This is a genomic window from Streptomyces sp. NPDC052496, assembly GCF_040679095.1.
Lineage (GTDB): Bacteria > Actinomycetota > Actinomycetes > Streptomycetales > Streptomycetaceae > Streptomyces.
The window spans coordinates 1-115,343 of sequence record NZ_JBFAUH010000021.1 but is presented as its reverse complement, the minus strand read 5'-3'; the positions used below and the strand labels follow the sequence as shown (position 1 = coordinate 115,343).

The following is a 115,343-nucleotide window of genomic DNA, read 5'->3' as shown; positions in this document are numbered from 1 at the left end:
ACAGCCCGGGGACGGGGCCGGTACCGGCGCGGGGGCGGGGACGGGCGCCGGGACGGGCGACACAGGGACGGGTACGGGCGCGGGCTCCGGTGACGCGGGCCGGTCCGGCGGGGGGCACCCCTCGCGGGGCGGCGACGCGCACCGTACGGACCCGGGCGCGCCAGGTGACTACGCCGTGCGGCCTGGTGACAACCTGTCAGCCATCGCGGAGGACCGCGGGGTCTCCGGCGGCTGGCCGGCGCTCTACGAGGCCAACAAAGGTGTCATCGGGGGCGATCCGGACCTTATCCACCCTGGTCAGCGCCTCGACCTGGCTGCCGAGCAGCGGTAGTTCGCAGGCATTTGCCCGCTTTGGTGAAAGTGAGACATGGATCTCGTTCGGGACCGCGGTGACCGTCCCGTCCGTTGTTTCCAAACCTGCGACGACCTGCGGAAATGTGATGATCCTGTGATGTCTGGGGGCCAACTGGCCTCAGATGTAGGGGTTTGAACCCGCGGGGTGTTCCTGTTTACCGTCTTCATCGCTCGCCAAAGCGGGCCCTTCGATCACACGCCGAATCCTGCCGGTGGTCGGAGGTCACTCGACGCGAGAGCGCCGAAGGCAGGAGCGGGGGAACCAAGGTAAGCGCCGGCCCCGCCCGCGGAAGCGGGTCCAACCGGCTTGGGGTGAAGCCATGTGTGAAGCACACACGGCCGGGCAACTCACATGGCCCGAACCCGACAGCTCACCTCGCAGGCGTCGGTGAGGAACAACCATGCTGAACACCAAGGGCAAGCACCGCCGTCCCTCCAAGGCCGTCCGCGTCGCCACCCTGGCGGGTGTCGCCGGTGCCGCGGTGGCCGTCCCGCTGATGGGCGCCACCTCCGCCTCCGCCGCGGGCAACAACTGGGACGCCGTCGCCCAGTGCGAGTCCGGTGGCAACTGGTCCATCAACACCGGCAACGGCTACTACGGTGGCCTGCAGTTCTCGAACTCCAGCTGGGCCGCCGCCGGCGGTACCAAGTACGCCCCGCGCGCCGACCAGGCCAGCAAGAGCCAGCAGATCGCCGCGGCCGAGCGCCTGCTCGCCATCCAGGGCCCGGGCGCCTGGACCTGCGCCGGCGGCCACCTCGGCAAGGGCAACGCGAACGCCAAGGCCGACGGCGGCTCGTCGCAGGGCAGCAGCTCGCACAAGTCGCACAAGTCGCACAAGTCCTACCGTTCCTACTCCGCGCCGCAGAACACCTCGCGGTCCGAGGCCCGCAAGGCCCCGGCCCCGTCGCACCAGTCGACGCCGAAGTCGAACCCCCAGGGCAACTACACCGTCAAGTCCGGTGACACCCTCGCCAAGATCGCCGCTTCCCACGGCACCAACTGGAAGTCGGTCTACGAGAACAACAAGTCCGTCATCGGCGGCAACCCCAACCTGATCTTCCCGGGCCAGAAGCTGGCCGTCTGAGCCGGTCCGGCCCTGAAGAGTCCCGGGTGACCGTGGCGCTCCGTACGTACGGCGGTACGTACGGGCCGCCCGGACCCCCGGGGGCCGCTCACCCCGGGAATCCGCTCTTCCCCGGAAACCCGCTCTTCCTGTGAGACCGCCCCGCCCCGGCGCCTGTTCCCCCGCACGCGCCGCGGCGGGGCTTCTCCGTTTCCCCGTCCGGCCGCCGGGGGCCACCCCGTCCGCCGACTTCTCCGTTCAGCGAACATTGCCCCCATACGTCCCGTGAACTGGGGCTTTGCGGGTGTATTCGTCCCAAGGGCCGGGCTGGCGGCGAGCGGAACCCCCGGAGGCCGTTAGGCTCGTGCTGCAGAACTCCAGACACCCATGAAGGAGACAACGTGCCGTCCATCGACGTCGTCGTAGCTCGCGAGATTCTCGACTCGCGAGGCAATCCCACGGTCGAGGTCGAGGTCGGCCTCGACGACGGCAGCACCGGCCGTGCCGCCGTCCCGTCCGGCGCCTCGACCGGCGCCTTCGAGGCCATCGAGCTGCGCGACGGTGACCCGGCCCGCTACCTGGGCAAGGGCGTGGAGAAGGCCGTCCTCGCGGTCATCGAGCAGATCGGCCCGGAGCTCGTCGGCTACGACGCCACCGAGCAGCGCCTGATCGACCAGGCCATGTTCGACCTGGACGCCACCGACAACAAGGGCTCGCTCGGCGCCAACGCCATCCTCGGCGTCTCCCTGGCCGTCGCGCACGCCGCCTCCGAGGCCAGCGACCTGCCGCTGTTCCGCTACCTGGGCGGCCCCAACGCCCACGTGCTGCCGGTCCCGATGATGAACATCCTGAACGGCGGCTCGCACGCCGACTCCAACGTGGACATCCAGGAATTCATGATCGCCCCGATCGGCGCGGAGTCCTTCTCCGAGGCCCTGCGCTGGGGCGCCGAGGTCTACCACACCCTCAAGAAGGTCCTGAAGAACAAGGGCCTGGCCACCGGCCTGGGCGACGAGGGCGGCTTCGCCCCGAACCTGGGCTCCAACCGCGAGGCCCTGGACCTGATCCTCGAAGCGATCAAGGAGGCCGGTTACACCCCCGGCCAGGACATCGCGCTCGCGCTCGACGTCGCCGCCTCCGAGTTCTACAAGGACGGCGTCTACGAGTTCGAGGGCCAGCAGCGCACCGCCGAGCAGATGACCTCGTACTACGAGGAGCTCGTCGCCGCGTACCCGCTGGTCTCCATCGAGGACCCGCTGTTCGAGGACGACTGGGCCGGCTGGAACGTCATCACCGAGCGCCTGGGCGCCAAGGTGCAGCTGGTGGGCGACGACCTGTTCGTCACCAACCCGGAGCGCCTGGCCCGCGGCATCGAGGAGAACTCGGCCAACGCCCTGCTGGTCAAGGTCAACCAGATCGGCTCGCTGACCGAGACCCTGGACGCCGTCGAGCTGGCCCAGCGCAACGGCTTCAAGTGCATGATGTCGCACCGCTCCGGCGAGACCGAGGACGTCACCATCGCCGACCTGGCCGTCGCCACCAACTGCGGCCAGATCAAGACCGGCGCCCCGGCCCGCTCCGAGCGCGTCGCCAAGTACAACCAGCTGCTGCGCATCGAGGAGATCCTCGACGACGCGGCGGTCTACGCGGGCCGCTCCGCCTTCCCGCGGTTCCGCTTCGAGGGCTGACCGGCCCCGCAAGGGCTGACCCCGGGGGCCGCGAACGGCCCCGGAAGCCGTGAATACGTACGTCCCCGGCGGCGGTCCCGTACCGTTGCCGGGGACGTACGTGCTGCGGGCCGCGCCGGCCCCGGCCCGGTGACGAAGGGGAGGCGACGTGTCCGCGGAACGGTTCTCCACCGCGACCCGGCTCAAGGCGCTCGGCGAACAGGCCGCCGCCCGCGTCCAGCGTGCCCGCCGCCCCCGGCGGGGCCGCCTGACCGGCCGGGCGGCGCTGCTCGCGCTGGTGATGTGCTCCCTGGTCGTCGCGCTCGCCTACCCCACCCGGCAGTACATCTCGCAGCGCGCCGAGATCGCCGACCAGCGCCGCCAGGCGGAACAGGCCGCGCGGCGCGCCGACGAACTGCGCGACGAGAAGGCCCGCTGGCAGGACCCCGAGTACGTACGGCAGCAGGCGCGGCAGCACCTGCACTACGTCCGGCCCGGCGAGACCGGCTTCATCGTCCAGGACGGCTCCGGCACCGGAAAGCGGCGCGGCGGCCGGGCCGCCGCGGAACGCCCCTGGTACGACAACATCTGGGACGGCCTGGACGCCGCCGACCAGTAGCCTGTCCGGGGCGCGCGCCCGGTCCGGCCCGCCGTACGGCGCCCCGCCCCTCCATCACCGCCACGACCGAAAGCACCCACGTCCGTGTCTGAACACCTCATGCCCCCGCCGCAGACCGAGCGCACCGAGCCCACCGATGCGGACATCGCGGCCTTCAAGGAACAGCTCGGCCGCCCGCCGCGCGGTCTGCGCGCCATCGCGCACCGCTGCCCCTGCGGGCAGCCGGACGTCGTCGAGACGGCCCCGCGCCTGGAGGACGGCACCCCCTTCCCCACGCTGTACTACCTCACCTGCCCGCGCGCGGCCTCCGCGATCGGCACGCTGGAGGCCAACGGCGTGATGAAGGAGATGACCGAGCGGCTGGACCGCGACCCGGAGCTGGCCGCGAAGTACCGGGCCGCCCACGAGGACTACATCCAGCGGCGGGACGCCATCGAGGTCCTCCAGGGCTTCCCCAGCGCGGGCGGCATGCCCGACCGGGTCAAGTGCCTGCACGTCCTGGTCGGCCACTCGCTCGCGGCCGGCCCCGGCGTCAACCCGCTCGGCGACGAGGCGCTCGCGATGCTGCCGCAGTGGTGGCGCAAGGGCCCCTGCGTGAATCCGTGCGCGGACACCGCCGAAGGCGAAGGAGACCCGGCCGCATGAAGCGCGTAGCCGCCATCGACTGCGGCACCAACTCCATCCGGCTGCTCGTCGCCGACCTCGACCCGGCGACCGGCGAGCTGAAGGACCTGGACCGCCGGATGACGATCGTGCGCCTGGGCCAGGGCGTGGACCGCACCGGCCGGCTGGCCCCCGAGGCCCTGGAGCGCACCTTCGCGGCCTGCCGCGAGTACGCCGGGGTGATCCGCGAGCTGGGCGCCGAGTCCCTCCGCTTCGTGGCGACCTCCGCCTCCCGCGACGCCGAGAACCGCGACGACTTCGTCCGCGGGGTGGTGGACATCCTGGGTGTCGAGCCCGAGGTGATCACCGGTGACCAGGAGGCCGAGTTCTCCTTCACCGGCGCCACCAAGGAGCTCACCGGCCGCACCGACCAGGAGACGCCCTACCTGGTCGTCGACATCGGCGGCGGCTCCACCGAGTTCGTCCTCGGCTCCGACGCCGTACGCGCCGCCCGCTCCGTGGACATCGGCTGCGTCCGCATGACCGAACGCCACCTCGTACGGGACGGCAAGCCGATCGCCGACCCGCCCGGCGAGGAGCAGATCAGCGCCATCAAGGCGGACATCGACCGCGCCCTGGACGAGGCGGGGCAGGCCGTCCCCCTTTCCGAGGCCCGCACCCTCGTCGGCCTGGCGGGCTCGGTGACCACGGTCGCCGCCATCGCCCTGGGCCTGCACGCGTACGACTCCACCGCCATCCACCACGCGCGCATCCCCCTGCCCAAGGTCCGCGAGATCACCGACCGCATCCTGACCGCCAGCCACGAAGAACGCGCCGCCATCCCGGCCATGCACCCCGGCCGCGTCGACGTCATCGCCGCGGGCGCCCTGGTCCTCCTGTCGATCATGGAACGGGTGGGCGCGGAGGAGGTCGTGGTCTCGGAGCACGACATTCTGGACGGGATCGCCTGGAGCATCGCCTGACCTTGCGGCCGGAGGCAGTCCGGGGCCTGCGGGCTCCGGACTGCCCGCTGTCCGATGCTGCGGCAGGTGTCGCGCCGGTCGAGCACCGCCTCCGCCGCTGGGACGCCTTCCGCCGGTGGGTGCCAGGGCCGGAAGGGCCCCTTCCAGGAGCCTGAACGGCCCCTTCCGCGAGAAAGTTCGTGAAACTCTTCACATGAAAAAAGCGCCCGTCGGGCGAACAAACCGGACAGTCGGCCCTAGATCTTGAGCCGTAGGTCCCCCGGGCCGCAAAAATGTGCGGTTTCAGCGGTGTTAAAGAGATCCTTACGCACCGTGTGGTCCACCGGGGTCCGAGTGCGCAATCCCTGATCAACAGGGGTGTCCAACGGTTCGGAGGGGAGCGTGGTTCCCTCTTCGGGGTATGGCGTCGATCACGGAGGCGCGGAGTGTAGCAGATGCCCTTCGCAACCTTGTGAAGGGGCTCACGAGGGGTGCTCCGAGTGGGGGTGGATACTCGATTGCATGAGCACCACGGAGCGTCCCAGGATCCTCGTTGTAGGCGGTGGGTACGTAGGTTTGTACGCGGCACGCCGCATCCTCAAGAAGATGCGGTACGGCGAGGCGACGGTCACGGTCGTCGACCCGCGCTCGTACATGACGTACCAGCCCTTCCTCCCTGAAGCTGCTGCCGGCAGCATCTCTCCCCGCCACGTCGTGGTGCCGCTGCGACGCGTGCTCCCGAAGGCGGAGGTCCTCACCGGCCGCGTCACCACCATCGACCAGGACCGCAAGGTCGCCACGATCGCCCCGCTGGTGGGCGAGGCGTACGAGCTGCCCTTCGACTACCTGGTCATCGCGATGGGCGCGGTCTCCCGTACCTTCCCGATCCCCGGCCTGGCCGAGAACGGCATCGGCATGAAGGGCATCGAGGAGGCCATCGGGCTGCGCAACCACGTGCTGGAGCAGCTGGACAAGGCTGACTCCACGACCGACGAGGAGGTCCGCCGCAAGGCGCTGACCTTCGTCTTCGTCGGTGGCGGCTTCGCCGGTGCGGAGACCGTCGGCGAGGTCGAGGACATGGCCCGCGACGCCGCGAAGTACTACAAGAACGTCAAGCGCGAGGACATGCGCTTCATCCTGGTCGACGTGGCGGACAAGATCCTGCCCGAGGTCGGCCCGAAGCTCGGTGCGTACGGCAAGGAGCACCTGGAGAGCCGGGGCGTCGAGATCTACCTCGGCACCAGCACCAAGTCCTGCGTCGACGGCCACGTGGTGCTGAGCAACGACCTGGAGGTCGACTCCAACACCATCGTGTGGACCGCCGGTGTGAAGCCGAACCCGGCGCTCTCCCGCTTCGGTCTGCCGCTGGGCCCGCGCGGTCACGTGGACACCCAGGCCACCCTCCAGGTGCAGGGCACCGACTACATCTGGGCCGCGGGCGACAACGCCCAGGTGCCGGACCTCGTCGGCCGCAAGGCGGGCAACGAGAACGCCTGGTGCCCGCCGAACGCCCAGCACGCGCTGCGCCAGGCCAAGGTCCTCGGCGACAACGTGATCTCCGGCATGCGGGGCTTCCCGCAGAAGGAGTACAGCCACGCCAACAAGGGCGCGGTCGCGGGCCTGGGCCTGCACAAGGGCGTCGCGATGATCGTCCTGGGCAAGACCAAGATCAAGCTGAAGGGCCGGCTGGCCTGGTACATGCACCGCGCGTACCACGGCATGGCGATGCCGACCTTCAACCGCAAGATCCGCGTCTTCGCCGACTGGACCCTCGGCATGTTCCTCAAGCGCGAGATCACCTCGCTCGGCGCGATGGAGAACCCGCGCGAGGAGTTCTACGAGGCCGCCAAGCCGGCCCCGGCGCCCGCCGCCGCGGCCGACGACAAGGCCAAGAGCGCCGACAAGGCGGAGGCCAAGGCCTCCTGACCCTCCGTCGGGAGCGGCGTCCGGCAGCGGACGCCGCCCGTACACCACCGCCGAAGGGGCGGCCGCCATCCGTGGTGCGGCCGCCCCTTCGGCGTATTCGTTGTGGCGCGCCGCCCCCGTTTTGCTGTTCCCTTACGAACGAACGGGACTACCGGGTGCCCGGACGGCGTTTACGTGGTGGGTGAAACTTTCTTCGCCCTTCTCGTCAACACGGAGGTGTGCGACATGGCCGACGCCGCTGGACGGCTCTCCAAGCTCGCCGAGGAGGTGCTGGGAGCCCCGCTCCCGGTCCGCATCCGCGCCTGGGACCGCAGCGAGTACGGCCCGCCGGGGGCGCCCGTGCTGGTGATACGCAACCGCCGTGCCCTGCGCCGCCTCCTGTTCAAGCCGGGCGAGTTGGGCCTGGCGCGCGCCTGGGTGGCCGGCGACATCGACGTCGAGGGCGATCTGTACGAAGCGCTGGACCTGCTGTCCGGGATGATCTGGGAGCGCGGTACGGCGGCCGGGAAGCCGCGGCGTGCCGCTGCTCTGCGAGCCCTCGCCAAGCCGGAGGTCCGCGCCGCCGCCCGCGACCTGGTAGCGCTGGCGGGCATCCCCGTACCGCCCAAGCCGCCTGCCGAGGAGGCCCCCAAGAGCCACGGCCCGCTGCACACGCTGCGCCGTGACAAGGAGGCCATCAGCCACCACTACGACGTCGGCAACGACTTCTACGAGCTGGTGCTCGGCCCGTCCATGGTCTATTCGTGCGCCTACTGGGAGAGCCCCGACGCCACCCTGGAAGAGGCCCAGCGCGACAAGCTGGACCTGATCTGCCGCAAGCTCGGCCTGAAGGAGGGCGAGCGGCTGCTGGACGTGGGCTGCGGCTGGGGCTCGATGGCCCTGCACGCCGCCCGCGAGTACGGCGTACGGGTCGTCGGCATCACCCTCTCCGAGGAGCAGGCCACGTACGGCCGCAAGCGCGTCGCCGAGGCGGGCCTCGCCGACCGCGTCGAGATCCGCGTCCAGGACTACCGCGAGGTCCACGACGAGCCGTTCGACGCGATCTCCTCGATCGGCATGGCCGAACACGTCGGCCGCGCCCGCTACGCCGAGTACGCCGCCGACCTGTACGCGCTCCTCAAGCCCGGCGGACGCCTGCTCAACCACCAGATCGCCCGCCGCCCGCTGGCGGACGAGGACGCGTACCACGTCGACGAGTTCATCGACCGGTACGTCTTCCCGGACGGTGAGCTGGCCCCGGTCGGCCGCACCGTCGGGCAGCTGGAGGACGCCGGGTTCGAGGTACGGGACGTGGAGGCGATCCGCGAGCACTACGCGCTGACGCTGCGCGCCTGGGTGGCCAACCTGGAGGCGCGCTGGAAGGAGGCGGTGCGGCTGACGACGCCGGGCCGGGCCCGGGTGTGGCGGCTGTACATGGCCGCCTCCGCGCTGTCCTTCGAGCGCAACCGCATCGGGGTCAACCAGGTCCTGGCGCTCCGTACGCCGGAGCCCGGCACCTCGGGGCTGCCGCTGCGCGCCCGGGAGTGGCGCGGCTGAACCAGGGCCGTACGCACAAGGGCCCCGGCGCCCGGACCGCTGTTCGGCGGTCCGGGCACCGGGGCCCTGCCGTGACGGTTCCGGCCGTCCGGTCCCGGCCGGTCATTCGGCCTTGATCGCCGCCAGCATGTTCAGCTTCGCGGCCCGGCGGGCCGGCCACAGCGCGGCCAGCATGCCGACCACCGCGGCGAGCGCCAGGAAGATGCCCATCCGGCCCCACGGGAGCACCAGCTCGTACGTGGCCAGCGAGGCGCCGATCAGCTCACCGGCCGCCCAGCCGAAGAAGACGCCCAGGCCGATGCCGAGGACCCCGCCGAACAGTGCGATCACCAGCGACTCCAGCCGCACCATCCGCTTGATGCCGGCCCGGTCCAGACCGATCGCCCGCAGCATGCCGATCTCCTGCGACCGTTCGAAGACCGACATGGCCAGGGTGTTGACCACCCCGAGCACCGCGACGATCACGGCCATGGCGAGCAGCCTGTAGAGCATGTTCAGCATCAGGGTGATCATCTGCGCGATGCCCTCGGACACGTCCTTCTTGTCCTGGACGGAGATCGCCGGGTTCTCGCCGAGGGTCTTGACCAGGGAGGCCTTGGTGGCGTCGGTCGCGCCGTCCGCCGTCTTGACCAGCACCCGCAGGTCGGTGGGGTGCTTCTGGTGCGGGGCCAGCACGGAGGTGTCGAGCAGGATGCCCTGGAGCATGTCGTTGCCCTCGTAGACACCGGAGACGGTGAGCCGGCCCTTCTTGCCGTCCTCGAACGTCGTCTCGAACGACGAGCCGACCTGCCAGCCGTGGTGCTTCGCGGTGCCGCTGTCGACGACCGCGCGGTTCGCCTTCGGCGTGCCGAGCCCGTCGAAGGAGCCCGCGGTGAACTTCAGGTCCGTCAGCTCACCGATCGCCTTGCCGTCGACCCCGGTCAGGTACTCCGGCTCGCCGCCGATCCGGGCGGGGGCGTTGCGCAGCGGGCTGGAGGCGGTGACCTGCGGGTCGGCCGCCAGCGACCTGGCCACGTCGGGGGAGAGCGGGCCCATGGTCGCCATGCTGACGACGTAGTCCGCCTTCAGGGCGTCGGTCGCCATCTTGTCGACGCTCTTCTGGACACTGCCCGCGATCACGGTCAGGCCGGTGACCAGGGTGAGCCCGATCATCAGGGCGGAGGCCGTGGCGGCCGTACGGCGCGGGTTGCGCACCGCGTTCTGGCGGGCCAGCTTGCCCGAGATGCCGAAGGCGCGCAGGACGGGTGCGGCGGCCGCGATCAGCGGGCGGGACAGCAGCGGCGTCAGCACGAAGACGCCGATCAGCAGCAGCCCGGCGCCCAGGCTCATCAGCGCCTTGCCCGCGTCGGAGCCGACCGAGACGGCGCCCAGTACGCAGGCGGTGCCCGCCGCGGCCAGCACCGCGCCGATGGCGTTGCGCAGCACCAGGGACTTCGTGGACGCCGCAGCGTGCACGCTGTTCATCGCGGCGACCGGCGGGATCTTCGCGGCGCGGCGGCCCGGCAGCCAGGCGGCGAGCACCGTCACCACGATGCCGACCAGCAGCGAGACGACGACGGTCGAGGGGGAGACGACCAGCGGTCCGTCCGGGACGGTGCCGAGGGCGCCGGTCAGGGCGCGCAGTGCGGCGCCGATGCCGATGCCGGCCAGCAGACCGGTGACGGCGGCCACCGCGCCGACCACGAACGCCTCGATGAGCACCGAGCGGGTGACCTGGCGGCGGCTCGCGCCGACCGCGCGCATCAGGGCCAGTTCCTTGGTGCGCTGGGCGACCAGCATGGTGAAGGTGTTGGCGATGATGAAGATGCCGACGAACAGCGCGATGCCGGCGAAGACCAGCAGGCCGGTCTTCATGCTGTCCATGCTCTTGGCGATCATCTCGGCCTGGTCGTCGGCCAGCTTCTTGCCGGTGACCGCCTCCGCGGTGTCCGGCAGCACCTTGTCGACCGCCGCCTTCAGCTCCTGCTGGGAGGTGCCGGGCGCGGCCTTGACGTCGATCTCGCTGAACTCGCCGGGCGCGGCGAACAGCTTCTGCGCCGTCGCGGTGTCGAACAGCGCGAGGCTGCCGCCGCTGGAGACCGCGCCGTCGTCGGTGGTGAAGATGCCGGAGATCTTCATCTCGCGGACCGGGCCGTCGACGGACAGCCGTACGGTGTCGCCGGCCCGGTAGCCGGCCTTCTCGGCGGTCCCGGAGTCCAGCGCGACCTCGTGGTCGCCCTGGGGGGCGGTGCCGGACGTCATCGGGAAGCGGGCGTCCTTGCCGTCCGGGCCGGGGTAGTAGTTGCGGCCGCGGGAGCTGGTGCCGTTGCCGGCCAGCTCGCCCTTCTTGTCGGCGACGGCGGTGAACCCGTCGACGGTGCCGGTGGCGCCGGCCGCGCCGGGGACCTTGCCGACCCGGTCGAGGAGCGCCTGGCTCAGCCTGGGGGCCTTGCCGGGCTTGGCGTCGGCGGCGTCCGAGCGGTGCGGCTGGACGGCCACGTCGACACCGTCCAAGCCCTTCTGCGAGCTCTTCTGTGTGGCCTCGGAGAGGGTGGAGGTGAAGACCAGGGTGCCGGAGACGAAGGCCACGCCGAGCATCACGGCGAGGACGGTCATCAGCAGCCGGGCCTTGTGCGCGAGCACGTTGCGCAAGGCGGTACGGAACATGAGGGGTCCTGGGGGAGTGGGGCGGGAAGGTGGCTGCTGGTGCCGGTCAGCTGACCCGGCCCCGTGCGTCGAAGCCCTTCATGCGCTCCAGCACCCGGTCGGCGGTCGGGTCGGCCATGTCGTCGACGATGCGGCCGTCGGCGAGGAAGACGACCCGGTCCGCGTAGGCCGCGGCGACCGGGTCGTGGGTCACCATCACCACGGTCTGGCCCAGCTCCCGTACGGAGTTGCGCAGGAAGCCCAGGACCTCGGCGCCGGAGCGGGAGTCGAGGTTGCCGGTCGGCTCGTCGGCGAAGATGATCTCGGGCTGGGAGGCCAGCGCGCGGGCCACCGCCACCCGCTGCTGCTGGCCGCCGGAGAGCTGGCTCGGCCGGTGCTTGAGCCGCCCGGAGAGGCCGACGGTCGTGACCACCTGGTCCAGCCACTGCCGGTCGGGCTTGCGGCCCGCGATGTCCATGGGCAGCGTGATGTTCTCCAGCGCGGTCAGCGTCGGCAGCAGGTTGAACGCCTGGAAGACGAAACCGATCTTGTCGCGGCGCAGCCGGGTCAGGTGCTTGTCCTTCAGGCCGTTCAGCTCGGTGCTGCCGATCAGGGCCGAGCCGCGGGATATCGCGTCCAGCCCGGCCATGCAGTGCATGAGGGTGGACTTGCCGGACCCCGAGGGGCCCATGATCGCGGTGAACTCGGCCTGCCGGAACTCGACGGTCACGTTGTCCAGCGCGACCACCTGGGTCTCGCCCTGTCCGTAGACCTTGGTGAGATCCGTGGCGCGTGCGGCCACCGTGGCGCGGGTGGCGGTGGGAACGCCGGTGTGGGTGGTCACGAGAAGGGACTCCTGTCGAATGTCGGGGCGGTCGGTGCCGTCGGGGCCGGGGAAAGGCGGCCCGTTCCATCGTGGGGGAGGCGCCGGTACGGCAACGTCAGCCCGTGAGCCGGTCTCGGGGAAGCCCTGGGGCGTAGCGCGCGGGCAGGCGGTCATCCCTGGGTATGACGGCGACCCTGAGGTGCGAAGGGGCGGGAGGGCGCTCGCGGGGGCGCACGCGCGGCGTCGAGTTTCCGTCAATCCGGACCCGGCCCGCGGCAGGCGCCCGAGCGGCAGGGGTGGGCCGCAGGCATGTGCCGATGGCCCGTACCAGCCGCTGATGACCCCTCAGTTGCCAATAAAATAAGACAACCTCGGGAAGACGGCCCCCTGTTCAGACGGTACTGCGGGCTAGGCTCGTGCTGCCCCCTTTGAGGTGGCATGGGGGATCCCAGGCCCGGATGGTGGAATGCAGACACGGCGAGCTTAAACCTCGCTGGCCTTCGGGCCGTGCCGGTTCAAGTCCGGCTCCGGGCACAGCCGTGCGAGCTGCCGACCGCCGGTCGCCCGTCAGCCCGTCCCGCCCCCACAACAAGCAGGCCGTGGCCGGGGTTTGACGGCGGCGCGTGGTGATGCGCCGTCGGCCCCGTCCGTCGCCACCAACCCCGCCGCGGTGCGCCGGATCCTTACGGAGCGGTCCGGTCCCGGTCCGCGCTGTCGGCGCCGTCGGCGGCCACCGTTCCGCCGGGCGGCCAGGCCGGGCGGATCTCCTCGGGGACGGCGGCCAGCGCGTGGCCGACGGTGGGGAAGCAGGCCAGGGCGTCCACGGCGCGGGTGACCACGAGTACGTGCAGGACGCGGACGCCCAGCGAGGCGAGCAGCAGCCGCCCGTTCATCCGCCGGCACAGCCACTCCAGGGCGAGCAGGCAGTTCAGGCCGCGGGAGTCGCAGAACCGCAGCGCGGTCAGGTCCAGCACCAGGAACCGGTGCCCGGCCGCGATCACGGCCCCGGCCTCGTCCAGGAACTGCCGCTCCGCGTGGACGTCCAGCTCCCCGGCCACCCGGAGCACCGCACACGCGTCGGCGTCGACGACCGTGGTGATCGTCAGGTGCCGCCTGCCTTGGGACATCGCTCCTCCACGTGTGCGCCCGGGCACGGCCGGACTCCCGGGGCGCGTCCCCGCTCCAGTCCAGTGTGCCGGGCGGCGCTCCCTGCCCGGGGCCCGCCCTGGCCGGCACGGGGTGTCCGCGCCCTATGGGCGGGCGCGGGCCGGGCCCGCATTGGCGTGCCGTGCGCAGGCGCGAGACCGTGGATAGCGCAAGCATTTCCGCGGGGGAAACGCTGGTGCTGCAAATGGTCGCACTTCGGACCCGAACAGATATATCACATGGCACCACGTGTTCGACCGATCACGGGCGCGGTAGACATCCCGTGTCACATTTCTGCGCACGAGGAGAGAAAGCATGCGCAAGTTCATCGGTCGTACCGCCGGCGCGTTCGCCGTCGCCGCCCTTGCCGTCGTTCCGCTCTCGGGCATGGCCTCCGCCGCGTCCTGGGACGACGCGCCGCGGCTCACCGCCGGCAGCAACTGCGGTGCCAAGTACGGCAAGTTCCACTGTGACCGGGTGCACAAGGAGCACAACGAGTACAACGACAACAAGGCGTACACGTACAACGACAACGACACGTACAAGTTCAAGTACAAGAAGAACGTCACCAAGGTCGGCCTGGCGATCGGCAACGTCGAGCAGTGAACCGGCTTCCGCGGGACGGGCGGCACCTCTGGCCGCCGAACCGCTGAGACCAGGAAAGGCCCCGCGGAACGCGGGGCCTTTCTCTGCGTGGCGGGATTATGGCAGCCACCACGGGGAAAGGCACGGTGAGCGGAGCCGATGGCGCTCTCGCTCATTTTCGCGATTCAGGCCGCACCGTCGGCGCTCCGCGAGTTGTTGTTCGCGGACCTGGGACCGGCGACCCGGCGATGCGGTGATATGTGTCTACGGTTTCGTGGCATTCGGGTGAACCGGCGAAACTGAACTGGCGGACGCGAGTTGTCCAGGACGCTCCGGAAACGGGCACTCCGCTTCGAGAAGGGTGAATCGTGATCAAGAAGTTCCTGGCCACGACGGCCGTAGCTGCGTCCATCGTCGGCGTCTCGGCCATGGCGGCTCCGCAGGCCATGGCGGTCGGTGACGGTCGCGGCACGTCGACAGCCAACGGCAACGGTGCGGGGCAGGCATTCGGCAACTCCGACACCGAGGGCGACATGGCGCCCCAGCTGAGCCTGATCCAGGGCACGCTCAACAAGCCCTGCATCGGCATCCCGATCACGAACGTTCAGAACATCGTGGCCCTGGTCAACATCGGCGTACAGGACATCCTGTCCTCGGACCAGAACCAGCAGTGTGTCGAGAACTCGACCGAGTCGCAGGGCGACCAGGCGCTGTCGCACATCATCGACAAGCTTCCGCTGCTGTCCGAGAACGGCGTCAACAACAGCTGAGCCGGACTGCCGTAAAAGGCCCGGGGCGTCGGTTCTCTCCTCCTGAACGGCTCGGGCCTTTGCGCTTCACAAAAAGGCGCAAGCAGTTCCCGCATTCCCCCACTCTTCTATCTGGGCCGCGCTGAACCATATGGGCGATTCCTCGTGAAAATCGACTTCGCGGGAGTTTCGTCAGCGCGGACGAATCGTTACGAATATTGGTAGCGGTGTTACGGGCGAGCAAGAGGGCGCCCGTGCGGCACGAAGGACGTGACCGTTTCAGACTCCGCTGCGGAAAGGGCTGAAAGTGAAGTACGCGAAGGTTGCCGCAGTCGCTGCTGGAACGCTCATGGCGGCTGGAGCCGCCACTCCGGCGTTCGCCGACGCGGGTACCTCGGGCGCCGCCCAGAACTCCCCCGGCGTCCTCTCCGGCAACGTTCTCCAGATTCCGATCCACATCCCGGTCAACCTCTGTGGGAACTCGATCGACATCATCGGTCTGCTGAACCCGGCGTTCGGCAACACCTGCGTCAACGACTGACGTACCGCGTCGAACGGGTAGCAGCGGATGGAGCGAAGGGCCCCGGCGCGCCAGCCACGCGTGCCGGGGCCGCTCGCAGTTCGAGGGCCATGAAGCGCGGAACCCCGCCGGAGTTTCCCTTTCTGGCCGGACATTTCAATCACTGAGAAGCGGTGAACCGGGCAGCGCCGGGGATGCGCACGCGGCGTGTGTGTGGCCACGACCGCGGGCAGTACCGCTCAGGAAAGGAAAGCTGAAAGTGAAGTACGCGAAGACCGCCGGGGTCCTGGCTGGTTCCGTCATGGCCCTGGCTGCGGTGTCCCCCGCTTTCGCAGGCACCCCGGGGAAGGTGCCGAGTTTCAGCCTGAACGGTGGCCTTGCGGATGCCCTGACCAATAAGCAACTGGACGGGCGGCAACTGGACCCAGTGGTCAAGACCGTCGAAGGCACGACGGCCGGCCTCCAGGAATCCCGCGCGACCAAGAAGCTGCTGAACACCGTCGGAAATGTGACCCAGAAGACGCCGGCGCTGCGGGGTGTCGAGGTGGCGAAGCCGCCCGGCTCCTAAAGGTCGGCCGCGCGGTACGCCGAATTCACGGCCCGGCCGGAAAGCGGCCGAATACCGGGGTGTCGGGGCGGGAGCGGGCGGCCGGTGCGGCCGTCGGCAGCACAGCCTCCCGCTCAGTTGTACCCGAAATCATTTGAGTGATGGAGCAAAACCAAGCTCGTCACACCGAGTTGTTCAGACTGCCCCGGGTAAAGGGCATCCCGAAACGCGGAGGATCGAAAATGATCAAGAAGGCGCTGGCGACAGTGGCCACGGCTGCTTCCTTTGTGGGCATCGCGGCCGCCGTCGCCCCGCAGGCGGAAGCCGTCGGAGACGGCCGTAAAGTCGCCACGGCCAACGGCAACAGTGCGGCCCAGACCTACGGCAACTTCGCCACCGAGGGGGACATGAGCCCGCAGTTCGCGCTCATCCAGGGTTCCTTCAACAAGCCCTGCATCGCGCTGCCGGTCCAGGACGTGCAGAACCTCGTGGCGCTGGTCAACGTCGGTGTCCAGGACATCCTGTCCTCGGACCAGACGCAGACGTGTGTCGAGAACTCGTCCCAGGTCCAGGGTGACGGGCCGCTGTCGCACCTCATCGACAAGCTGCCGGTCCTCTCCATGAACGGCACCAACAACCAGTGACCCGCACCGTCGCTGCGTGACCGGGAGGAGGGCCCGCAATGCCGCCGGCCGGCGGGGCGGGCCCTTTTCCCTGCGATACCGGTGCGCACACCGGTATCAGCCGCCGGATTCGTCCGGCTGCTCCAGCAGAGCCCGGCGCAGACTCATCAGCGCCTCCAGATCGGCCACCCGCGCGAAACGGCCGAGCAGGGTGTCGACACCGGCATCGTCGCCGCGGCGTACCGCGTCGACGATTTCCTCTTTCACGCGCATCGCGTCCACGGGGGCGATCATTCGGTAAGTCTCGTCCTTTCACTGTCCGGCGGGCCGGGGAAATCGTCCCCGGAACGCGCTGCCGAAAGCCCACCCGTAAGAGTGGGATCGCGGGCGGAGAGCTGGAATGTCGATCTGTTCGGGTGATGATGCGCAACTTTCCCGGCCGTACCGGGTTGTTTCTTACAGGGCTCCCTTCGTCATGGGAGTTCATTTCCTGAAGGGGTTTCGAGATGAACAAGATGATGGCGGGCGTGGCGGTTGCCGCGTCTCTGGTCGGTGTTTCCGCGGCGGCGGCTCCGCAGGCCATGGCGGTGGGCGACGGCCGCGACACGGGGACGGCCAACGGCAACCACTCGGCCCAGGCGTTCGGCAACAACAGGACCGAGGGCGACATGAGCCCGAGCGCCACGCTCATCGGCAACTCGCTGAACAAGCTGTGCATCGGTATCCCGATCACGAACGTGCAGAACATCGTGGCGCTGGTCAACATCGGCGTACAGGACATCCTGTCCTCGGACCAGAACCAGCAGTGTGTCGAGAACTCGACCGAGTCGCAGCAGGACCAGGCACTGTCGCACCTCATCGACAAGCTGCCTCTCCTGTCCCAGAATGGTGTCAACAACGAGTGACCCGCCGGCGGCCGGCCACCGGCCGCCGAAACCCGTTGAGGGACCGTGCGCCTCCCGCGTACGGTCCCTCAACGGCGTCCGGGCACCTTCCCGGCCTCCCGAGCGTCCTACAGGACGTGACCCACCGGGGGAATCGTCCCCGTGCGGGATTGATCACCCGAAGTTGCGGTGAAGATCCTGCTCAAGAACTAGAACGTGCTTTTGCCAAGCCATTACCCTTGTGGGAAGGCCGCGCAGGGCGGCCATGGAGGAGTGAGATGAGGAGCAGCAACCCGGTCTTCTCGCGACGGGGGTTCAGCCGCGACAACAACGGCTACGCGGGCTTCGACGCGCCGCCGCAGGCCGGGGGCCCCGCAGCGAACCCTTACGCCGGAACGAACCCGTACGCCCAGGGCGGCAACCCGTACGCCCAGGACGCCGCGCCGGGCACGCAGGCGCCGCAGTACGCGCCGCAGACCCGCCGGATGACGATGGACGACGTCGTGCTGCGTACCGGCATGACGCTCGGCACGGTGATCGCCGGCGCGGCGGTCGGCTGGATCTTCCTGACCAAGAGCCTCGGCTTCGCCGTCGGCGCCGGTCTGATCGCGATGGTGCTGGGCTTCGTCCAGTCCTTCAAGCGCAAGCCGTCGCCGGCCCTGATCCTGACCTACGCGGCGTTCGAGGGCATCTTCCTCGGCGCGCTCAGCGGCGCGATCAACGACATCCCGAAGCTCAGCGGCGCGCCCATGCAGGCGGTGATGGGCACGATGGCGGTCTTCGTCGCCATGCTCGTCGCCTACAAGACCCGCATCGTGCGGGTCACCGCCCGCTTCACGCGCTACCTGCTCATCGCGATGCTCGGCTTCGTGCTGCTGTCGATGGTCAACATGCTGTTCATGGTCTTCGGCGGCGGTGACGGCCTCGGCTTCCGCAGCGGCGGCCTGGGCATCCTGTTCGGCGTCATCGGCGTGGTGCTCGGCGCGCTGTGCCTGGCCCTGGACTTCAAGCAGGTCGAGGACGGCATCGCGTACGGCGCGCCGCGTGAGGAGTCGTGGCTGGCCGCGTTCGGCCTGACCGTGACCCTGGTGTGGATCTACACCGAGCTGCTGCGGCTGATCTCGATCCTGCGGGACTGAGGCCCGGCGCCGCGGCGTGCGGCGCCCGGCGCCGTGACACCGGCCGTACCTGACGAAGGGCCCGTGGGGATGTGTTCCCACGGGCCCTTCGGCGTTCTGTGCGGCAGCACGGCTACAGCTTGCGCGCGGCGCGCCTGAGGTCGTATTCGTGGACGATCGCCTTGGCGTGCCCGTAAGCGAGGTTGTGCTCGCCGCGGAGCCAGCTGACCTTCTCCTCGAAGCGGAAGAGAGCGGGGCCTTCATCTACCGTGCGAAGCCAGTCGGAGACTTCACGGCCGGTGCAGTGGGGGATGCGGGAGAGCAGGTTCCGGTGGGTCTCTTCGGAGAAGAGTTGAGACATCGGCGCCTCCGGACGCGTTCGATGCTGGTCCTTCAGCCCACCGTGCCTGACCGTTGGGGTGTTGGCAACCACCCGGGAGTGGCGCATAAGCTCGGTCTGTGCTTGACGTGACGCCTTTGCAGACTGCCGTGGACGCCCTCGCCGACCGCCTGCGGGCGCTGCCGCAGAGCGCCCTGGCGCGCGGTGCCGCGGCCGAAGCGCTCGCGCTCGCCCGCGAGTTGGCGGCCCGGGCGCAGCGCGTCGAACGCCCCGGACAGGAGCCGTACGAGCTGCCGGACGCGGGGATGTTCGCGGTCGGTGACCAAGTGGCGGTGGCCGGACACGACTTGGTGGAGGCGGTACGCGCCGCCGGCGACGAGCGCGAGCTGACGGCGGCGGTGGAGCTGGTACGGGGGGCCGCGGCGCGCTGCTGAGGCCCCTGGGGTCCGGTGCGGTCCACGGGAGCCCCTGGGCCCGGTGCGGCCTGTGGGGGCCCCTGGGGGCCCGGTGCGGCCTGCGGGAGCCCCCTGGAACGACTGCTTCCGGACGGAATCTCAGAGGGACGCGATGACGCGGTCCGCCAGGATGTAGACGCTGTCGGTGGTCGCGGGGCCCCACGAGAAGGTCAGCGCGTAGGCGCCGGAGATCCCCGAGCCGCCCAGGAGGACGGGGGCGCAGCCCTCGCGCAGGGCCGCGGCGACGCGCTCGGCCGTCTCGCGGTGGCCGGGCGTCATGCAGACCGTGGTGCCGTCGGTGAAGACGTACACGTCCAGGGTGCCGAGCGGGCCGGGGCGCACGTCCGCGAGCGGGGTGCGGTCGCGGGCCAGCTCCTCCAGGCGGCCGACGGTGCGCTCGTGGTCCCCGACGGCGGGGGACGGGGTGAAGTCCGGGTGCGAGGGGTGGCGGCGGCGCGCGGCGGCCAGCTCGGCGGACTCGGCCTCCTCCGCGGCCTCGCTCTCCCACGCCTCCACCGGCTCCAGGGCGCCGGGCCCGTCGACGGCGTACAGGGCGTCGGCGGCGTGCGGCGCGTCCGGGCCCAGCAGCGGCTCCAGCCCGACGAGGTCCGCCTGCCGGGGCAGGAAGTACGCGTCGTCGAGGCGCTCATGCGGGTCGAGGTGGTCGGCGCCGCCGTCCAGCGGGCCCATCAGGGACGGGGCGTCGGCGGCGTCCCTGGCCTCCTGAGCGGCCCAGAAGGCCCGGGCCTCGGCGAGTTCCCGCTCCCGCTCCTCGGCCAACGCGTCGGCGACGGCGGCCCGTATGTCGGCGAGGGCGTGCCCGGCGTCCGGGGTGGTGCGGGCGGCGGGGATGCTCGCGGCGGCGGACCGCGCCCGCGCCTCGGCGCGGGCCTCCGCGTGCGCGGCCAGGAGCTCGGCGCGCAGCCCGGTGACCTGGCGGCGCAGCGCGTGGGCGGTGTGCAGGGCGGCCGCTCCCAGGGCCACGGCGACCGCCGCGGCCAGCAGCAGGGCAAGAGTGATGGCGCTCACTGACGTACTCCCATTAGCAGAATGTCCCCCGACTTCCTACATCAGGCTGCCGGTCGTCGGCGACCGGGCCCAGTGCCTCTGGTCCTTGACCGGACGGGGATTTGGACCTCGTGCGTTCGGGTGACGCCGCGCTGACCTGCGGGTACGTGGTCCTGTGGGGGGTTTGGTCACAATCCTGGGGGAGATTTGGTCGCGATCTCGTCAACCGGTGACCCAGCTCACCGACAGTCGCTCTGCGTACGCCAGTTGGGACGCAGGGTGCGGGTGGGGCGCCCAGGGGGGGCGTACGGGCCCCTACGGACACGTACGGTCGCGGCGGCGGGCCGCGGGCGCCGGGCGGCGGGCCCTCCGGCCCGTCGGCCGGGCGCCGCCCACGGCGGACGGCGCCCGGCCCCGGCCGGCGTCAGCTCAGGCGCTCGATGACCATGGCCATGCCCTGGCCGCCGCCCACGCACATCGTCTCCAGGCCGAACTGCTTGTCGTGCCACTGGAGGGAGTTGATCAGCGTGGTGGTGATGCGGGCACCGGTCATCCCGAAGGGGTGGCCGACGGCGATCGCGCCGCCGTTGACGTTCAGCCGGTCCAGGTCGATGCCGAGGTCCCGGTACGAGGGGATCACCTGGGCGGCGAACGCCTCGTTGATCTCCACCAGGTCGATGTCGGAGATGCCCAGGCCCGCGCGGCGCAGGGCCTGCTTGGACGCCTCGACCGGGCCGAGCCCCATGATCTCCGGCGACAGGCCGCTGACGCCCGTCGAGACGATCCGGGCCAGCGGCGTCAGGCCCAGCTCGCGGGCCTTGGTGTCGGACATGACGACCAGGGCCGCGGCGCCGTCGTTGAGCGGGCAGCAGTTGCCCGCCGTCACCAGGCCGTCAGGGCGGAAGACCGGCTTGAGGCCCTGGACGCCCTCCAGGGTGACGCCCGCGCGCGGGCCGTCGTCCGTGCTGACGACCGTGCCGTCGGGGGTGGTCACCGGGGTGATCTCGCGCTCCCAGAAGCCGTTCTTGATCGCCTGCTCGGCGAGGTTCTGGGACCGTACGCCGAACTCGTCCATGTCCTGGCGGGTGACGCCCTTGGCGCGGGCCAGGTTCTCGGCGGTCTGCCCCATCGCGATGTACGGGTCGGGCAGCAGGCCGTCCTCGCGCGGGTCGTGCCAGTCGGCGCCCTCCTGCTCGGCGCGGGCGGCGGTGCGCGCCTCCGCGTCGGCGAACAGCGGGTTGTGGGTCTCGGGCATGCCGTCCGAGGTGCCCTTCACGGAGCGCGAGACGGTCTCGACGCCCGCCGAGATGAAGACGTCGCCCTCGCCCGCCTTGATGGCGTGCAGCGCCATGCGGGTGGTCTGGAGGGAGGAGGAGCAGTAGCGGGTGACCGTACAGCCGGGCAGGTGGTCCATGCCCATCTGTACGGCGACGATGCGGCCCAGGTTGTGGCCCTGCTCGCCGCCGGGCAGGCCGCAGCCCAGCATCAGGTCGTCGATGTCCTTCGGGTCCAGCGCGGGGACCTTGGCGAGCGCCGCCTTGATGATCTCGGCGGTCAGGTCGTCCGGGCGCACGTCCTTCAGGGAGCCCTTGAAGGCACGGCCGATCGGGGAGCGGGCGGCAGAAACGATCACGGCTTCGGGCATGAGGGCTCCAGAGGGTGACTGGCGGACGGGCAGGGCTGTGGGGGAAGTTACCCGTCCGTAGGGCGCAGGTCACGCAGTCGGCGCTGTGAAACGGGACTCTTTTCTAAGCGCGTGCTTAGGCCTCGCAGGGGCGGGGGGTGGGGGTGAGGGTGCGGTGGGGGTGTCTGCGGGTGGGGTGCGCCTGCGGCGGGCGTCCTCAATCGCCGGACGGGCTTGATTTTGCTGATGCTCGTCCTCGATCGCCGGACGAGCTTGGGTTTGCTGGTGTTCGTCCTTGATCGGCATGCGGGCTTAGTTTTACCGGGCGTTCGTCGTTAATCGCCGGGCAAGATCGGTTTTGCTGGGGTCCGTCCTTGATGGGCGGGTGGGCTTGGTTTTGCTGGGGTTCGTGCTCAATCGGTGGGTGGGCTCGTTTCCACTGTCGACCGTGTCGGCTCCGCTGCGGGGATCTGGCGTCGGCGTCGGTGCTTGAGCAGGGCCCATGGCGTGCGGGTCGGGGTGACTTCCGTGCCGCCCTCGTCGGCGGCCTGGGCGGCGGCCTGGGCAACCGGGAGGATGCCCTCGCGGCGGTGCGGCTCGGGGTGCTCCTCCTCGGGCCACAGGCCGAGTGCGGCGCACAGGGTGGGCAGTACGGCCATCGCGGCGGTGGCGTAGCCCTCGGCGGAGGGGTGGTAATTGTCGGGGCCGAAGAGTTCGCGGGGGTGGGCCTCGAACTCGGGGCCGAGCAGGTCGCCGAGCGAGACCGTACGGCCGCCGTGCGCCACCACCCCGATGGTCTGGGCGGCGGCGAGCTGGCGGGACAGGCGGCGGGCGACCCAGCGCAGCGGCTGGTAGACGGGTTCGATGGTGCCCAGGTCGGGGCAGGTGCCGACGACCACGGCGCAGCCCGCCTCGCGCAGCCGGCGCACCGCGTCGGACAGCAGGCGTACGGAGCGGGCCGGCGGCATCCGGTGGGTGACGTCGTTGGCGCCGATCATGATGACGGCGACGTCGGGCGCCGGCTCCGGTTCCGCCAGGACCAGCGTGACCTGCCGGTCCAGGTCGTCGGACTGGGCGCCGGGCAGCGCCACGTTGCGCAGGTCGACGGGCAGTTCCGCGACGGCGGCCAGGCCGGAGGCGAGCAGCGCGCCCGGCGTCTGGCGGGGACGGTGGACGCCCTGGCCGGCGGCGGTGGAGTCGCCGAGGAAGGCCAGCCGCAGCGGCGGCCGGTCGGTGCGGTGGGCGAAGGCGGCCCCGTAGCGGCCGTCCGCGCTGGGCGGTACGGCGCTGGAGCCGCCGACCGTACGGCGGGCGAGGCGGACCTCGGTCAGCAGCAGGCCGACACCGGCCACGCCGAGCAGACCGATCCCGCCGCCGCCCACCGCGGCGGCAGCGGCGATCCGCCGTGCCACCCTCGCCCTGGACATCGTCATCGGCATAGGCCGGGCACCTCCCCGTGCAGTACGTACGGACCGTGAAATGGCTGTGCTGGTGGATTCGGGCCGGAACCGGCGGTGGATGGGGGCCGCGAGGCCCGGAACGGGATGTCGTAGCGGCCGGAACAAGAAGCGGTACAACAAGGTGGTGCCCCGTCGGACGGGCCGCGCAACGCGCGGCGACTCCCGGAGGGGCGGGCAATAGGCTGGCCGGATGGGCGCAGGACAGCGCGCCCCCGACAGCGGAGACCACCGTGCAGTTTTACGAATCCATGATCGAGCTCGTCGGCAACACCCCGCTGGTGAAGCTCAGGAACGTCACCCGAGGGATCCAGGCCACCGTCCTGGTGAAGGTCGAGTACTTCAACCCGGGCGGGTCCGTGAAGGACCGGATCGCCGTACGGATGATCGAGGCCGCCGAGAAGTCCGGCGAGCTGAAGCCGGGCGGCACGATCGTCGAGCCGACCTCGGGGAACACCGGTGTGGGCCTGGCGATCGTGGCCCAGCAGAAGGGCTACAAGTGCATCTTCGTCTGCCCTGACAAGGTGTCCACGGACAAGATCAACGTGCTGCGGGCGTACGGCGCCGAGGTCGTGGTCTGCCCGACGGCGGTGGACCCCGAGCACCCCGACTCGTACTACAACGTCTCGGACCGGCTGGTCCGTGAGACGCCGGGCGCCTGGAAGCCGGACCAGTACAGCAACCCGAACAACCCGCGTTCGCACTACGAGACGACCGGTCCCGAGCTGTGGGAACAGACCGAGGGGAAAATCACTCACTTCGTCGCGGGCGTCGGCACCGGCGGCACGATCAGCGGCACCGGCCAGTACCTGAAGGAGGCCAGCGAGGGCCGGGTCAAGGTCGTCGGCGCCGACCCGGAGGGCTCGGTCTACAGCGGCGGCTCGGGCCGTCCGTACCTGATCGAGGGCGTCGGTGAGGACTTCTGGCCGAGCGCCTACGACCGTACGGTCGCGGACGAGATCGTCGCGGTCTCGGACAAGGACGCCTTCCAGATGACCCGGCGGCTGGCCAAGGAGGAGGGCCTGCTGGTCGGCGGCTCCTGCGGCATGGCGGTCGTGGCGGGCCTGGAGGTCGCCGAGCGGCTCGGCCCGGACGACGTGGTCGTCGTCCTGCTGCCGGACAGCGGCCGCGGCTACCTCAGCAAGATCTTCAACGACGAGTGGATGGCCGACTACGGCTTCCTGGAGGACGCCGGGCCCTCGGCGTCGGTCGGCGACGTGCTGCGGCACAAGGAGGGCGCGCTGCCCTCGCTGGTGCACATGCACCCGGAGGAGACGGTCGGCGAGGCCATCGACGTGCTGCGTGAGTACGGCGTCTCGCAGATGCCGATCGTCAAGCCGGGCGCCGGGCACCCCGACGTGATGGCGGCGGAGGTCGTCGGCTCGGTCGTGGAGCGGGAGCTGCTGGACGCGCTGTTCGCGCAGCGCGCGTCGCTCGACGACCCGCTGGAGAAGCACATGTGCCCGCCGCTGCCGCAGGTCGGTTCGGGCGAGCCGGTCGGTGACCTGATGACCGTCCTGGAGAAGGCGGACGCGGCGATCGTGCTGGTCGAGGGCAAGCCGAAGGGCGTGGTGAGCCGGCAGGACCTGCTCGCCTTCCTGGCCCGCGAGGCCAAGCAGGGCTGAGGAAGGACCGCCGGGGCCCGGTCCGTACGGTCCACCGCGCCGAGGACAGCCGGCGTCAAGTGGCCGTCAGGAAACGGGCGGACGCCGCAAGGTGTACGTATGTGTCACGCGCTCGCAGCACGGGCTTAACACGGGCCCGGCACAGTAGTGGCGGTGGCGACACGGACTTCCGGAGCGGCTCCCGGACCTTCCGCAGATCGCCCGGACGCGGGCACCGGCCCTGATCCGGTCCGCGTCCCCCGCGGGGACCGCCGTCGTCCCGCCCCCGGCTCCGGCCGGGGTGCGGCGGTCCCCGCGCAACCAGTCGGTCCGCACGCCCGTACCGGTCCGCACGTCCGTACCGGCCCACGCGTCTGTACCGGCCCACGCGTTGTCCGTAGCGGTCTGCACACCGGTCTGCACACCGGGCCGTTCACCCCCACCCGTCCCCCTCCCGTTCGCGCTCCCCGGGCGTCCGCCTGAGGAAGCCGGACGAGTTCACCACGTTGACGCCGACGATCCCGGCCCAGCTGACGAGCAGTCCGACGAGGTCGGCGTGGACCGCGCCGATCGCGGACAGCGGTATCGCCAGGACCAGGGAGACGGTGGCGAAGCCGAAGCGCTCGCCGAAGCCGCCGCGCGCCGGCCGCCGGCGGGGCGGCTGCGCACCCCGCGCGACCTGCATCTGCTGCTCGGCGAACTGCCGGCGCACCCGCTGGTCGACCGTCTTGTCGAGCTTCTCCAGGAAGCTCTCGACCAACTCGGACTCGTACTCCGGACCCAGCTCCTTGCGGGTCTGGAGCGTCGCGTCGAGTTCTTTCCGCAACTCGGGGTCATGGGTAGCCATACTGCCGAGATTACGGACGGGGAGCGGGCCGCGCGGTAGGGCTTTCCCCCGTATTCGCGGGGGTGCGGCCGGGCTCGCCCGCCGCGGCGGGCGGGATGCGGCCGGTGTCGCGGCGGGCGAAGGACCGGTACAGGACGGCGGGTACGGCCAGGCCGACGAGCCAGGAGACGTCGGCGCCGCCGAGCGGGGCGACCAGCGGGCCGGTGGAGAAGTGGGTGGCCAGGAACGGGAACTGGGCCAGCACCCCGGCCCCGTACACCGCCAGCGCCTTGCCGTTCCAGGCGCCGTAGCGGCCGGCCGGGTCGCTGAGCGCCGGGATGTCGTACCGCTCCTTGGAGATCAGGTAGTAATCGACCAGGTTGATCGCCGACCACGGGGTGAAGAAGGTCAGCAGGAACAGCAGGAAGTCCTTGAACGAGGTGAGGAAGGAGTCCTTGCCGAGCAGGGCGACGGCGGTGCCCACGAGCATGATGCCGGTGATGTAGGCGGCCCGGCCGCGCGGTGTCAGGGTGGTACGGCCGCGGAAGCCGCTGACGCTGGTGACCAGCGACATGAAGCCGCCGTACGTGTTCAGGACGTTGATGGTCAGTTTGCCGAGGGCGATGACGAAGTACAGCGCCGAGGCCGTCAGTCCGGCGCCGCCCAGGGACACGACGTAGGAGACCTCGTGGCCGACGAAGGCGGTGGGGGCCGCCGCGGCGGCGAGCGCGCCGAAGGTCATCGACCACTGCGAGCCGAGGACCGAGCCGGACAGCGTCCACCAGAAGGTGGCGCGGGTGGAGGTGTGCCGGGGCAGGTAGCGGGAGTAGTCCGCGACGTACGGGCCGAAGGCCAGCTGCCAGGAGGCGGACAGCGAGACGGCGAGGAGGAAGAGGGGGAAGGAGAAGGACCGGTCGTGCAGGAGTACGGCCAGGTCGGCACGTTCCAGCAGGCGGGCGCCGAGGTAGAGGAACGCCAGCGCGCACACGACGCTCGCGACCCGGCCCAGCAGGTGGATGAGCCGGTAGCCGACCGCGGCGGCGACGGCGGTGACCGCGGCGAAGACGAGGATGCCCGCAGTGGCGCCCAGATGCGTCAGCTCGCCGACCGCCTGCCCGGCCAGCACCGTACCGCTGGCGAAGAAGCCGATGTACATGACGATGACCAGCGCCAGCGGCACCACCGCGCCGCGCACCCCGAACTGCGCCCGCGAGGAGATCATCTGCGGCAGGCCCAGGCGCGGCCCCTGGGCGGAGTGCAGCGCCATGACCGCGCCACCGAGGAGGTTGCCGAGCAGCAGGCCGGCCAGCGACCAGAAGGCGCCGGCACCGAAGACGACGGCCAGCGCGCCGGTGACCACGGCGGTGATCTGCAGGTTGGCGCCGAGCCACAGGGTGAACTGGCTGACGGGCGTGCCGTGGCGTTCGTCGTCCGGGACGACCTCGATCGAGCGCTGTTCCACCACTGCCGCCATGGGCCGCCCTCTTCCCCGCATCGGCTGTATGAGTTGATGCAGGATCGGTGCGGGTGAATGGAGAAATCAAGACCCCGGACCGGAAAAGCCGGCGGCCTCCAGGGGGCGCAGCTCGTCCGCGTACGAGACCGGGAGGCGGCGCATCAGCCCGTCCTCGGTGATGGCGTACTGCCCCAGCCGCCACAGCGGCGGCGAGTACGCGTGCAGGGAGACCGCGTCGTCGGTGGCGCCGGTGAGGCGGTGGATGTGGTCCGGACCGAAGCAGAAGGAGACACCGGCGGGCACGGAGGTGGTCAGGTGGGTGCCGCCGATGCGCGGGTTGGACTCGGTCAGCGCGCCCTGGACGACGCGTACCGCGCCGGACGAGAGGTCGTGGTCGTGCCAGCCGGTGTCGCTCCGCCGGGTCCAGCACAGCAGCCAGATGTCGACATAGGCGTCGCGGTGGAGGGAGGCGTAGTGCCGCTCGGCGTCGGAGAAGGCGACCTCGCCGCGCCAGAGACCGGGCGCCTGGGCCAGCCGGTCGACGAGCGTGCGCAGTTCGCGCTTGCCGAGGTTGCGGGCGGGGAGGGCGGCGAAGAGTGCGGGGAGGTCGTGCGGCGCGGGGGCCGTGCGGGGTTCGGAGGACATGGGCGGGCTCCTTACGCCGGGCCGAGGAGGCGGGCGGGGTTGGCGGTACGCAGGGCGTGTACGGCGGCGGCGCCGAGCTCGGGCACGTCCGGTACGGCGTACGGGCGGTCGCTGCCGCTCACCACGGCGTCGATGCCGACGGCGCGCACGACCGCGTCCACGGCGCGCGTCCCGTAGGAGGACGTGTCGTAGAAGACGCCGGGGTCGACGCGCCCGCGGTCCGGGCCGCCGCGCGCGGCCAGCCGCTCACCGTGCAGCGGGGCGAGGCCCGCGAGGGCGGCGAAGCAGACGCGCAGGCGCGGGTGGCGGGGACGGCCGAAGGCGCGGAAGGCGCACCAGGCGGCGTGCAGCTGCTGGACGTACGGCACCAGAGCGGGCCACCACGCAGGGCTGCCCGGCGGGGCCGGGGGAGCGGCCCCGGGGTGCACGAACAGGGGCCTGCCCAGGTCTTCCACGGCATCGAGGAGGGGCGCGCAGCGCGCCCACCCGGCGGCGTCGGGCAAGGCGGTGGCGGGGAGCTGGAGTCCGACGCAGCCGCGGCGCAGCAGGCGTACGACGGGGCCCGGGGCGACGCTGGGGCCGGACAGGCAGGGGGAGGCCCAGACGCCGAAGGGCGCGGGCAGCGCGAGGGCGCCGTCGTGGAAGGCGTCGAGCAGCGGTACGGATGCGGCGGGCGGCAGGTACTCGACGCCGAGGGGGCTGGAGAGCGACAGCAGCACCCGGTCGAGGCCGTCGGCGCGGGCCAGCCCGGTGCGGGCGGTGGGGTCGTGGTCGGCGGGGCGGGCCGCGTACGGGGGTTCGCCGGGCAGGTGCAGGGTCCAGCCGTCCAGGCGGGGCGGCGCGGTACGGGCGCGCAGCAGCGCGACGAACGGTGGCGGCCAGAGATGCTGGTGGACGTCGGTGGGCACGGGCTTCCTCCGTGCGGATGCGGCCGACAAGGAGGCCGGTCGGGGAGGTGGCCGGTCGGGGGCGGGCGGCCTGGGAGGTGGCCGGTCGGTAGGGAGACCGGCCGCTGCGGCGGCCGGACAGGAAGGCCGGGGCGACCGGGGGTCAACCGCTTCAGTGATGCGATGGAGTGAAGCGATTAACCGGAGCGGCTGTCAAGGGAACGGCGGGGCGGCCACGCGCACGCGGCGGCGGGCGCGCGCCGCAACGCGCGGTGCACGCCGGGTGCTTGGGTAGGCTCCCGGCATGGCCAGGCCCCGTAAGCGCACCACCCTCCGCGAGGTGGCCGAGGCCACCGGGCTCTCCACCGCCGCCGTCTCCTACGCCCTGCGCGGCACGCACGTCTCCAAGGAGACCGAGGAACGGGTGCGCAAGGCCGCCGCCGAACTCGGTTACGAGGCCGACCCGATCGCCCGCGCCCTGGCCGGCGGCCGTACGAGCATGGTCGGCGTGCTGGCCGGCGACCTCCAGGACCTGTGGCAGCAGCAGCTGACGGCGGCGATAGGACGGGAGCTGCTCGCCGGCGACCGCTACGCCCTCATCCTCGACGCGGGCGGCGACCCGCAGCGCGAACTGGTCCTGGCCAAGCAGCTGTGCGACCAGCGCGTGGACGGCCTGCTGGTGGCGCCGGTCGACCCCTCGGCGGCGGGCTGGGCGCAGATCGCGGAGGCGGTGCCGGTGGTGTCCATCGGCGACTCGCTGCGGCGCGCCCGTACGGCGGGCGAGGTGCTGTTCGACAACCGCGCCGGGATCGACGCCGTACTGGAGTACCTGGCCGGGCTGGGCCACCGCCGGGTCACCGTCCTGACCCCCACCGGGCCCTCCACCCCGGACCGGCCCGCCGACGTGTACGTACGGCAAGCCGCGGGCCGCCTCGGCATCGCCGCCGAAGTCCTGCCGTGCGCCCAGGAACTGGGCGAGGCGACGGCGGTCGCGCGACGCGTGCTGCGCGCGGGCGGGGCGGCCGGGACGGCCCGCCCGACGGCGGTGTTCTGCTTCTCCGACTCGATCGCGTACGGGGTCTACGCGGCGGCGGCCGAGGCGGCGCTGACGGTCGGCCGGGACGTCTCGGTCGTCGGCTTCGACGACCACCCCGTCTCCCGGGTGCTCACACCGCCCCTGACGACGCTGGACTGGGGCCTCACCGGCATCGCCGAGGAGGCGGCGCGGCTGGCCGTCGCGGCGATCGAGGGGCGGCGCGTCCGGCGCAAGCGGATGCTGTGCGCGCCACGGCTCAGCGAGCGGGGCTCGGCCGTACGGAGCTGAGGCCCACGGTCCGGGGCCCTCGGCGACGGCGGGCCCGTACCGGTCAGGCGGGGACGGCGGTCCGGGGGGCGGGCGTCAGCCCCAGGGCGCGGAAGGTGACGCGCTGGTCGAACCAGAGCAGGGCGACCGTCGCGCCGCCCATGACGGCCGCGAGGAGCAGGTGCCCGGCCGCGGAGGTGACCTGCGCGCCGGCCGCGCCCAGCAGCAGGTGCGCGCCCATCCGGAAGGCGACCAGACCGAGGGCGACGAACCGGGTGCGGGAGTTCTTCATCAGCGCCTTCACCAGCTTCAGCCGGCGGCGCAGCACGGTCAGTCCGACGGTGATGTTGACCGCCGCGAAGGCCAGGATCACCGTCCAGGCGCCGGACCACGCGTGACACAGGTCGTAGGCGGCGCCCAGCACGCCCTCGAACGCGAAGAACCACACCGGCAGCGGCTCGACCTGCGCGAGCTCCCCCGCCCGCACGCTGTCGCCCTGCTCCGTCGTTCCCGTCGTGTCCGTCGCGCCCGTCATGCCCGTCCCCTGCTTCCGTCTCGGTGCCGCTGTCCGGCGATGTCGTCGATGCCTCCATCCTGGTGAACCGCCGGCCGCCCCGGCAGCGTCAAGCGTCCCCGCCTGACCAGTACAAATGTCATGGACACCGGCCGCCCCTGCGGGCGGCGGCTGCCCCGTACGGCCGCCGCCGGCCGGTCTCTTGCCCGGCTGTATATCGTCATGCAGAGTCAGCAGTGAGTGAATACAGGCTGCCGGGGAAGGGAGCCGCGCATCATGCCGTCGTACGACCGAGAACGATGCGACCAGGAACGGGACGAAGGCCGGGAGCACGGCCGCGCATACGGCCGGGAGGCAGCGATGGACGGGAGCGGGGACGGCGGCGCGGACAGCGGCGGTACGGCGGCGCGCCTCCAGAAGCTCTTCGAGGGCCACCGCCTCACCCCGACCCAGCGGCGCATCGCGCACTGCATGGTGCGCCGGGCCGCCGACGCGCCGTTCCTCTCCAGCGTCGAGCTGGCCGAACTGGCGGGGGTCAGCCAGCCGTCCGTGACCCGCTTCGCGGTGGCGCTCGGCTTCGACGGCTACCCGGCGCTGCGCAAGCACCTGCGGGACGTCGCGCCCGCCACGACGGTGCGCGGCAGCGAGACGTACAACGAGTACCAGCAGGCCGTGCAAGCCGAGATCGACAACTTGCGGCACCTCGCGGCGGCCCTGGCCGACCCGGGCCCGGTGGTCCGGGCCGGCCGGCTCTTCGCGGCCTCCCGGCCGCTGCCGGTCCTCGGGCTGCGCGCCGCGACCGCGCAGGCCGCCGGGTTCGCGTACTTCGCCCGCAAGGTGCACCCGGACGTCCGGCTGCTCGACGAGGGCGGCACGATGCTCACCGACCGCATCGACGCGGCCGTACGGGCCGGCGCGAGCGCCCTGCTGTGCTTCGCGCTGCCGCGCCACCCGCGCGAGGTCGTGGACGCCCTGGAGTACGCGCGCGCCGCCGGCCTGACCGTCGTCACCGTCGCGGACAGCGCCTTCGCGCCGGTCGCCCGCCACACGGACCTGCTGCTGCCCGCCGCGGTCGGCACCGGGCTCGCCTTCGACACGGCCTGCGCGCCGATGCTGCTCGGCCGGGTCCTGCTGGAGGCGATGTGCGACGCGCTGCCGGACGCGCAGGCGCGGCTGGAGGAGTTCGACGTGAAGGCGGCGGAGCGGGGGCTGTTCGTGGAGTGAGCGGCCACCGCTCCGGGCGCCGGGCGGTTTCACGGAATTCTCAGACGGGCTGGCTACCATCCGCCGCCGTGACGTGGATCCGTCGGAGCCGGATCGTGGAGCGAGGAGGTTGTCGTGGGTCGCGGGGCTGTTGCGCTGGCGCGGGTGGCGGTGCTGGTACGGGCGCCGGCCGGGTGGCTGTGGTGGCCGGGTGTGCTGGCCGCGGGGGCGGGTGTGCTGGTGCCGGGGCTGACCGGGCGGCGGATCGGGGTGTTCGCCGGGGCCGCCCTGTTCATCGTCGCGGCGTACGGGGTCTTCGCGGTGCGCCGCAAGCGCTACGCGCGCCTGGCGGAGGCGGCGTCCCGGGCCGGGAAGTCCGCGATCCTCCAGGACCGCGCCGTGACGCTGCGGGTCTGGCGGCGCGCCCACCGCTGGTGGCTGCTGCTCGCCTTCCTGGCCGCGGCCGGCTCCTCGTTCGCGCTGCCCGCGGCCGGCGGGATGCTGCTGGCCGGTGCGGGGCTCGGGCTGTGGGCCAAGGCGCTGTGGCTGGGCCGCTGGGAACGGGACCACGAGGCGCTGCTGTGGGTCCGTACGGAGGCGGCCGTACGCGGCGGGCCCGCCGGCCGGGACGTACGCGGCTACCTGACGACCGGCCCGGCGGCCAAGGACGCCCGCCCGGGAGGGGCGAAGGCGCGCCCCGTGAAGGGGCACCACCCCAGCCCCGCGAAGGGGCACCACCCCAAAGGGCAGCACCCGAAGGCACACCGCCCGAAGGCGGACCGGGCCAAGGCTGAGCTCACTCGCCCCGGACGCGCATGACGAGCCGGTTCACGCCCCACAGGGCGACGCCGATCACCACCAGCACGGCGGCCCGTACGTACACCTCCACCGCCCGGTCGGCGAGCGGGCTCGCCAGCACGAGGGCCCCGGCGGCGCCGAGCACCGGGAAGACGGCCGGCGTACGGAAGTGGCGGTGCGGCACCCGGTCGCGGCGCAGTACCAGCACCGCCACGTTGACCACCGCGAAGACGCACAGCAGCAGGAACGCCGTCGTGTCGCCGAGCCCTTCGATCCCGCCGGTGAGGACCAGGCCCAGCGCCAGCGCCGTGGTCAGCGCGATGCCGACGACGGGCGTGCGCCGGACCGGCAGGACGCGGGCCAGGGCGCGCGGCAGGATGCGTTCGTTGGCCATCCCGTAGCAGAGCCGGGAGGCCATCATCATGTTGATCAGCGCGGAGTTGGTGACCGCGCACAGGGCCATCAGCGCGAACAGGGCCGGCGGAAACGTCACACCGCCGGCCCGCACCACCTCCAGCAGCGGCGCCGACGACCCCTGGAGCCGCCGGTGGCCGACGAGCAGCGACGAGACCAGGGCGACCAGGATGTAGACCGTGCCGGTGATGCCCACCCCGAGAAAGATCGCGCGGGGAAAGCTGCGGCCGGGGCGCTCGGTCTCCTCGGCCATGTTCACCGAGTCCTCGAACCCCACGAAGGCGAAGAAGGCCAGCCCGGTGGCGCCCAGCACGCCGGTCAGCACCGCGAATCCGGTGCCGCCGGTGTCCAGTTCGGCCAGCCGCGCCGGCTCCCCGCCGCCCGTCCACACCGCGTACACCCCCAGCCCGACGATGATCAGCAGGCCGGAGAGTTCGACCAGGGTCAGCACCACGTTGGCCTTCACCGACTCCGCCACGCCCCGCAGGTTCAGCGCGGCCAGCGCCAGCACGAACACCACCGCCACCAGGGTCGGCGGCAGATCGGCGAACGTCCGCAGGTAGTCGCCGCTGAACGCGCGGGCCGCGGCGCTCGCCGAGGACAGGCCCGAGCACATCACCATGAAGGCGACGAGGAACGTCAGGAACGGCACCCGGAACGCCTTCTGGGTGTAGAGCGCGGCGCCCGCCGCCTTCGGGTACTTGCCGACCAGTTCCACGTACGAGGCGGCGGTCAGCGCGGCGATGGCGAAGCCGATCACGAAGGGCAGCCACAGGGCGCCGCCGACCTTGCCCGCGACCTTGCCGGTGACGGCGTACACACCGGTGCCGAGGATGTCCCCGACCACCAGCAGGACCAGCAGTTTCGGGCCGATGGCGCGGCGCAGCGGGGCGTCCGGGCCGTCGGCCGGGTCCGTGGTGTCCGGGGCGGTGCTGTCCTGGCCCGTGCTGTCCGGGTCCGTGCTGTCCGGGTCCGTGGAGGGGGTCCGCATGAGCCGGACATGCCCGCCCGGGAAGATCCTTAGAGCTGGGTGAGCGCGTCCCCGTACGCGCCGCCGCTCTCGGCGACCAGTTCGTCCACGCGCTGTGCGGCGCGCACGGTCGCCCAGCGCAGGGTGCCGTCCGGGCCCGGCGCGTAGCCGTGCACCCCGGGCCGGGGGAGCGAGTTGTACGCGAAGGGGGTGGAGAAGTAGTACGCGCCGGTGTCCAGGAGGGCGACGTGGTCGCCCGGCTCCAGGGGCGGCAGCGGCCGGTCCCGCGCGACCAGGTCGCCCGCGAAGCAGCAGGGACCGGCGACGTCCTGTGCGACCGGCCCGCCGGCCTTGGGGCGCCCCTGCGCGTCGTACGCGGCCACCCGAACCGGCCAGGAGTCCGGCGCGAAGACCGTACGGGTGGCGATCTGCGCGCCCGCGTGGGTGACCGCGATACGCCGGCCGCCGGCGGACTTGGCGTACTCGACGCGGGCCAGGACCAGGCCGTGCTTGGCCAGCAGCGAGCGGCCGAACTCGGTGACCAGCCCGTAGCGGCCGGCGAAGAGCCCCGGCACGGTGCGGTGCAGCAGCCGGGCGTACTCCCGGTACGTCGGCGTCACCGTGTCCGACGCGAAGTTCACCGGCAGGCCGCCGCCGATGTCCAGGGTGGTGACCTGGGTGCGCGCGGCCCGCCCGTTGATCTCCTCGGCCAGCTCGTACAGCACGCGCACGCCCTCCGCCATCAGCTCCAGCGGCATCCCCTGCGACCCGACGTGGGCGTGCAGGCGGATCAGCCACGGGCGGTCCAGAAAGGCCCGTACGACCCGCTCGCGGGCGTCCCCGTCACGCAGCGCCACCCCGAACTTCGACGTGCCGGTCGCGGTGCTCATCGCGTCGATGCTGCCGCCGCCGAGCTGCGGGTTGACGCGCAGGCCCAGCGGCGAGGAGGTGGGCGCGGCGGCGGTCAGCGCGTCCAGGCGGTCCAGTTCGGCGAAGCTGTCGGCGTTGACGGCGACGCCGAGGGCGAGCGCCTCGCGCAGCTCGGCGTGGGTCTTGGCGGGCGAGTCCAGCACCGTACGGGCCGGCGGCACCCCGGCCGCGCGGGCCAGCGCCAGCTCGCCGGGGCTGGCCACCTCGCACCCCAGTCCCTCCTGGGCGAGCAGCCGCAGTACGGGGACGAGGGAGGCGGCCTTGACGGCGAAGGCGTGCAGAACCGGCGTGCCGGGGGTCGCGAACGCGTCGAAGGCGGCGCGGAGTCCGGCTGCGGAACGGCGGATTCCGGTGATGTCCAGCAGACCAGCCACGGGCTCGGCGGCGCTGACCAGCCCCTGGGCGACGGCAGCCGCGACGGCACGGTCCCGCAGGGCGGCGGTGTCACCCGAGGAGGACGCGGAGGGGGAGTCGGGGGGAGGCGAGGGCGGCGGCGTCGCGGGGCTCATGCCACCACTCCACCATCTGCCCGCCGTGGCCGCCATCGATCGCCGCGCCCGCAGGCGGTGTTGACCTCCCCGGCACGCGGCAATAACGTCACGGCGCTCTCACGAGGGGCCCCTTTCCCGGAACGGTGGTGCGCCGCATGCGATACCGGCACGTCCAGGCGAGACCGGCGGCGCGGCCATGGCCCGCGCGGCTGCCCCGGCCCCCGTACCCCGACGTGATCGTGGTCGGCAGCGGCATCGTCGGCGCGGCCTGCGCCGAGGCCCTCACCCGGCGCGGCCTACGGGTCACCGTCCTGGACCGCGCGCCGCTCGCCTCCGGCACGACGGCGCACGGCGAGGGCAACCTCCTGGTCTCCGACAAGCCGCCAGGACCCGAACTGGAGCTGGCGCTGGCCTCCTCGGCCCGCTGGCCCCGGCTGCTCGCGGAGCTGGACGCGGCGGAAGGCAAGCGCGGCGGGCTCACCGAGCGGTGCGAGTACGAGACGAAGGGCGGCCTGGTCGTCGCCCTCGGAGAGGCGGGCGCGCGGGCCCTGGCCGGTTTCGCCGCCGCCCAGCGGGCCGCCGGGGTCACCGCCCATGAGGTCGGACCGGACGGCATGCACGCCTACGAGCCGCACCTCGCCCCGGACGTCCGGGGCGCCGTCCACTACCCGCAGGACGCCCAGGTCCAGCCGGTCGCGGCGGCCGGCGCGCTGCTCGCGGCCGTGCGGCGCCGCGGCGGCACGCTGTGCGCCGGCGTGCGGGCGCTGGGCGTCGAGCGCGGCGCGGACGGGCGGGTGACGGCGCTGCGCACCTCGGCCGGGACGCTGCCGTGCGGTGCGGTCGTCAACGCCTGCGGGCCGTGGGCGGGCCGGTTCGCGCGGGAGGCCGGCGCGCCGCTGCCGGTCGCACCGCGCCGGGGCCTGGTGCTGGTCACCGCGCCGCTGCCGCCGGGCACGGTCCGGCACAAGGTGTACGACGCGGACTATGTGGGGGCCGTCGGCAGCGGTGCCGCGGACCTGCGGACCTCGGCGGTCGTCGAAGCGACGCGGGGCGGCACGGTGCTCATCGGCTCCAGCCGGGAGCGGGCCGGTTTCCAGGAACGTTTCCGCGCCGCTGTCCTGCGCGAACTCGCCCGCAAGGCGGTGGCGTTGTTCCCGGTGCTGGGCCACGTCCCGGTGATCCGCGCGTACGGCGGCTTCCGCCCGTACACCCCCGACCACCTCCCGGTCATCGGCCCCGACCCGCGCCTGCCGGGCCTGTGGCACGCGACCGGCCACGAAGGCGCGGGCATCGGACTGGCACCGGCCACCGGCGAACTCCTCGCCCAGCTGTACGCGGGCGAACGGCCGCTCGTCGACCCGCGGCCGTACCGGGTGGCGCGGCCGGGACTGGCGGAGGAGGCGCGGTGTTCCGCGTGACGGTGGACGGCGCCGAACGGTGGGCGCGGCCCGGGCAGACGGCCGCCTCGGTACTGCTGGACGCGGGGCGCGCCGCCTGGCGGACCACGCGCGGCGGCCGGCCGCGCGGAGTCTTCTGCGGGATCGGCGTCTGCCACGACTGCCTGGTGGTCGTGAACGGCGTACCGGACGTACGGGCGTGCCGGCGTGCGGTCCGGGAGGGCGACCGCATCGAGACGCAGGAGGGGGCGCGGCTGCCGTGCCTTCCGGCGGCGCCCGCCGCCCCGGCCCCGGCGCGTGACGTGACGGTCCCGGTGGTCGTCGTGGGCGCCGGGCCCGCGGGCATGGCGGCGGCGCTCGCGGCGGCCGGGGCCGGGGCGCGGGTGGTGCTGGTGGACGACGGGGAGCGGCCCGGCGGGCAGTTCCACCGGCAGGCGGCGGACGGCCCGGCGCGGGGTGCGGCGGTGCGGGCCGTACAGGAGCATCCGCGCGTCGAGTGGCTGGCGGGGTGCACGGTCTGGGCGCTGGAACCGGGTGGTGGCCCGTCCCCGGGCGCTCAGGCCGGTACGGACGCGGGCTGGACCGTGCACGTCCTCCAAGGCCCCGCCGACGCCCCCGCCCGTACGGCCCGCACCCTGCGCACCGCCGCGCTCGTCCTGTGCACCGGCGCGTACGACCGGGCCCTGCCGTTCCCCGGCTGGGACCTGCCGGGCGTCGTCACGGCGGGCGCGGCCCAGGCCCTCGCCAAGGGGCAGCGGACGGCGATCGGCCGCCGCGTGGTGGTCTCCGGCACCGGACCGTTCCTGCTGCCGGTCGCGTCGTCGCTGCTCACCGTGGGCGCGCGGGTCCTCGGGGTGTACGAGGCGGGGTCGCCCGCCGGCTGGCTGCGCGCGCCCGTGGCCGCGGTCCGCGACGGACACGCCAAGCTGCCCGAACTCCTCGGGTACGCCGCCGGGCTGGCGCGGCACCGCGTCCCCTACCGGACCCGCCGCGCGGTCGTGGCCGCGCACGGACGGGACCGCGTCGAGGCCGTGACGGTGGCCCGCCTCGCCCCCGACTGGCGCGTCGTGCCCGGCACCGCACACCGCGTCGAGGACGTGGACGCGGTCTGCGTCGGCTACGGCTTCACCCCGCAACTGGAACTCGCCCTCGCCGCCGGCTGCGCCCTGCGCGACCGCACCTGGGTCGCGGTGGACGCCCGGCAGCAGACCTCCGTCCCCGGCGTGTACGCGGCGGGCGAGCCCACCGGCATCGGCGGCGCGGCACTCGCCGCGGCGGAGGGCGAGCTGGCGGGACTGGCGGCGGCCCGCTGGGCAGGGCCGGCCGAGGCCGCGGTGCCGGCCGGCGTGGCGGGGCGCGCCGCGGCCGCCCGGCGGCGGGTCCTCGCGGGCCGCCGCTTCGCCCGGCTGCTCGCCGCGGCCCACCCCGTACGCGACGGGTGGCACACCTGGCTCGGCGAGGACACGCTCGTCTGCCGTTGCGAGGAGGTCCCGTACCGGGTGCTCCGTACGGCGGCGGGGGAGCCTGGCGCGGACGCCGCGCAGGACCCGCACGGGCCGCCGGCGGACGGCATGTGCACGTTCAAGCTCGCCACCCGCGTCGGCCTGGGCCCCTGCCAGGGCCGGATCTGCGCCCGTAACGCGGCCGCGCTGTGCGGCCCGAGCACCCTGCCCGACCCGCAGACGGCCGACCGGCGCCCGATCGCCCAGCCGGTCCGCCTCGCGGACCTGGCCGCACCCGGCCCCGGGCCCCGAGACCGCAGCGCTCCCGACCCCGCCGAACCGTACCGAGAGGACCCGTCATGACGGATCACGCGACGCCGCAGTCCCGTACGTCCCACCCGTCCCCCACGTCCCGTACGTCCGGCACCGCCGCCTCCCGAGCGCCCCTGACCGGCGTCATCGTCGCCACGACCCTCCCCTACGCCGAGGACCGCACCGCCCCCGCCGGGCTCCGGCCCGACCTCGACCGGTACGCCGAGCACTGCCGCTGGCTCGTCGACAGCGGCTGCCACGGGGTCGGGCCGAACGGGTCGCTCGGCGAGTACTCCTCGCTCACCGACGACGAACGGCGCGCGGTGGCCCGGACGGCCGTCACGGCGGTGGGGCGGGACGCGCTGGTCGTCGTGGGGGTGCACGGGGTCGGCTCGCACCAGGCGCGGCACTGGGCGGAGCTGGCGGCCGAGGACGGCGCGGACGGCGTGCTCTGCCTGCCGCCCACCCTCTACCGGGCCAACACCGCAGAGATCGTGCAGCACTTCGAGGAGGTCGCGGCGGCCGGCCTGCCGGTGATGGTCTACAACAACCCGCTCGACACCAAGGTCGACCTGACCCCGGAGACGCTGCGCGAGGTCGCCGCGATCGACGGGGTGGTGGCCGTCAAGGAGTTCTCGGGCGACATCCGGCGGGTGCTGCACATCAAGGAGCAGGCGCCCGGCCTGGACGTGGTGGCGGGCGCCGACGACCTGGTGCTGGAGGCGCTGCTGATGGGCGCCACCGGCTGGTTCGCCGGCTTCCCCAACGTCTTCCCCGCCGAGTCCGTACGCCTCTACGAGCTGGCGCGGGCGGGCCGGGTGGCCGAGGCGCGGGAGCTGTACGAACCGCTGGTCGCCGCGTTCCGGTGGGACTCGCGCACCGAGTTCGTCCAGGCGATCAAGCGCGGGATGGACCTGGTGGGCCGGTACGGCGGGCCCTGCCGGCCGCCGCGCGGACCGCTGCTGCCCGAGCAGCGGCGGCAGCTGGACGCGGACATGCGCGGGGCCGTCCAGGCGCTGGAGATCTGGGCGAAAGCGTCCGGGCGATGACCCCCGACGGTATGGCGGAGGACCGCGGCGGGGCGGCGGCGGGCGCGAGTGGCGGCGCGGCCCCGTTCGCCGCCCGCGCCGTGCACACCTTCACCGCCGTGGACTCGCACACCGAAGGCATGCCGACGCGCGTCATCACGGACGGCGTCGGCACCCTCCCCGGCGCGACCATGGCCGACCGCCGCCGGTACTTCGTCGAACACCTCGACCACCTCCGCCAGTTGCTGGTCAACGAACCGCGCGGGCACGCCGCGATGAGCGGGGCGATCCTGCAACCGCCCACCCGCCCCGACGCCGACTGGGGCGTTGTCTACATCGAGGTCTCCGGGTGCCTGCCGATGTGCGGGCACGGCACGATCGGTGTCGCGACGGTGCTGGTCGAGACGGGCCTGGTGGAGGTCACCGAACCCGTCACGACCGTACGGCTGGACACCCCGGCCGGACTGGTGGCGGCCCGCGTCGCGGTGCGCGACGGCCGCGCCGAGCACGTCACCCTGCACAACGTCCCCTCGTACGCGCACGAACTCGACGCCGTGGTCAAGGTCCCCGGCTTCGGCGAGGTCCGCTACGACCTGGCGTACGGCGGCAACTTCTACGCGATCACCCCGCTCGCCGCGCTCGGCATCCCGTTCGCCGCCGCCCACCTGGACGACATCATCGCGGCGGGCCTGGCCGTGCTGGCCGCGCTCGGCGAACGTGACCGGCCCGTCCACCCCGCCGACCCGGCCATCTCCGGCTGCCGCCACGTCCAGTTCACGGCCCCCGGGACGCCGGGCCCGGACGGCTCGGACTCCCGTAACGCCATGGTCATCCACCCCGGCTGGCTCGACCGCTCGCCCTGCGGCACCGGCACCAGCGCCCGCATGGCGCAGCTCCACGCACGCGGCGCACTCCCGCTGCACCGACCGTTCGTCAACGAGTCCCTGATCGGCACCCGCTTCACGGGGCACCTGGTGGGCACGGAGCGGGTCGGCGGGCGGACGGCGGTGGTGCCGACGGTCACCGGGCGGGCGTGGATCACCGGTACGGCCCGGTACGTCCTCGACCCGACCGACCCGTTCCCGCGGGGGTTCGTGCTGTAAAGGTGGTGCGGCCACGTACACGCGAAGAGGAAGCCGGGCACAGTGTTGCTGAAGAGAACGGCAGGGACAGGCCGGGGGCGCGGACCGCGGGGGGTGCGGCTTCTCGCCGTACCGCTCGCGGTGCTGGCGCTGCATGCCGGTACGGGGGCGGCCGTGGCGCGGCCCCACCTCGACGGGGGCACGGCAGCAGGCGCTCCGGCCGCCGCTCCCGCCGTCCGGATCACCGAGGGCCAGGTCCGGGAGGCGGCTCCCGGTGGCACGCTGCTCTATCCGAGCGTGACCAGCTGTCTGACCGTGACGGTCCGCCTCGCGGACGGCGGCCTGGCCGGTGCGCACGCCAGCCTGTTCCAGGTGCCGGGGGAGTACCGCTCCGACCGCATCCTCGGCGCCCTGCGGGACCGGGTGGGCGGCCGGGACGTGACCGCGGTGGAGGTCAGGGGCGCGGTCGGCGCCTGGCTGCCCGGCTATTTCACCAGGGCGATCGAGAGTTACGGGGACGGGGAAGCCGTGCCGTACCCGACGGAACCCGATCCCGGGGGCCTGGCGGCGGCGGTGGCGGACGGCCTGGGGCAGCCGCGCGCGAAGGTCACGGTGACGGACGTGCCGGACGGCGACCAGACGGTGCGCTGAGGGCGCGGCCGCAGGCTCGGGGCGGCGTGCGGCCCGCCCCGACCTGTTGACTAGCCCTATTCAACGCCCCAAGATGTGAATAGCTCGATCCAGATGCCGTGCGTGTCCTTCGCGCGCATCGCTCGATCCACTCGCATCGACGTCAGGGAGGCACGGCCCATGTCAGGACCGCGACCCGTGCGGGCACCGCGCGGTACGGAACTGAGCGCCCGGGGATGGCAGCAGGAAGCCGCGCTGCGCATGCTGCAGAACAATCTCGACCCGGAGGTCGCCGAGCACCCGGACCAGCTCGTCGTCTACGGCGGCACCGGCAAGGCCGCCCGCGACTGGCGCTCCTTCGACGCGATGGTGCGCACGCTGACCACGCTCAAGCAGGACGAGACGATGCTCGTCCAGTCCGGCCGGCCGGTCGGCGTCATGCAGACGCACGAGTGGGCGCCGCGGGTGCTGATCGCCAACTCCAACCTGGTGGGCGACTGGGCCAACTGGGAGGAGTTCCGGCGCCTGGAGGCCCTCGGCCTGACCATGTACGGGCAGATGACCGCCGGTTCGTGGATCTACATCGGCACCCAGGGCATCCTCCAGGGCACGTACGAGACGTTCGCCGCCGTCGCCGCGAAGAAGTTCAACGGCACGCTCGCCGGGACCATCACCCTCACCGCCGGACTCGGCGGCATGGGCGGCGCCCAGCCGCTCGCCGTCACGATGAACGACGGCGTCGCGATCTGCATCGACTGCGACCCGCGCGCCATCGAGCGGCGCATCGAACACCGCTACCTGGACGTGAAGGCGGACAGCCTCCAGCACGCCCTCCAGCTCGCCGTCGAAGCCCGTGACCAGCGCAAACCGCTCTCCATCGGCCTGCTCGGCAACGCCGCGGACCTGCTGCCGCAGCTGCTCGCCGACGGCGCGCCCATCGACATCGTCACCGACCAGACCTCCGCCCACGACCCCCTCGCCTACCTCCCGACCGGCGTGGACTTCGCGGACATGGCCACCTACGCGGCCGAGCAGCCCGCCGACTTCACCCGCCGGGCCCGCGAGTCGATGGCCCGGCACGTGGAGGCCATGGTCGGCTTCATGGACGCCGGCGCCGAGGTCTTCGACTACGGCAACTCCATCCGCGGCGAGGCCGAACTCGCCGGGTACAAGCGCGCCTTCGCCTTCCCCGGCTTCGTGCCCGCCTACATCCGGCCGCTGTTCGCCGAGGGCAAGGGCCCGTTCCGCTGGGCCGCGCTGTCCGGCGACCCCAAGGACATCGCCGCCACCGACCGGGCGATCCTGGACCTCTTCCCGGAGAACGAGTCCCTCGCCCGGTGGATCAAGCTGGCCGGCGAGCGGGTGCACTTCCAGGGCCTGCCCGCCCGGATCTGCTGGCTCGGCTACGGCGAGCGCGACAAGGCGGGCGAGCGCTTCAACGACATGGTCGCCGACGGCACCCTCCGGGCGCCGCTGGCCATCGGCCGCGACCACCTGGACTGCGGCTCGGTGGCCTCCCCGTACCGGGAGACCGAGGCGATGCTCGACGGGTCCGACGCCATCGCCGACTGGCCGCTGCTCAACGCCATGGTCAACGTCGCCTCCGGCGCCTCCTGGGTCTCCCTGCACCACGGCGGCGGCGTCGGCATGGGCCGCTCGATCCACGCCGGGCAGGTCACGGTCGCCGACGGCACCCCGCTGGCGGGCGAGAAGATCCGCCGGGTGCTGACCAACGACCCGGGCATGGGCGTCATCCGCCACGTCGACGCCGGATACGAGCGCGCCGACGAGGTGGCCGCCGAGCGCGGCGTACGCATCCCGATGCGGGAGGGCGAGTGACCCCGTCGTACGACGGCCCGGCGGCGGACGCTGCCGGGCCGGGCACGGGCGGGCCGGGCACGGGCGGGCCGGTGAGCGGGCCGGGCACGGGCGCGGCGGGCACGGGCGGTTCCGCGAGCGGTTCGGGCGCGGGCGGCCTGGCAAGCGGGCCGGTGAGCGGTCCGGCGGGTGCGGCCGGGCCGGGTACGGCGGGCGCGGGCGTGGCCGGTGCGGATGTGGCCGGTGCGGGCGCGGCCGGTGCGGGCGCGGCCGGTCCCGGTGTGCCGTCCTTCCACGAGATGTGGCGGGACCTCGCGCCCATCGGCCGCCACACCGGCACCGGCGGCTACCGCCGCTTCGCCTGGACCGGCGCGGACGCCGACTGCCGGGCCTGGTTCGAAGCCCAGGCCCGCACCCGCGGACTCGCCTACGAGCAGGACCGCAACGGCAACCAGTGGGCCTGGCTCGGTGCCGCGTCCGCCGCGGACGTGGCCCCCGGCGAAGCCGTCGTCACCGGCTCCCACCTGGACTCCGTCCCGGACGGCGGCGCCTTCGACGGCCCGCTCGGCGTCGTCTCCGCCTTCGCCGCGCTCGACGAACTCCGCCGCCGGGGCGCCGCCCCCGCCAAGCCGCTGGCGATCGTCAACTTCGGCGACGAGGAAGGCGCCCGCTTCGGCCTGGCCTGCGTCGGCTCCCGGCTGAGCGCCGGACAGCTCACCGTCGAGGCGGCCCACCAGCTGCGGGACGGTGACGGCGTGACGCTGCCGCAGGCCATGGAGCGGGCCGGCCACGACCCGGACGCCATCGGCCCGGACCCCGACCGGCTGTCCCGCATCGGCGCGTTCGTCGAACTCCACGTCGAACAGGGCCGTGCCCTCGACCTGACCGGCGACCCCGTGGGCATCGCCTCCGCCATCTGGCCGCACGGCCGCTGGCGGTTCGACTTCCACGGCGAGGCCAACCACGCCGGCACCACCCGCCTGGCCGACCGCCGCGACCCGATGCTCACCTACGCGGCGACCGTGCTCGCCGCCCGCGAGAGCGCCGAACTGGCCGGCGCGCTGGCCACCTTCGGCAAGGTCAGCGTCGAGCCGAACGGCGTCAACGCCATCCCGTCGCTGGTCCGCGGCTGGCTGGACTCCCGCGCCGCCGACCAGGAGACGCTGGACACCGTCATCGCCACCGTGGAGCGGGCGGCCGCCGAGCGCGGCGCGCGCGACGGCGTCGACGTCCGCGTCACCCGGGAATCGTTCACCCCCGTCATCGAGTTCGGGCACGCGCTGCGGGACGAGCTGGCCAAGATCCTCACCCGGACGGCGGACCACCGCCCGGGTGGCGCTCGCGAGGTGCCCGTGCTGGGCACCGGCGCCGGACACGACGCGGGTATTCTGTCCGCCTCCGTCCCCACCGCCATGCTGTTCGTACGCAACCCCACCGGCGTCTCCCACTCACCCGCCGAACGCGCGGCCGAGGACGACTGCCTCGCCGGGGTGACCGCACTCGCCGACGTACTGGAGGGCCTGGCGTGCCGCTGACGCCACAGGAAGCCGAGCCGACCCCGCACCCCGCAGACGACGGGCCGGGGCCGGCCGCCCCGAAGACGTACTGGCTGGAACACGCCTGGCTCGGCACCCACGTCGAGCCGGGCGTGGCCCTGGACGTGGACCCGGCCGACGGCCGCATCAGCGCCGTACGGACCGAGGTCCCCGCGCCGCCGCCCGGCGCCGTCCCGCTGCGCGGCCTGACGCTCCCCGGCCTCGCCAACGCCCACTCGCACGCCTTCCACCGCGCCCTGCGCGGCACCGTCCAGGTCGGCTCCGGCACCTTCTGGACCTGGCGCGAAGTGATGTACCAGGTCGCCTCCCAGCTCACCCCCGACTCCTACTACGCCCTCGCGCGGGCCGTCTACGCGGAGATGGCGCTGACCGGCATCACCTGCGTCGGCGAATTCCACTACCTCCACCACGGCCCGGGCGGCACCCGCTACGCCGACCCCAACGCGATGGGCGAGGCGCTGATCGCCGCCGCCGACGAGGCGGGCATCCGCATCACCCTGCTCGACACCGCCTACCTCTCCGCCGGCTTCGGTGCCGCGCCCAACCACCACCAGCTGCGCTTCTCCGACGGCACGGCCGACGCCTGGGCCGAACGCGCCGCCGCCCTGAAGGACGGCCGCCCGCACGCCCGCATCGGCGCCGCCGTGCACTCCGTACGCGCCGTACCCGCCGACCAGCTGAGCACCGTCGCGGAGTGGGCCGGCCGCCGGGAGGCGCCGCTGCACGTCCACCTCTCCGAACAGACCGCCGAGAACGACGCCTGCCGCGAGGCGCACGGCTGCACCCCCACCGAACTGCTCGCCACCCACGGCGTCCTGGGCCGCCGCACCACCGCCGTGCACGCCACCCACCTCACCGGCGAGGACGTCCGGCTGCTGGGCGCCGCCACCACCGGCGTGTGCATGTGCCCCACCACCGAACGCGACCTCGCCGACGGCATCGGCCCCGCGGTCCAGCTCCAGGCCGCCGGCAGCCCCCTGTCGCTCGGCAGCGACAGCCACGCCGTCATCGACCTCTTCGAAGAGGCCCGCGCGATGGAGCTGGACGAACGGCTGCGCACCCGCACCCGCGGCCACTGGACCGCCAACGCCCTGCTGCGCGCCGCGACCGCCGACGGCCACGCCGCGCTGGGCTGGGACGAGGCGGGCACCATCGAGCGCGGCGCGCTCGCCGACCTCACCACGCTCGCGCTGGACTCCGTACGCACCGCGGGCCCGCTGCCCCGGCTGGGCGCCGAGACGGCCGTATTCGCCGCCTCCGGGGCTGATGTACGCCACACGGTCGTCGGCGGCCGTCAGATCGTCCGCGACGGAGTCCACACGCTCGTGCCCGACGTCCCCACCGCACTGGCCGAGGCCATCGCGGCCGTACGCGGCTGAGGCCGCGGCCGAAGGAGAGCACCCCCACGATGAACACCGGCACCACGGCCGCGGAGCGCGCCGCGAACAGCCGCACCACCGCCATCACCCACATCGCCTCTCTCGTCACCAACGACCCCTCCCTCGGCGAAGGCCCCCTCGGTCTGATCCAGGACGCGGCCGTCGTCTTCGACGGCGACCGCGTCGCCTGGGTCGGTACGACAAGCAAAGCACCCGCCACTGACAGTCACGTCGACGCCGGCGGCCGCGCCGCGCTCCCGGGCTTCGTCGACTCCCACTCCCACCTGGTCTTCGGCGGCGACCGAACGGCCGAGTTCAACGCCCGGATGTCCGGCCGCGCCTACTCCGCCGGCGGCATCCGCACCACCGTCGCCGCCACCCGCGCCGCCACCGACGGGGAACTGCACGCCAACGTCGCGAAGTACCTCGCCGAGGCGCTGCGCCAGGGCACCACGACCCTGGAGACCAAGTCCGGCTACGGCCTGACCGTCGAGGACGAGGCCCGCGCCCTGCGCATCGCCGCCGCCCACACCGACGAGGTCACCTTCCTCGGCGCGCACATCGTCTCCCCCGACTACGCCGACGACCCGGCCGGTTACGTCGACCTCGTCACCGGCCCGATGCTGGACGCCTGCGCCCCGCACGCCCGCTGGATCGACGTCTTCTGCGAACAGGGCGCCTTCGACGGTGACCAGGCCCGTACGATCCTGACCGCGGGCAAGGCCAAGGGCCTGCTCCCGCGCGTGCACGCCAACCAGCTCCACCACGGCCCCGGTGTCCAGCTCGCCGTCGAACTCGACGCCGCCTCCGCCGACCACTGCACCCACCTGGACGCCGCCGACATCGACGCCCTCGCCAACAGCGCGACCGTCGCCACGCTGCTGCCCGGCGCCGAGTTCTCCACCCGCGCGCAGTGGCCGGACGCGCGCCCCCTGCTCGACGCGGGCGCCACCGTCGCGCTGTCCACCGACTGCAACCCCGGCTCGTCCTTCACCAGCTCGATGCCCTTCTGCATCGCGCTGGCCGTACGGGACATGAAGATGACCCCCGACGAGGCCGTCTGGTCCGCCACCGCGGGCGGCGCCGCCGCCCTGCGCCGTACCGACATCGGCCGCCTCACCCCCGGTGCCCGCGCCGACCTGGCCCTCCTCGACGCGCCCTCCCACGTCCACCTGGCCTACCGTCCGGGCGTACCGCTCGTCTCCCAGGTCTGGCACCGGGGCGTACGTATCTGAGCATCCGGCGACTTGGGCATATTTCAGTACCGCATCGTACGGAGATCACGTAATGTCCGGACTCCGAAACGAACAACTGTCGCAGTCGCCCGCACAGTCGGGGAGCCACCGGCTCCCTCCGTGCACGACCAGGGGGACCGCGCGGGGGGGAAGGAACCCACATGAAGTCGACCCGTCTGAAGGCCCGCGTCGCCGGCACCGCGGCGGCCGTCGCCGTCCTCGGCGGCGCCGCCCTGGCCACGGCGCCGACCGCCGCGGCGAAGGCCAACGTCATCTCGATCGAGCGGGCGCAGCTGCGTGCCGGCGCGCTGAGCGTCACCGTGAAGTACTCCTGCGACACCGGTCTCGCGTGGAACCTGGTCAGCAAGATGTCCAAGGTGGACCAGGAGGAGGACCCCACGTCGCTGGCGACCGCCACCGTCGCGTCCGACAAGATCATCTGCGACTACCAGACCCGCGTCCTCAAGCTGAAGCTGCAGCCGACCAAGGGCTCGCACTTCGTGAAGGGCGACGAGGTGAAGGTCAGCGCCGACTACGTGGCGCCGGGCGAGCAGGAGAACGGCGAGCCCTTCACCGTGATCACCACGGTGCTGTGAACACGCACTGAGTGAGCGGGGCCGGGCCCCGGGACCACGCCGGTCCCGGAGCCCGGCCCCTTTCCGTTCCCGTCACCCCGCCACCCCCGCCTCCCGCGCGCACAGCGCCGCCTGCACCCGGTTGCCCACCTCCAGCGCCGCCAGAATGCGGCTGACGTGGGCCTTGACCGTGCTCTCCCGCATGGCGAGCGCCCCCGCGATCTCCGCGTTCGACGCGCCGTCGGCGAGCAGGGCCAGGACCTCGGTCTCGCGGGGCGTCAGGCGCGCGACGCGGGCGCGGGCCTCCGGGGTGCCGTGGGTGGCCGTGCGGTGGTAACGGTCGATCAGGCGGCGGGCGGCCGTGGGGTGCAGCATGGCCTGGCCCTCGGCCACGACCCGTACGGCACGGATGATCTCCGCCGGGTCGGTGTCCTTGAGCAGGAAGCCCGCGGCGCCCGCGGTGAGCGCGTCGTACACGTACTGATCGAGGTCGAAGGTGGTCAGCACCACGACCTCCGGCGGATGCGGCAGCCGGCGCAGCCGTTCGGTGGCGGCGATGCCGTCCAGGCGCGGCATACGGATGTCCATCAGCGCCACGTCGACGCGGTGGGCGCGGGCCAGTTCGACGGCTTCGGCGCCGTCCGCCGCCTCGGCCACGACCGTGATGCCGGGACTGTCGCCCAGGATGTCCGTCAACGCGAGCCGGACCAGGCCGTCGTCGTCCGCGACCAGTGTGCGGATCATGTCGCTCCCGTCGTCGGCGCATCCGGCCCGGGCGCCGTCGGTACGGTGGCGGCGACGCGCCAACCGCCGTCCCGCGCCGGGCCGTACTCCAGGGTGCCGCCCAGGGCGGACATCCGCTCGGTCAGGCCGATCAGACCGTAACCGCTGGTCACGCCGGTCACCGGCGGCTCCGCTCCCGCGGGGGCCGCCGCGTTGCGCACCTCGACGGCGGTCTCGTGCGGCCCGTACCGCACCGTCACCCGCACCGGCGCTCCCGGCGCGTGCTTACGGGCGTTGGTCAGCGCCTCCTGGACGAGCCGGTGGACGGCCAGGCGCCGGCCGGCGGGCAGACCCCGGCCGTCCCCCTCGATGCCGGCCTCGATCCGCTGGCCGGCGGCGCGGGCCTCGTCCAGGAGGGCGGGCAGCTCCCGCAGCCCCGGCACCCGGGAGGCGCCCGCCGCGGCCTGCTCCGGACGGCCGGACCGCTCTCCCGGCCCCGGCTGCCCGGGCCGCTCTTCGGTGTCGCGCAGCGCGCCCAGTACGTCCCGCAGGTCACCGAGCGCCTCGGTGGAGGCGGTGCGCAACAGCGCGAGCCGGTCCGCGACCGGCGCGGGCAGCCGGTCGGCACGCCGCTGGAGCGCGCCGGCGTGCAGGGCGAGAACGGTCAGCCGGTGGGCGAGGACGTCGTGCATCTCGGCGGCGATGCGGGCGCGTTCGGTGAGCCGGGCCTGCTCGGCGCGGAGTTCGTGCTCCACCCGCAGCTGCTCGACGCGCCCGGCGAGCGCGGCTTCCAGGCGCCGCCGGCCGCTGGTCCAGAGCCCCAGCGCGAGCACGATGCCCAACGGGAACAGCGGACCGTACGAACGGCTCACCCACAGGCTCTGCGGCGGCTGCACGAGCGCGTTCCCCGCCAGGGCCACGGCCGCGGCCGCGAAAGGGACCACCAGACGCCCGTGAGCGACCAGGTGGAAGAGCACGACCAGCAGCGGCAGCACCATGCCCAGCCCGGCGGCCAGGGCGACCGTGCAGACCAGTGCGGCCTCCGGACGGCGGTAGCGCAGCGCCACCGACAGGGCCCCGGCGACGGCCAGGGCGACCTCCGGGCTCAGCACGGTCCCGCCCGCGCTGATGTACGCCTCCTGCCCGGCCTCCTGCGCGACGGCGGCCAGCAGCAGCGCCTCGGCCCACCAGGGCCAGCCGCGCTCCGTCCGCGCCAGGCCGAAGGAGCCAGGGGGCGTGATCCCCGGCTTCGCTCCGGCCCGTTTCGTCACCTTCGGCACGCGATGAGCATAGGGCGGCAGCAGCGCACGCACATTCGTCTCACGGCGGTGTTCACCCCCTACTTTCGTACGGGGTGCCCCTCGCACAACGGCCGATGGACCGCGCCCCGCCGCTTTCTAGCGTCACCGTCATGAAGGCGACACCAGCTCCCGAGACACCAGCTCCCACGACAGAGCCCCCCGCTCCCGTGGCCCCCGCAGCCCCCACCGGCCCCGCGCGCTTCCTGCGCGAGGCGGCCCGCACCCCGCACACCACAGGCGCCGTGGCGCCCAGCAGCCCGTGGCTGGCCGCACAGCTGGCCGCGCCGCTCGCCCGGGAGGTACGGCACTCCGGACGGCCGGTGGCCGTACTGGAAGCGGGCGCGGGCACCGGCCCGGTCACCCGGACGCTCGCCGGGCTGCTGCGGGACGCCGATCACCTGGACGTGGTCGAGATCAACACCCGCTTCGTGGCGGTGCTGAACGGGGCGCTGCGCACGGACGCCACCCTGGCCGCGGCAGCCGGCCGGATACGGATCCTCCCGGGCTCGATCACCGAGGTCCCTCTGGACCGCCGCTACGACGCGGTCGTCTCCGGCCTGCCGTTCACCAACTTCGAGCCGGCACAGGTCCGTACGATCCTGGACCGCTACCTGTCCGTGCTCCGGCCGGGCGGCCACCTGACCTACTTCGCCTACCTCGGCACCGCCGCCGCCCGCTCGCTGGTGGCCGGCCGCTCCGAAGCGGCCCGGCACCGCGCCGTGGCCGGGGTGCTGGCCGAGTACGGGAGGCGGTACGGGCAGGGGCGCAGCACGGTGTGGCGCAATCTGCCGCCGGCGTACGTGCACCACCTGCGCGCCCCGTGACACCCGGCGGCCCCGTACGGACACGGGGCCCCGGCGGCAAAGGAGGGCCCGTCCCGAGTGTCCGGGGCAGGCCCTCTTCCGCGCGGGCGGGTGCCGGGGTGTCAGGCCGGCCGCGACCGCGGAGTGTTCGCCGGTCTCACTCCTCGACCATCAGCCCCTTGCGGAGCTTGACGAGCGTGCGCGACAGCAGGCGCGACACGTGCATCTGGGAGATGTTCAGCTCCTCGCCGATCTCCGACTGCGTCATGTTGGCGACGAAGCGCAGCGAGAGGATCTTGCGGTCGCGCGGGGGCAGCTCGGCGATCAGCGGCTTGAGCGACTCGACGTACTCGATGCCTTCGAGACCGTGGTCCTCGTAGCCGATGCGGTCGGCCAGCGCGCCCTCGCTGTCGTCCTCCTCCGGCTGGGCGTCCAGCGAGCTGGCCGTGTAGGCGTTGCTCGCGGCCATGCCCTCGACGACCTCGTCGTTGGTGATGCCGAGGCGTTCGGCGAGCTCGCTCACCGTCGGGGAACGGTCCAGCTTCTGCGCCAGTTCGTCGCCGGCCTTGGCCAGGTCCAGGCGGAGTTCCTGCAGGCGCCTGGGCACCCGTACGGACCAGCTGGTGTCACGGAAGAAACGCTTGATCTCGCCGACGATGGTCGGCATGGCGAACGTCGGGAACTCGACGCCGCGGCTGAGTTCGAAGCGGTCGATCGCCTTGATCAGGCCGATGGTGCCGACCTGGACGATGTCCTCCATGGGCTCGCTGCGGGAGCGGAACCGGGAGGCCGCGAACTTCACCAGCGCGAGGTTGAGTTCGACCAGGGTGTTGCGGACGTACGCGAATTCGTGGGTGCCTTCCTCCAGCGACTCCAGTCGCTCGAAGAGGGTCTTGGACAGGGCCCGCGCGTCCACCGGCCCCACCTCGGCGTACGGGGGGATCTCGGGCAGCCCGTCGAGCTCGGGGATTCCCGCCGCGTCCGGTGCGGACGATTCAGATGTGATCTGCGGGGAATGAGTCGTTCGGGACGGGTCGGGCAGGGCGGCCTCGGACAGGACGGCCTCGGTGAGAGCGGCCTCTGCGAGGGTGGTCTCTGGCAAGGGAGTCGACGACGCGGTCTCCGTGGTGTCTTCGGTGCGCAATTCGTCGAGCCGGGGTGACATGTTGTCCTCCATCGTTCTCGGCATATGGCTGCCGATGCCTCTACGCGAAGCTGCGGTGTGCGGCGCCTCCAAAGCCGGCCGTTTCGAATGTGTCCTTACTACGCCTACCTGGCTTTGCTGGAAGATGGCAAGTGCGTGTTGTCCGGGTTTGCAGCCAATTACGTACTGTTCGGCTACCAGTCGCGTGGAGAGAAGGCGTAGTGTTCGGTCAGCGCAGTCGTAAGCAATCGGACGCCGAGACAGCAAGAGGGGTGCACACGCATGGACCGCGGGACGGTCGGCAGTGCCAGTCGGGGACGGCTCAATGTCGCGATCCGGCATCAGGGTGCCAGCGCGATCGTGACCGTCGCGGGTGAGCTGGATCACCACACCGCGGACCTGTTGCGGGAATCACTCGAGGGGTGCGTCGCGGACGGCTTCGCGCGACTGGTCGTCGACTGCTCGCAACTGGAGTTCATGGACTCCACCGGCCTGAACGTACTGCTCGGTGCCCGCCTGAAGGCGGAGGCCGAGGGGGGCGGAGTGCATCTGGCCGGAATGCAACCGGTGGTGGCGCGGGTCTTCGAGATCACTGGCGCGGACGCGGTGTTCACCGTGCACGACTCCCTCGACAAGGCTCTCGCCGACTGACGGTGGCGGCGCAGGCGGTGCACTACGGGGGGTTCTTCCCGTGCGCGTTGCCCGCGTCACAACATCCGTACCCAAGAAGTGGGTGTTCTCACGGTCCCGTCGGGCAGGAGACATCTGAATCTGTTGAATCTGTCAGGTAACCGCTATCCGTGAAATGGCGAATCGGTGAGGTGAAGCGCTGATGAGCACCACCCGGCCGTACCCGCCGGGCGACCTCGGCCCGGAGCCGGGCAACGCCGGCGCTCCCTCCGCCTCCCCGGCCGTCCCGGCCGGCCAGATCCGCAGGCTGCGCCTGGCGGGTGTGCAGGGAGCCGTCGCGCGAGCCCGCGACTTCGCCCGGCAGGCCCTCCATGACTGGGGCTGGCTCCCGGCTGCCGGCGCCGACCAGCGGGCGGCCGCCGAGGACGTCCTGCTCGTGGTCTCCGAGCTGGTCACCAACGCCTGCCTGCACGCGGAGGGGCCCGAGGAGCTCCGGCTGCGCAGCAACGCCAAGGTGCTGCGCCTCGAAGTCACCGACCTCGGCGCGGGCTCGCCCGCACCCCGCACCCCCCACCGGGCGGGGCGGCCCGGCGGACACGGCATGTTCATCGTGCAGCGCCTGTGTCTGGACTGGGGGGTCGTACGCAACCCCGACGGCACGGGCAAGACCGTGTGGGCGGAGCTCGCAGCTCCCTCTTAGGGCCCCTGGGCGGGGGCCCTCGTTCGCGCCGGGGGCGGTGGCGGCGTGCGGTGTGTGGTGCGCCGCGCGCTGGGGCCGGGTCGGGGCCGGGAACCGGGCCGGCGCGACTCCGTAGCCGTAGGTGAAAGGCCCGGGACGCACGGTGGCGATCTGCTCGTACGGGCCTTGACGGACGTTTCCGTACGGTGACCGGGCGGATGGCTCATCAGCGGCTCCGGCGCGTACGTGTCCACCCGCCTCCGTAGTCCAGGCACGCGCCCCCTGCGCCTCGTACGTCCCGTACGCCCCTCCCCCTCCGCCCTCCGCTCTCCCCGCCTTCCCCTGGCGTCCCGCGCCGCACGGATCCGGCCTGTTCTGTGACTTCCCTCGGCAAGGTCCCCGGCGTACCTTGAGCCACCGATCTGATGTGCCGTCAGTAACATCGGGCGGCGCTCACCCGCGGGAAGGGGAACTCAAGGTGGCCCGCTCCTACGAACAGCACGCCGCGCGCCCCCGCCGCCGCGCGGCCGGCCTGGCCGCGGCCGTGGCGCTGACGGCGGGGTCCGCGGTCCTGCTCGACGCGCCGGCCGCCCGGGCCGACGTCGTGGACGTCAACTACCAGTGCAGAACACCGATCGGGAACAAGGGCGCGGTCTCGCCCATCGACATCAGGAGCACACGGAGCGGCAGCGCGTACAAGCTCGTGATGTCCTTCCGGAAGGGCGTCTCCTCCAGCCCCGTCGAACTGGGCGCGGGCGCCATGAAACCGAGCGCGCTCATCAAGCTGGGCGGCGCGGAGAGCGGCACCGTGCCCGTGTCCGGGCCGCCCAACGACCGGGCGATCCCCGCCAACACACCCATCAAGATCAGTGACCTGAGCGGGACCTACACGCCCAAGGCGAGCGGCAAGGTCACGTTCACCGCCTCCACACTCACCATCAAGGCCCTCGGTACGACCACCACCTGCACCCCCGCCAACAACCCGAAGCCGTCGCTCACCCTGGACGTCAAGGGCTCGGGCGGCACGGGCAGTTCGGGCGGAACGAGCGGTTCCGGCGGAGCGAGCGGTTCCGGCAGTACGGGCGGCAACGGCTCCGACGCGGGCGCCACGGGCGGCTCCGGGAGCAGCACCGGGGGATCGGCGGGCACCTCCGGCAGCGGCGAACTGCCGCAGACCGGCCCGGCCGACTCCGCCGTCGCCCTCGGCACCCTCGGCGGCACGGTCCTCCTCGCCGGCGCGGCAGGCGTCCTCTGGCTCACGCGACGCCATCAGCGCGCCTAGACCTGGCCCCGTAAGGCCCCGCACGGAGCCGCACGGAGCCGCACGGAGCCGCGCCGGAGACCGGCCCCGTACGGAACACCCCGCACGCGTACGAGCACAGCACCTGCACCAGCCCCAGGAGCCGCCGATGCCGTCCCGTACCCGCTCGGTGGTCCCGGGCGCCGTGCTCGCCGCCGTCGCGCTGCTGAGCCCGTCCGGGGCGTACGCCGCGCCCGCCCCGGACGGGGGCCGGTGGACCGCCGCGCCCGCCTCCGGCGGCGGGGCCCGGCCGAGCGCCCAGGACCGCCCGTACTTCTACCTGGAGGGCGCGCCCGGCGCCGTCCTGGAGGACAGGCTCGCGCTCACCAACCCCGGGGGCAGTGCGGTGACGTTCCGCCTGCACGGCGGGCCGTCCCGGTCCGGTGGCTGGATCGCGACGGCGGGCAAGGAGGTACGGGTGCCGCCGCGGACCCGTGCGGACGTGCCCTTCACCGTGACCGTCCCCCGGGACGTGGCCCCCGGCGACCACCCGGCCGCGCTCGTCGCCGAAGGGGGCGGCCGGACGGCCGCGGTCCCGGTGCACCTGCGGGTGACCGGGCCCGCGCTCGCCGCGCTGAGTGTCGAGGAGGTGTCCGTGGAGCGCCGGGGGAGCGCGGCGGTCATCCGGTACGTGCTGGTCAACCGCGGCAACACCACGCTCACGCCACGGCTCGCGGTCGACGCCGACGGGCTCTTCGGCCCGGCCCTGCACCGCGCCGCGCGCCCCCTCGCCGTCACGCTGCCACCGGGCCGCCGGGTTCCGCTGACCGAGCCGTGGCCCGATCCGCCCGCGCTGGACCCGGTGGACGTACGGCTGACCGTCACCGCCGCGGGCGGCGCGCGGGGGACGGCGGAAGCGGCCTTCACGCCGGTGCCGTGGGGCGCCGCCGCAGTGCCCCCCGCGGGATTGCTGGCGGGCGCGGCCCTGTGGCGCGTACGGCGCCGGAGGCGGGCCGCGGGGCCTCGGCCGGGGGAGCGGAGGACGGAGCCGGAGACAGGGACGCACACGGCCCCTGAGGCGGCCGCACGGGCGGGGGCGCGGTCGTGAGGGGCGCGGGCGGGCGGAACGGCGGGCGCGTAGGGGGCGGCGGGTACGTGTGGGGCGGCGGGAAGGCGAGGCGCCCGGGTCTCTTGCGCCTCTCTGGGCTCCTGCACCTCATGAGCCTTCTCAGCCTCTCCCTCCTCCTGCTCCTCCCCACAACCACCCTCCCGGCCTCGGCCGCTCCCCAGGCGGCCCCCGCCCCCCGCATCCAGCTGTCCGCCCAGGAGGCGGGTAAGGGCGGCACCCTCACCGTGACCGGGCGCGGCTGGCGCCCCAGGACGCTGCTCACCCTGCTGATCTGCGGGCAGAACATGATCGGCGGTACCAACGCCTGCGCCAACGGCGACGGCCGGGCCGTGACCACCGGCCCGGACGGCTCCTTCCGCAAGGACCTCCCGGTCGCCGAGCCGCCCGAGCCCTGCCCGTGCGTCGTGCACGCCGCCACCGTGACGGGCGCGCCCGCCACCGCCGACGCCCCGTTCACGGTGGCCGGGCACCCGGTCGCGCCGCTGCCCCGCGAGGAGGCGGGCGGGCGGCTGAGCGTCCTGGCCCCGCCCCGCCTGGAGGGCTCCGGCAACCTGCTGACCTGGTTCGGCGCGCCGCCGCAGCGACGGCTCGTGATCACCGTGGGCAACGTCGGTACCACCCCCGCGAAGGACCCGGTCTTCGAGGTCGGCACCTCCCACGGGGTCTTCGCCCCGCAGTGGGAGGAGCGGCAGTGGCAGGGGACCGTGCCCGCCGGGCGCAGACAGCGCATCGAACTGCCGGTGGAGCTGCCCGCCGGGGCGCACGGTGACTACCTCGTCGCGCTGAAGTACGGCGGCAAGGTGCTCGCCGAACAGCCGTGGGGCGTCGGCCGGCCGTGGGGCGTGACGCTGTTCTGGGTCCTGCTGTGTGCCGTCGTGCCGGCCGCCGTGTTCCGTATCGGCATGGCGGTCGTCGACCGGGTCCGGCCGCGCCCGGGTGCGGCCCGTACGAAACGGCGTACGGGGGCCAGGGCCGTACCGCGGGCTCCCCGGCGTACGGCAGCCGCCGGACGGCACCGCGGCACCCGCGCCCCCGCGCCCCGCGCGGAGCCCGCCGCGGGCCCGGCCGGGCCCGCGGCCCAGGACGGCGACACCGCCGCCACCCTTCCGTGGTTCACCCCGGACACCGCACCGTCCGCCACCACCGCACCACCCACCGACCCGCCGACATCGAGAGGTTCCACGTGATGTGCCACGTGACGAGCAAGCGCAGGAGAGCGGGCGCGGGCGGCTTCGCCCTGGTGCTCGCGGGTGCGGGCCTATGGGCGGCCGCCGGGCCGGCCCGGGCCGCGGAGACGGCGTACCGGACCGAGTGCGTACCGCCGCCGATCTCGGGCCTGCCCGCGATCCAGGGCACCACGAAGGTGGAGGTGAGTGCGCCCGCGACGGCGAAGGTCGGTGACGAGGTCGAGGTGGTGTGGCGGACGGTGGAGGCCGCGTCCAAGAACCCCGACATCCTCGACCTGGACGAGGACACCGTGCAGCCCAGCGGAAAGATCAAGGTGGGCGGCGCGCAGAGCGGCGAGCTGAGCGTCCAGGGGCCGCGGCAGAATCCGCCGATCCCCAAGAACAGCCCGATGAAGCTCTCGGACATGAAGGGCACCCTGAAGCTGGAGAAGCCCGGCGAGGTCACCCTCGCGCCCGGTTTCTACCACATCAACGTCAACAAGCCGATCTCCACCGACACGAAGTGCACTCCGAAGGAGGACGTGAAGCCGGCCGCCACGATCAAGGTGACGGACGGCGGCGGCTCCGGCGGCGGTACGGGAGGCGGCGCGAGCGGCGGCAGCGGCACGGGCGGCAGCGACACCGGCGGGATCGCAGGGGGCAGCACCGTCGGCTCCACGGGCGGCGGCAGCGCCGGCGGCAGTACGACCGGCGGCGGTACGGGCGGCTCGGACACCGGAGGTACGGCCGGCGGAGGTACGGCCGGCTCCTCCGGCGGCGGAGGCGACCCCGACGGCACCTCCTACCAGGGCAAGCAGGTCCAGGTCCCGTACGCCTGCAAGACCCCCATCGGCGACAAGAAGGCCACCTCGCCGGTGCAGATCGACGCCGTCAAGAAGGGCGGCGGCTACGGCCTGACGGTGAAGTTCGCCACGTCGGTGATGGACAGCCCGGCGGACATCCCGGCGGGCGCGGTCAAGCCGTCCATGGACGTCCGGGTCGGCGGCGCCGACAAGGGCACCGTCACGGCCGAGGGCCCGGCCAACGCGGAACCCGTCAAGTCCGGACAGCCGATCGCGATCCCCGACCTGAAGGGCACCTACACACCGGGCGCGACCGGCAAGGCGACGCTGACGCCGGGCGTCCTGACCGTACGTGCCCTGGGTACGACCACGACCTGCACCCCGGAGAAGGACCCGGGCGTCTCCCTCGCCCTGGACACCACGGCCCAGCAGGGCGGCACCGGCGGCGCGTCCGGCGGCGGCTCGTCGGCGGGCGGGACCACCGGCGGCGGCTCGTCGGCAGGCGGTACGACCGGCGGCACCGGCCCGGCGAGCGCGGGCGGCACCTCCGGCGGCCTCGCCGAAACCGGCGCCGGCGACCACGGCGCCCTGCGCGCCCTGGCCCTCGCCGCGGGCACGGCGCTCCTGCTGGGCGGCGCGGTCTTCACCTTCACACCGCGGCGGCGCTTGCGGCGCTGATGACCGGGGAACCGAAGGGGTACGGCACCTCGGTGCCGTACCCCTTCGGCCGAGCGGTGGGGGTTTCAAAGCTGAGGGCCTCGGCGCGAGACACGCACCAAGGCCCTCCGGCGAACGAGCGGGCGCGCCGCTAGCGCACGTCGCCCATCTGCTCGTTGATCCGCTTGCGGTTCATGAAGATCGCCACACCGGCCAGCGTGGCGATCGCGGCTTCCCCGACCAGCACGCCGATGCCGCTGAGGTCGGCCCCGGCGATGCCCAGAAGGCTGATGACGCTGTCACCGGCGGTGTTGGCGAGGAACCAGATGCCCATCATCTGGCTGGCGTACTTCGCCGGGGCCAGCTTCGTGGTCACCGACAGGCCCACCGGGGAGAGGCACAGTTCACCCATGGTCTGCATGCCGTACATCGTGATCAGCCACATCGGGCTGACCTTGTCGCCGCCGGCCGACATCAGCATCGGGATGACGAAGAAGAAGTACGAGGCACCGATGGCGATCATCGCCATCGCGAACTTCACCGTGGTGCTCGGCTCCTTCTGGCGCCGGGCCAGCGAGAGCCACGCGGAGGCGAAGATCGGGGCCAGGATGAGCACCCACAGCGGGTTGACGGACTGCAGGAACGTCGACGGGTAGGCCCAGCCGAAGATCGAGTTCTGGGTGTTCTTCTCGGCGAACAGGCTGAGCGTCGAGCCCGCCTGGTCGAAGATCATCCAGAAGGCCGCGGCCGAGACGAAGAACCACAGGTAGCTGCTGACCTTGCCCTGCTCGGACGACGTCAGCTCCTTGTCCCGCTTGATGCGGAACAGCACCGCGAACGGGATGGCGATGCCGATGACGCCGATCGGGATCAGCGCCCAGTTGATCGTGAAGTGGCCGGTGGCCACGACGATGCCGTAGAAGACGACGGCGATGCCGGCCCACAGCAGGGCCTTGCGCAGCCAGCTGTTGCGCTCCTCGACCGACAGCGGCGTCGGCACCTGGCTGCTCTTCGGGTCCAGGTGCTTGGTGCCGAGCAGGAACAGGATCAGACCCAGTGCCATGCCGACCGCGGCGAGCCCGAAGCCCAGGTGCCAGTTGATGCTCTGGCCGACCCAGCCGAAGATCAGCGGGGCGGCCAGCGACCCGATGTTGATGCTCATGTAGAAGACGGTGAAACCACCGTCCCGGCGCGGGTCCTGCGGGCCGTTGTAGAGGTGCCCGACCATCGTGGAGATGTTGGACTTCAGCAGGCCCGAGCCGCAGGCGACCAGGGCGAGACCTATGAAGAACATCAGCTGGCCGGGGATGGCGAGCACGAGGTGGCCCGCCACGACGACGGACGCGCCGATGGCGACCGTCTTACGGGGGCCCCAGACCCGGTCGCCGAACCAGCCGCCGGGCATCGCGAGCAGGTAGACCATGGCCATGTACACGGCATAGATCGCACTCGCGGTCGCCGCGGTCATGGCCAGGCCGCCGCCTTGCGAGCCGGCCTCGGCCTCCGGACCACCGGAGATCAGGTACAGGACGAGCAGCGCCCTCATGCCGTAGAAGCTGAACCGCTCCCACATCTCGGTCATGAAGAGGGTGGCCAGTCCGCGGGGGTGGCCGAAGAAGGTTTTGCCGTCGCTGACAGGGTTCCCCTGCGCGCCGGCGTCCTTCGTCAGGCTGGACGCCATGGTGCTTCCTAGGTGTGCTCGGGACGCGTGGGAGACCGCAGCGCGCCCGGGTCGGCTGACCGGCACCGGCGTCACGTTGCCCGCCCCCACGTCCTCGGGGGACCGACCCCACGGGAAGAGGAATCGGCAGGACAGTCGTGACACCGGGATCCACGCCCCCGTACTGCTCGCGCGGTGGACCCGGTCGACAGGTCATTCACTGTGCAGCAGGACTGGTGGTTCCAGCCCTGCACACAACAGGGACCGATGACGTCTCTTGAGAGTCATGGTCCCGAGGCTGTGCTACGGACGTTGGGACACCATACGTCCAGCAACCGCACCGATGGGGCGAGTGAGACAACGGTCACATGATCAACCGGGAACCGTACCGGGGGTTGCACCCGCGCCGTCCGCCGTACCCCGTGATCACCCGCCGGCCGCGAGCGGGCCGCCGGCGCGCCGTCCGCGGGACGTTTTCCGGCCACCTCCGGGCGCACCGGGTCCGGCCCGTGGAGGTAAGTCCTGGGACTACCATCGGCCCATGACCCGTGTACTGCTCGCCGAGGATGACGCGTCCATCTCGGAGCCGCTCGCCCGCGCCCTGCGCCGCGAGGGTTACGAAGTCGAGGTGCGCGAGGACGGCCCCACGGCGCTCGACGCCGGTCTGCAGGGCAACATCGACCTGGTCGTCCTCGACCTGGGACTGCCCGGGATGGACGGCCTGGAGGTCGCCCGCCGGCTGCGCAACGAAGGCCACTCCTTCCCCATCCTCGTGCTCACCGCCCGCGCCGACGAGGTCGACACCGTGGTCGGCCTGGACGCCGGAGCCGACGATTACGTCACCAAGCCCTTCCGGCTCGCCGAACTGCTCGCCCGCGTCCGCGCCCTGCTGCGCCGCGGTTCGTCCGCCGAGCCGCAGCAGCCGCCCGCGACACACGGCGTACGGATCGACGTCGAGTCGCACCGCGCCTGGATGGGCGACGACGAACTCCAGCTCACCGCCAAGGAGTTCGACCTGCTGCGGGTGCTGGTGCGGGACGCCGGCCGGGTCGTCACCCGCGACCAGCTGATGCGCGAGGTCTGGGACACCACCTGGTGGTCGTCCACGAAGACGCTGGACATGCACATCTCCTGGCTCCGCAAGAAGCTCGGCGACGATGCGGCCAACCCGCGCTACATCGCCACCGTGCGGGGCGTCGGCTTCCGCTTCGAGAAGAGCTGAGCACCTGTGCCGGGGCCCGGGCACAGGTTCTGAAGCTCGCCGCCGGGCGGGAAGAAGGAGAAGAACGAATGCATCCCGCCCGGAGGACACCGTGCGCCGCCGTCTGATCAATTCCACCCTCGCCGTGGTGCTGGTGGTGATCGCCGTCTTCGGCGTCTCGCTCGTCATCGTCGAGACCCGCACCATCCAGTCGGGGGCGCAGGACAGCGTCGCCTCCGAAGCCGTACGGCTCGTCGGCATCGTGGAGAGCCGGCTGGGCAGTGGCGAGAAACTGACGCCCGAGATCCTCTCGGAACAGATCACCGCCAAGCGGTACGCGGAGATCAAGGTGCCGGGCAGGGCGCGCATCGAGATCGGCTCCCGGCCGTCGGGCGACGTGATCGCCTCGACCCAGCACGGCGACCGCGGTGAGACCGTCACCGTCCAGGAGCCGCGCTCCGCGGTCAGCGCCGAGATCGGCCGTACGCTGCTGGTCATCCTGGCCGTGGCGATCCTGGCGATCCTGGCCGCCGTGGTGCTCGCCGTCCAGCAGGCCCGCCGGCTGACCGCGCCGCTGACCGACCTCGCCGAGACCGCCGAACGCCTCGGTTCCGGCGACCCCCGCCCGCGCCACCGCCGCTACGGCGTGCAGGAGCTGGACCGGGTCGCGGACGTGCTGGACGCCAGCGCCGAGCGGATCGCGCGGATGCTCACCGCCGAGCGGCGGCTCGCCGCCGACGCCTCCCACCAGCTGCGGACGCCGCTGACCGCGCTGTCCATGCGGCTGGAGGAGATCACCGTCACGGACGACCCGGACACGGTGAAGGAGGAGGCCACCATCGCGCTGGGCCAGGTCGAACGGCTCACCGACGTCGTCCAGCGGCTGCTGACCAACTCCCGCGACCCGCGTTCCGGCTCCGCCGTCGCCTTCGACCTCGACGAGGTCGTCAAGCAGCAGGTCGAGGAGTGGCGCCCGGCGTACCGCAGCGCCGGCCGGGCCATCGTGCGCTCCGGGAAGAAGGGGCTGCGGGCCGTCGGCACGCCCGGCGCGGTGGCCCAGGTGCTCGCCACCCTGATCGAGAACTCACTGATGCACGGGGACGGGACGGTGGCGCTGCGCACCCGGGTCACCGGCAACCAGGCGGTCGTCGAGGTCACGGACGCCGGCCGGGGCGTGCCGCCGGACCTCGGATCGCGGGTCTTCGAGCGGACGGTCAGTGGCCGGAACTCGACGGGCCTGGGGCTGGCCGTGGCCCGCGACCTGGCGGAGGCGGACGGCGGGCGGCTGGAACTCCTCCAGCAGCATCCGCCGGTGTTCGCGCTCTTCCTCGCCCGCGAGGCGACCGAGCCGTCGGCGGAGTGAGGCGGCGGGCCCTTCCGGGCGACTGCTGCTAGTCGCGCGCCCGCTCGGCGGCCGCCGCGCTCGCCGCCCGCTGCGGCTGCGCGCCCTCCGCCAGGAAGGACTCCGCCGTCTCCACGGCCTTCCGCGCGGGCAGCGCGCGGAACACCCAGGTGCGGTAGGACCAGAAGCGGAAGAGCGTGGCCAGGCCGATGCCGAGGAACTTGAAGACGTTGCTCTGCAGTGAGGTGCTCCACCCGAACCCGTACGTCGCCACGTACAGGACGCCGTTCTCGATGACCAGACCGACGACGCTGAACAGCAGGAAGAGCGTCAGCTCCTTGGTCCGGCCGTTCTTGTCGCGGTCCCGGTAGGTGAAGTAGCGGTAGCCGAGGTAGTTCGTGCCGGTGGCGACGACCGTCGCGACGATGCTGGCCCGGACGACGGGCAGCTCGGTCAGGTGCCGTACGAGGTTGAAGACGGCGAAGTTGACGAGGACCCCCGCGCCCCCGACGGCGCCGAACTTCATGAGTTCGCGGGCCAGCGCGTCCAGTCGGGCCCGCAGTGCGCTCCGTTCACTCATCGTGATCGTTCAGCTCCTGTGGTGGGCGTTTCGTGGGCGTCTTCGGGCGGCCGTCCCCGCGCAACCGCACGCTCATGCTAACCAGGCGGCCTGTGTGCTGCCTGCCACTCGTGACGCCAGGGGCCCACGGGACATGTCAGTCCACGGTCACGCGGAACCGCCGGGTCCGGCTGTTCTCGTCCTGCTCGTCGGCCTGCGGCGTGCCGCAGCGGAAGCAGTACCTGAGAGTCACCTCGGTGTGCCCGGCGCCCCGCGCCATGAAATCGACGTAACGGATGCCACCCGATCCCGGGCGGACCGGCTCGTCGGCGTCGTAGTGGCCGCCGGTCTCCTGCAGTACGGCCGGGTCCGGCTTCGGCGCCGCGAGGACCCAGCGGAAGCCGGTGGACGGATTGTCCTTGAGGCGGATCGAGAACCGGGTGTCCGGCGCGACTCTGATGTCCCGGTCGTGCTCGTCGAAGACGACGGGCCCGGTCAGCTGGGTGACCACCGCGTAGACCGCGGCGGCCAGGGCCGCCACCGCGACGACGATGCCCACGGTCCTGGTGCGCCCGGATATCCGGCCGTCGCTCATGCGTTCCGTCCCCTCCGCGCGGGCGGCGAGCCTACCGCCCCGGCCGATCTCCAGGGGCCGGAACGGGGAGAGTGGCGCACTTGCGTTCGTACGTTCCTCCAAGGGGGCGGCGGGGCTCCGCGGCCGGGCGGATACCCTGGGGGCGTGACGTTCCCGGTAGTCGGCATGGTCGGCGGCGGCCAGCTCGCCCGTATGACCCACGAGGCGGGCATCCCCCTCGGCATCAAGTTCAAGCTCCTCAGTGACACCCCGCAGGACTCGGCGGCCCAAGTGGTGAGCGAGGTCGTCATCGGCGACCACCGCGACCTGGACACGCTGCGCGCCTTCGCCCGTGGCTGTGATGTGATCACTTTCGATCACGAGCACGTCCCCATCGAGCATTTGAGGGCTCTGGAGGCCGACGGCATCCCCGTCCGCCCCGGCCCCGACGCGCTCGTGCACGCCCAGGACAAGGGGGTGATGCGAGCGAAACTGGACGCGATCGGGGCCCCCTGTCCGCGGCACCGGATCGTCGCCGACCCGGCGGACGTGGCGGTGTTCGCCGAGGAGACCGGCGGGTTCCCGGTGGTCCTCAAGACGGTCCGCGGTGGCTACGACGGCAAGGGCGTCTGGGTCGTACGATCCTCCAAGGAGGCCGCCGAGCCGTTCCGCGCCGGAGTGCCGGTTCTCGCCGAGGAGAAGGTCCCCTTCGTACGGGAACTGGCCGCCAACGTCGTCCGCTCGCCCCACGGCCAGGCCGTCGCGTACCCGGTCGTGGAATCCGTCCAGGTGGACGGCGTCTGCGACACGGTGATCGCCCCCGCCCCCGGCCTGAGCGACGAGCTGTCGGGCCAGGCCCAGGAACTGGCGCTGCGCATCGCGCACGAACTCGGCGTGGTCGGCCACCTCGCGGTCGAGCTGTTCGAGACCGCCGACGGCCGGATCCTCGTCAACGAGCTGGCCATGCGCCCGCACAACTCCGGCCACTGGACCCAGGACGGCGCGATCACCTCGCAGTTCGCCAACCACCTGCGGGCCGTCCTCGACCTCCCGCTCGGCGACCCCCGCCCGCGCGCGAAGTGGACCGTGATGGCCAACGTCCTCGGCGGCGACTATCCGGACATGTATTACGCGTACCTCCATTGCATGGCACGGGATCCGCAGCTGAAGATCCATATGTACGGAAAGGACGTGAAGCCCGGCCGCAAGGTCGGTCACGTCAACACCTACGGCGACGACCTGGCCGACGTGCGCGAGCGCGCCGCGCACGCCGCCGGCTACTTGCGAGGAACCATCACCGAATGACCCACCCGTCGCCCGGCCACCACCCCTCATCGAGCGCTGACGCGCGCCCCTCCGACTCCTCCCCCCTGGTCGGCATCGTCATGGGCTCCGACTCCGACTGGCCCGTCATGGAGGCCGCGGCCAAGGCCCTCGACGAGTTCGAGATCCCCTACGAGGTCGACGTCGTCTCCGCCCACCGCATGCCGCACGAGATGATCGCGTACGGCGAGCAGGCCGCCGGGCGGGGCCTGAAGGCGATCATCGCGGGCGCCGGGGGAGCGGCTCACCTGCCGGGAATGCTCGCGTCGGTCACGCCGCTGCCGGTCATCGGCGTGCCCGTACCGCTGAAGTACCTGGACGGCATGGACTCGCTGCTGTCCATCGTGCAGATGCCGGCCGGCGTGCCGGTCGCCACCGTCTCGGTGGGCGGCGCCCGCAACGCCGGCCTGCTCGCCGCCCGGATGCTCGCCGCCCACGACCCGGAGCTCCAGGCCCGGATGCGCGAGTTCCAGCAGCACCTGAACGAGCAGGCCACCGAGAAAGGCAAGCGGCTGCGCAACAAGGTCGCCTCCCCGGCCGGCTTCGGCTTCGGGAGCGGCAAGTGAGCGCGTCCCTGGAGGCGGCCCGCGCGCTGCTCGCCGAGCACCCCGTCGTCGACGGCCACAACGACCTGCCCTGGGCACTGCGCGAGCAGGTCCGCTACGACCTCGACCGGCGCGACATAGCCGCCGACCAGACCGGACACCTGCACACCGACATCCCCCGGCTGCGGGCCGGCGGCGTCGGCGCGCAGTTCTGGTCGGTGTACGTACGGACCGACTACACCGGCGACCAGGCGGTCAGCGCCACCCTCGAACAGATCGACGTGGTGCGCCGGCTCGCCGCGCGCTACCCCGACGACCTGCGCCTGGCCTGCACCGCCGACGACATGGAGGCGGCCCGCGCCGACGGCCGGATCGCCTCCCTGATGGGCGCCGAGGGCGGCCACTCGATCGGCAACTCGCTGGCCACCCTGCGCGCGCTGTACGAACTGGGCGTGCGCTACATGACGCTCACCCACAACGACAACATCGACTGGGCGGACTCGGCCACCGACGCGCCGCGCGCGCACGGCCTCACCGCCTTCGGCCACGAGGTCGTCCGCGAGATGAACCGCCTCGGCATGCTGGTCGACCTCTCGCACGTCTCCGCCGACACCATGCGCGACGCGCTGGACACCAGCACCGCGCCGGTCGTCTTCTCGCACTCCTCCGCCCGCGCGGTCTGCGACCACCCGCGCAACATCCCGGACGACGTGCTGGAGCGGCTGCCCGCCAACGGCGGCGTCGCGATGGCCACCTTCGTACCGAAGTTCATCCTGCCCGAGGCCGTCGACTGGACGCTGCGGGCGGACGAGAACATGCGCGCGCACGGCCTCCACCACCTGGACACCACCGCCGAGGGCATGGCGGTGCACCGCGCCTTCGAGGCGGCGCACCCGCGCCCGCTCGCCACCGCCGCCACCGTCGCCGACCACCTCGACCACATGCGCGAGGTCGCCGGCGTCGACCACATCGGCATCGGCGGCGACTTCGACGGCACGGCCTTCACGCCCGCCGACCTCGCCGACGTGGCCGGCTACCCGAACCTGATCGCCGAACTGCTCGACCGCAAGTGGTCCACGGCCGACCTGGCCAAGCTGACCTGGCAGAACGCGGTCCGCACGCTGCGCGGCGCGGAGGACACCGCCCGGGCGCTGCGCGCCGAGCGCGGCCCGTCCATCGCGACGATCGAACAGCTCGACGGCCCCGACAGCTGAGACCAGGTACGGAAAACTCACGGTCCTGGCCGCTGAGACCAGGTACGGGACACTCGACGGTCCTCACTGCTGAGACCAGGTACGGGAAAGGGGCCGGACTCCACGGAGTCCGGCCCCTCATTCGTTTCCCCGCCTCACGCCTGCGGACGGCCCAGCGCCCGGTACGTCCAGCCCGCCTTGCGCCACAGCTCCGGGTCGAGCGCGTTGCGCCCGTCCAGGATGCGCGGGGTGGTCACGACCTCCGCCAGCGCGGCCGGGTCCAGCTCCCGGAACTCCCGCCACTCGGTCAGGTGCAGCACCACGTCGGCGCCGCGCACCGCCTCCAGCGCCGAGTCCGCGTACCCCAGCGTCGGGAACACGCGCCGCGCGTTCTCCATGCCCTTCGGGTCGTAGACCGTCACCTGGCCACCCTGGAGGTGGATCTGCCCGGCGACGTTCAGCGCGGGCGAGTCCCGTACGTCGTCCGAGTCCGGCTTGAAGGTGGCGCCGAGGACGGCGACCCGGGTGCCGAGGAAGGAACCGCCGACCGCCTCCCGGGTCAGCTCGACCATGTGGCCGCGGCGCCGCATGTTGATCGAGTCGACCTCGCGCAGGAACGTCAGCGCCTGGTCGGCGCCCAGCTCACCGGCGCGCGCCATGAACGCCCGGATGTCCTTGGGCAGGCAGCCGCCGCCGAAGCCGATGCCGGCCCGCAGGAACTTCTTGCCGATCCGCTCGTCGTGGCCGATCGCCTCCGCCAGCTTCACCACGTCACCGCCGGCCGCCTCGCACACCTCCGCCATGGCGTTGATGAACGAGATCTTCGTGGCCAGGAAGGAGTTGGCGGACGTCTTGACCAGCTCGGCGGTGGGGAAGTCGGCCACCACGAACGGCGAGCCCTCGGCCACCGGCGTCGCGTACACCTCGCGCAGCAGCTCCTCGGCCCGGCCACCGTCGACACCGATCACGATCCGGTCCGGGTGCAGGGTGTCCTGCACGGCGAAACCTTCCCGCAGGAACTCCGGGTTCCAGGCCAGCTCCACGTCCTCGCCGGCCGGCGCCAGCTCCACGAGCCGCTCGGCCAGCCGCGCCGCGCTGCCCACCGGGACCGTCGACTTGCCGACCACCAGCGCCGGGCGCCGCAGCAGCGGGGCCAGCGACTCGACGGCCGACTCGACGTAGGACATGTCACAGGCGTACTCGCCGTGCTTCTGCGGCGTGTTCACGCACACGAAGTGCACGTCGCCGAAGTCCGCCAGCTCCTCCCAGGAGGTGGTGAAGCGCAGCCGGCCGCTGGCGCCCTCGATGCCCGCGACGTGCGCCCGCAGCAGCTCCTCCAGGCCCGGCTCGTACATCGGGGTCTCGCCGCGCTCCAGCATCGCGATCTTCGCCGGGTCGATGTCCAGGCCCATCACCTCGAACCCCAGCTCCGCCATGGCCGCGGCATGCGTCGCGCCGAGGTAGCCGGTGCCGATCACGGTGATCTTCAGGGCCATGGATGCTCCAGGTGCATACGGGGAGGAGTGCGCTGCCTGAGCATAGTCCGGCCGGTGCCCGGCGGTCCGGGCCCGGTGGCCGGGACCGATCGGGTGCTGTCGGCAAACTCACGTATCCCCGGCCCCGTACAGCCCCCTAGAATTCGGGTTACTTAACGGTAGTTAGCACTGCAGTCAGCTCTCAGGGGAGTGAGAAACCTTGGCGGGAACCGCTGATTTCGATCTGTACCGGACGTCCGAGGAGCACGACATGCTCCGCGAGTCGGTGCGCTCGCTCGCCGAGGCGAAGATCGCCCCGTTCGCCGCCGAGGTGGACGAGCAGGCCCGCTTCCCGCAGGAGGCCCGGGACGCGCTGACCCTCAACGACCTGCACGCCGTGCACGTACCGGAGGCGTACGGCGGTGCCGGCGCCGACGCGCTGGCCACCGTCATCGTCATCGAGGAGGTCGCCCGCGTCTGCGCCTCCTCCTCCCTGATCCCGGCCGTCAACAAGCTCGGCTCCCTCCCGGTCATCCTCTCCGGCTCCGAGGAGCTGAAGAAGAAGTACCTGGGCCCGCTCGCCAAGGGCGACGCGATGTTCTCGTACTGCCTGAGCGAGCCGGACGCCGGCTCCGACGCGGCCGGCATGAAGACCAAGGCCGTACGCGACGGCGACCACTACGTCCTCAACGGCGTCAAGCGCTGGATCACCAACGCCGGCGTCAGCGAGTACTACACCGTCATGGCCGTGACGGACCCCGAGAAGCGCTCCAAGGGCATCTCCGCCTTCGTCGTCGAGAAGTCCGACGAGGGCGTCTCCTTCGGCGCCCCGGAGAAGAAGCTCGGCATCAAGGGCTCCCCGACCCGCGAGGTCTACCTCGACAACGTCCGTATCCCCGCCGACCGCATGATCGGCGCGGAGGGCACCGGCTTCGCCACCGCCATGAAGACCCTGGACCACACCCGCATCACCATCGCGGCCCAGGCCCTCGGCATCGCCCAGGGCGCCCTGGACTACGCCAAGGGCTACGTCCAGGAGCGCAAGCAGTTCGGCAAGCCGATCGGCGACTTCCAGGGCGTGCAGTTCATGCTCGCCGACATGGCCATGAAGCTGGAGGCCGCCCGCCAGCTCACCTACGCCGCGGCCGCCCGCTCCGAACGCATCTCCGCCGGCGGCAAGCCCGAAGACCTCACCTTCTTCGGCGCCGCCGCCAAGTGCTACGCCTCCGACGCCGCCATGGAAATCACCACCGACGCGGTCCAGCTCCTCGGCGGCTACGGTTACACCCGCGACTACCCGCTGGAGCGCATGATGCGCGACGCCAAGATCACCCAGATCTACGAGGGCACGAACCAGGTGCAGCGGATCGTCATGGCGCGGAACCTGCCGTAACACCCGGACGCCACGCGAGAAGGCCCCCGCCTCGGCGGGGGCCTTTCGTCTGCTCGGGTGTGCCGGTCAGTTCCCGCTCACCGTCACCGGCTCGTCGTTCTTCAGCTGTTCGACGAGCTTGGCGACCTTGGGCTTGTCCCAGCGGAGGTTGCCGCCGGTGGTGCCGGCGATGGGCATGTTCATCGACTTGCCGTCGCCGCCGGTGACGCCCTTCATCGCGAAGAACATCGAGCCGAGGTCGAAGAGGCCCATGTCCTTGTCGACGATCACGGTGTCCAGGCCCGCGCCCATCGTGGGGTAGAGCTTGAAGGGGTTGAGGAGGGTGCCGGGGGTGGCTGTCTGGTTGGCGAGGGCGGCGAGGAACTTCTGCTGGTTCTTCGTGCGGTCCAGGTCGCTGCCCGCGAAGGCGTAGCGGGTGCGGACGAAGGCGAGGGCCTGTTCGCCGTTGAGGGTCTGTCGGCCGGCCTGGAAGTCGGCGCCGGACTTCTTGTCCTTGAAGGCCTTCGGGATGTCCATCTCGACGCCGCCGATCGCGTCCACGATGCCCGCGAAGCCCGCGAAGCCGATCTCGACGTAGTGGTCGATGCGCAGGCCGGTGTTGTGCTCGACGGTGCGCACCAGCAGCTCCGGGCCGTCCTCGGCGTACGCCGCGTTCAGCTTGGTGTGGCGGCCCTTGGCCGCGTACTTCTTGCCGGACTTGGAGCCGACGAACGAGGGGATCTCCACGTCCGAGTCGCGCGGCAGGGAGATCAGCGTCGGGCCGTTGCTGCCGTCGTGCAGGATCATCATCGAGTCCGTGCGCTTGCCCTCGGCGGAGCCGGTGTGCAGCTTCTTCTTCTCCTCGTCGGACATGCCCTCGCGGCTGTCGGAGCCGACGATCAGGTAGTTGGTGCCGTCGCCTTCCTCGGGCCGGTCGATGACCTTGCTCAGGTCGACCTCGCGGCGCAGCTTGCCGTCGGCCCAGAAGTACGTGGCGACCGAGGTGACGAGGAGCACGGCGACCAGGGTCAGGACGGTCCACTTGATGCGGCGGCCCCAGTTGGGGGCGGGCCGCTGGGCCCGGCCGCCGCCCTGTCCGCCGCCGCGGCCGCCGCCGTAGACCTGGCCGGTGTTGTAGCCGTCGTCGTGCCCGCCGTCGTAGCTGTTGCCGTACGGGGCCTGGCCCTGGCCCTGCTGCGGAACGGAGGGGTGGCGGCGCGGTGAGAGGTGCGGCGGGAGCGGGGGCTCGGGCGGCTGCTGGCCCGGGCCGGGGACGGGTCCGCCGGGACCGCCGGGACCGTTCGGACCGCCACGCCGTACGTGCGGCATGGCGCGCGCGCCCTCCGGCTCGGCGCCGCTGCCGCGTCCGTACCGGTCTCTGTTGTCGGACCCAGGCCACTCGTTCATGGGGGAAGTCTGCCTGGCCGACGGCTCCCTCATACAGGGCAGGTACGGGATCGGGCCGCCGCTGTTGCAGAGCTGATGCAAAGTGACGCGGGGCGTCGCTTGCGCAATCCGGACGGAGGTGATGATTCCGGCGTGGTCGCCCCTGGTCGCCCCTGGTCGGGGGAGGGCGGGGGAGGCGGGGGACGTGCGCCCCGCGCATACAGTGGGCGCATGACCGATCTCGTCACCACCGGCCCGGAGGACGACCTTCCGGGCAAGCCCACCTCCGTCTCCCGGACGACGCTGTCGCACATCATGACGGCAGGCGACACCAACCTGCTCGGCACGGTGCACGGTGGCGTGATCATGAAACTCGTCGACGACGCCGCGGGCGCGGTGGCCGGACGGCACTCCGGCGGGCCCGCCGTCACCGCCTCCATGGATGAGATGGCCTTCCTGGAGCCGGTCCGTGTGGGTGACCTGGTGCATGTGAAGGCCCAGGTCAACTGGACCGGACGGTCCTCGATGGAGATCGGGGTGCGGGTGCTGGCCGAGCGCTGGAACGAGTCCACGCCCGCCACCCAGGTCGGCTCGGCGTACCTGGTCTTCGCTGCGGTGGACGAGGACGGCAAGCCCCGCCCCGTCCCGCCGGTCGTCCCGGAGACCGAGCGGGACAAGCGCCGCTACCAGGAGGCCCAGATCCGCCGCACCCACCGGCTGGCCCGCCGCCGCGCCATCAAGGAGCTGCGCGCCCAGCACGTGGGGGACGGCGAGGAGTAAGGGGAAGCGGAGGGGGCGTGCGGGGCGCGGTTACGGGCCCTCCGGGCGGGTCAGGTCGAGGGCCGCTTCGGTGTCGGCCGTGCGCGGGCCCTCCCACAGCAGGACGCGGTCCGCGCCGGACTCCGCGAGGAGCTGCTCGGCGAGCCGTACGCCGCTGCCGAGGGCGCGTTCCACGACGTGCTGACCGCTGCTGTGCACGGTCCACGCGCCGCCGTCGCGCACGTCGAGGCGCCAGCTGTAGCGGACCCGTTCGCGCAGGATGCGGTAGACGTACGACGGCGTGACGGCGAGGTCACGGGCGATCGCGGGCGCTTCGAGGCCGTCCGCGGCGGCCTCCAGGACCAGGCGCGGCAGGGCGGCCTCGGCGACCTTGTAGGCGCGCCGGATGCGGCCCGCTTCGGTGAGGGTGAGGTCGTCGGCGCTGACGTCCAGTTCGGGGACGACGGCCGGCCGCGGCGCGGGGGCGGAGTCCCGGGGCGCGTGGTTGAGGCGCTCCACGTCCGCCTGGAGGGCGGCCTCCTCCTGCTCCAGCCGCGCCCGCTGCGCCGACAGGCGCGCGGCGCGGGCGGACAGGTCCTCATGCCCGGAGCGCGGTGCGAGCGGCGCGGGCGGGGCGTCCGGCATCCGGCTGTCCGGCTGCGAGCGCAGGAACTGCTGCGCGACGGCGTGGATCTGGTCGATGAACCACCGGTCGCTCAAGGGTGCCCGTTTTCCACTCACGGGCGGGACTGTACTGAGTACACAGCATCCCGGCAACCAGGTTCACAGGTGGAGCCCGGCACTCAGGGGCACGCCGCCTCGTCGCCGGTCAGCGTCCCGAAGTCGCCGGCCCCCGTCGGCTGGGTCGGGTCGTCGGAGCGCACCCGGTGCACCCCCTTGAAGTCCTTGCCGACCGTGACGCGCAGCACCGCGCCCTGGCCGGTCACCTGGCGCAGCGCGGCCCCCGGCAGGGCGGCGGCGAGGGAGCGGACCGAGCGGTTCCAGCGCGGGTCGTAGGTGATCACGGTCCGCCGTACGCGGGTGGCGGCGTTGCCCGGGGTGCCGGTGGTGTCGAAGCCGGTGGCGCGCAGCGACCTGTCGACCGCGCGGCCGAGGCCGGTCCGGCCCGCGCCGTTGTCGACCTGTACCTGGATCGTGGCGGGCGGTACGTCCACGACGGTGGCGCGCTGCCGGCCGCGCTTGCGCACGGCCAGCGGCCGGTCCTCGCGCAGGGCCTGGAAGAGCTGCCGCGCCTTCTCCTCGTTCCACATCACGGTCGAGCCCACGTTGGGCACCTGGAAGTCGATGTCGCCCAGCGGTACGGAGGCGAACTCGGAGGACGACGGGTTGAAGCCGCGCAGGGCCTGGCCGAGGTCGACCATCTCGTCCGCGCCGAAGTCCTCGTCGGCCCGTACGGACTCCAGCAGCGCGTCGGTGATCTCCTTGAACTGGCCCGGGTGGAGCAGCGCGCCGGAGCTGGTGATCTTGTGCATGAGGGCGGCGAGGAAGCGCTGCTGGCGCTGCATCCGGCCGAGGTCGGAGGCGCTGTCCAGGTGCCGGGCGCGGACGTACTGCAGGGCCTGGCCGCCGTTGAGGCGGGAGCGTCCGGCGGGCAGGTCCAGGCCGCTGTAGCTGTCCTTGAGGGGGTGGGTGGTGCAGACGTTCACGCCGCCGACCGCGTCCACCGTCTTCATGAAGCTGGTGAAGTCGACCTCCAGGTAGTGGTCGATGTGCACCCCCGTCATCCGCTCGACGGTCCGGATGGTCAGGTTGGCCCCGCCCTCGGCGTACGCCGCGTTCAGCTTCACGGGGTGGCCGTGGTGCCGCTTGCCGGTGGTCGCGTCGGTGTGCGGGGGCGTCTGCGCGTACGAGTCGCGCGGCAGGCTGACCACGCTGGCGCGGCTGCGGTCGGCGGACAGGTGCACCATCATGATCGTGTCGGTGCAGTGACAGGGCTCGCCGCCCAGGTGGTACCGGCGTTTCTCCTCGGGGGAGAGCTTGTTGCGGCCGTCCGTGCCGACGACCAGGAAGTTCATGCCGTCCCCGCCGCTGTTGTCCGGCCGGTCGCCCATGCCCTTGAAGGCGTCCACGCGGGCGATGCCGTCCTCGACGCCGGTGACCATGGCGTGCCCGATACCGCCCGCGGCCAGCAGCAGCAGCGAGGCGCCCGCGGTGATGCGCAGGCCCCAGCGGGGCCGCCCGCCCGGTCTGCGGTGACGGGCGGGCCGGCGGGGCGGGCGGTGCGGTGCGGTCATGGGGACACCTCCGCGGCGGGGTGGGGCGGACGGAGTGCGGGGACGGGACGGGTCGGGGTGCGAGGGCGGGGACGGGGCGGGGTGGATACGTACGGGGGAAGGTGCACGGGGTGGCGGGCCGGTGGGGGCGAGACGGGCGGAGCGAGACGGTCGGGGCGGGCGGCCGGGCGCCGGGAGAGGCCGCCTCCGTACCGGGACGAATCGGCTGCGCGGCGCGACGGATCGGTTGCGAGAAGGAACGAGCGGGCCGGGTCACCGTAGGCCCATATGATCGGCTGTAAAGCGCCACACGCCGGGCGTCGCCCCCAGGGCCACCCGGCTGCCGTCGGCCCCCGTCCCCCATACGCGGTAACGTGACCGCGATGAACGCCACGCCACCGCAGCAGCTCCCGGCCGTCTCCGTGATCATGCCGGTGCTCAACGAGGAACGTCATCTGCGCAGCTCCGTCCAGCACATCCTGGAACAGGAGTACGCCGGTGAGATGGAGGTGGTGATCGCGCTCGGGCCCTCGACGGACCGTACCGACGAGATCGCCGCCGAGCTGGTCGCCGAGAACGCCGCGAACGAGCGGGCCCGGGTGCTGACCGTGCCCAACCCCACCGGCCGCACCCCGGCCGCCCTGAACGCGGCGATCAAGGCCTCCCGCCACCCGGTGGTGGTACGCGTCGACGGCCACGGCATGCTCTCCCCGGACTACATCGCGACCGCGGTGCGCCTCCTGGAGGAGACCGGCGCGCAGAACGTCGGCGGCATCATGTACGCCGAAGGGGAGAACGCCTGGGAGGACGCGGTCGCCGCCGCGATGACCTCCAAGATCGGCGTGGGCAACGCGGCCTTCCACACGGGCGGCGAGGCGGGCCCGGCCGACACGGTCTACCTGGGCGTCTTCCGGCGTGAGGCGCTGGAGCATCAGGGCGGCTACAACGAGGAGTTCATCCGCGCCCAGGACTGGGAGCTGAACTTCCGCATCCGCGAGGCGGGCGGGCAGATCTGGTTCTCGCCCGAGCTGAAGGTCCAGTACCGGCCCCGGCCCAGCGTGCGCGCGCTGGCCAAGCAGTACAAGGACTACGGGCGCTGGCGCCACGTCGTGGCCCGCTACCACGCCGGCTCGATCAACCTGCGGTACCTGGCGCCGCCGACCGCCGTGTGCGCCATCGCGGCGGGAGCCGTGGTCGGTGCCTTCGTCACGCCGTGGGGCTTCGTCGTCCCGGCCGGCTACCTGGCCGCGATCACGGCGGGTTCGGTGCCGGCGGGCAAGGGCCTGCCGCTGAAGGCCCGCGCCCAGATCCCGGTCGCGCTGGCGACCATGCACATGTCGTGGGGCTGGGGCTTCCTGACCAGCCCGCGGTCGCTGGCCAAGAAGGTCATCGCCAGCCGCCGCCCGGCGGTGACGGCGCCGCGGCACACCGCCGCGGCCGAGTGACCGTACGGCCGGCCGCAACGCGCGGCTGACGGCTGTACGAGCGCCGGGACGCGCGGCTGACGGCCGTACGACCGGCCCGCACACCCCGCTGACGCGGACGGCGCCCGTACCCGAGGACGTACGGGCGCCGACGTGTACGGGCGCCGACGTGTACGGGCGCTGGCGGGTGCGGACGCCGACGCGTACGGACGCCCCTCCCACCTCGTCCACCCCACCCGCCCCACCGCACGACGCGGGCTGGGCACAGACGCACCGTCATGGTTACGATACGTGTCTCAATCGTCACGTACCGTGCTCGGCGACCGGCTGGAGGTGCCTCCCGTGCGTCCCTGGGCGGCGCTGGTTGTCCTGCTGTGCGGCACGTTCCTCGCCAACCTCGATGTCTTCATCGTGGTCGTGGCGATGCCCGCGCTGGAACGGGACCTGGGCGCGGGCGGCGGACAGCAGCAACTGGTCCTCGCGGGCTACCAGCTGGTGTACGCCCTCGGCCTGGCCGCCGGCGGCCGGCTGGGCGACGCGCTGGGCTGTCTGCGGGTCTTCGGCCTCGGCATGGCCGTCTTCACCTGCGCCTCGGTCGTCTGCGGAGCGGCCCCCACCACCGCCGTCCTGGTCGCGGCCCGGCTGTTCCAGGGCGCCGGCACGGCGCTGATGGTGCCCCAGGTCTACCGTGCGGCGCAGACCCTGTTCAGCGGCGCGGCCCAGCGCCGGGCGTACGCCGCGATCGGCGCGGTGATGGGGCTCGGCGCGATCGGCGGGCAGCTGCTCGGCGGCTGGCTGCTGTCGGCGGACGTCCTCGGCCTCGGCTGGCGCGCCGTCTTCCTGGTCAACGTGCCGGTGGGCGTCCTGGCGCTCACCCTCCTGCCGTGGGCGGCGAGCGGGCACCCGCCCGTACAGCGCGGGCCGGTCCGCGCCGACCTGCCCGGCCTGGGGCTCGCGGCGGCCGCCCTCGGCCTGTTCACCGTCCCGCTGGTGGCGGGCGGCACGGGCGGCATGCTGTGGTGGGGGCCGGCCTGTCTGGCCGCCTCCGTGCCCGTCGCGTGCTGCTTCCTGCGCCACGAACGCGCGCTGGACGCCCGGGGCGGCTCCCCGCTCGTACCGCCCCAACTGCTGCGGCCGGCCGGGTTCCGCCGCGGCATCGTGCTGATCGTACTGATCAACTGCGGGCTCGCCGCGTTCGTCCTGATGCTCGGTCTGCTGTTGCAGAAAGGACTGCGCTGGAGCCCGCTGGCCACCGGCGCCGGCCTGGTCCCGGCCGCGGTCGCGTTCGCCTGCGGATCGCTGCTCGCACCGCGGCTCGCCCGCGGCGCCGAGGTCCGGCTGCTGTTCCTGGCCTCCCTCGCCGCCACCGCCGGGTACGCGGCCTGCGCCGTCGGCGCCCTCGGCGACGACCCCCGGCAACTGCTCGCAGCGGTGTGCGCGGTCGGCGGCGCGCTGGGCCTGTGCGTCACCCCGGCCCTGTCCGTGACCCTGCGCACCGTGCCGGAACCGGTCGCGGGCGCGGCGTCCGGCGTGGTCTCCACCGCCCAGCAGCTCGGCGCCGCGCTCGGCGTGTGCGTCTTCGGCTTCCTCTTCTTCGCCCAGGTACGTGCCACCGCCGACGTGGTGGCCGCCTTCGCGGTCACCACCACCGCCCTGACCACGACGTCGGCAGCCGCCGCCGTCCTCGCCCGCGGCCTGCCCCGGGCCACCGCGCCCGCCGGCCCGCCGGAGGACGCCGCCGGCGCCCCGGTACCCCGTGACCTGACGCAGTGACACCGGACCTGACCGGGTGACACCGGACCGCCCCCTGACCGTACGGAGCCACGCTTGTCCCCTCACCCCCGGTCCGCCGCCGTGCGGCCGAGCCCCGAAGCCCGGCTCGCCGAGGTCTTCCCGCAGGTACGGCAGTACCTGGCCGGGCTCCTCGACGCCTACCGGCCCCGGTACGCGTATCTGCGGCCCGCGCTCGAACGGCTCGTCGCCCACGGCCGGCGGACGCCCCTCGAATGCGCGCTGCCGCTGCTGGTGCACGGCGCCGTCGAGGGCACCCTCGAACCGGCCGTCCCGGTGGCCGGGGTGCACACCCTGTGGTGGCGGGCCGCCAACACCTTCGACGACGTCTCGGACGGCGACGTGGGCCCCCAGCTGTACGGCGGCGCCCCGGCGGCCGTCATGACGGCCGCCCTGGAGTGCGGCTACGCCCTGCCGCTGCGCGCCCTGGCCGCGCTGCCGGTGTCCGGGCCGCTGCGCGAGCGGTTGGTCGCCGACTTCCTCGACGGCTGGACCGCCGCCTGCGACGGCCAGGTCGGTGACCTCCTCGGCACACCGACCGGGACCGGTCCCGAGGAGGTCCTGACGGTCTACCGGCACAAGAGCGGATCGGTCTACGGCATGGCCGCCACGATGGCGGCCCGCCTCGCGCTCGGCACGCCCGCCGCCGACGACCCGCAGGCCGCCGCCTGGGGCGAGTTCGGGCAGGCCGTCGGGCTGCTCGCGCAGTTCCGCAACGACGAGGACGACCTGCGCTCCGGGCACAGCGAGGACCTCGGCAACCGCACCGCCACCTACCTGCTGGTCCAGCTGCTGCACGCGGCCACCGGCGCGGCCAGGGACGAGGCCGTGGAACTCCTCGGCCGGGCCGCCGACTCGGCCGCCGACCGCCGCCGGCTGGCCGCCATGATGTTCGACCCGGACGTCCTCGCCCCGTACCAGCGCCTCCTCGCGGACGTCCACGAGCGCGCCCACACCCTGCTGGACACCCTCGCGCCCGCCTCGCCGTTCACCGCGGCCCTGCACCGGCGCGTCGACGACGAGGTGCGGACCACCGCGTACGCCGTCGCGCCACCGGGCCCGCCCGGCACGCACTGCACCCTGGCCCCGGGCCCGGCGGTGCCGCCCGGCCGCACCCAGGGGAGGGCGGGTCAGAAGGTGTAGGCCGGGTTCACCTTCATGCAGGCCTTCTTGTCCTCGCCGTTAAGGGCGTCGGCGCTGTCCGGCGCCTTTTCGGCCTCCTTCTTGCCGGCCGGCGGCTTCGGGAACGCCGTCCCCTTGCGCCAGTCGTTGCCGATCACCAGGCGCAGCTGCGTGGCCGCACTCGACTCCTTGACCGCGTCCTTGGACAGGCCGAGGGCCTTCGCGAGGGCGAGCGCGTCACCGCGGCCCTCCTTGGCGGGGTAGATGATCGTGGTGTCGGCCTGGGTGGTCAGGCGGGAGTCCTTCGAGGCGCCCGTGTAACCGAGGGACACCAGGTGGTTGTAGATCACGCTCGCCCGCCCGGAGACCGGCCCCTGGACCGTGCTGTTGGTGCCGTTCTGGACAATGATGTCCAGCTTGTCCTTGGGGGTGGTCGGCTGCGGGTCGGGCGCGGGCTTCTTCTTCTTGTCCTTGCCGTCCAGCGCGGTGTCGTTGCGCACGAGGGAGAAGGTCTGCTCGGCGTCGCCCGGCTTGGGGACGACGTACTCGCCGCCCGCCGCGTACTGCCACGGCATGGTGACCATCGTGATCCGCTCGGTCGGCACCCGCTGGAGGTCGCCGCCCAGGTCGTACAGCTTCTTGACGCTGCCCAGGCCCTCATCCACCGTCAGCGCCTTGGTGGCGGCCTCGGCCAGGTCGCGCAGCTTGATCGGGTCGGTGAGCTTGGTGCCCGCCTTCAGCTCGCGGACCATCGAGTTCATGTACATGTGCTGGGCCTTGGCCCGGCCGATGTCGGTGTTGTCCTCGAAGCCGTAGCGGGTGCGCAGCCACTGGAGCGCCTGGACGCCCTTGACCGAATGGGTGCCCGCGGTGAGCTTCAGGCCGCTGCCGTGGCCCTTCTTGTCGTGCGAGTAGACGTTCTTGTCCACACACACGGGGACACCGCCGATCGCGTCCGCCATGTCCACCACGCCGGCGAAGTCGACCATCATGAAGTGGTCGATGTAGATGCCGGTCAGCTCCTTCCAGGTGGCGACGGTGCAGCCGGGGCCGCCGTGCTGGAGCGAGGTGTTGATGGCCGCGGTGGTCTGCGGGTAGACCTTGCCGTCGTCCGGGTCCTTGCACTCGGGGATCGGCACGCGGGTGTCGCGCGGGATCGAGATGACCGACATGTTGCTGCGGTCGGCGGAGACGTGCAGCAGCATCTGTACGTCGGCCAGCGGCTTGCGGTCCGCGTCCTGGCGGGCGCCGCCCAGCTCGATGTTCTTCTCGCTGTTCCGGCCGTCCGAGCCGAGCAGCAGGATGTTCAGCGGCGTCTGTCCGAAGGCGTTCGGCTCGGGCTTCGCCAGGCCGCCGGAGCCCAGGTCCAGGGCGTCCTTGCGCAGGTTGCTGTTGAGGTGCTCGTAGTACCAGTAACCGGCCCCGGCCGTGCCGGCTATCAGCACGGCCAGGGTGATCGCGCTCCAGCGCAGTACGCGCCGGGTCTTGCTGCGCGGTGTGCCGGCACGGCGGGTTCCCTTGGCCTCGGGCTCGGAGCCGTCGGCGGGGGAGGAGCCGGGTTCCGCCGCTTCCTTGAGGGCGGTGGCGGTACCGGCGGCGGGCGTACCGGGGGAGGGCGGGCCCGCGACGCCGCCGGTGATCACGGGCGGCCCCGACACCCCTCCGGTGATCGCCGGAGGAACGGCCGCGCCGCCGCCCGCCGACGGCGTGCCGGTGATGCCAGGAGCGACCGGGGCGTCCGGAGCGTCCGGGGGAGGCGTGCCCCCCTGGTCCGCCGGTCGCGGAGCACCGGACTTCGGCGCCCCGTCCCGTCCGTTCCGTCCGTTTCCGTACAGGCTGTCGTCCCAGCCCAGATCCTTCGCGTCGGGCCGGCGCCGCTGTGGCCCGTCGCCGCGCGCACTGCTGTGCCGCATTGGGTTTCTCCCCCGTCAGTCGGCGCCGGTCACGGCGGCCGGGGCTCGCTTGGTCGGTCCGGCTGCCCCGTGGAGCCGCGGTCCGGCCGGGGAGCCCGGCCGGTGTCCGGCTACTTGGCGCAAATGTTCTTGTCGTCGGCGTTCACGTTCTGCACGCCGTCCGGCGTTTTCGTCGGCGCCTCGATCGACTTGCCCGGTCCCTCGAAGTCCTTGCCCAGGATCAGTTTCATCGGGACCTTGGGCCCCGCGTCCGCGGTGGTCTTCTTCAGCGCGCTCTTGGGCAGCCCCATCCATTCGGCCAGGGTGGCTGCCTGGTCGGCCTGGTTCGGTGCGTACTCCAGCCGGGTCGCGGCCAGCTTGGTCGGGGCGTTGCCGGCGTTCGTCGACAGCTTCGCGGCCTTGCTGTTCTGCAGCCAGTCCACCGTCTCCTGGGCGGCACCGATCGGTCCGCCGCCGTTGCTGACATCGACCCGGACCTTGTCGGCCGGCGCCTTGGGAACCTTCTTGTCGTCCGACGTGCCCTTGCCCTTCTTCTCCTTCGCCCTGGACAGCGAGTGGTCGGCACGGATCATCTGGAACAGCGGTCCGGCCTTCGCCTCGTCCAGTACGACGGTTGCGGGGTCCTTCGGGTTGTCCAGGACGGGCACTGTGGCGAAAGTGATGTTCTTGATGTCGACCCGGCTGAGGTCCTTGGCCAGGTCCACCAGCTTGCCCGCGCTGCCGATCCCGGTGTCCACGGTCAGCGCCTTGGTGGCGGCCTGGGCCAGGTCGTAGAGCTTGGGAACGCTGGTGAGGGTGTCGCCGGACTTCATCTTGCGGATCATCGAGCCGAGGAACTGCTGCTGGAGCTGGATGCGGCTCAGGTCGCTGCCGGTGCCGACGGAGTGCCGGGTACGGACGAAGGCCAGCGCCTGCTCACCCTTGACGATGCTCTTGCCCGCCGGGAGCTTCAGGTGGGACTTCGGGTCGTTGATCGGCTTGGCGGCACACACCTCGACCCCGTCGACCGCCTCCGACAGCTCCTTGACCGCGTTGAAGTCGGCCATCATGAAGTGATCTATGGACAGGCCGGTCATCTTCTCGACGGTGCGCCAGGTGCAGCCGGGGTCGCGGTCCTCCTGGCCGAGGCTCGTGTTGAAGCGGACGTTGCGCTCACCCGGGATCGTCCGGGTCCTGCCGTCCTTCTTCGTCGGGCAGTCCGGGATGTCGGTGATCATGTCGCGGGGGATGCTCAGGGCCGTCGCGTTGGAGCGGTCCTCGGAGATGTGCATCAGCAGCGTGGTGTCGGCGTGGCCCACGCTGCCCGCGTCGCCGTAGCCCTGGTTGCCCTTGCCGGAGCGGGCGTCCGTCCCGATGATCAGGATGTTGACCGGGCCGTCCTTGACCGCCGGGTTCTCCTTGCCGACGTCGACCTTGGAGATGTTCCCGTTCAGCTGCTGGTACAGGAAGAACGCGCCGCCGCAGCCCGCCACGAGGACGAAGCCGAGCGCGCCGGACGTCCAGTAGAGCGCCTTCTTCTTCGTGGACTTCTTCGGTTTGGGCTTGCGGCGGCTGGGGGCGCTGCCGCCGGGCGGCGCGGAACGGCTGCCCGCGCGCCGGTCGCGCTGGGCCGGCAGTTCACGGGTGTCGCCGCTGTCCTTGCCGGGCCGGCCGCTGCCGCTTCCAGAACCGTTTTGTCCCGTGGGGCCGCCGGGCGCGGGAGCACCCCGGCCGCCCTCCGGCCGTGGCGAGCCACTGCCGCGTCGGGGCCCCGGAGCCCTGCGGTCGGCGGGCTGCGCCGCCGGGGCGTCGCCAGGGTCCAGCCGCAACTCGTAGGTGCCGGTGTTCGGGTCGAACACCCACTGGTCTGCGGGATCGATGTCGTCCCCTCGCCCACGGCCTTGCGCGTCCACGGTGCCTTGTGTCCTCCGTCGGTGCCACGCGGCGCCTCCCCCTCAAGGCGCTCGGTCGGTCGGTTGTGCAATGCGCGGTCAGCCTGGTCGTGCGGACCGGATCGCTCACACTATCCGCCCAGTTCAGCGTCGAGCGACGCCCGTGACACATTCCACTCCCCTACAACTGGGCAATTCACCCCATCTTTTCGAAAGATATCGAGCGGTTGAGCGTACCTTTGCGGAGTTCTCAGCGGCAGATCCCGCGTTCCGCGGTGGTTCCCCGGAAGGTGGGGGTCGCGGACGGAACGGCGGAACCGGCCGCCGCGCCCTTGTGCGGTCCGGCCGCCGCGCCCCGCGCCCGCTCCGGCCCGGCGGACGCCCCGGGGGCCGGGGAAGGGGACGCGGAAAGGGGCCGTACGGTCACCGGGCGGTCCCTGCCCAGCTGGCGGAAGAGCTGCTCGGCGTCCGGCTGGACGAGTTCGTCGCGGTCGGTGTCGTAGCGGTACTCCTGACGCGGAACGGTCAGGAACTGCACCTTGTCGGTCGGAATGCTGCGCATACCGCGAACCCATTCGTACAGGCCCCGCAGCGACGCCAGGTCCTCGTCGGTGGTCAGGGAGCTCGTCGCGGCGTCCAGCAGCGGATAGAGCCGGCCGGGGTGCAGCAGTACGCCGTTGCTCTGGACCTTGTTCACCAGCGCCGCCAGGAACTGCTGCTGGCGCTCCATGCGCTGGGTGTCGCTGCCGTCGCCCAGGCTCTTGCGCGCCCGGACGTAGCCGAGCGCGTCCTCCCCGCGCAGCGTCTGCCACCCGGCCGGCAGCCGCAGATGTGCCTCGTCGTCCTTGACGGGCCGTTCCAGGCACACGTCCACACCGTCCACCGCGTCCACCATTTTCTTGAATCCGGCGAAATCCACGATCATGTGGTGGTCGATGCGAATGCCGGTCATCTTCTCGACCGTCCGGATCGTGCACGCCGCGCCGGCGAACTCGAACGCCCAGTTGAACTGGGTGAATTGCGGCGCCGATTGCTTTCCGTCGGAACGCTTGCAACCGGGAATGTGCGCCATCAGATCGCGCGGGATGCTGACCGCCGTCGCGCTCCTGCGGTCGGCCGCCGCGTGCAGCAGGATCGTGGTGTCCGAACGCTGGGTGCCGCTGTCCGGCCCGTACTTGCCGTGGTTCTCGCCGGAGCGCCGGTCGGAGCCGATCAGCAGCACGTTCTCCGCGCCGCCGGGCTGCGACCTGGGCCGCTCGGCCTCGTACTTCTCCAGCTCGTTGCGGGTGTCGTGGTCGGTACGGATGTTGCCGTCCAGCTTGTTGTAGAGCAGCCAGCCGGCTCCGGCCGCGGCCAGCATCAGCCCTGAGAGCCCGAGGGCGGTCCAGCGCACCCACCGCCGCCCGGGCCGTGGCCCGGTGGCCGTCGCGCCGCTCTCCGCCGAGAGGTTCAGCGGCGGGGCCGCGAGCGGGGGCGTGCGCGCGCCCTTCTCACCGGCGGGGGCCTGCGGGCCGCGCGGTTCCGGCCGGCCGGACGGGTGCTCCGGGCTGTCGCTCACGTGTGCGTCCCCATCCCTCCGGAGTCGGCGTCCCGCCCGCGCGGGAGCCGCCGTCCGGCGGGCGGACGTGCGGTCCGCGGGGGCGTCCGTACCCCAAGATCATGACCCGCCCGGGACGTACCGGCCCCTCACGGCGGGCCGGGCGTCCGCCGGACGGGGGACAGAGGCGGGGGACAGGGACGGGAACAGAGGCAGGGATGGGGGACGGGTACGGGGGACGGGGCGGCACCCCGTCCCCCGTACCCGTCCCCCGGCCTCACACCGCCCGGTGCGTGACCCGCTCGCTCTCCTCGCGCTTGGCCAGGCCGTCCGCGTCCAGCCGGTCCAGGTTGCGGCACAGGACGACCGAGCCGCCCGCGGCCAGCGGGGCGAGCAGCCCGGCGGACAGGCCCGCCCAGCCGTCGTACGGCAGTCCGGACAGCAGCCGGGAGCCGTCGGCCAGCCCGCGCTCCGCGGCGTCGGCCAGCGCCGCCGTCACCACCTCGGCACCGGTCAGCTCCCGGCCGTCCACGGCGAGCGCCGGGTCCTGCGGCGCGACCGGCGCGTACGGCGCGAACCGGTCGCCCTGGCTCGGCACCTCGACCGCGTAGTCCGCGAAGCCCTCCGGCGGGTGCGGGAAGCGGCCGCCCAGCGGGCGCAGCGCCAGCGCCACCCGCTCGCCCGTGCAGGCGCGGGCTTCCTCCAGGGTGTCCGGGCCGCTCACGACGAGGTCGGCGGCCGCCGGGTCGCCGCCGACGTCCGCGACGACACCGACCGAGGAGCAGGCCAGCAGCCAGACCGCGGTCTGCCAGTGGGCGGGCAGCAGCAGCGCCAGGCGGTCGCCGGGCTCGGCGGCGAGGTCGCCCTGGAGGTAGTTCGCGGTCTTCGCCACCCAATTGGCGAAGGTGGCGACGGACAGTTCCACGCGCTCGCCGGTGGCGTCGTCGTAGAAGGTCACCAGCGGGCGGGCCGGGTCCGCGGCGAGCGCGGAACGCAGCAGGTCGGCGGGGGTGCGATCGGTGGTGTTCATCGGCGTCAGGGTACGCGCGGCAGCGGGCGCCGGTCAGCCGGACGGCGGGCGGGTACGGGGCGGCCGGGCCGACGCGCCGTCAGTTTCATGAATGGCATGTTATGTCCCATTCGTTCACGCTTTCTCCATGCGTGCCATTCTTGCTACCTCGATCGCCGTGACGTGCGCCGCCACCCTCGCCCTCCCGCTCGCCCTGCCCGCCGGAGCGACCACCGCCCGCCCGGCCGGCACCTCCGCCACCGGAACGTCCCACGCGCCGTCCGCCGGACGGCCCGCTCCCGCCGCACGGGCCGGAGCCGCACCGGCCGTACCCGCCGGCATCCCCGGCAGCACCCGCTCCCTGCCCCTGCACCCCCTGCGCACCTCGGACCGGAGCGCGGCACCCGGCGCCCAGGGCCGGGCCGCCCGGGGCGTCTCCCCGTTCTCGATGGTCGGCGTCGTCTGGGACGACCCCGCTGCAGAACTGCACGGCCGCGTCCAGGTCCGTACCCGGCCCGTCGGCGGCTCCGGCTGGTCCGGCTGGCAGGACATCCAGGCGCACGACGACGACGCGCCCGACCCGCGCTCCGCCGGGCGCCGGACCGGCTCCGTACGCGGCAGCACCGCGCCCCTGTGGGTCGGCGCCTCCGACGCCGTGGACCTGCGCGTCGTCCCGGAGCACGACGGCGGCGGCCAGGCGGCCGCCCGCCGGACGCTGCCCGCCGGGATGCACCTGGAACTCGTCGACCCCGGCAAGGACTCGCCCCAGGTACGGGCGGCGCGCACCGGGCGGCCCTCCGACCAGGGCCGCCCGAACCCGCCCCGCAACGGCGGCACCGTCGGCTCCACCCTCGACGCCCTGCTCGGCATCTTCCGCATCCCGGCCCTGGGCCGGCCCGCCGCCCCCGGCGACGAGTACGACGACGAGCCCACCCCGCGCCCCACCGCCACCTCCCGCCCCACCACCCCCCGTTCCCACATCGGCCCGCGCCCGGCCATCGTCACCCGGGCCGGCTGGGGCGCCGACGAGAAGCTGCGCGAGCGGACGTTCGCGTACACCAGAACCGTCCGGGCGGCCTTCGTCCACCACAGCGCCACCGGCAACAACTACAGCTGCCGGCAGGCCCCCGCGGTACTGCGCGGCATCTACCGCTTCCACGTCAAGAGCAGCGGCTGGCGCGACATGGGCTACAACTTCCTCATCGACAAGTGCGGCACCGTCTACGAAGGCCGGGCGGGCGGCGTGGCCAAACCGGTCATGGGCGCGCACACCCGCGGTTTCAACCAGAACAGCATGGGCATTGCTGTCCTCGGGACGTTCGAGAATGCAAATCCGTCCGGCGCGGCCGTGTCCGCGGTGGCGAAGCTGACAGCATGGAAGCTCGGCCTGTACGGAGTCGACCCGCGCGCCACCACGACCCTGGTGTCCGCCGGGGGGAACCGCTTCAAGAAGGGCACCCGGGCCAGGCTGCGCACCATCTCGGGCCACCGGGACGGCTTCAACACCGAGTGCCCCGGCGACCGCCTGTACGCACAGCTCGGCACCGCGCGCAGTTCCGCGGCTCGCCTCCAGGGCCGCTGAAAGTCCGTTCGAAAGTATCTGCCTACACTGGTCCGCCGACCGGCCGACCCCAGCAGGAAGCAGAGAAGACAAGGTGACTGAAGCGATCCTCCTGGTCGGCGGCAAGGGCACCCGGCTGCGCCCGCTGACGGTGCACACGCCCAAACCGATGGTTCCGGCCGCGGGCGCCCCCTTCCTCACCCACCAGCTGGCGCGGGCCCGCGCCGCGGGTGTGGAGCACATCGTGCTGGCCACGTCCTACCTCGCCGAGGTCTTCGAGCCGTACTTCGGCGACGGGTCCGCGCTCGGCCTGCACCTGGAGTACGTCACCGAGGAGGAGCCGCTGGGCACCGGCGGCGCCATCCGCAACGTCGCCTCCCGCCTGCACTCGGCCCCCGGCGACCCGGTCCTGATCTTCAACGGTGACATCCTCACCGGCCTGGACATCCGGGCCCTGGTGGACACCCACCGCACCAGCGGCGCCGACGTCTCGCTGCACCTGACCAAGGTCGCCGACCCGCGCGCGTTCGGCCTGGTGCCCACCGACGCCGACGGCCGGGTCACCGCCTTCCTGGAGAAGCCGCAGACGCCCGAGGAGATCGTCACCGACCAGATCAACGCGGGCGCCTACGTCTTCGACCGCTCCGTCATCGACACCATCCCCGCCGGCCGTCCGGTCTCCGTCGAACGCGAGACCTTCCCCGGCCTGCTGGAGAGCGGCGCCCACCTCCAGGGCATGGTCGACTCCACCTACTGGCTGGACCTCGGCACCCCGCAGGCCTTCGTGCGCGGCTCCGCCGACCTGGTGCTGGGCCGCGCTCCGTCCCCGGCCGTGCCGGGCCGCTGCGGCGACCGCCTGGTCATGGACACCGCCGAGGTCGCACCGGACGCCAAGATCACCGGCGGTTCGGCCGTCGGCCCCCGGGCCCGGATCGGCGCGGGCGCGCGCATCGACGGCACCGCCGTCCTGGAGGGCGCCGTCGTCGAGCCGGGCGCCCGCGTGCGCGACTCGCTGATCGGCGCCGGGGCGCGCATCGGGGCGCGTACGGTCCTGGAAGGCGCGGTCATCGGTGACGGCGCGCACGTCGGCGCCGACAACGAGCTGCGTGAGGGCATACGGGTGTGGTGCGGGGCCCGCATACCGGAAGCCTCGGTCCGCTTCTCGTCGGACCAGTAGCCACCGGCCCCCGCACGCGCACGAGCAGCCTGCCGCCCGCGCCACACCGGCGCACCACCGTCATCGCTTACCCTGGCCGGATGCCCGCCCCCCTCCGCCGCGCCTGGGTACCGCCCGGCCCGTACGACCTGCACCGCACCCTCGGTGTGCTCGGCCGCGGCCCCGGCGACCCGGCGTTCCGGGTGGTGGACGGCGCGGTCTGGCGGGCCAGCCGCACGCCGCTGGGACCGGCCACCCTGTGCGTACGGGCCCGGGCCGGTGAGGTCGAGGCCGAGGCCTGGGGGCCCGGCGCCGAGTGGCTGCTGGACGGGCTGCCCGCCCTGCTGGGGGAAGGGGACGACCCCGCCGCCTTCACCCCGCGGCACCGCCTCGTCCACGAGGCGCACCGCCGCCACCCCGGCGTCCGGCTCGCCCGTACCGGCCTGGTCCTGGAGTCGCTGATCCCCTCCATCCTGGAGCAGAAGGTCACCGCCGACGAGGCGTACCGCGCCTGGCGCCTGCTGCTCCAGCGGCACGGCGAGCCCGCGCCCGGCCCGTTCGACCGGCTGCGCGTGATGCCCGACCCGCGCGGCTGGGCACTGATCCCGTCCTGGGAGTGGCACCGCGCGGGCGTCGACCACAAACGTTCGGCCACGATCCTGCGCGCCGTACGCGTCGCCCGCCGCCTGGAGGAGGCCGCGGCCATGGACCTGCCGGCCGCCCTGCACCGGCTCCAGCTGGTCCAGGGCATCGGCCCGTGGACGGCCGCCGAGGCGCTCCAGCGCTCCAACGGCGCGCCCGACGCGATCACCGTCGGCGACCTGCACCTGCCGCGCATCGTCGGCTACGCGCTGACCGGCCGGCGCGACGGCACGGACGAGCAGATGCTCGACCTGCTCGCCCCCTACGAGGGCCAGCGGCACCGCGCCACCCGCTTCATCCTGCTGTCGGGCCGCACCCTGCCACGCCGCGCGCCGCGCTTCCCCGTCGGGGACATCGCCCGGCTGTAGGAGCCCGTGCCATGCCCCCGGCGGGGCGCCCGCCCCAGGTGCTCAGCGCACCATCACGAAGTCGTCCCCGGCGCGCGCCGGCCGTGGCCGGGGCGGTGCCGCGGGGCGGCCCACGGCCACCGCGCCCATCGGATCCCACTCCGCCGGCAGGTCCAGCACCTCCCGTACGACGTCGCGGCAGAACATCGTCGAGGAGACCCACGCCGACCCCAGCCGCTCCCCGGCCAGCGCGACCAGGAAGTTCTGGATGCCCGCGCCGTTGGCGACGACGAACATCTCCCGCTCGGCGGCGTTGCGCCGCGCGTCCGGGTAGGTGTGCGAGCCGTCCATGACCAGGCACGGCACGACCAGGTACGGCGCGTTGCGCAGCACGTCGCCCCGGCGCACCCGCTTGGCGACCGACTCCTCGCTGAAGCCGTCCCGGCGCAGGTCGGCGATCCACGCGTCCCGCATCGCGTCCAGCAGCTCCGTACGGGAGCGCTCGGACTCCAGCAGGACGAACCGCCAGGGCGTGGTGTGGTGCGGCGCGGGCGCGGTGACCGCGGCGGCGACCGCGCGCCGTACCGCGCCCGGGTCCACCGGGTCGTCGGTGAACTCGCGGACCGTGCGCCGCAGGGTCACCGCTTCCCGTACGGCCTCCGAGGTGCCCAGCCGGAACATGTCGTTCTCGGCCGTGCGCACCAGGTCCCGGGCGCCCGCGTCGGCCGCCTCGCCGTCCGCGTCCGGGCCGTCGCCGCGCACCACGTGCGGCAGCCCGCGGACCACCGCCACCGGCAGCCCGGCCGCCTTGCCCTTCACCAGGTCGCCCGCCGCGGCCAGTTCGTCGGCGGTGGCGACGATCGTCGCGCTCAGCGGGTTGCCGTACGCGTCCACGCCGCCGCGCAGGTCGTCCAGGACCCGCACCCCGGCCGCGCCGATCGCGACATCGGTCAGCCCGCTGCGCCACGGCCGCCCGAAGGTGTCGCTGACGACGACGCCGACGCGTACGCCCAGCGCCTCGCGCAGCCCGTCGCGGATGGCGCGCGCCGAGGCGTCCGGGTCCTCGGGCAGCAACAGCACGGTGCCGGCCGGGGTGTTGGACGCGTCGACGCCCGCCGCCGCCATGACCAGGCCCTGCCGGTTCTGCACGATGCGCAGCGTGCCGCGGCGCGCGACGACCCGTACCGTCTCCTGGTCGATGGCCGCCTCGCGGTCGGTGGCCTCCATGATCCGGCCCTCGGCCTTGCTGACGATCTTCGAGGTCACCAGCAGTACGTCGCCGTCGGCGAGGCCGGGCAGCCCGTCGGCGGTCGCCGCCGCCGCGATGATCTTGGCGAGGTCGTCGCCGTCCCGCACCTCGGGGATGCCGGGCAGCGCCCACACCCGGTACGCGGGGGCCGGCCCGGGAGTGCTCGCGGCGGCCGGTGCGGCCCCGGGGACGCTCACGCGCGGACCTCCTCGGCCAGCGCCAGCGCCTCGCGGGCCATCGTGGCGGTCGCGTCCAGGTCCGTCATCATCAGCGGTACGGCCTTGCAGCGGATGCCCGCCTCCTCGACCCCGGCGACCGCGCCCGCGTCCACCGTGTCCACGAGCCAGCCGTCCAGCAGTCCGGAGCCGTAGTGCCGGGCCACCGCGCCGGCCGTCGACTCGACGCCGACCGCCGAGAGCACCTTGTCCGCCATGCCGCGCACCGGCGCGTCCCCGACGATCGGCGACAGCCCGACCACCGGCACCCCGGCGTCCGCGATCGCCTCGCGGATGCCCGGCACCGCCAGGATCGTGCCGACGCTCACCACCGGGTTGGACGGCGGGAAGAGCACCACATCGGCCCGGGCGATGGCGTCCAGCACGCCCGGCGCGGGCTTGGCCTGCTCGGCGCCGACCGGCACCACCGCGTGCGCGTCCACCGAGGCGCGCAGCCGTACCCAGTACTCCTGGAAGTGGACGGCCTTGCGCTCTCCGTCGACGTCCACGGCGACATGGGTCTCGACCCGGTCGTCGGACATCGGCAGCAGCCGCACACCCGGCTTCCACCGGGCGCACAGCGCCTCGGTGACCGCGCTGAGCGGATAGCCGGCGGTGAGCATCTGCGTACGGACGATGTGGGTGGCGAAGTCGCGGTCGCCGAGCCCGAACCACTCGGGTCCGACCCCGTACGCCGCCAACTCCTCCTTCACCCGGAAGGTTTCGTCGGTACGGCCCCAGCCCTGCTCCTCGTTGATGCCGCCGCCGAGCGTGTACATCACGGTGTCGAGGTCCGGGCAGACCTTCAGCCCGAACAGATGGATGTCGTCACCGGTGTTGCCGATGACCGTGATGTCGGCGTCCGGCGCCGCTGCTTTCAGACCCCGCAGGAAGCGGGCGCCGCCGATGCCGCCGGCGAGAACCACAATGCGCATGGTCCCAGCATGTCAGGGGGCGGCCGTCCGGTGGGAGGCGGTCGGGCGGGAGCCGGTCAGGGGGCGACCGCCTCGTGGGCGGCGTCCGCCGCGCAGCGGGCGCTGTGCATCGGCATGTCGGTCAGGCCGGGGAAGTACACGTGCAGGCTGACGGCGGGTACGAGCGCGTCGTTGACGACCTCGTGGACGTACCCGGGTGCGAAGACGCGCTGCGCGCCGGCCGCGAGGGTCCGGTGCCCGCCCGCCGTACGCTCGCTCAACTCGCCCGCGAGCACGGTCAGTACGCCGGAGGAGGGGCCGTGGTCGTGCCGCCCGCTGCCCTGGCCGGGCAGCCAGCTCAGCAGCCAGACCTCGTACCCCGGCCCGACCCGGAGCCGGTGGTACCAGCGGGTGGTGGCGTCGTAGCGCACGAGCGGCGCCCAGCGGGCCCGGTCGGCGGCGATCTCACGGGCGAGTCCGGCGAAGCCGGCGACGGTGGAGGGGTGCGCGGGGACGGGCGGGAGCAGGTGCGGGATCGCGAGCGGGTCACCGGCGATCTGGATGTCGCTGTTCATGTGCGGGAGTTCCTCGGCAGGGTGCTCAGGTGGCGCAGACGGGGTGTGCCGTGGCGCGGTGCGCGGAGTGGCACGGGAGCCGTGCGGGTGCAGTGGGTGCTGCGCGTACGGCGGGGTGCTACGGGGAGAAGGAGCTGGAGCTCGGTGGCGTCAACAGCTGGAACAGCGACAGCGGGCCTGGGCAGCACAGCGCGACCCGTAGGCACGGGTCAGGCGGAGCGCAGGAATCGCTGGCATGCATGTAAGGAGACCGGGTACTCGGCCCCGTGTCAACTGGGTGTCTGTTTTGGGGGAAATGTTTCACCTCATCCGGTTACTGCGAGCGGCGAAAGGTTTGTGCAGGCGGGGTGCTGAGCACACGGGCGACAACCGCGCACTCCGGAGCGCCGTTGCGGTCTCGTGATCTGAATGTGACCTGGCCCGCTTCGGTGGGTGCGGTGCAACGGCTGTGCTGCCCGTCGCGTCCTTGGGTGTGAGAGGGAAGTTACGGGTGATACCGCTGAGGAAGTGTCCTGTTTTTTGCCGATTTGAACACTTTCTGCATAGGCTTGGTTCCGCAGAGTGAATAAGGGGCCCAATAGCAGATCTCGGCTTGACTGGCCCGGATCGGCACACTTGTAATTTCACTCGTGTCGTTCAGCCGCCATCGGTAACGGCTGCATCACGGGGACGCAAAGACAGACGAGGGGCGCACATGACCGAGCTGTTCCAGGAATTGCTGGTCGAAGAGGCGGACGAGGAGCTCGGCTGGCAGGAGCGCGCGCTGTGCGCCCAGACCGACCCCGAATCCTTCTTCCCGGAGAAGGGTGGCTCCACCCGCGAGGCCAAGAAGGTCTGCCTCGCGTGCGAGGTCCGCTCCGAATGCCTTGAATATGCCCTCGCCAACGACGAACGCTTCGGCATCTGGGGCGGACTGTCCGAGCGCGAGCGGCGCCGGCTCAAGAAGGCAGCGGTCTGACGTCCAGTGCGACGGCCCGGCCGCCGGGCCACCGATTCTCCCTATATCCCCCTATAGACAACGGTCCGCCTCCGTAGCCCACGCGCCGGAGGCGGACCGCTGTGTACGCGGCAGACGGACCGGTCCGCCCGAAGCATTAGTGTGGGGCCGCGTCCGAGGCGCACCGACGCCCTGACGGGCACCCGGCCACGTCCCGTGCCGTCGGCCGCACCGCGTCGCCGTCCGTCGCAGTCCACAGCGCAGCGCTATGCCGGGGGAGGACCCCGAGACCCCCGGGGAGGGCCCCTACCTCGATGTCCGTGCACAGTCAGCCGGCCGCTCAGGCCGCGCAAGCCGCCGCCCAATACCACGACGGCACCCCCGAGTTCCCCCGGCACGTCGTCACCGCAGTGATCGTCTCCCACGACGGCGAACGCTGGCTGCCCGACGCCCTCGCCGGGCTCCTCGGCCAGGAACGCCCGCCGCAGCAGATCCTCGGCGCCGACACCGGCAGCGCGGACGCCTCCGCCCGGCTGCTCGGCGAGGCCCTCGGCGACGACCGGGTGCTCCACCTCGCCCGCCGCTCCGGCTTCGGCACCGCCGTCGACGAGGCCGTACGCACCGCCCCCGTACTCGGCCCCGACGAACTGCCCTACCTGCGCCGCCCCAGCGGCTGGGATCCGGTCGGCCGCACCTGGCGCGACGACGCCTACGACCTGCCCGAACGCCCGCACGGCGACCCCGTCCAGTGGCTCTGGCTGCTGCACGACGACTGCGCCCCCGAACCCGACGCGCTCGCCGAACTGCTGCGGGTCGCCGACTCCAGCCCCTCCACCGCCGTCGTCGGCCCCAAGCTCCGCAGCTGGTACGACCGCCGCCAGCTCCTCGAAGCAGGCGTCAGCATCGCCCGCAGCGGCCGCCGTTGGACCGGCCTGGACCGCCGCGAACAGGACCAGGGCCAGCACGACCAGGTACGCCCGGTGCTCGCCGTCTCCAGCGCCGGCATGCTCGTGCGCCGCGACGTGTACGAGCAGTTGGGCGGCTTCGACCGCCGGCTGCCCCTGATGCGCGACGACGTCGACCTGTGCTGGCGCGCCCAGGCCGCCGGACACCAGGTCCTCGTCGCCCCCGACGCCGTCCTGCGGCACGCCGAGGCCTCCGCCCGCGAACGCCGCCCCATCGACTGTGTCGGCCGCTCCACCGCGAGCCCGCACCGCGTCGACAAGGCCGGCGCCGTCTACACCCTGCTCGCCAACACCCGCGGCGCCCTGCTCCCGTACGTCGCCCTGCGCATCGTCCTCGGCACCCTGCTGCGCGTCCTCGCCTACCTCGTCGGCAAGGTCCCCGGCCAGGCCCTGGACGAACTCGCCGGACTCTTCGGCACCCTGCTGCGCCCCGGCACGATCCTGACCGCCCGCAGGAAACGCGGCCGGCCCACCACCGACGCCAAGGAACTGCGGCCCCTCTTCCCGCCACCCGGCGCGACCGTACGGGCCACCGTCGAACAGGTCGCCGGCAACCTCGCCGGCCGCTCCGCCCCCGAAGCCGCCTCCGCCGGACGGCACGGCGCCGTCGAGTCAGGACCCGGCGGCGACGACGCCGACTACCTGGAGATCGAACAGTTCGCCCGGCTCAAGCGGATCGCCCGCCGGCCGGCCCCGGTGCTCTTCCTCCTCCTGCTCGTCGTCTCCCTCATCGCCTGCCGCTCCCTGCTCGGCTCCGGCGCCCTGACCGGCGGCGCCCTGCTGCCCGCCCCCGCCCGCCTCGGCGACCTCTGGTCGGGCTACCTCGACGGCTGGCACGCCACCGGCACCGGCAGCACCGCCTCCGCGCCCCCCTACCTCGCCGCCCTCGCGCTGATCGCCACGTTCTTCCTCGGCAGCACCGGCACGGCCGTCACCGTCCTGCTCGTGTGCTCCGTACCGCTCGCCGGACTGAGCGCCTACTTCGCCTCCCGGCCCCTGGTCACCTCCCGCCTGCTGCGCGCCTGGGGCAGCGTCGCCTACGCCTTCCTGCCCGCCGCCACCGGCGCCCTCGCCGGCGGCCGCATCGGCACCGCCGTCCTCGCGATCCTGCTGCCGCTCATGGCCCGCGCCGCCGTCGCCGCCGGCGGCCTGCGGCTGACCACCGGCACCCGGCCCAGCTGGCGCGCCGCCTGGGCGTACGCGCTGCTGCTCACCTTCACCACCGCCTTCACCCCGGTCGTCTGGCCTGTCGCCGTCCTGCTCGGCATCGCCCTGCTGGTGCTGCGCGCCCTCGACGGCAACCGCGGCCTGCTCCTGCCGTACGCGCTGCGCTTCCTCGCCGTCGCCGCCACCCCCCTCGTCGTCCTCGCGCCCTGGTCGCTGTCCCTGCTCGCCCACCCCTCCCGCTTCTTCCGGGAAGCCGGCCTGGACCTCGGCGCGGGCTCCGCCTCCGTCCTGGACCTCGTCGGCATCAGCCCCGGCGGCCCGAAGGCCGCCGGCGGGGTGCTGCTCCTCGGCATCGTCCTGGCCGCGCTGGGCGCCACGCTCCGCGCCGACCGGCAGCTCGCGATCCGTACGTCCTGGGCCGTGGCCGTGACCGGCCTGCTGTTCGCCGCCCTGGCCAACCGCACCGCCTGGGCCGGACCCGCCCTCCTCGTCCACGGGCTCGCGCTGCTGTGCGCCGCCGCAGTCGGCGCCGAAGGCATCCGCTCCCGTATGGAGACCCTCGGCTTCGGCTGGAAACAGCCGGTCGCCGTCCTGATCGCACTGTCCGCCCTGCTCGCCCCCCTGTACGCGGCGGTCAGCTGGATGATCACCGGCGCGGCCGGGCCGCTGGAGCGCCGCGACCCCGTCCAGGTCCCCGCGTTCGTCGCCGAGGACACCGGCTCCGTCGACCAGGCCCGCACCCTCGTCCTGGACGGCGACGCGGGCCACGTCGCGTACACCCTGGTCCGCGGCTCCGGCGCGCGCCTGGGCGACGCCGACATCGCCGCGGAGACCGGCGAGGACAAGCGGCTCGGCGGCATCGTCGCCAACCTCGTCGCCGGCTCCGGCGCCGACCAGACCAACCAGCTCGGCGGCTACGCGATCCGCTACCTCCTGGTCCGCGACGGCGCCCCCCGCGAGATGGGCCGCGTCCTGGACGCCACCCCGGGCCTGACCCGGCTCAGCCAGGACGACGGCAGCGCCCTGTGGCGCGTGGACCAGCGCGTCTCCCGGGTCTCGATCGTGCCCGGGGAGACCAAGGACGGGACGCGCGCCGGCCGCGCCACCGCGCCGGTCCCGGCCGGACCCGTCGACGCCCACACCGACCTGCCCGCCGGGCCCGACGGCCGGGTGCTGCGCGTCGCCGACACCGCCGACGCCGGCTGGCAGGCCACCCTCGACGGCAAGCCGCTGAAGCCGGTCACGGTCGACGGCTGGGCGCAGGGCTTCGCACTGCCCGCCTCCGGCGGCCGCCTGGACCTCACCTACGACGACCCCATGGGCCACACCGCGTGGCTGTGGGCCCAGGGCGTGCTCGCCGTCGTCCTGGTGGTGCTCGCCCTGCCGGGCCGCCGCCGCGAGATCGACGACGACCTGCCCGAGGACGGCACGGCCGCACCGGCCGCGCCGGCCGCAGCGGGCGAAGGCCGCCGGGCGCGTCGCCTGCGGGCCGCACAGGCGGCTCCCGAGGGCGGCGCGGAAGCCGGCGTTCCGGGCCCGCGGACCGGCGAGGAGCCGGTGCCCGACCCGATGGCGGCGCCGCCGTCCGCCGACCCGCTGGCCGCCGGGACCGCCGACCCGTACGCGGCCCTGCCGCAGCACCAGGCATACGAGGAGACCGCGGGCTACGGGCCGCAGGACTACGGCCGGACGCCCGAGCACGGGCAGCAGACGTACGAGCCGTGGCAGACGCCGCACGCGGGCGAGCCGGCACCGGGACAGCCGTACCCGCCGGACGGCCCGTACCAGGGCACGCAGCCGTACGGGCACGAAGCGGGCACGCCCTCGTACGACCAGTACGGACAGCCGTACCAGGACACCGGCCCCTACCAGGCCGGCCCGGACCAGGCCGCCGCCCCGTACCGGCCCGGCGCCTACGACCCGTACCCCTACGTGCAGCAGCCACCCCAGCAGCCGCCGCACCAGCAGCCCTACGACGACGGCACGACGTACCCCGGCTCCTACCGCGAGCCCCGCCGTGACGGGAGCGACCAGCAGTGAAGCGCACCATCATGTCCCTGATCGGCGCGGCCGTGGCGCTCGGTGCGGTCACCGGCGTCGCCGCCGTGGCCGCCCCGGACGGGCAGCCGGACGCCACGGCCGAGGACGCCTCCCGGCGGCCCGTCGAGCGGTCCGCGCTGCTGTGCCCGCCGCCCACCTCCTCGGAGGTCGGCGACACCACGTACACCGCCTTCACGCCCAAGGCGACGGACGGCAAGGCCGGTGCCCGGGGCACCGCGGGGCTGCTGCCCGCCCAGTCGGGCAAGCAGCAGGACGGCAAGGCCAAGGACGACGGGAAGGGCAAGGGGCAGCAGGGCGGTCAGCCGGCCGCCGACCCCGTCGCGCCCCTGAAGGAAGCCGGCACGCCCGTCACCGCGACCACGGACCGCGCGGGCGCGCCCGCCCTCTCCGGCACCGCCGACGGCGCCCTGGCGCCCGGCTGGACCGTCCAGCAGACCACCTCCGTCGCGGCCGGCGCCGGCCGCGGCCTGCTCGGCCTGTCCTGCGTGGCGCCGGACACCGACTTCTGGTTCCCCGGCGTGAGCACCGCCAAGGACCGCCAGGACTACGTCCACCTCACCAACCCCGACGACGCCCCGGCCGTCGTCGACCTCGACCTGCGCGGCAAGGACGGCCCGCTGAAATCCGCCTCCGGCGAGAACATCACCGTGCCGCCGCACGCCAGCCTGCCGGTCCTGCTCTCCACCCTGACCGGCACGCCCGCCCAGGACGCGGCCCTGCACGTGGTCGCCCGCGAGGGCCGGGTCGGCGCCTCCGTACAGGCCGCCGACGCGAAACTGGGCGGCGACTGGCTGCCCGCGGCGGCCGACCCCGCGCCCGGCGCCGTCCTGCCGGGCATCCCCGCCGACGCCACCTCCGTCCACCTCGTCGCCGTCGCGCCCGGCCGGGAGGACGCCGACCTGAAGGTCCAGCTCGCCACCCCGAACGGCCTGATCACCCCGGCCGGACTGGAGACCCTGCACGTCAAGAGCGGCATGACGGCCGCCGTCGACCTCAAGGACCTCACCAAGGGCGAGGCGGGCTCGCTGGTACTGACCCCGGCGGACGGCTCCAAGGCGCCGGTCGCGGCGGCCCTGCGCGTCACCCGCGGCAAGGGCGACCAGCAGGAGATGGCCTTCATCCCGGCGACCGGCCCGGTCGGGCAGCGGGCCACCGCCGCCGACAACCGCGACAAGGGCAGCACGCTCTCCCTGGTCGCTCCGGAGAAGGGCAAGGACGCCAAGGTCACGGTCACCGCGTCGGCGGGCAGCGGCGGCGGTACGCCGGTGTCGAAGACGTACACGGTCAAGGGCGGCAGCACCCTCGCCGTGGAACCGCCGCGCCCCCAGGGCCTCAAGGGCTCCTACGCGCTGACCGTCACCCCGTCGGCGGGCAGCGGCCCGGTCCACGCGGCCCGGACCCTGGCCCTGCCCCAGGGCGGCCTGCCCGCCTTCACCGTGCAGACGCTCCCGGACGACCGGGGGTCGGTGGTGGTGCCGACGGCGGGGGAGGACATTTCGCTGTTGCTGAAGTGACGGGTGGGACATGAGGGCCGAGGGGTGACGGCCGGCCGGCGAGCGCCGGGGTGGGCGGACCGCGGCGCGAGGACTGCGTGGCGAGGGCCGCGTGGCGAGGACCGCGGCGCGAGGGCCGCCGCGGGTCAGTCCTGCCCGTACCGCGGGTCCACCGACTCCGGTGCCAGGCCGAGCAGCTCGGCGACCTGCTCCACGACGACCTCGTGGACCAGCAGCGCCCGCTCGTCGCGGTTCTTCGTGCGGATCTCGACCGGGCGGCGGTAGACGATCACCCGTTCCCGCTGGTCACCGGCGGCGGGCAGCAGCCGGCCCAGCGGCACCGTCTCCTCGTCGGCGGCCGGCCCGGTGTCCCCGTCGGGACCGAACCCGGGCACCTCGACGACCAGGAAGTCGACGTCCGCCAGCTGCGGCCAGCGCCGTTCCAGCCGGTCCCGGGAGTCGTGGACCAGGTCGACGAAGGAGTCCGCGCGGCTCACCGAGAGCGGGACCTGGGGCGGGGCGACCGGGCCGCGCATGCCGCGGCCGTGCCGGTCGCGCCGGCGCGGGCGGGGCCCGGCCGGGGCGGCGGAGCGCTCGGCGCCGCCGGGCGCGGCGGAAGCGCCGCCCGTGCCGGCCGGTGCGGTGGGTCCTCCGGCCTCGGGCGGAGGGGGTACGGGGCTGTCCATCAGAACCGAGCGTAACCGTCCGGGGGCAGGCGGCGCGGGAGAGCGGCGGATCCGGTGCCATGTCGTCGAGTGACCGGTCGTAGGCTCGTCGAGTCCGTTTGCGGCCGTGCATCGGACCGAGAAGGGCATGGGGAATGACATGAAATGTACAGAGTCGTGACGGGTTTCGACGCCCTGCGCCGTCCGGCGCAGTGCGCACCGCACAGTCCGGCCCGAGCGCCCGCAGGTCAGGCGCACCGGACGAACCAGGACGACACGGTTGGGTGAGGTCGTGGAGAGTCATCGCGGCCCGCTCAAGAGTGCGGTACCGTCCAACGTCGTGAGCCCTGTACGTCGCTGTTCGCGCACTGCGTGCGGCCGCCCCGCCGTCGCAACGCTGACGTACGTCTACGCGGATTCGACCGCCGTGCTCGGACCGCTCGCCACCTACGCCGAGCCCCACTGCTACGACCTGTGCGCCGAGCACTCCGAGCGGCTGACCGCGCCGCGCGGCTGGGAAGTCGTACGCCTGGCCACCGACACCGGCCCGGCCCGCCCCAGCGGCGACGACCTCGAAGCGCTCGCCAACGCGGTGCGCGAGGCGGCCCGGCCCCAGGAGCGCGCGGCAGGCGGCGGCAACGCCCCACAGGTCAGCGGCCCGAACGGGCGCGACGCCCACCCGATGGAGGTCGCCCGCCGGGGCCACCTGCGGGTGCTGCGGTCGCCGGACAACTGAGGAGGCCCGGTACGCGGGCGGACCCGGTTCGCCGTCCGCCCGCCCCCGGTCACTTCCGCCCGCGCCATTGACGCCGCCTCGGCGCGGACACCACCATGCCTCCACTCCCGAAAGATCCGCTTCCGTATGGCGGACGTGACGGGGGAGCTGCCCACCGGGAGGCCGTGTGTTCGTCCAGCAGCTGGAGCCCGTAGCCGGTTCGCCCGCCCTGTCCGCGCTCGTCGCCGCACTCCCGCTGATCACCGTCCTCGTCCTGCTCGGCGCCGTACGGATGCGCGCCCACCTCGCCGGGCTCACCGGCCTCGCCGTCGCCCTCGCCACCGCCTGCCTCGGTTACGGCATGCCCGCCGGGCAGGCCCTGTCCGCCGCCGCACAGGGCGCGCTCTTCGGCCTGTTCCCCATCCTGTGGATCGTCGTCAACGCCCTGTGGATCCACCGCATGACGGTCCGCACCCGGCACTTCGACGTCCTGCGCCGCTCCTTCTCCGGCCTCTCCGCCGACCCCCGCGTCCAGGCCCTGGTCATCGCCTTCTGCTTCGGGGCGCTGCTCGAAGCGCTCGCCGGCTTCGGGGCGCCCGTCGCGATCAGCGCGGTGATGCTGGTCGCGCTCGGCTTCACACCGGTACGGGCCGCCGTCGTCGCGCTCGTCGCCAACACCGCGCCGGTCGCCTTCGGCGCCATGGGCACCCCCGTGGTCACCCTCGCCCAGGTCACCGGCCTGCCGCTGGACACCGTCGCCCCGGTCGTCGGCCGCCAGACCCCCCTGCTCGCCCTCGTCGTACCGCTGCTGCTGGTGTACCTGGTCGACGGGCGGCGCGGCCTCCGCGAGACCTGGGCACCCGCGCTCGCCTGCGGACTGGCCTTCGCCGCCGTGCAGTTCGCGGCCGCCAATTACGTGTCCGCGCAGCTCGCCGACATCGGCGCCGCCCTCGCGGGGGCCGCCGCGCTCGTCGCCGTACCCGGCGCCCGCAGGCCCGCCTCCGAGCCGGTACGGGCCGCCGTCCTGACCGGCGCCCGCAGCGCGGACCTGGACGTACGCGACTCCCGCGGCGACGTCGTCCGCGCCTACGCGCCGTACGCCCTGATCGTCGCCGTCTTCTCCGTCGCCCAGCTCCCGCCCGTCAAGGACCTCCTCGCGCGGGCCACCCGCACCTTCGACTGGCCCTTCCTGGACGTCGCGGGCCCGGACGGCACCCCGGTCGCCGGCAACACCTTCGCGCTGCCGCTGCTCGCCACCGGCGGCACGCTGGTGCTGCTGGCCGGCGCGCTGAGCGCCCCCGTCCTAGGCGTACGGGCCGCCACCGCCGTACGCGAATGGGCCGCGACCGTACGCGAACTCCGCCTGGCCGTCCTCACCGTCACCGCCGTCCTGGCCCTCGCCTACGTCATGAACCTCTCCGGACAGGCCGCCACCATCGGCCACTTCGTCGCCGCCGCCGGAGCCGGGCTGGCCTTCCTCTCGCCCGTCCTCGGCTGGTTCGGCGTCGCCGTCACCGGCTCCGACACCTCCGCCAACGCCCTCTTCGGCGCCCTCCAGGTGACCGCCGCCCGGCAGTCCGGCCTCTCACCCGTCCTGCTCGCCGCGGCCAACAGCTCCGGCGGCGTACTCGGCAAGATGATCTCCCCGCAGAACCTGGCGATCGCCTGCGCCGCGGTCGGCCTGGCCGGACGCGAGGGCGACCTGCTGCGCAAGGTGCTGCCGTGGAGCCTGGGGCTGCTGCTGGTGATGTGCCTGATCGTGGTGGGGCAGAGCACGGCCGTGCTGGGGTGGATGCTGCCGTAAGGTACGGGCCGCCGGCCCGCGCCGGCCGGGCGGTGAGGTGATTGGCGGGCCCCGCACGGGACACAAGACATTCCGGGCGGGCCGGGCCCCGCACGCTCAAGCCTCCCACCGGTCGCGTACGGGTAGGTTTGAGACCCCGTCATGACATCAGGAGGGCTGGCTGTGACTGATCTGTCGCAGATCGTGAAGGCGTACGACGTGCGCGGTGTGGTCCCCGATCAGTGGGACGAGACGCTGGCCGAGCTGTTCGGCGCGGCCTTCGTCCAGGTGACCGGAGCGGACGCGATCGTCACCGGGCACGACATGCGGCCCTCCTCGCCCGGCCTGTCCCGGGCCTTCGCCCGCGGCGCCGCGGCGCGCGGGGCGGACGTCACCGAGATCGGCCTGTGCTCGACCGACCAGCTCTACTACGCCAGCGGCGCACTGGACCTGCCCGGCGCGATGTTCACCGCCTCGCACAACCCCGCCCAGTACAACGGCATCAAGATGTGCCGGGCGGGCGCCGCCCCGGTCGGCCAGGACACCGGCCTCGCCGACATCCGCGCCCTCGTCGAGCAGTGGCGCGACGGCGGCGCCCCCGAACCCGTGGCGGCCCCCGGCACCATCACCCAGCGCGACGTCCTCGGCGATTACGCCGCCCACCTGCGCCGCCTCGTCGACCTCTCCGGCATCCGCCGCCTGAAGGTCGTGGTGGACGCCGGCAACGGCATGGGCGGCCACACCGTCCCCACCGTCTTCGAGGGCCTGCCCATCGACCTGGACGCCCTGTACTTCGAACTCGACGGCACCTTCCCGAACCACGAGGCCAACCCCCTGGACCCGGCGAACATCGTCGACCTCCAGGCCCGGGTCCGCGAGGTCGGCGCCGACATCGGCCTGGCCTTCGACGGCGACGCGGACCGCTGCTTCGTCGTCGACGGCAACGGCGACCCGGTCTCCCCGTCCGCGATCACCGCCCTGGTCGCCGCCCGCGAACTGGCCAAGCACCCCGGCGGCACCGTCATCCACAACTGCATCACCTCCTGGTCCGTCCCCGAGGTGGTCGCGGAGAACGGCGGCACGCCCGTCCGCACCCGCGTCGGCCACTCCTTCATCAAGGGCGAGATGGCCCGCACCGGCGCCATCTTCGGCGGCGAGCACTCCGCGCACTACTACTTCCGCGACTTCTGGAACGCCGACACCGGCATGCTCGCCGCCCTGCACGTCCTGGCGGCGCTCGGCGGCCAGGAAGGCCCGCTGTCCGAACTGGTCGCCCAGTACGACCGGTACGCCGCCTCCGGCGAGATCAACAGCACCGTCGACGACCAGACGGGCCGCCTCGCCGCGATCCGGTCCGCCTACGAAGGCCGCGAGGGCGCCGAACTGGACGAGCTGGACGGCCTGACGGTCACCACCACCGACTGGTGGTTCAACCTCCGCCCCTCGAACACCGAGCCGCTGCTGCGCCTGAACGTCGAGGCCCGGGACCGGGAGACGGTCGAGCGGGTGCGGGACGAAGTGCTGGGGATCGTGCGCGGCTGAGGAGGCGGCGTGTCCGGGGTCGGGGCGTCGGGCGGCGGTACGGGCGGCGGTACGGCTATGGGCGGCGCTCTGCTTGAACGTTCCACCAGCGCCCCGGCCTCCGGACCCGTCCCCGCGCGCCCGGACACCGGGCCCCGCCTGCGGCACGTTCCCGCCCCCACCTGCGGCGCGTCCCCGCCCCCGCCCGGCGGTACGCTGGCAAGTGCCGTACATCCGCCGAAGGAGAAACCCCCATGCCGGTCGACGCCAGCCTGATCGAGATCCTCGCCTGCCCGGCGTGCCACGCCCCGCTGGCGGACCGGTCGGACGCCGACCCGGCCGAGCTCCAGTGCACCGGCACCGCATGCGGCCTCGCCTACCCCGTCCGGGACGGCATCCCCGTGCTCCTGGTGGACGAGGCGCGGCGCCCCGCCTGACCCGGGCGACGGAGCCGCCCGGACCCCACCCCGCCCGTACCGGCGATCGGAGGCAGCGCACACCATGCTCGACGAGTCCCTGTTGGACGCACCCGAAGCGCTGGCCGGCGCCGACCGCTACGGACTGCTGCGCGGCGTCGCCGAATCCGGGGCACGGGTACGCACCGCGGCCCGTAACGCCACCGAGTCCGGCATCGCCGACCTGCGGCCCGACGGCCGGCCCCGCACCGTCCTGGTGGCCGGCCCGGGACCGGCCGCCGCCTGCGTCGCCGACCTCTTCGGCGCCCTCGGCGGCGGCAGCTGCCCGGTCACCCTCATCCGGCCCACCGGCGTCGCGGCCCGGCCCGGCGCACTGCGCTGGACCCTGCCCGGCTGGTCGGGCCCGCTGGACCTGCTCCTGATCGCCGGCCCGGACGGCACCGACCCCGGCCTCGCCCAGCTCATCGAGCAGGCCTACCGCCGCGGCTGCTCCGTCGTCGCCGTCACCCCGGCGGGCGGCCCGCTCGCCGACGCCGTCGTGCAGGCCCGCGGCCTGTCCGTGCCACTGGCCACCACCCCGTACGACGCCGAGTTCGACGTGGCGGGCGCGCCGCCCGCCGCCCCCGGCACCCTCTGGTCGCTGCTCACCCCGCTGCTCGCACTCGCCGACCGGATCGGCCTGCTCAGCGCCGGCTCCGAACGGCTCGGGCAGCTCGCCGACCGCCTCGACCAGGTCGCCGAACGCTGCGGCCCCGCCGTCGAGACGTACTCCAACCCCGCCAAGACACTCGCCGCCGAACTCGCCGACGCACTCCCGCTGATCTGGACCGAAGGCCTGGTCGCCGGCGCCGTCGGCCGGCACTTCGCGACCGTACTGGCCGGACTCGCCGGCCGGCCCGCGCTCGCCGGCGAACTGCCCGAGACGACGACCACGCACGGCGCGCTGCTGGCCGGCCCGTTCGCGGCCGGCGCCGACCCGGACGACTTCTTCCGCGACCGCGTCGAACAGCCCACCGCCCTGCACGCCCGCGTCGTCCTGCTCCGCGAAGAAGCCCCCGGCACGCTCTCGGCCGCGCCCGCCGCCCGTGAACTGGCGCTGGAGCACGACACCCCCGTCAGCGAACTGGAACCGGACAGCGGCAGCGACCTGGAACGCGCCGCCGAACTCCTCGCCGTCACGGATTTCGCCGCCGTTTACCTGGCGCTCGCCGGCACCGAGGGAGCATGAGGCCCCGGCCGGCGCACCCCGCACCGGCCCTGGACACCGCCCGCCGGCACCGCACGGCGTGAACAGGCGCGGCTGCGGCGCCCCGCGCAGCCCCGAGCGAAGAATCAGGAACCCCGCCACCATGGACCGCCTCACCAACACCGTGCGCCCCTACGCCTGGGGCTCCACCACTGCCCTCCCGGAACTCCTCGGCACCGAACCGACCGGCGAACCCCAGGCCGAGATGTGGATGGGCGCCCACCCCGGCGCCCCCTCCCGCACCGACCGCGGCGCCGGCCCGGTGTCGCTGGCCGACCTCATAGCCGCCGACCCGGAAGGCGAACTGGGCCCCGACGCGGTACGCGCCTTCGGCCCCCGGCTGCCCTTCCTGCTCAAGCTGCTCGCCGCCGGCTCCCCGCTCTCCCTCCAGGTCCACCCCGACCTCGCCCAGGCCCAGGAGGGGCACGCGGACGAGGAGAAGCGCGGCGTCCCCGCCGACGCCCCGCACCGCAACTACAAGGACGCCAACCACAAGCCCGAGCTGATCGTCGCCCTCACCCCCTTCGAAGGGCTCTGCGGCTTCCGGCACCCGGCCGAGGCCGCCACCCTCCTCGAAGGGCTCGGCGTGGGCGCCCTCAAGCCGTACGCCGACATCCTGCGCGCCGCCCCGGAGGACGCCGCGCTGCGCGAGGTGCTCACCGCCGTCCTCACCGCCGACCGGGACGAGACGGCCGACACCGTCGCACAGGCCGCGGCCGCCGCGCAGCGCCTGGCCGGCGAGGGCGGCCCGCACGCCGGCTCCTACGCCGCGTACGCCGCCGTCGCCCGCCACTACCCGGGCGACCCGGGCGTACTCGCCGCCATGCTCCTCAACCACGTACGGCTGCAGCCCGGCGAAGCGCTCTTCCTGGGCGCCGGCATCCCGCACGCCTACCTCAGCGGCCTGGGCGTGGAACTGATGGCCAACTCCGACAACGTGCTGCGCTGCGGCCTGACCCCCAAGCACGTCGACGTACCGGAACTGCTGCGCGTCGTCCGCTTCGAGTCCCGTGACGCGGGGGTGCTGCGGCCGGAGGAGGCCACGGAGTCGGGCGAGGAGGTCTACGAGACCCCGATCGACGAGTTCCGTCTCTCCCGCTTCGTCCTGGCCCCCGGCGGCGCGCCCCGCGCCCTCGGCGACCGCACCCCGCAGATCCTGCTGTGCACTGCAGGAACGGTTGTGCTTCGGGCTGTGCCGCGAGCGGGCGCGGGCGGGGAGCTGACGCTCGCCCCGGGCGAGTCCGCCTTCGTACCGGCCGGGGAAGGTGTGGAACTGACGGGGGAGGGCACGGTGTTCCGGGCGACGGTGGCGGTCTGACGGCCGCCCTACGGACACCGGCGCCGGTCCGAGGGCGCCCCGTGCGCGCCCCGGCGGGCGGGCTGCAACAATGACCCGCCTAAAGGGTTCGTAAAGGAGCCCTCGGAGCGGCCTCGGAGCAGGCTGCGCACCGCAGCCGGTCGACGGAAGGGAAATGCGCCACCCATGAGTGCATCAGGCGGTACCAAGGCGATCGTGGCGGCGCTGGGCGCCAACCTGGCCATCGCGGCGGCGAAGTTCGTGGCCTTCGCCTTCAGCGGGTCGTCCTCGATGCTGGCCGAAGGCGTCCACTCCGTCGCCGACTCCGGCAACCAGGGGCTCCTGCTCCTCGGCGGCAAGAAGGCCAAGCGCGCCGCCACCGAGGAACACCCCTTCGGCTACGGCCGCGAGCGCTACATCTACGGCTTCCTCGTCTCCATCGTCCTGTTCACCATCGGCGGTGTCTTCGCCCTCTACGAGGGCTACGAGAAGATCCACGACCCGCACGAGCTGGACAACTGGTACTGGCCGGTCGGCGTCCTCGTCTTCGCGATCATCGCCGAGGGCTTCTCCTTCCGTACGGCCATCAAGGAGTCCAACGAGCTGCGCGGCAAGCAGAGCTGGCCCCAGTTCGTCCGCCGCGCCAAGGCCCCCGAACTCCCCGTCGTCCTCCTGGAGGACTTCGGCGCCCTCGTCGGCCTGGTGCTCGCGCTCGGCGGTGTCGGCCTCACCCTCGCCACCGGCAACGGCGTCTGGGACGGCATCGGCACCATGTGCATCGGCGCCCTCCTCGTCCTGATCGCCCTGGTCCTCGCCGCCGAGACCAAGTCCCTGCTGCTGGGTGAGGCGGCCGGCCCCGAACAGGTCGCCAAGATCCGCGCGGCCGTGGTCGACGGCGACACCGTCACCCGCGTCATCCACATGCGCACCCTCCACCTCGGCCCCGAGGAACTCCTCGTCGCCGCCAAGATCGCGGTCCAGCACGACGACACCGCCAAGGAGGTCGCCGACGCCATCAACGCCGCCGAGGACCGCATCCGCACGGCCGTACCGATCGCCCGCGTGATCTACCTGGAGCCGGACATCTACAACGAGTCCCTTGCCGCTTCGGGCGACGACCCGGCCAAGACACCGGGGGGCGTCTGACGGCCGGCCCCTCTCGTACGGCAGGGCCCCGCACCTGAACCGGTGCGAGGCCCTGCCGTTTCCCACAGCCGACGGCTCGGCAGCCCTGCGTACGGTTGTACGTCACGTGCCTACGCTTGCGTATGGCTGTACGTCACGTGCCCACGCTTGCGTACGGCTGTACGTCACGTGCCCACGCTTGCGTACGGCTGTACGTCACGTGCCCACGCTTGCGTACGGCTGTACGTCACGTGCCTACGCTTGCGTACGGCTGTACGTCACGTGCCTACGCCTCGCGGCTGCTGCTCGGCTGGCCGACCTCGCTCAGCACGCGCAGGATCGCCGCCTCGTCCGGCGCGCTCTGCAACCGGGCCCGGAAGCCCGCGTCCATCAGCTTCCGCGACAGCAGCGCCAGGATGCGCAGGTGCTCGTCCCCGGCGGCGGCTTCCGGCACCGAGATCATGAACACCAGCTTGGCGCGCGTCCCGTCCAGCGAGTCCCAGTCGATGCCCTCCGCCGAACGCGCGAAGCCGACGACGGGTGCGGTCACCGCGTCCGTCTTGGCGTGCGGGATCGCGATCTCCTCACCGAGACCGGTGGTGCCCTGCGCCTCCCGCGCCAGCGCCACCCGGACCAGCTCCTCCACGTCCGCCACCTTGCCGGTACGGGCCGCGAGTTCCGCCATCTCGCGGATCGCGGCCTCCTTGTCACCGGCGGCCAGCCGTACCTTCACGGTCTCCCGAGTGAGATACCCGGAAAGCACCTCACCCCCGAGCCCTGCGCCTTCGGGGCCTTCGGCATCGGGGCCTTCGGCATTGGGGCCTTCGGCATCGGGGCCTGCGCCTTCGGGGCCTTCGGCATCGGGGCCTGCGCCTTCGGGGCCTTCGCCTTCGGGGCCTTCGCCTTCGGGACCTTCGGTATCGGGGCCTTCGGGCTCGTGGCCCTCGTCCTCGGAGCTTTCCGCGCCCACGGCGGCCGGGCCGCCACTGGATCCCGTACCGTCGGGCCCGTCCTCAGCACCGGCCTCTGTATGTGCACTCCGGCGAGCCCCGGTATCCCCGGTATCCCCGGTATCCCCGGTACTCCCGGTATCCGCAGTCCGCGCAGCCTGCGCAGTACCCGCAGTACCCGCAGTACCCGCAGTGCCCGCAGTGCCCGCAGTGCCCGCAGAACCCGCAGTGCCCGCAGAACCTCCAGCACCACCCGCCACAGCGTCCCTCGCCCCGGCGCCACCCGCCGCACCCGCTCCGATGCCGGCCAGCACCGTCTGCGACTGCACCTTTGCTTCCACATCCGGTGCTGCCTCGGAAGCCGCCGCCGCCCTCTCGGCCGCGTGCTCGGCCGCCCTCTCGGCCTCCTGCTCGGCCGTCTTCTCGGCCGCCGTCGCGCGTCCTTGCTGCCGCGCCGCCACGTCCACCAGCGCGACCGTCGTCAACGCCGTCACGACCGACCCGGCCACCACGGCCACGAAGAACATCGGCACCCCGCCGACCGCACCGAGGATCGCCACGATCGGCCCGCCGTGCGGCACCGCGTCCGTCACCCCGGCCATGCCGGCGACCGCGCCGGCCACCGCGCCGCCCAGCATGTTCGCCGGGATGACCTGCGCGGGCCGGGCCGCCGCGAACGGGATCGCGCCCTCCGATATGCCGAACAGGCCCATGAAGAGCGACGCCATGCCGGTCTCCCGCTCCTGGTCGGAGTACAGGCGCCGGCGGATCAGCGTGGCCAGGCCCTGGCCGAGCGGCATCACCGGGATCGCGGCGGCGCACATGCCCATGACGGTCTGGTTGCCGGTCGCGATCAGCCCCGTACCGAAGAGGAACGCCGTCTTGTTGACCGGCCCGCCCATGTCGAACGCGATCATCAGGCCGAGGACCGCGCCCAGCGCGATCGCGCTGGTACCCGTCATCCCGCTGAGCCAGCCCGTCAGGTGCGTGAACACCCACGAGATCGGCTTGCCGAGGACGTAGATGAAGAACAGCCCGAGCACCGCCGTCGCGACGATCGGAATCACGATGATCGGCATGATCGGCCGTACGAACCGGGGAACCCGGACCTTCTTGATCCACATGACCAGGTACCCGGCCAGGAAGCCCGTGACGATCGCCCCGATGAACCCGGCGCCCGCCTTGGAGCCGTACAGCTCACCGGTATTGGCTATCCAGCCGCCGATCATGCCCGGCACCAGCGCGGGCCGGTCCCCGATCGCGTACGCGATGTAGCCGGAGAGGATCGGCACCATCAGCTGGAACCCGATCGTGCCGATGTCATTGACGTGCGCCCAGAAGGTGCTTTCCGGGATGACCAGCCCCTTCGGCGTCGCCTCCCCGCCGACGGCCAGCGACAGCGCCAGCAGCAGCCCGCCGACCACGACGAACGGGATCATGTAACTGACACCGTTCATCAACGCCTTGTACGCAAGACTCCGCTCCCGGCCCCCGGAACCACCGCCCCCGCCGGCCCGCGCGTCAGCCTTACCCGCGCCCCCCAGCCCCTTCCCGGCCCCAGCCCCGGCCCCGGCCCCAGCCCCGGCCTCTCCCTCGCCGTCGTCCGCCCCGTACACCGGGGCGCTCCGCACCCGCTCGATCAGCGCCTCCGGATGGCGGATGCCCTCGGCCACGCCCACCACCAGCAGCCTCTTGCCGACGAAGCGGGCCGGGTCGACATCCTTGTCCGCCGCGATGATGATGCCGTCGGCGGTTTTGACATCGTTGTCGGACAGGACGTTCTCGGCGCCGATCGACCCCTGCGTCTCCACCTTCATCTCATGGCCGAGCGACTCGGCGGCCTGGGTCAGCTTCTCGGCGGCCATGTACGTGTGGGCTATGCCGGTCGGGCAGGCAGTCACTGCGAGCAGCTTCAGCCCTTGCCCGCCCCTCCCCGCACCCTTGGGGGGATCAGCTGGACTGGTGGTCACGTGGTTCTCCTAACGGACGTACGCGCGAGGTGACGTGCGAGTGTCCCCGCGCTCCCCGCATCCTGCAATACAGAACGCCAGCTGCCCAGTGCCCAAACCCCCTCCACCCCGCACCCGCCACCCCCGCACCCGCCACCCCCACGCTCCGCCACCCCCACGCCCCGTCGCCTCCACGCCCCGCCACCCCCGTCATACGTCCACACCACCCGCACCCCCGAATCCGCATCCCGGACCCGCCTCCCCGGACCCCGCCTCTCCGGATCTGCACTCTCGACCCGCACCCCCCGGACCCGCACCCCCGGACCCGCACCCCCGGACCCGCATCCCGGGCCCCGCCTCCCCGGATCTGCACCCCCGACCCCGCCTCCCCGACCCGCCCCCGACCTGCTTCCCCGACCTGCGCTGCGCCTCCACCACCCACTCCTGCGCACTCACCCCCCACGTCCTCCTCCCCGTCCCCACTCCCGCGCCTCCACCCCCGTCACCCACCCGCCCCACACACCAACCACCCACGTCTCCCGCACCACCCTCGGGACACGGCCTCCCATACCGCCCCACCCCAGGCCGCCCCCCCGGACCCGCCCCCACCCCCAGGCCCCGAACCGCCCCACCCCGAACCGACCCACCCCACCTCTCTCCTCCCCTCCCTACCGCTCTCATCCCCCTCCCCGTCACTCCCCTCCCTGTTACTCCCCCCTCCCCGCCACTCGCCCCTCCCCGTCCCTCCACCCCTCCTCCCACACCCCACGCGCATTTTCCTAGGGCGGGCTGGGGTTCCCAGGGGCGATCGGTGTAGATTCGTGACCAGTGCCAGACGTCGCTGCTGATGGCGGTCGGGCGGTCCGCCCCGCGGGCCGGCCGAGGGAGAGAGGGCCTCCGACGGACTGCGCTGCGGCCAGGGGAAAGGTGTGTCCGCCTACGCGGAACCGCCCGTACGGTATGCCGTCGTGCACGGTATGCCGCTCACGCGGTACGTCCGCCTGCGCGGAATTCCGGGCGGTGACGTCCCCACCTGCCCGCGCCGCAGACTGTCCAGCCAACCACCCTCGACCCCGGGAGCAACCCGAATGTCGACCGCAGCCAACAGCCAGGACTTCAAGGTCGCCGACCTGTCCCTCGCCGCCTTCGGCCGCAAGGAGATCACCCTCGCCGAGCACGAGATGCCCGGCCTGATGGCGATCCGCAAGGAGTACGCCGCCGCGCAGCCGCTGGCCGGCGCCCGTGTCACCGGCTCGCTGCACATGACCGTGCAGACCGCCGTGCTGATCGAGACCCTCACCGCTCTCGGTGCCGAGGTCCGCTGGGCCTCCTGCAACATCTTCTCCACCCAGGACCACGCCGCGGCCGCCATCGCGGTCGGCCCGAACGGCACCCCCGAGAACCCCCAGGGCGTCCCGGTCTTCGCCTGGAAGGGCGAGACGCTCGAAGAGTACTGGTGGTGCACGGAGCAGGCGCTGACCTGGCCGAACTCGCCCACCGGCGGCCCCAACATGATCCTCGACGACGGCGGCGACGCCACGCTCCTGGTCCACCAGGGCGTCGAGTACGAGAAGGACGGCAAGGCTCCCGCCGTCGAGACCGCGGAGAACGACGAGCACCGCGCGATCCTGCAGCTCCTCAACCGCACCCTCGCCGAGGAACCGCAGAAGTGGACCAAGCTCGCCTCGGAGATCCGCGGTGTCACCGAGGAGACCACCACCGGCGTGCACCGTCTCTACGAGATGCAGCGTGACGGCAAGCTGCTCTTCCCGGCGATCAACGTGAACGACGCCGTGACCAAGTCGAAGTTCGACAACAAGTACGGCTGCCGGCACTCCCTGATCGACGGCATCAACCGCGCCACCGACACCCTCATCGGCGGCAAGACCGCCGTCGTCTGCGGCTACGGCGACGTCGGCAAGGGCTGCGCCGAGTCGCTGCGCGGCCAGGGCGCCCGCGTCATCATCACCGAGATCGACCCGATCTGCGCGCTCCAGGCCGCGATGGACGGTTACCAGGTCACCACCCTGGACGAGGTCGTCGAGACCGCCGACATCTTCGTCACCACGACGGGCAACAAGGACATCATCATGGCCTCCGACATGGCCAAGATGAAGCACCAGGCGATCGTCGGCAACATCGGCCACTTCGACAACGAGATCGACATGGCCGGCCTCGCCGCCATCGACGGCATCGTCAAGGACGAGGTCAAGCCGCAGGTCCACACCTGGACCTTCCCCGACGGCAAGGTCCTGATCGTGCTGTCCGAGGGCCGCCTGCTCAACCTCGGCAACGCGACCGGCCACCCCTCCTTCGTGATGTCCAACTCCTTCGCGGACCAGACCCTGGCCCAGATCGAGCTGTTCACCAAGCCGGAGGAGTACCCGACCGACGTCTACGTCCTGCCCAAGCACCTGGACGAGAAGGTCGCCCGCCTCCACCTCGACGCCCTCGGCGTCAAGCTGACGACCCTCCGCCCCGAGCAGGCCGCCTACATCGGCGTCACGGTCGAGGGCCCCTACAAGTCCGACCACTACCGCTACTGATCCCCGCGCCCCCGGTACCCGGCCCGCCACCGCGCAGACAGGGCACCACCACCGGCAGCCGGTGATCCAGGCCCCCGCCCAGCACCACGGCGGGGGCCTGACCCGTACCACCGGACCCGACCAAGGACCCCCATGCCCCGCGGCCGTTACTCCCTCCACGACCCGCACGATCACACCCCCCTCGGCGAAGAACACTTCCACTGCGCCACCGGCCCCTCCGGCTGGCGTTACGTCTCCCAGCTCACCACCCCCTCCGGAGACCACGCGGGCTCCGTCGACCTCACCCTCGACGACCTCGGCCGCCCCATCCGTCTCGAACTCCACGCCGGCGGCTGGCAGGTACGCGGCGCCGCCCTGGAGGGCGTCACCTGGGTCCGTACCGACCCGGCCGGCGACCACGCCACCGAAGGCAACGTCCCCGCCCACGCCTTCACCGGCGCGTCCCCCGCCTTCCTCATCGCCACCGCCCGGCTGCTGCGCCCCGCCCCCGGCTCCGGAGCCGTCCGCACCCGCCTGGTGGCCTTCACACCCCCCGTCCTCGCACCCCGCACGCTCGACCAGTCCTGGGCCTTGGTGAAAAGGACAGCACACCCCACTGACAACGGCCCGCTGACCGCCGACCAATACCAGGTCAACGACCTGGAGACCGGTGAACAGCACGCCGTCCACCTCGCCGGCGACGTCGTCCTGTCCGCCCCCGGCATCGAACTCGAAGACCTGGAAACCCCGCCCTCGACCTTCACCTGACCGGTCGTCCCGCCGGCGCACCCCGCCTCAGACCGGCGGCGCGAACCCCGTACGCCGCTCCCGGCCGCCCTCCACTTCACTCCCGGCCCGCCCGGCCCCAGCCCCTCCGGCCTCAGCCTTTCCAGCCCCGGCCTGCCGGGCCTGTCCGACCTCAGCCTCTCCGGCCGCGGTCTGCCCGGCCCCACCCGCACCACTCGGCCCCGCGTACGACGCCTCCGCCCCCACCACACCCGCACCACTCCCGTACGCGTCACCCCCACCCGCACCACTCCCGTAGGCACCAGGGCCGTACGCACCGCCCCCGTACACACCGCCGTCATGCGCGCCCCCAGGCCCGGCGCCCGCCGGCCCCGGAGCCCCCAGCGGCGCCCCGAACGCCCGCTGCGCTTCCCGCGCCTGCCGCTCACCCACCACCGCGGCCAGATACACCCCCGGGTACATCCCCGCCGGCACCGACGCCCCGGTCCAGCCGCACAGATCCGCCGCCAGCCGAGCCCCCATGGCCCCACCGACCTGCGGGTCGAGCTGCGATATTCGGGTCAGGTACTGGCGCACCGTCAGCCACCAGCTGTCCGGAACCCGCGACAGGTCCAGCGCGCCGAGTTCCGCCGCCAGCCAGGGCGGCGGGGGCGGCAGCACCGGCATCCCGCGCGGGGCGGGTATCCGCTCCCGTATGACGACGGTGCCCGCGAACACGTCCCCGAGCCGCCGCCCCCTGGCGGAGACCAGCGAGGCGATGCACGCCACCACCCCCATCGTCAGCACGATCTCCACCGCGCCCAGCGCGCCGCGCACCAGCGCGTGCCGGAACCGGACCGGTCCACCGTCCTCGCGCACCACCCGCAGCCCGCACACCAGCTTCCCCAGCGACCGGCCGTGGCTCAGCGTCTCCACCACGATCGGCACCCCGACCAGCACCAGCACGAACAGCGCCACCGATACGGCGGCCCCCGCCGCCTCGTCCATCGACGCCGTGGCACTCAGCATCAGCACCGAGACCAGGACGTACGCACTCCAGGTCACCGCGAGATCGACCAGGACCGCCAGCGCCCGGCTCGGCAGCCGGGCCGGCCGCAGCCCCAGCACCACCGCCTCGCCCGTCACGAGCTCGTTCACCTGCGCCGTCCTCCCTTATCCCGACCAGTACCGGTCCCTACCGGTCCGTACCGGTCCCTATCGGTCCGTCTTCGAACCGCCGCCCGCCCCTCAGCCGGCCAAGCCAGTCTGCCAAGCTGACGGCACAGTCACCGCACGGCGCCGCCAGGAGCTGAATCCATGGACCTCGATGTCTTCGTAAGGGCCCACCGCGCCGAGTGGGACCGGCTCGAAGCCCTGCTGCGCCGCAAGCGCCGCCTCACCGGCGCCGAGGCCGACGAACTCATCACCCTCTACCAGCGCACCACCACCCACCTGTCCCTTCTCCGGACCAGCGCCCCGGACCCCGCCCTCACCGGACACCTCACCTCCCTGGTGGCCCGCGCCCGCAGTACGGTCACCGGCGCGCGCAAGGCCTCCTGGCGCGACGCCGCCCGGTTCTTCACGGTGTCGTTCCCCGCCGCGGTCTACCGCCTGCGTCACTGGTGGATCCCGACGGCCCTGCTCTCCACCGGGGCAGGCGCCCTCATCGCCTGGTGGGTCGCCACCCACCCCGAGGTCCAGGCCGCCATCGGAGCGCCCGAGAACCTCCGCGCCATGACCCGGCCGGGCGGAGAGTACGAGACGTACTACTCCAGCCATCCCGCCGCGTCGTTCGCCGCCCAGGTGTGGACGAACAACGCCCAGGCGGTCGCCCTGTGCCTGGTCCTGGGCAGCTTCCTCGGCCTGCCCGTCTTCTGGGTGCTCTTCCAGAACATGCTGAACCTGGGCGTCGGCCTCGGCCTGATGTCCTCGGCCGGCCGCCTCGACACCTTCCTCGGACTTCTCATCCCGCACGGCCTCCTGGAACTCACCGCGGTCTTCGTCGCGGCCGGTATCGGCCTGCGCCTGGGCTGGACCGTCATCGACCCCGGCCCGCGCACCCGCCGAACCGCTCTCGCCGAGGAGGGCCGCGCGGCCCTCGGTGTCGCCATCGGCCTGGCCGCCGTGCTGTTCGTGTCGGGCATTCTCGAAGGCTTCGTCACCCCCTCCGGCCTGCCCACCTGGGCCCGTATCGCTATCGGTGTCGCCGCCGAGCTGGCCTTCCTGACGTACGTGTACGTGCTCGGCGGCCGTGCCGTCCGATCGGGCGAAACAGGAGACGTCGACAAGGCGGACCGCGAGGCCCTCGTACCGACCGCCGCCTGATGTGCGTACAGCCACGCTGACCTGCTAATCTCCTCATCTCCCCAAGATGTCCGTTGACACGGGCAGCACGGGGAGGTAGATTCGAACGGTTGCCACGGACTAGACATGTTCGAGCGCAACGGTTAGGCTCTTGTCTGCTTCGGTCGGAACGTTGATTCCACCGCGAAGCACCTCCGAATCTTTATCCGGAAAACGTTCGCCGATTTCGATCGGTAAATCACTTCTGATAAAGTCGGAACAGCCGAAAGGCAAACCCCTCCGACGGAAATCGGAAACGGATTCAGCCCGGAAACGGACTGGAAAACGGATCTGATAGAGTCGGAAAGGCCGAAAAGCGAAAGCCGGACGGTCACCCCGCTCCAACAGGGGCCGGATACGGAAAGCGGAAACGCCGAACGGATCTGGTAAGGTTGGAACCGCGCAGAAGCCGAAAGGCCGAAACGCACCGGCGAAAATCGGGACCGCGAGGATCTGATAGAGTCGGAAACGCAAGACCGAAGGGAAGCGCCCGGAGAGCCTG

The 115,343-nt window shown here is 72.9% G+C and carries 98 protein-coding genes, 1 tRNA gene, 1 pseudogene and 1 riboswitch (1 of these 101 running past the window's edge); of the genes and pseudogenes, 64 read left to right on the top strand and 36 right to left on the bottom strand.

The annotated features are described in order from the left end of the window. The 8 genes from AB0L45_RS26490 to AB0L45_RS26455 form a co-directional block, all read left to right on the top strand. On the top strand, nt 1–331 hold the 3' portion of the coding sequence (locus tag AB0L45_RS26490; protein ID WP_365844074.1) for a transglycosylase family protein. Its footprint begins 680 nt before the window's first position; 331 of the gene's 1,011 nt are visible here — the last part of the coding sequence; its start codon lies beyond the left edge, outside the window; it ends in the stop codon at nt 329–331. 210 nt (nt 332–541) lie between these two features. Continuing rightward, nucleotides 542–754: riboswitch (cyclic di-AMP (ydaO/yuaA leader) on the top strand. 1 nt (nt 755) lies between these two features. Further along, complete coding sequence (locus AB0L45_RS26485; RefSeq protein ID WP_365844072.1) at nt 756–1,439, top strand: transglycosylase family protein; 684 nt, start codon at nt 756–758, stop codon at nt 1,437–1,439. Between the two features lie 380 nt (nt 1,440–1,819). Further along, the gene (gene eno, locus AB0L45_RS26480) at nt 1,820–3,106 is read left to right on the top strand and encodes a phosphopyruvate hydratase (RefSeq protein WP_365844070.1); all 1,287 of its coding nucleotides are present in this window, start codon (nt 1,820–1,822) and stop codon (nt 3,104–3,106) included. A 148-nt stretch (nt 3,107–3,254) separates the two neighbouring features. Beyond that, complete coding sequence (locus tag AB0L45_RS26475) at nt 3,255–3,704, top strand: septum formation initiator family protein (RefSeq protein ID WP_365844068.1); 450 nt, start codon at nt 3,255–3,257, stop codon at nt 3,702–3,704. 99 nt (nt 3,705–3,803) lie between these two features. Beyond that, complete coding sequence (locus AB0L45_RS26470; protein WP_365844200.1) at nt 3,804–4,349, top strand: DUF501 domain-containing protein; 546 nt, start codon at nt 3,804–3,806, stop codon at nt 4,347–4,349. Beyond that, nucleotides 4,346–5,290, top strand: a complete 945-nt coding sequence (locus tag AB0L45_RS26465) for a Ppx/GppA phosphatase family protein (RefSeq protein WP_365844066.1) — start codon at nt 4,346–4,348, stop codon at nt 5,288–5,290. Before AB0L45_RS26470 ends, AB0L45_RS26465 begins: the two co-directional genes overlap by 4 nt. A 501-nt stretch (nt 5,291–5,791) precedes the next feature. Continuing rightward, entirely contained in the window at nt 5,792–7,195 is a 1,404-nt protein-coding gene (locus AB0L45_RS26460) for an NAD(P)/FAD-dependent oxidoreductase (RefSeq protein WP_365844064.1), read from the top strand. Nucleotides 7,196–7,420: 225 nt separating this feature from the next. Then, nucleotides 7,421–8,731, top strand: coding sequence for a cyclopropane-fatty-acyl-phospholipid synthase family protein (locus AB0L45_RS26455; RefSeq protein ID WP_365844198.1), 1,311 nt, complete (start codon nt 7,421–7,423; stop codon nt 8,729–8,731). 102 nt (nt 8,732–8,833) lie between these two features. Here the strand turns inward: AB0L45_RS26455 and AB0L45_RS26450 are convergent, their stop codons facing one another. Both AB0L45_RS26450 and AB0L45_RS26445 read right to left on the bottom strand, forming a co-directional pair. After that, a complete protein-coding gene (locus AB0L45_RS26450) occupies nt 8,834–11,377 on the bottom strand; it encodes an FtsX-like permease family protein (protein WP_365844062.1) in 2,544 nt (847 codons plus the stop codon). A 46-nt stretch (nt 11,378–11,423) separates the two neighbouring features. After that, nucleotides 11,424–12,200, bottom strand: a complete 777-nt coding sequence (locus AB0L45_RS26445) for an ABC transporter ATP-binding protein (protein ID WP_365844060.1) — start codon at nt 12,198–12,200, stop codon at nt 11,424–11,426. Between the two features lie 434 nt (nt 12,201–12,634). On the opposite strand from AB0L45_RS26445, the gene AB0L45_RS26440 reads away from it, so the two are divergent. After that, nucleotides 12,635–12,716: transfer RNA gene (locus AB0L45_RS26440), tRNA-Leu, on the top strand. A gap of 149 nt (nt 12,717–12,865) precedes the next feature. Here AB0L45_RS26440 and AB0L45_RS26435 read toward each other — a convergent pair. Then, complete coding sequence (locus tag AB0L45_RS26435) at nt 12,866–13,309, bottom strand: STAS domain-containing protein (RefSeq protein ID WP_365844058.1); 444 nt, start codon at nt 13,307–13,309, stop codon at nt 12,866–12,868. A gap of 334 nt (nt 13,310–13,643) precedes the next feature. Between AB0L45_RS26435 and AB0L45_RS26430 the strand changes: the two genes are divergently transcribed. From AB0L45_RS26430 to AB0L45_RS26410, 5 genes are all read left to right on the top strand, one after another. Next, a complete protein-coding gene (locus AB0L45_RS26430) occupies nt 13,644–13,934 on the top strand; it encodes a hypothetical protein (protein ID WP_365844056.1) in 291 nt (96 codons plus the stop codon). A gap of 347 nt (nt 13,935–14,281) precedes the next feature. Continuing rightward, on the top strand, nt 14,282–14,683 hold the full coding sequence (locus tag AB0L45_RS26425) for a rodlin (RefSeq protein ID WP_365844054.1): 402 nt from the start codon (nt 14,282–14,284) through the stop codon (nt 14,681–14,683). Nucleotides 14,684–14,969: 286 nt separating this feature from the next. After that, nucleotides 14,970–15,203 (top strand): chaplin, encoded by a 234-nt coding sequence (locus AB0L45_RS26420; protein WP_031009422.1) that lies wholly within the window; start codon nt 14,970–14,972, stop codon nt 15,201–15,203. Nucleotides 15,204–15,441: 238 nt separating this feature from the next. Next, the gene (locus AB0L45_RS26415) at nt 15,442–15,750 is read left to right on the top strand and encodes a hypothetical protein (RefSeq protein WP_365844052.1); all 309 of its coding nucleotides are present in this window, start codon (nt 15,442–15,444) and stop codon (nt 15,748–15,750) included. A 221-nt stretch (nt 15,751–15,971) separates the two neighbouring features. Continuing rightward, entirely contained in the window at nt 15,972–16,373 is a 402-nt protein-coding gene (locus AB0L45_RS26410; protein WP_365844050.1) for a rodlin, read from the top strand. Nucleotides 16,374–16,469: 96 nt separating this feature from the next. Here AB0L45_RS26410 and AB0L45_RS26405 read toward each other — a convergent pair whose 3' ends face one another. Further along, nucleotides 16,470–16,634: a hypothetical protein gene (locus AB0L45_RS26405; protein WP_365844048.1), complete on the bottom strand. Its 165-nt coding sequence runs from the start codon at nt 16,632–16,634 to the stop codon at nt 16,470–16,472. 224 nt (nt 16,635–16,858) lie between these two features. Between AB0L45_RS26405 and AB0L45_RS26400 the strand changes: the two genes are divergently transcribed. After that, the gene (locus AB0L45_RS26400) at nt 16,859–17,257 is read left to right on the top strand and encodes a rodlin (protein ID WP_365844046.1); all 399 of its coding nucleotides are present in this window, start codon (nt 16,859–16,861) and stop codon (nt 17,255–17,257) included. 257 nt (nt 17,258–17,514) lie between these two features. Then, on the top strand, nt 17,515–18,375 hold the full coding sequence (locus tag AB0L45_RS26395) for a Bax inhibitor-1/YccA family protein (protein ID WP_365844044.1): 861 nt from the start codon (nt 17,515–17,517) through the stop codon (nt 18,373–18,375). Nucleotides 18,376–18,487: 112 nt separating this feature from the next. On the opposite strand, the gene AB0L45_RS26390 is transcribed toward AB0L45_RS26395, so the two are convergent. Further along, on the bottom strand, nt 18,488–18,715 hold the full coding sequence (locus tag AB0L45_RS26390) for a DUF4287 domain-containing protein (protein ID WP_003984087.1): 228 nt from the start codon (nt 18,713–18,715) through the stop codon (nt 18,488–18,490). A gap of 98 nt (nt 18,716–18,813) precedes the next feature. Between AB0L45_RS26390 and AB0L45_RS26385 the strand changes: the two genes are divergently transcribed. After that, a complete protein-coding gene (locus tag AB0L45_RS26385) occupies nt 18,814–19,128 on the top strand; it encodes a hypothetical protein (protein ID WP_365844042.1) in 315 nt (104 codons plus the stop codon). Nucleotides 19,129–19,248: 120 nt separating this feature from the next. Here AB0L45_RS26385 and AB0L45_RS26380 read toward each other — a convergent pair whose 3' ends face one another. The 3 genes from AB0L45_RS26380 to AB0L45_RS26370 form a co-directional block, all read right to left on the bottom strand. Next, complete coding sequence (locus AB0L45_RS26380; RefSeq protein WP_365844040.1) at nt 19,249–20,178, bottom strand: hypothetical protein; 930 nt, start codon at nt 20,176–20,178, stop codon at nt 19,249–19,251. A gap of 403 nt (nt 20,179–20,581) precedes the next feature. Then, a complete protein-coding gene (locus AB0L45_RS26375) occupies nt 20,582–21,802 on the bottom strand; it encodes an acetyl-CoA C-acetyltransferase (protein ID WP_365844038.1) in 1,221 nt (406 codons plus the stop codon). A 392-nt stretch (nt 21,803–22,194) separates the two neighbouring features. Further along, nucleotides 22,195–23,208: an SGNH/GDSL hydrolase family protein gene (locus AB0L45_RS26370; RefSeq protein WP_365844036.1), complete on the bottom strand. Its 1,014-nt coding sequence runs from the start codon at nt 23,206–23,208 to the stop codon at nt 22,195–22,197. A gap of 263 nt (nt 23,209–23,471) precedes the next feature. Between AB0L45_RS26370 and AB0L45_RS26365 the strand changes: the two genes are divergently transcribed. After that, a complete protein-coding gene (locus AB0L45_RS26365; RefSeq protein ID WP_365844034.1) occupies nt 23,472–24,863 on the top strand; it encodes a cystathionine beta-synthase in 1,392 nt (463 codons plus the stop codon). A gap of 412 nt (nt 24,864–25,275) precedes the next feature. Here AB0L45_RS26365 and AB0L45_RS26360 read toward each other — a convergent pair whose 3' ends face one another. From AB0L45_RS26360 to AB0L45_RS26345, 4 genes are all read right to left on the bottom strand, one after another. Continuing rightward, complete coding sequence (locus AB0L45_RS26360) at nt 25,276–25,689, bottom strand: hypothetical protein (RefSeq protein ID WP_365844032.1); 414 nt, start codon at nt 25,687–25,689, stop codon at nt 25,276–25,278. A gap of 10 nt (nt 25,690–25,699) precedes the next feature. Next, complete coding sequence (locus AB0L45_RS26355) at nt 25,700–27,142, bottom strand: cytosine permease (RefSeq protein ID WP_365844030.1); 1,443 nt, start codon at nt 27,140–27,142, stop codon at nt 25,700–25,702. A 66-nt stretch (nt 27,143–27,208) separates the two neighbouring features. Next, the gene (locus AB0L45_RS26350; RefSeq protein WP_365844028.1) at nt 27,209–27,769 is read right to left on the bottom strand and encodes a cysteine dioxygenase family protein; all 561 of its coding nucleotides are present in this window, start codon (nt 27,767–27,769) and stop codon (nt 27,209–27,211) included. An 11-nt stretch (nt 27,770–27,780) separates the two neighbouring features. After that, nucleotides 27,781–28,677 carry an amidohydrolase gene (locus tag AB0L45_RS26345; protein WP_365844026.1) on the bottom strand — a complete coding sequence of 299 codons (897 nt, stop codon included), beginning with the start codon at nt 28,675–28,677 and terminating at the stop codon, nt 27,781–27,783. Between the two features lie 283 nt (nt 28,678–28,960). On the opposite strand from AB0L45_RS26345, the gene AB0L45_RS26340 reads away from it, so the two are divergent. Further along, entirely contained in the window at nt 28,961–29,980 is a 1,020-nt protein-coding gene (locus tag AB0L45_RS26340) for a LacI family DNA-binding transcriptional regulator (protein WP_365844024.1), read from the top strand. A 43-nt stretch (nt 29,981–30,023) separates the two neighbouring features. Here AB0L45_RS26340 and AB0L45_RS26335 read toward each other — a convergent pair whose 3' ends face one another. Further along, nucleotides 30,024–30,494: a hypothetical protein gene (locus tag AB0L45_RS26335; protein WP_365844022.1), complete on the bottom strand. Its 471-nt coding sequence runs from the start codon at nt 30,492–30,494 to the stop codon at nt 30,024–30,026. A gap of 339 nt (nt 30,495–30,833) precedes the next feature. Here AB0L45_RS26335 and AB0L45_RS26330 point away from each other — a divergent pair, with 339 nt between their 5' ends. Beyond that, nucleotides 30,834–31,697, top strand: coding sequence for a MurR/RpiR family transcriptional regulator (locus tag AB0L45_RS26330; RefSeq protein WP_365844196.1), 864 nt, complete (start codon nt 30,834–30,836; stop codon nt 31,695–31,697). Between the two features lie 114 nt (nt 31,698–31,811). Further along, nucleotides 31,812–32,369 (top strand): annotated as a pseudogene (locus tag AB0L45_RS26325) (hypothetical protein); the annotation flags it as partial. A gap of 103 nt (nt 32,370–32,472) precedes the next feature. Here AB0L45_RS26325 and AB0L45_RS26320 read toward each other — a convergent pair. Next, nucleotides 32,473–33,879, bottom strand: coding sequence for an APC family permease (locus tag AB0L45_RS26320; protein ID WP_365844020.1), 1,407 nt, complete (start codon nt 33,877–33,879; stop codon nt 32,473–32,475). A 29-nt stretch (nt 33,880–33,908) separates the two neighbouring features. Then, on the bottom strand, nt 33,909–35,297 hold the full coding sequence (locus tag AB0L45_RS26315; protein WP_365844018.1) for a diaminopimelate decarboxylase: 1,389 nt from the start codon (nt 35,295–35,297) through the stop codon (nt 33,909–33,911). A 137-nt stretch (nt 35,298–35,434) separates the two neighbouring features. Here AB0L45_RS26315 and AB0L45_RS26310 point away from each other — a divergent pair, with 137 nt between their 5' ends. The 10 genes from AB0L45_RS26310 (at nt 35,435) to AB0L45_RS26265 (ending at nt 47,754) form a co-directional block, all read left to right on the top strand. After that, on the top strand, nt 35,435–36,697 hold the full coding sequence (locus AB0L45_RS26310; RefSeq protein WP_365844017.1) for an FAD-dependent oxidoreductase: 1,263 nt from the start codon (nt 35,435–35,437) through the stop codon (nt 36,695–36,697). After that, a complete protein-coding gene (locus AB0L45_RS26305) occupies nt 36,685–38,481 on the top strand; it encodes an FAD-dependent oxidoreductase (RefSeq protein WP_365844015.1) in 1,797 nt (598 codons plus the stop codon). The genes AB0L45_RS26310 and AB0L45_RS26305 overlap by 13 nt, the downstream gene beginning before the upstream one ends. After that, a complete protein-coding gene (locus AB0L45_RS26300; RefSeq protein ID WP_365844013.1) occupies nt 38,478–39,479 on the top strand; it encodes a dihydrodipicolinate synthase family protein in 1,002 nt (333 codons plus the stop codon). Before AB0L45_RS26305 ends, AB0L45_RS26300 begins: the two co-directional genes overlap by 4 nt. Continuing rightward, nucleotides 39,476–40,561 carry a proline racemase family protein gene (locus AB0L45_RS26295; protein ID WP_365844011.1) on the top strand — a complete coding sequence of 362 codons (1,086 nt, stop codon included), beginning with the start codon at nt 39,476–39,478 and terminating at the stop codon, nt 40,559–40,561. Before AB0L45_RS26300 ends, AB0L45_RS26295 begins: the two co-directional genes overlap by 4 nt. Before the next feature lie 93 nt (nt 40,562–40,654). Then, on the top strand, nt 40,655–41,191 hold the full coding sequence (locus tag AB0L45_RS26290; protein ID WP_365844009.1) for a hypothetical protein: 537 nt from the start codon (nt 40,655–40,657) through the stop codon (nt 41,189–41,191). 159 nt (nt 41,192–41,350) lie between these two features. Next, nucleotides 41,351–43,009 carry a urocanate hydratase gene (gene hutU, locus AB0L45_RS26285; RefSeq protein WP_365844007.1) on the top strand — a complete coding sequence of 553 codons (1,659 nt, stop codon included), beginning with the start codon at nt 41,351–41,353 and terminating at the stop codon, nt 43,007–43,009. A 278-nt stretch (nt 43,010–43,287) separates the two neighbouring features. After that, a complete protein-coding gene (locus tag AB0L45_RS26280; RefSeq protein ID WP_365844195.1) occupies nt 43,288–44,523 on the top strand; it encodes an allantoate amidohydrolase in 1,236 nt (411 codons plus the stop codon). 74 nt (nt 44,524–44,597) lie between these two features. Then, on the top strand, nt 44,598–45,923 hold the full coding sequence (locus tag AB0L45_RS26275) for a formimidoylglutamate deiminase (RefSeq protein ID WP_365844193.1): 1,326 nt from the start codon (nt 44,598–44,600) through the stop codon (nt 45,921–45,923). Between the two features lie 29 nt (nt 45,924–45,952). After that, the gene (hutI, locus tag AB0L45_RS26270; protein WP_365844005.1) at nt 45,953–47,158 is read left to right on the top strand and encodes an imidazolonepropionase; all 1,206 of its coding nucleotides are present in this window, start codon (nt 45,953–45,955) and stop codon (nt 47,156–47,158) included. A 161-nt stretch (nt 47,159–47,319) separates the two neighbouring features. Next, nucleotides 47,320–47,754: a hypothetical protein gene (locus AB0L45_RS26265; RefSeq protein ID WP_365844003.1), complete on the top strand. Its 435-nt coding sequence runs from the start codon at nt 47,320–47,322 to the stop codon at nt 47,752–47,754. A 72-nt stretch (nt 47,755–47,826) separates the two neighbouring features. Here the strand turns inward: AB0L45_RS26265 and AB0L45_RS26260 are convergent, their stop codons facing one another. Next, a complete protein-coding gene (locus AB0L45_RS26260) occupies nt 47,827–48,477 on the bottom strand; it encodes a response regulator transcription factor (protein WP_365844001.1) in 651 nt (216 codons plus the stop codon). Further along, nucleotides 48,474–49,736, bottom strand: a complete 1,263-nt coding sequence (locus AB0L45_RS26255) for a histidine kinase (protein WP_365843999.1) — start codon at nt 49,734–49,736, stop codon at nt 48,474–48,476. Before AB0L45_RS26255 ends, AB0L45_RS26260 begins: the two co-directional genes overlap by 4 nt. A gap of 188 nt (nt 49,737–49,924) precedes the next feature. Between AB0L45_RS26255 and AB0L45_RS26250 the strand changes: the two genes are divergently transcribed. Beyond that, nucleotides 49,925–50,581 carry a methyltransferase domain-containing protein gene (locus AB0L45_RS26250; RefSeq protein WP_365843997.1) on the top strand — a complete coding sequence of 219 codons (657 nt, stop codon included), beginning with the start codon at nt 49,925–49,927 and terminating at the stop codon, nt 50,579–50,581. Nucleotides 50,582–50,717: 136 nt separating this feature from the next. Here the strand turns inward: AB0L45_RS26250 and AB0L45_RS26245 are convergent, their stop codons facing one another. After that, complete coding sequence (locus AB0L45_RS26245; protein WP_365843995.1) at nt 50,718–51,725, bottom strand: RNA polymerase sigma factor SigF; 1,008 nt, start codon at nt 51,723–51,725, stop codon at nt 50,718–50,720. A gap of 261 nt (nt 51,726–51,986) precedes the next feature. Here AB0L45_RS26245 and AB0L45_RS26240 point away from each other — a divergent pair, with 261 nt between their 5' ends. The 6 genes from AB0L45_RS26240 (at nt 51,987) to AB0L45_RS26215 (ending at nt 58,029) form a co-directional block, all read left to right on the top strand. After that, complete coding sequence (locus tag AB0L45_RS26240; RefSeq protein ID WP_365843993.1) at nt 51,987–52,355, top strand: STAS domain-containing protein; 369 nt, start codon at nt 51,987–51,989, stop codon at nt 52,353–52,355. Nucleotides 52,356–52,536: 181 nt separating this feature from the next. Next, entirely contained in the window at nt 52,537–53,034 is a 498-nt protein-coding gene (locus AB0L45_RS26235) for an ATP-binding protein (protein ID WP_365843991.1), read from the top strand. A 457-nt stretch (nt 53,035–53,491) separates the two neighbouring features. After that, complete coding sequence (locus AB0L45_RS26230) at nt 53,492–54,295, top strand: LPXTG cell wall anchor domain-containing protein (RefSeq protein ID WP_365843989.1); 804 nt, start codon at nt 53,492–53,494, stop codon at nt 54,293–54,295. Nucleotides 54,296–54,422: 127 nt separating this feature from the next. Further along, nucleotides 54,423–55,361 carry a hypothetical protein gene (locus AB0L45_RS26225; RefSeq protein WP_365843987.1) on the top strand — a complete coding sequence of 313 codons (939 nt, stop codon included), beginning with the start codon at nt 54,423–54,425 and terminating at the stop codon, nt 55,359–55,361. Nucleotides 55,362–55,471: 110 nt separating this feature from the next. Next, entirely contained in the window at nt 55,472–56,569 is a 1,098-nt protein-coding gene (locus tag AB0L45_RS26220; RefSeq protein ID WP_365843985.1) for a hypothetical protein, read from the top strand. A gap of 53 nt (nt 56,570–56,622) precedes the next feature. After that, on the top strand, nt 56,623–58,029 hold the full coding sequence (locus AB0L45_RS26215) for a hypothetical protein (protein WP_365844191.1): 1,407 nt from the start codon (nt 56,623–56,625) through the stop codon (nt 58,027–58,029). Between the two features lie 130 nt (nt 58,030–58,159). Here the strand turns inward: AB0L45_RS26215 and AB0L45_RS26210 are convergent, their stop codons facing one another. After that, complete coding sequence (locus AB0L45_RS26210) at nt 58,160–59,689, bottom strand: oligopeptide:H+ symporter (RefSeq protein ID WP_365843983.1); 1,530 nt, start codon at nt 59,687–59,689, stop codon at nt 58,160–58,162. 520 nt (nt 59,690–60,209) lie between these two features. Here AB0L45_RS26210 and AB0L45_RS26205 point away from each other — a divergent pair. Together AB0L45_RS26205 and AB0L45_RS26200 are read left to right on the top strand one after the other, a co-directional pair. After that, entirely contained in the window at nt 60,210–60,890 is a 681-nt protein-coding gene (locus AB0L45_RS26205) for a response regulator transcription factor (protein ID WP_365843981.1), read from the top strand. Nucleotides 60,891–60,981: 91 nt separating this feature from the next. Then, complete coding sequence (locus AB0L45_RS26200; protein WP_365843979.1) at nt 60,982–62,232, top strand: ATP-binding protein; 1,251 nt, start codon at nt 60,982–60,984, stop codon at nt 62,230–62,232. A gap of 28 nt (nt 62,233–62,260) precedes the next feature. Here AB0L45_RS26200 and AB0L45_RS26195 read toward each other — a convergent pair whose 3' ends face one another. Together AB0L45_RS26195 and AB0L45_RS26190 are read right to left on the bottom strand one after the other, a co-directional pair. Further along, a complete protein-coding gene (locus AB0L45_RS26195) occupies nt 62,261–62,791 on the bottom strand; it encodes a GtrA family protein (protein ID WP_365843977.1) in 531 nt (176 codons plus the stop codon). A gap of 136 nt (nt 62,792–62,927) precedes the next feature. Beyond that, on the bottom strand, nt 62,928–63,365 hold the full coding sequence (locus AB0L45_RS26190; protein WP_365843975.1) for a protease inhibitor I42 family protein: 438 nt from the start codon (nt 63,363–63,365) through the stop codon (nt 62,928–62,930). A gap of 165 nt (nt 63,366–63,530) precedes the next feature. Between AB0L45_RS26190 and AB0L45_RS26185 the strand changes: the two genes are divergently transcribed. Genes AB0L45_RS26185 through AB0L45_RS26175 form a run of 3 tightly spaced genes read left to right on the top strand, consistent with a single transcriptional unit; the run spans nt 63,531 to nt 66,426 of the window. Then, nucleotides 63,531–64,649 carry a 5-(carboxyamino)imidazole ribonucleotide synthase gene (locus AB0L45_RS26185; protein ID WP_365844189.1) on the top strand — a complete coding sequence of 373 codons (1,119 nt, stop codon included), beginning with the start codon at nt 63,531–63,533 and terminating at the stop codon, nt 64,647–64,649. Next, a complete protein-coding gene (purE, locus tag AB0L45_RS26180; protein ID WP_365843973.1) occupies nt 64,646–65,233 on the top strand; it encodes a 5-(carboxyamino)imidazole ribonucleotide mutase in 588 nt (195 codons plus the stop codon). The genes AB0L45_RS26185 and purE overlap by 4 nt, the downstream gene beginning before the upstream one ends. Then, nucleotides 65,230–66,426 (top strand): dipeptidase, encoded by a 1,197-nt coding sequence (locus AB0L45_RS26175; RefSeq protein ID WP_365843971.1) that lies wholly within the window; start codon nt 65,230–65,232, stop codon nt 66,424–66,426. Before purE ends, AB0L45_RS26175 begins: the two co-directional genes overlap by 4 nt. Before the next feature lie 134 nt (nt 66,427–66,560). Here AB0L45_RS26175 and AB0L45_RS26170 read toward each other — a convergent pair whose 3' ends face one another. Continuing rightward, a complete protein-coding gene (locus tag AB0L45_RS26170) occupies nt 66,561–67,901 on the bottom strand; it encodes a UDP-glucose/GDP-mannose dehydrogenase family protein (protein ID WP_365843968.1) in 1,341 nt (446 codons plus the stop codon). 199 nt (nt 67,902–68,100) lie between these two features. Between AB0L45_RS26170 and AB0L45_RS26165 the strand changes: the two genes are divergently transcribed. Continuing rightward, entirely contained in the window at nt 68,101–69,273 is a 1,173-nt protein-coding gene (locus AB0L45_RS26165; RefSeq protein WP_365843965.1) for an acyl-CoA dehydrogenase family protein, read from the top strand. Between the two features lie 66 nt (nt 69,274–69,339). On the opposite strand, the gene AB0L45_RS26160 is transcribed toward AB0L45_RS26165, so the two are convergent. Then, nucleotides 69,340–70,659: an LCP family protein gene (locus AB0L45_RS26160; RefSeq protein ID WP_365843963.1), complete on the bottom strand. Its 1,320-nt coding sequence runs from the start codon at nt 70,657–70,659 to the stop codon at nt 69,340–69,342. 210 nt (nt 70,660–70,869) lie between these two features. Here AB0L45_RS26160 and AB0L45_RS26155 point away from each other — a divergent pair, with 210 nt between their 5' ends. Then, the gene (locus tag AB0L45_RS26155; protein WP_365843961.1) at nt 70,870–71,418 is read left to right on the top strand and encodes an acyl-CoA thioesterase; all 549 of its coding nucleotides are present in this window, start codon (nt 70,870–70,872) and stop codon (nt 71,416–71,418) included. A gap of 30 nt (nt 71,419–71,448) precedes the next feature. Here AB0L45_RS26155 and AB0L45_RS26150 read toward each other — a convergent pair whose 3' ends face one another. Further along, nucleotides 71,449–72,138: a hypothetical protein gene (locus AB0L45_RS26150; protein ID WP_365843959.1), complete on the bottom strand. Its 690-nt coding sequence runs from the start codon at nt 72,136–72,138 to the stop codon at nt 71,449–71,451. Nucleotides 72,139–72,200: 62 nt separating this feature from the next. Beyond that, on the bottom strand, nt 72,201–73,652 hold the full coding sequence (locus AB0L45_RS26145; RefSeq protein ID WP_365843957.1) for an LCP family protein: 1,452 nt from the start codon (nt 73,650–73,652) through the stop codon (nt 72,201–72,203). A 362-nt stretch (nt 73,653–74,014) separates the two neighbouring features. Between AB0L45_RS26145 and AB0L45_RS26140 the strand changes: the two genes are divergently transcribed. The 3 genes from AB0L45_RS26140 to AB0L45_RS26130 all read left to right on the top strand — a co-directional run bounded on the left by AB0L45_RS26140 (nt 74,015) and on the right by AB0L45_RS26130 (nt 77,989). Further along, on the top strand, nt 74,015–75,076 hold the full coding sequence (locus tag AB0L45_RS26140) for a glycosyltransferase family 2 protein (RefSeq protein ID WP_365843955.1): 1,062 nt from the start codon (nt 74,015–74,017) through the stop codon (nt 75,074–75,076). Between the two features lie 270 nt (nt 75,077–75,346). Next, nucleotides 75,347–76,828, top strand: coding sequence for an MFS transporter (locus tag AB0L45_RS26135; protein ID WP_365843953.1), 1,482 nt, complete (start codon nt 75,347–75,349; stop codon nt 76,826–76,828). Between the two features lie 54 nt (nt 76,829–76,882). Beyond that, nucleotides 76,883–77,989: a class 1 isoprenoid biosynthesis enzyme gene (locus AB0L45_RS26130; protein ID WP_365843951.1), complete on the top strand. Its 1,107-nt coding sequence runs from the start codon at nt 76,883–76,885 to the stop codon at nt 77,987–77,989. On the opposite strand, the gene AB0L45_RS26125 is transcribed toward AB0L45_RS26130, so the two are convergent. The 4 genes from AB0L45_RS26125 to AB0L45_RS26110 form a co-directional block, all read right to left on the bottom strand. Then, nucleotides 77,977–79,881: an LCP family protein gene (locus tag AB0L45_RS26125; RefSeq protein ID WP_365843949.1), complete on the bottom strand. Its 1,905-nt coding sequence runs from the start codon at nt 79,879–79,881 to the stop codon at nt 77,977–77,979. The genes AB0L45_RS26130 and AB0L45_RS26125 overlap by 13 nt on opposite strands. A 110-nt stretch (nt 79,882–79,991) precedes the next feature. After that, nucleotides 79,992–81,773: an LCP family protein gene (locus tag AB0L45_RS26120; protein ID WP_365843947.1), complete on the bottom strand. Its 1,782-nt coding sequence runs from the start codon at nt 81,771–81,773 to the stop codon at nt 79,992–79,994. Between the two features lie 229 nt (nt 81,774–82,002). After that, on the bottom strand, nt 82,003–83,310 hold the full coding sequence (locus AB0L45_RS26115) for an LCP family protein (RefSeq protein WP_365843945.1): 1,308 nt from the start codon (nt 83,308–83,310) through the stop codon (nt 82,003–82,005). Nucleotides 83,311–83,566: 256 nt separating this feature from the next. Continuing rightward, nucleotides 83,567–84,319: a TIGR03089 family protein gene (locus AB0L45_RS26110; RefSeq protein ID WP_365843943.1), complete on the bottom strand. Its 753-nt coding sequence runs from the start codon at nt 84,317–84,319 to the stop codon at nt 83,567–83,569. Between the two features lie 127 nt (nt 84,320–84,446). Between AB0L45_RS26110 and AB0L45_RS26105 the strand changes: the two genes are divergently transcribed. The 3 genes from AB0L45_RS26105 (at nt 84,447) to AB0L45_RS26095 (ending at nt 88,025) form a co-directional block, all read left to right on the top strand. Beyond that, on the top strand, nt 84,447–85,880 hold the full coding sequence (locus tag AB0L45_RS26105) for an N-acetylmuramoyl-L-alanine amidase (protein WP_365843941.1): 1,434 nt from the start codon (nt 84,447–84,449) through the stop codon (nt 85,878–85,880). A 73-nt stretch (nt 85,881–85,953) separates the two neighbouring features. Further along, complete coding sequence (locus AB0L45_RS26100; protein WP_365843939.1) at nt 85,954–87,036, top strand: NDP-sugar synthase; 1,083 nt, start codon at nt 85,954–85,956, stop codon at nt 87,034–87,036. An 80-nt stretch (nt 87,037–87,116) separates the two neighbouring features. Further along, the gene (locus AB0L45_RS26095) at nt 87,117–88,025 is read left to right on the top strand and encodes a DNA-3-methyladenine glycosylase 2 family protein (RefSeq protein WP_365843937.1); all 909 of its coding nucleotides are present in this window, start codon (nt 87,117–87,119) and stop codon (nt 88,023–88,025) included. Nucleotides 88,026–88,067: 42 nt separating this feature from the next. On the opposite strand, the gene AB0L45_RS26090 is transcribed toward AB0L45_RS26095, so the two are convergent. Genes AB0L45_RS26090 through AB0L45_RS26080 form a run of 3 tightly spaced genes read right to left on the bottom strand, consistent with a single transcriptional unit; the run spans nt 88,068 to nt 90,957 of the window. Next, nucleotides 88,068–89,450, bottom strand: a complete 1,383-nt coding sequence (locus AB0L45_RS26090) for a coenzyme F420-0:L-glutamate ligase (protein WP_365843935.1) — start codon at nt 89,448–89,450, stop codon at nt 88,068–88,070. Beyond that, nucleotides 89,447–90,403 carry a 2-phospho-L-lactate transferase gene (gene cofD / locus AB0L45_RS26085; protein ID WP_365843933.1) on the bottom strand — a complete coding sequence of 319 codons (957 nt, stop codon included), beginning with the start codon at nt 90,401–90,403 and terminating at the stop codon, nt 89,447–89,449. The genes AB0L45_RS26090 and cofD overlap by 4 nt, the downstream gene beginning before the upstream one ends. Before the next feature lie 56 nt (nt 90,404–90,459). Beyond that, the gene (locus AB0L45_RS26080; protein ID WP_365843931.1) at nt 90,460–90,957 is read right to left on the bottom strand and encodes a cysteine dioxygenase family protein; all 498 of its coding nucleotides are present in this window, start codon (nt 90,955–90,957) and stop codon (nt 90,460–90,462) included. Nucleotides 90,958–91,651: 694 nt separating this feature from the next. Here AB0L45_RS26080 and AB0L45_RS26075 point away from each other — a divergent pair. The 3 genes from AB0L45_RS26075 to AB0L45_RS26065 all read left to right on the top strand — a co-directional run bounded on the left by AB0L45_RS26075 (nt 91,652) and on the right by AB0L45_RS26065 (nt 97,601). After that, nucleotides 91,652–91,915, top strand: a complete 264-nt coding sequence (locus AB0L45_RS26075; RefSeq protein WP_003983763.1) for a WhiB family transcriptional regulator — start codon at nt 91,652–91,654, stop codon at nt 91,913–91,915. Nucleotides 91,916–92,208: 293 nt separating this feature from the next. Then, nucleotides 92,209–96,066, top strand: coding sequence for a glycosyltransferase (locus tag AB0L45_RS26070; protein WP_365843929.1), 3,858 nt, complete (start codon nt 92,209–92,211; stop codon nt 96,064–96,066). Further along, nucleotides 96,063–97,601, top strand: coding sequence for a DUF5719 family protein (locus AB0L45_RS26065; protein ID WP_365843928.1), 1,539 nt, complete (start codon nt 96,063–96,065; stop codon nt 97,599–97,601). Before AB0L45_RS26070 ends, AB0L45_RS26065 begins: the two co-directional genes overlap by 4 nt. A 125-nt stretch (nt 97,602–97,726) precedes the next feature. Here the strand turns inward: AB0L45_RS26065 and AB0L45_RS26060 are convergent, their stop codons facing one another. Beyond that, a complete protein-coding gene (locus AB0L45_RS26060) occupies nt 97,727–98,266 on the bottom strand; it encodes a metallopeptidase family protein (RefSeq protein WP_365843926.1) in 540 nt (179 codons plus the stop codon). Nucleotides 98,267–98,537: 271 nt separating this feature from the next. Here AB0L45_RS26060 and AB0L45_RS26055 point away from each other — a divergent pair, with 271 nt between their 5' ends. From AB0L45_RS26055 to AB0L45_RS26025, 7 genes are all read left to right on the top strand, one after another. Further along, the gene (locus AB0L45_RS26055) at nt 98,538–98,981 is read left to right on the top strand and encodes a DUF3499 domain-containing protein (protein WP_365843924.1); all 444 of its coding nucleotides are present in this window, start codon (nt 98,538–98,540) and stop codon (nt 98,979–98,981) included. Between the two features lie 166 nt (nt 98,982–99,147). Continuing rightward, entirely contained in the window at nt 99,148–100,764 is a 1,617-nt protein-coding gene (locus AB0L45_RS26050) for an L-lactate permease (RefSeq protein WP_365843922.1), read from the top strand. 162 nt (nt 100,765–100,926) lie between these two features. Beyond that, complete coding sequence (locus AB0L45_RS26045; protein ID WP_365843920.1) at nt 100,927–102,285, top strand: phosphomannomutase/phosphoglucomutase; 1,359 nt, start codon at nt 100,927–100,929, stop codon at nt 102,283–102,285. Nucleotides 102,286–102,518: 233 nt separating this feature from the next. Next, nucleotides 102,519–102,701, top strand: a complete 183-nt coding sequence (locus AB0L45_RS26040; RefSeq protein WP_003985907.1) for a Trm112 family protein — start codon at nt 102,519–102,521, stop codon at nt 102,699–102,701. Between the two features lie 64 nt (nt 102,702–102,765). Then, entirely contained in the window at nt 102,766–103,908 is a 1,143-nt protein-coding gene (locus tag AB0L45_RS26035; protein ID WP_365843918.1) for an SIS domain-containing protein, read from the top strand. Nucleotides 103,909–104,029: 121 nt separating this feature from the next. Next, entirely contained in the window at nt 104,030–105,244 is a 1,215-nt protein-coding gene (gene manA, locus AB0L45_RS26030) for a mannose-6-phosphate isomerase, class I (RefSeq protein ID WP_365843916.1), read from the top strand. A gap of 165 nt (nt 105,245–105,409) precedes the next feature. After that, nucleotides 105,410–106,369, top strand: coding sequence for a cation diffusion facilitator family transporter (locus tag AB0L45_RS26025; protein ID WP_365843914.1), 960 nt, complete (start codon nt 105,410–105,412; stop codon nt 106,367–106,369). Nucleotides 106,370–106,634: 265 nt separating this feature from the next. Here AB0L45_RS26025 and AB0L45_RS26020 read toward each other — a convergent pair whose 3' ends face one another. Next, the gene (locus AB0L45_RS26020; RefSeq protein WP_365843912.1) at nt 106,635–109,268 is read right to left on the bottom strand and encodes a fructose-specific PTS transporter subunit EIIC; all 2,634 of its coding nucleotides are present in this window, start codon (nt 109,266–109,268) and stop codon (nt 106,635–106,637) included. Nucleotides 109,269–110,335: 1,067 nt separating this feature from the next. Between AB0L45_RS26020 and ahcY the strand changes: the two genes are divergently transcribed. Together ahcY and AB0L45_RS26010 are read left to right on the top strand one after the other, a co-directional pair. Next, the gene (ahcY, locus tag AB0L45_RS26015; protein WP_365843910.1) at nt 110,336–111,793 is read left to right on the top strand and encodes an adenosylhomocysteinase; all 1,458 of its coding nucleotides are present in this window, start codon (nt 110,336–110,338) and stop codon (nt 111,791–111,793) included. 132 nt (nt 111,794–111,925) lie between these two features. Further along, complete coding sequence (locus AB0L45_RS26010; protein ID WP_365843908.1) at nt 111,926–112,540, top strand: hypothetical protein; 615 nt, start codon at nt 111,926–111,928, stop codon at nt 112,538–112,540. 27 nt (nt 112,541–112,567) lie between these two features. Here AB0L45_RS26010 and AB0L45_RS26005 read toward each other — a convergent pair whose 3' ends face one another. Further along, a complete protein-coding gene (locus AB0L45_RS26005; protein ID WP_365843906.1) occupies nt 112,568–113,656 on the bottom strand; it encodes an RDD family protein in 1,089 nt (362 codons plus the stop codon). Between the two features lie 159 nt (nt 113,657–113,815). Between AB0L45_RS26005 and AB0L45_RS26000 the strand changes: the two genes are divergently transcribed. Further along, entirely contained in the window at nt 113,816–114,823 is a 1,008-nt protein-coding gene (locus AB0L45_RS26000) for a stage II sporulation protein M (RefSeq protein WP_365843904.1), read from the top strand. 99 nt (nt 114,824–114,922) lie between these two features. Here the strand turns inward: AB0L45_RS26000 and AB0L45_RS25995 are convergent. Then, the coding region (locus tag AB0L45_RS25995; protein WP_365843902.1) for a hypothetical protein at nt 114,923–115,343 on the bottom strand (421 nt) is incomplete at its 5' end.

What these genes read in the sequence shown, in the direction of transcription:
- AB0L45_RS26280 (WP_365844195.1), top strand. Translation starts at nt 43,288, where the DNA reads ATGTGGCGGGACCTCGCGCCCATCGGCCGCCACACCGGCACCGGCGGC.
- AB0L45_RS26075 (WP_003983763.1), top strand. Translation starts at nt 91,652, where the DNA reads ATGACCGAGCTGTTCCAGGAATTGCTGGTCGAAGAGGCGGACGAGGAG.
- AB0L45_RS26240 (WP_365843993.1), top strand. Translation starts at nt 51,987, where the DNA reads ATGGACCGCGGGACGGTCGGCAGTGCCAGTCGGGGACGGCTCAATGTC.
- manA (WP_365843916.1), top strand. Translation starts at nt 104,030, where the DNA reads ATGGACCGCCTCACCAACACCGTGCGCCCCTACGCCTGGGGCTCCACC.
- AB0L45_RS26370 (WP_365844036.1), bottom strand. Translation starts at nt 23,208, where the DNA reads ATGTCCAGGGCGAGGGTGGCACGGCGGATCGCCGCTGCCGCCGCGGTG.
- AB0L45_RS26265 (WP_365844003.1), top strand. Translation starts at nt 47,320, where the DNA reads ATGAAGTCGACCCGTCTGAAGGCCCGCGTCGCCGGCACCGCGGCGGCC.
- AB0L45_RS26295 (WP_365844011.1), top strand. Translation starts at nt 39,476, where the DNA reads ATGACCCCCGACGGTATGGCGGAGGACCGCGGCGGGGCGGCGGCGGGC.
- purE (WP_365843973.1), top strand. Translation starts at nt 64,646, where the DNA reads ATGACCCACCCGTCGCCCGGCCACCACCCCTCATCGAGCGCTGACGCG.
- AB0L45_RS26395 (WP_365844044.1), top strand. Translation starts at nt 17,515, where the DNA reads ATGAGGAGCAGCAACCCGGTCTTCTCGCGACGGGGGTTCAGCCGCGAC.
- AB0L45_RS26400 (WP_365844046.1), top strand. Translation starts at nt 16,859, where the DNA reads ATGAACAAGATGATGGCGGGCGTGGCGGTTGCCGCGTCTCTGGTCGGT.
- AB0L45_RS26430 (WP_365844056.1), top strand. Translation starts at nt 13,644, where the DNA reads ATGCGCAAGTTCATCGGTCGTACCGCCGGCGCGTTCGCCGTCGCCGCC.
- AB0L45_RS26025 (WP_365843914.1), top strand. Translation starts at nt 105,410, where the DNA reads ATGAGTGCATCAGGCGGTACCAAGGCGATCGTGGCGGCGCTGGGCGCC.
- AB0L45_RS26260 (WP_365844001.1), bottom strand. Translation starts at nt 48,477, where the DNA reads ATGATCCGCACACTGGTCGCGGACGACGACGGCCTGGTCCGGCTCGCG.
- AB0L45_RS26450 (WP_365844062.1), bottom strand. Translation starts at nt 11,377, where the DNA reads ATGTTCCGTACCGCCTTGCGCAACGTGCTCGCGCACAAGGCCCGGCTG.
- AB0L45_RS26470 (WP_365844200.1), top strand. Translation starts at nt 3,804, where the DNA reads ATGCCCCCGCCGCAGACCGAGCGCACCGAGCCCACCGATGCGGACATC.
- AB0L45_RS26375 (WP_365844038.1), bottom strand. Translation starts at nt 21,802, where the DNA reads ATGCCCGAAGCCGTGATCGTTTCTGCCGCCCGCTCCCCGATCGGCCGT.
- AB0L45_RS26190 (WP_365843975.1), bottom strand. Translation starts at nt 63,365, where the DNA reads ATGAGCGACGGCCGGATATCCGGGCGCACCAGGACCGTGGGCATCGTC.
- AB0L45_RS26000 (WP_365843904.1), top strand. Translation starts at nt 113,816, where the DNA reads ATGGACCTCGATGTCTTCGTAAGGGCCCACCGCGCCGAGTGGGACCGG.
- AB0L45_RS26035 (WP_365843918.1), top strand. Translation starts at nt 102,766, where the DNA reads ATGCTCGACGAGTCCCTGTTGGACGCACCCGAAGCGCTGGCCGGCGCC.
- AB0L45_RS26465 (WP_365844066.1), top strand. Translation starts at nt 4,346, where the DNA reads ATGAAGCGCGTAGCCGCCATCGACTGCGGCACCAACTCCATCCGGCTG.
- AB0L45_RS26340 (WP_365844024.1), top strand. Translation starts at nt 28,961, where the DNA reads ATGGCCAGGCCCCGTAAGCGCACCACCCTCCGCGAGGTGGCCGAGGCC.
- AB0L45_RS26455 (WP_365844198.1), top strand. Translation starts at nt 7,421, where the DNA reads ATGGCCGACGCCGCTGGACGGCTCTCCAAGCTCGCCGAGGAGGTGCTG.
- ahcY (WP_365843910.1), top strand. Translation starts at nt 110,336, where the DNA reads ATGTCGACCGCAGCCAACAGCCAGGACTTCAAGGTCGCCGACCTGTCC.
- AB0L45_RS26210 (WP_365843983.1), bottom strand. Translation starts at nt 59,689, where the DNA reads ATGGCGTCCAGCCTGACGAAGGACGCCGGCGCGCAGGGGAACCCTGTC.
- AB0L45_RS26140 (WP_365843955.1), top strand. Translation starts at nt 74,015, where the DNA reads ATGAACGCCACGCCACCGCAGCAGCTCCCGGCCGTCTCCGTGATCATG.
- AB0L45_RS26070 (WP_365843929.1), top strand. Translation starts at nt 92,209, where the DNA reads ATGTCCGTGCACAGTCAGCCGGCCGCTCAGGCCGCGCAAGCCGCCGCC.
- AB0L45_RS26125 (WP_365843949.1), bottom strand. Translation starts at nt 79,881, where the DNA reads ATGCGGCACAGCAGTGCGCGCGGCGACGGGCCACAGCGGCGCCGGCCC.
- AB0L45_RS26460 (WP_365844064.1), top strand. Translation starts at nt 5,792, where the DNA reads ATGAGCACCACGGAGCGTCCCAGGATCCTCGTTGTAGGCGGTGGGTAC.
- AB0L45_RS26435 (WP_365844058.1), bottom strand. Translation starts at nt 13,309, where the DNA reads ATGTCCCAAGGCAGGCGGCACCTGACGATCACCACGGTCGTCGACGCC.
- AB0L45_RS26010 (WP_365843908.1), top strand. Translation starts at nt 111,926, where the DNA reads ATGCCCCGCGGCCGTTACTCCCTCCACGACCCGCACGATCACACCCCC.
- AB0L45_RS26155 (WP_365843961.1), top strand. Translation starts at nt 70,870, where the DNA reads ATGACCGATCTCGTCACCACCGGCCCGGAGGACGACCTTCCGGGCAAG.
- AB0L45_RS26040 (WP_003985907.1), top strand. Translation starts at nt 102,519, where the DNA reads ATGCCGGTCGACGCCAGCCTGATCGAGATCCTCGCCTGCCCGGCGTGC.
- AB0L45_RS26185 (WP_365844189.1), top strand. Translation starts at nt 63,531, where the DNA reads ATGGTCGGCGGCGGCCAGCTCGCCCGTATGACCCACGAGGCGGGCATC.
- AB0L45_RS26335 (WP_365844022.1), bottom strand. Translation starts at nt 30,494, where the DNA reads ATGACGGGCGCGACGGACACGACGGGAACGACGGAGCAGGGCGACAGC.
- AB0L45_RS26360 (WP_365844032.1), bottom strand. Translation starts at nt 25,689, where the DNA reads ATGGCTACCCATGACCCCGAGTTGCGGAAAGAACTCGACGCGACGCTC.
- AB0L45_RS26080 (WP_365843931.1), bottom strand. Translation starts at nt 90,957, where the DNA reads ATGAACAGCGACATCCAGATCGCCGGTGACCCGCTCGCGATCCCGCAC.
- hutU (WP_365844007.1), top strand. Translation starts at nt 41,351, where the DNA reads ATGTCAGGACCGCGACCCGTGCGGGCACCGCGCGGTACGGAACTGAGC.
- AB0L45_RS26320 (WP_365844020.1), bottom strand. Translation starts at nt 33,879, where the DNA reads ATGCGGACCCCCTCCACGGACCCGGACAGCACGGACCCGGACAGCACG.
- AB0L45_RS26390 (WP_003984087.1), bottom strand. Translation starts at nt 18,715, where the DNA reads ATGTCTCAACTCTTCTCCGAAGAGACCCACCGGAACCTGCTCTCCCGC.
- AB0L45_RS26170 (WP_365843968.1), bottom strand. Translation starts at nt 67,901, where the DNA reads ATGGCCCTGAAGATCACCGTGATCGGCACCGGCTACCTCGGCGCGACG.
- cofD (WP_365843933.1), bottom strand. Translation starts at nt 90,403, where the DNA reads ATGCGCATTGTGGTTCTCGCCGGCGGCATCGGCGGCGCCCGCTTCCTG.
- hutI (WP_365844005.1), top strand. Translation starts at nt 45,953, where the DNA reads ATGAACACCGGCACCACGGCCGCGGAGCGCGCCGCGAACAGCCGCACC.
- AB0L45_RS26235 (WP_365843991.1), top strand. Translation starts at nt 52,537, where the DNA reads ATGAGCACCACCCGGCCGTACCCGCCGGGCGACCTCGGCCCGGAGCCG.
- AB0L45_RS26310 (WP_365844017.1), top strand. Translation starts at nt 35,435, where the DNA reads ATGCGATACCGGCACGTCCAGGCGAGACCGGCGGCGCGGCCATGGCCC.
- AB0L45_RS26145 (WP_365843957.1), bottom strand. Translation starts at nt 73,652, where the DNA reads ATGACCGCACCGCACCGCCCGCCCCGCCGGCCCGCCCGTCACCGCAGA.
- AB0L45_RS26110 (WP_365843943.1), bottom strand. Translation starts at nt 84,319, where the DNA reads ATGAACACCACCGATCGCACCCCCGCCGACCTGCTGCGTTCCGCGCTC.
- AB0L45_RS26095 (WP_365843937.1), top strand. Translation starts at nt 87,117, where the DNA reads ATGCCCGCCCCCCTCCGCCGCGCCTGGGTACCGCCCGGCCCGTACGAC.
- AB0L45_RS26315 (WP_365844018.1), bottom strand. Translation starts at nt 35,297, where the DNA reads ATGAGCCCCGCGACGCCGCCGCCCTCGCCTCCCCCCGACTCCCCCTCC.
- AB0L45_RS26060 (WP_365843926.1), bottom strand. Translation starts at nt 98,266, where the DNA reads ATGGACAGCCCCGTACCCCCTCCGCCCGAGGCCGGAGGACCCACCGCA.
- AB0L45_RS26350 (WP_365844028.1), bottom strand. Translation starts at nt 27,769, where the DNA reads ATGTCCTCCGAACCCCGCACGGCCCCCGCGCCGCACGACCTCCCCGCA.
- AB0L45_RS26105 (WP_365843941.1), top strand. Translation starts at nt 84,447, where the DNA reads ATGCGTGCCATTCTTGCTACCTCGATCGCCGTGACGTGCGCCGCCACC.
- AB0L45_RS26220 (WP_365843985.1), top strand. Translation starts at nt 55,472, where the DNA reads ATGAGCCTTCTCAGCCTCTCCCTCCTCCTGCTCCTCCCCACAACCACC.
- AB0L45_RS26485 (WP_365844072.1), top strand. Translation starts at nt 756, where the DNA reads ATGCTGAACACCAAGGGCAAGCACCGCCGTCCCTCCAAGGCCGTCCGC.
- AB0L45_RS26195 (WP_365843977.1), bottom strand. Translation starts at nt 62,791, where the DNA reads ATGAGTGAACGGAGCGCACTGCGGGCCCGACTGGACGCGCTGGCCCGC.
- AB0L45_RS26225 (WP_365843987.1), top strand. Translation starts at nt 54,423, where the DNA reads ATGCCGTCCCGTACCCGCTCGGTGGTCCCGGGCGCCGTGCTCGCCGCC.
- AB0L45_RS26355 (WP_365844030.1), bottom strand. Translation starts at nt 27,142, where the DNA reads ATGGCGGCAGTGGTGGAACAGCGCTCGATCGAGGTCGTCCCGGACGAC.
- AB0L45_RS26330 (WP_365844196.1), top strand. Translation starts at nt 30,834, where the DNA reads ATGGACGGGAGCGGGGACGGCGGCGCGGACAGCGGCGGTACGGCGGCG.
- AB0L45_RS26245 (WP_365843995.1), bottom strand. Translation starts at nt 51,725, where the DNA reads ATGTCACCCCGGCTCGACGAATTGCGCACCGAAGACACCACGGAGACC.
- AB0L45_RS26410 (WP_365844050.1), top strand. Translation starts at nt 15,972, where the DNA reads ATGATCAAGAAGGCGCTGGCGACAGTGGCCACGGCTGCTTCCTTTGTG.
- AB0L45_RS26160 (WP_365843963.1), bottom strand. Translation starts at nt 70,659, where the DNA reads ATGAACGAGTGGCCTGGGTCCGACAACAGAGACCGGTACGGACGCGGC.
- AB0L45_RS26300 (WP_365844013.1), top strand. Translation starts at nt 38,478, where the DNA reads ATGACGGATCACGCGACGCCGCAGTCCCGTACGTCCCACCCGTCCCCC.
- AB0L45_RS26205 (WP_365843981.1), top strand. Translation starts at nt 60,210, where the DNA reads ATGACCCGTGTACTGCTCGCCGAGGATGACGCGTCCATCTCGGAGCCG.